This is a genomic window from Gracilibacillus timonensis, assembly GCF_900086715.1.
Taxonomy (GTDB): Bacteria; Bacillota; Bacilli; order Bacillales; family Amphibacillaceae; genus Gracilibacillus; species Gracilibacillus timonensis.
On the sequence record NZ_FLKH01000012.1, the window covers coordinates 1,730,145 to 1,845,487 of the forward strand.

General features: G+C 40.6%; 103 protein-coding genes, 2 tRNA genes, 3 rRNA genes, 1 other RNA gene, 1 pseudogene and 1 other annotated feature (1 of these 111 only partly in view). Of the genes and pseudogenes, 57 read left to right on the forward strand and 53 right to left on the reverse strand.

Translation table 11 applies throughout. From position 1 onward, the window contains the following. The first annotated feature begins 413 nt into the window (after positions 1-413). The gene (locus BN6556_RS19380) at positions 414-674 is read left to right on the forward strand and encodes a hypothetical protein (RefSeq protein ID WP_148436820.1); all 261 of its coding nucleotides are present in this window, start codon (positions 414-416) and stop codon (positions 672-674) included. A gap of 91 nt (positions 675-765) precedes the next feature. Here the strand turns inward: BN6556_RS19380 and rrf are convergent. From rrf to BN6556_RS19405, 5 genes are all read right to left on the reverse strand, one after another. Next, a 5S ribosomal RNA gene (gene rrf / locus BN6556_RS19385) occupies positions 766-880 on the reverse strand. A 114-nt stretch (positions 881-994) separates the two neighbouring features. Continuing rightward, positions 995-3,913, reverse strand: a 23S ribosomal RNA gene (locus BN6556_RS19390). Between the two features lie 176 nt (positions 3,914-4,089). Continuing rightward, a 16S ribosomal RNA gene (locus tag BN6556_RS19395) occupies positions 4,090-5,654 on the reverse strand. Together the 16S, 23S and 5S rRNA genes form the textbook arrangement of a ribosomal RNA operon. 484 nt (positions 5,655-6,138) lie before the next feature. Then, positions 6,139-6,846, reverse strand: coding sequence for an SDR family oxidoreductase (locus BN6556_RS19400; protein ID WP_066195098.1), 708 nt, complete (start codon positions 6,844-6,846; stop codon positions 6,139-6,141). A gap of 42 nt (positions 6,847-6,888) precedes the next feature. Further along, a complete protein-coding gene (locus BN6556_RS19405) occupies positions 6,889-7,503 on the reverse strand; it encodes a sugar O-acetyltransferase (protein ID WP_187374484.1) in 615 nt (204 codons plus the stop codon). A 240-nt stretch (positions 7,504-7,743) separates the two neighbouring features. Between BN6556_RS19405 and BN6556_RS19410 the strand changes: the two genes are divergently transcribed. Then, on the forward strand, positions 7,744-7,926 hold the full coding sequence (locus tag BN6556_RS19410; RefSeq protein ID WP_066195104.1) for a helix-turn-helix transcriptional regulator: 183 nt from the start codon (positions 7,744-7,746) through the stop codon (positions 7,924-7,926). A gap of 533 nt (positions 7,927-8,459) precedes the next feature. Here BN6556_RS19410 and BN6556_RS19420 read toward each other — a convergent pair. The 5 genes from BN6556_RS19420 to dnaX all read right to left on the reverse strand — a co-directional run bounded on the left by BN6556_RS19420 (position 8,460) and on the right by dnaX (position 11,767). After that, positions 8,460-8,720 carry a pro-sigmaK processing inhibitor BofA family protein gene (locus BN6556_RS19420; RefSeq protein WP_066195115.1) on the reverse strand — a complete coding sequence of 87 codons (261 nt, stop codon included), beginning with the start codon at positions 8,718-8,720 and terminating at the stop codon, positions 8,460-8,462. A gap of 150 nt (positions 8,721-8,870) precedes the next feature. Next, positions 8,871-9,086, reverse strand: a complete 216-nt coding sequence (locus tag BN6556_RS19425; RefSeq protein WP_066195117.1) for a YaaL family protein — start codon at positions 9,084-9,086, stop codon at positions 8,871-8,873. 16 nt (positions 9,087-9,102) lie between these two features. Further along, a complete protein-coding gene (gene recR, locus BN6556_RS19430) occupies positions 9,103-9,699 on the reverse strand; it encodes a recombination mediator RecR (RefSeq protein WP_066195120.1) in 597 nt (198 codons plus the stop codon). 10 nt (positions 9,700-9,709) lie between these two features. Further along, entirely contained in the window at positions 9,710-10,033 is a 324-nt protein-coding gene (locus tag BN6556_RS19435; RefSeq protein WP_066195122.1) for a YbaB/EbfC family nucleoid-associated protein, read from the reverse strand. A gap of 30 nt (positions 10,034-10,063) precedes the next feature. Then, positions 10,064-11,767: a DNA polymerase III subunit gamma/tau gene (gene dnaX, locus BN6556_RS19440; protein WP_066195124.1), complete on the reverse strand. Its 1,704-nt coding sequence runs from the start codon at positions 11,765-11,767 to the stop codon at positions 10,064-10,066. A 282-nt stretch (positions 11,768-12,049) separates the two neighbouring features. On the opposite strand from dnaX, the gene BN6556_RS19445 reads away from it, so the two are divergent. Then, positions 12,050-13,441, forward strand: a complete 1,392-nt coding sequence (locus tag BN6556_RS19445) for a Glu/Leu/Phe/Val family dehydrogenase (RefSeq protein ID WP_066195127.1) — start codon at positions 12,050-12,052, stop codon at positions 13,439-13,441. 290 nt (positions 13,442-13,731) lie between these two features. Here BN6556_RS19445 and BN6556_RS19450 read toward each other — a convergent pair whose 3' ends face one another. From BN6556_RS19450 to BN6556_RS19485, 8 genes are all read right to left on the reverse strand, one after another. Next, positions 13,732-14,436 carry a class I SAM-dependent methyltransferase gene (locus BN6556_RS19450; RefSeq protein ID WP_066195130.1) on the reverse strand — a complete coding sequence of 235 codons (705 nt, stop codon included), beginning with the start codon at positions 14,434-14,436 and terminating at the stop codon, positions 13,732-13,734. Positions 14,437-14,717: 281 nt separating this feature from the next. Further along, an RNA gene (gene ffs / locus BN6556_RS19455) (signal recognition particle sRNA large type) lies at positions 14,718-14,984 on the reverse strand. Positions 14,985-15,165: 181 nt separating this feature from the next. Further along, the gene (locus tag BN6556_RS19460; protein WP_066195133.1) at positions 15,166-17,106 is read right to left on the reverse strand and encodes a glycoside hydrolase family 127 protein; all 1,941 of its coding nucleotides are present in this window, start codon (positions 17,104-17,106) and stop codon (positions 15,166-15,168) included. Positions 17,107-17,139: 33 nt separating this feature from the next. Then, complete coding sequence (locus BN6556_RS19465; RefSeq protein WP_066195136.1) at positions 17,140-17,958, reverse strand: carbohydrate ABC transporter permease; 819 nt, start codon at positions 17,956-17,958, stop codon at positions 17,140-17,142. Between the two features lie 12 nt (positions 17,959-17,970). After that, entirely contained in the window at positions 17,971-18,843 is an 873-nt protein-coding gene (locus BN6556_RS19470) for a carbohydrate ABC transporter permease (protein WP_066195139.1), read from the reverse strand. Positions 18,844-18,893: 50 nt separating this feature from the next. After that, positions 18,894-20,204 carry an ABC transporter substrate-binding protein gene (locus BN6556_RS19475; RefSeq protein ID WP_066195141.1) on the reverse strand — a complete coding sequence of 437 codons (1,311 nt, stop codon included), beginning with the start codon at positions 20,202-20,204 and terminating at the stop codon, positions 18,894-18,896. Between the two features lie 155 nt (positions 20,205-20,359). After that, a complete protein-coding gene (locus BN6556_RS19480) occupies positions 20,360-21,385 on the reverse strand; it encodes a LacI family DNA-binding transcriptional regulator (RefSeq protein ID WP_066195144.1) in 1,026 nt (341 codons plus the stop codon). Between the two features lie 303 nt (positions 21,386-21,688). Further along, positions 21,689-22,327 (reverse strand): HAD family hydrolase, encoded by a 639-nt coding sequence (locus BN6556_RS19485; RefSeq protein ID WP_066195148.1) that lies wholly within the window; start codon positions 22,325-22,327, stop codon positions 21,689-21,691. Positions 22,328-22,676: 349 nt separating this feature from the next. Between BN6556_RS19485 and BN6556_RS19490 the strand changes: the two genes are divergently transcribed. The 5 genes and pseudogenes from BN6556_RS19490 (at position 22,677) to BN6556_RS19510 (ending at position 26,159) form a co-directional block, all read left to right on the forward strand. After that, positions 22,677-23,129, forward strand: a complete 453-nt coding sequence (locus BN6556_RS19490) for a nucleoside deaminase (RefSeq protein WP_066195154.1) — start codon at positions 22,677-22,679, stop codon at positions 23,127-23,129. Between the two features lie 502 nt (positions 23,130-23,631). After that, entirely contained in the window at positions 23,632-24,327 is a 696-nt protein-coding gene (locus BN6556_RS19495; protein WP_130858859.1) for a DUF6612 family protein, read from the forward strand. Between the two features lie 340 nt (positions 24,328-24,667). Continuing rightward, positions 24,668-25,096 (forward strand): annotated as a pseudogene (locus tag BN6556_RS22570) (DUF4277 domain-containing protein); the annotation flags it as partial. A 14-nt stretch (positions 25,097-25,110) separates the two neighbouring features. Next, positions 25,111-25,566: a DinB family protein gene (locus tag BN6556_RS19505; RefSeq protein ID WP_066195162.1), complete on the forward strand. Its 456-nt coding sequence runs from the start codon at positions 25,111-25,113 to the stop codon at positions 25,564-25,566. Positions 25,567-25,595: 29 nt separating this feature from the next. Beyond that, entirely contained in the window at positions 25,596-26,159 is a 564-nt protein-coding gene (locus tag BN6556_RS19510; protein ID WP_066195165.1) for an HAD-IA family hydrolase, read from the forward strand. Positions 26,160-26,234: 75 nt separating this feature from the next. Here BN6556_RS19510 and BN6556_RS19515 read toward each other — a convergent pair whose 3' ends face one another. After that, on the reverse strand, positions 26,235-27,152 hold the full coding sequence (locus BN6556_RS19515; RefSeq protein WP_130858863.1) for an Rpn family recombination-promoting nuclease/putative transposase: 918 nt from the start codon (positions 27,150-27,152) through the stop codon (positions 26,235-26,237). A 115-nt stretch (positions 27,153-27,267) separates the two neighbouring features. Further along, positions 27,268-27,414 carry a hypothetical protein gene (locus BN6556_RS22200; protein WP_161485727.1) on the reverse strand — a complete coding sequence of 49 codons (147 nt, stop codon included), beginning with the start codon at positions 27,412-27,414 and terminating at the stop codon, positions 27,268-27,270. Positions 27,415-27,612: 198 nt separating this feature from the next. On the opposite strand from BN6556_RS22200, the gene BN6556_RS19520 reads away from it, so the two are divergent. From BN6556_RS19520 to BN6556_RS19540, 5 genes are all read left to right on the forward strand, one after another. Continuing rightward, a complete protein-coding gene (locus BN6556_RS19520; RefSeq protein ID WP_066195168.1) occupies positions 27,613-28,254 on the forward strand; it encodes a sugar O-acetyltransferase in 642 nt (213 codons plus the stop codon). Between the two features lie 93 nt (positions 28,255-28,347). Continuing rightward, complete coding sequence (locus tag BN6556_RS19525; protein WP_066195177.1) at positions 28,348-28,917, forward strand: hypothetical protein; 570 nt, start codon at positions 28,348-28,350, stop codon at positions 28,915-28,917. A gap of 47 nt (positions 28,918-28,964) precedes the next feature. Beyond that, the gene (locus BN6556_RS19530) at positions 28,965-29,531 is read left to right on the forward strand and encodes a hypothetical protein (protein ID WP_066195180.1); all 567 of its coding nucleotides are present in this window, start codon (positions 28,965-28,967) and stop codon (positions 29,529-29,531) included. A 663-nt stretch (positions 29,532-30,194) separates the two neighbouring features. Continuing rightward, the gene (locus tag BN6556_RS19535) at positions 30,195-30,464 is read left to right on the forward strand and encodes a hypothetical protein (RefSeq protein ID WP_066195183.1); all 270 of its coding nucleotides are present in this window, start codon (positions 30,195-30,197) and stop codon (positions 30,462-30,464) included. Positions 30,465-30,509: 45 nt separating this feature from the next. Then, the gene (locus BN6556_RS19540) at positions 30,510-30,719 is read left to right on the forward strand and encodes a hypothetical protein (RefSeq protein WP_066195188.1); all 210 of its coding nucleotides are present in this window, start codon (positions 30,510-30,512) and stop codon (positions 30,717-30,719) included. 236 nt (positions 30,720-30,955) lie between these two features. Here BN6556_RS19540 and pflA read toward each other — a convergent pair whose 3' ends face one another. Together pflA and pflB are read right to left on the reverse strand one after the other, a co-directional pair. Further along, positions 30,956-31,693 carry a pyruvate formate-lyase-activating protein gene (pflA, locus tag BN6556_RS19545; protein ID WP_066195194.1) on the reverse strand — a complete coding sequence of 246 codons (738 nt, stop codon included), beginning with the start codon at positions 31,691-31,693 and terminating at the stop codon, positions 30,956-30,958. Positions 31,694-31,831: 138 nt separating this feature from the next. Continuing rightward, positions 31,832-34,087, reverse strand: a complete 2,256-nt coding sequence (gene pflB / locus BN6556_RS19550; protein ID WP_066195197.1) for a formate C-acetyltransferase — start codon at positions 34,085-34,087, stop codon at positions 31,832-31,834. A gap of 260 nt (positions 34,088-34,347) precedes the next feature. On the opposite strand from pflB, the gene BN6556_RS19555 reads away from it, so the two are divergent. Beyond that, on the forward strand, positions 34,348-35,055 hold the full coding sequence (locus BN6556_RS19555) for a dihydropteridine reductase (RefSeq protein WP_066195200.1): 708 nt from the start codon (positions 34,348-34,350) through the stop codon (positions 35,053-35,055). Between the two features lie 175 nt (positions 35,056-35,230). On the opposite strand, the gene tadA is transcribed toward BN6556_RS19555, so the two are convergent. Continuing rightward, on the reverse strand, positions 35,231-35,698 hold the full coding sequence (gene tadA, locus BN6556_RS19560; RefSeq protein ID WP_066195203.1) for a tRNA adenosine(34) deaminase TadA: 468 nt from the start codon (positions 35,696-35,698) through the stop codon (positions 35,231-35,233). Positions 35,699-35,830: 132 nt separating this feature from the next. On the opposite strand from tadA, the gene BN6556_RS19565 reads away from it, so the two are divergent. Beyond that, a complete protein-coding gene (locus BN6556_RS19565; protein WP_066195208.1) occupies positions 35,831-36,349 on the forward strand; it encodes an isochorismatase family cysteine hydrolase in 519 nt (172 codons plus the stop codon). Between the two features lie 80 nt (positions 36,350-36,429). Continuing rightward, entirely contained in the window at positions 36,430-37,716 is a 1,287-nt protein-coding gene (locus tag BN6556_RS19570) for a LysM peptidoglycan-binding domain-containing protein (RefSeq protein ID WP_066195211.1), read from the forward strand. 25 nt (positions 37,717-37,741) lie between these two features. Here the strand turns inward: BN6556_RS19570 and BN6556_RS19575 are convergent, their stop codons facing one another. Then, positions 37,742-38,179 carry an RrF2 family transcriptional regulator gene (locus BN6556_RS19575; protein ID WP_066195214.1) on the reverse strand — a complete coding sequence of 146 codons (438 nt, stop codon included), beginning with the start codon at positions 38,177-38,179 and terminating at the stop codon, positions 37,742-37,744. Between the two features lie 144 nt (positions 38,180-38,323). Between BN6556_RS19575 and hmpA the strand changes: the two genes are divergently transcribed. After that, complete coding sequence (gene hmpA / locus BN6556_RS19580) at positions 38,324-39,538, forward strand: NO-inducible flavohemoprotein (RefSeq protein WP_235817554.1); 1,215 nt, start codon at positions 38,324-38,326, stop codon at positions 39,536-39,538. A gap of 42 nt (positions 39,539-39,580) precedes the next feature. Here the strand turns inward: hmpA and acsA are convergent, their stop codons facing one another. The 3 genes from acsA to BN6556_RS19600 form a co-directional block, all read right to left on the reverse strand. Beyond that, complete coding sequence (gene acsA / locus BN6556_RS19585; protein WP_066195221.1) at positions 39,581-41,296, reverse strand: acetate--CoA ligase; 1,716 nt, start codon at positions 41,294-41,296, stop codon at positions 39,581-39,583. A gap of 276 nt (positions 41,297-41,572) precedes the next feature. Continuing rightward, positions 41,573-42,370 (reverse strand): helix-turn-helix transcriptional regulator, encoded by a 798-nt coding sequence (locus BN6556_RS19590; RefSeq protein WP_066195223.1) that lies wholly within the window; start codon positions 42,368-42,370, stop codon positions 41,573-41,575. Between the two features lie 348 nt (positions 42,371-42,718). After that, the gene (locus BN6556_RS19600) at positions 42,719-42,901 is read right to left on the reverse strand and encodes a hypothetical protein (protein WP_066195237.1); all 183 of its coding nucleotides are present in this window, start codon (positions 42,899-42,901) and stop codon (positions 42,719-42,721) included. 217 nt (positions 42,902-43,118) lie between these two features. Here BN6556_RS19600 and BN6556_RS19605 point away from each other — a divergent pair, with 217 nt between their 5' ends. Together BN6556_RS19605 and BN6556_RS19610 are read left to right on the forward strand one after the other, a co-directional pair. After that, positions 43,119-43,517, forward strand: coding sequence for a helix-turn-helix domain-containing protein (locus BN6556_RS19605; protein ID WP_066195239.1), 399 nt, complete (start codon positions 43,119-43,121; stop codon positions 43,515-43,517). Between the two features lie 162 nt (positions 43,518-43,679). Next, entirely contained in the window at positions 43,680-44,009 is a 330-nt protein-coding gene (locus BN6556_RS19610; protein WP_066195242.1) for a TM2 domain-containing protein, read from the forward strand. A 1,245-nt stretch (positions 44,010-45,254) separates the two neighbouring features. Here the strand turns inward: BN6556_RS19610 and BN6556_RS19620 are convergent. From BN6556_RS19620 to BN6556_RS19645, 6 genes are all read right to left on the reverse strand, one after another. Next, positions 45,255-45,328, reverse strand: a tRNA-Arg gene (locus tag BN6556_RS19620). A gap of 80 nt (positions 45,329-45,408) precedes the next feature. Further along, complete coding sequence (proC, locus tag BN6556_RS19625) at positions 45,409-46,230, reverse strand: pyrroline-5-carboxylate reductase (RefSeq protein WP_066195250.1); 822 nt, start codon at positions 46,228-46,230, stop codon at positions 45,409-45,411. 108 nt (positions 46,231-46,338) lie between these two features. Continuing rightward, the gene (locus BN6556_RS19630; RefSeq protein WP_066195253.1) at positions 46,339-47,211 is read right to left on the reverse strand and encodes a metal ABC transporter permease; all 873 of its coding nucleotides are present in this window, start codon (positions 47,209-47,211) and stop codon (positions 46,339-46,341) included. Next, positions 47,208-48,110 (reverse strand): metal ABC transporter permease, encoded by a 903-nt coding sequence (locus BN6556_RS19635; protein ID WP_066195256.1) that lies wholly within the window; start codon positions 48,108-48,110, stop codon positions 47,208-47,210. The genes BN6556_RS19630 and BN6556_RS19635 overlap by 4 nt, the downstream gene beginning before the upstream one ends. Next, on the reverse strand, positions 48,088-48,849 hold the full coding sequence (locus BN6556_RS19640; protein ID WP_392388604.1) for a metal ABC transporter ATP-binding protein: 762 nt from the start codon (positions 48,847-48,849) through the stop codon (positions 48,088-48,090). Before BN6556_RS19640 ends, BN6556_RS19635 begins: the two co-directional genes overlap by 23 nt. Further along, the gene (locus tag BN6556_RS19645) at positions 48,842-49,861 is read right to left on the reverse strand and encodes a metal ABC transporter solute-binding protein, Zn/Mn family (protein ID WP_235817555.1); all 1,020 of its coding nucleotides are present in this window, start codon (positions 49,859-49,861) and stop codon (positions 48,842-48,844) included. The genes BN6556_RS19640 and BN6556_RS19645 overlap by 8 nt, the downstream gene beginning before the upstream one ends. Before the next feature lie 217 nt (positions 49,862-50,078). On the opposite strand from BN6556_RS19645, the gene BN6556_RS19650 reads away from it, so the two are divergent. From BN6556_RS19650 to BN6556_RS19665, 4 genes are all read left to right on the forward strand, one after another. After that, a complete protein-coding gene (locus tag BN6556_RS19650; RefSeq protein WP_066195261.1) occupies positions 50,079-50,954 on the forward strand; it encodes an ATP-binding cassette domain-containing protein in 876 nt (291 codons plus the stop codon). Further along, positions 50,951-51,670 carry a hypothetical protein gene (locus BN6556_RS19655; protein WP_078060174.1) on the forward strand — a complete coding sequence of 240 codons (720 nt, stop codon included), beginning with the start codon at positions 50,951-50,953 and terminating at the stop codon, positions 51,668-51,670. Before BN6556_RS19650 ends, BN6556_RS19655 begins: the two co-directional genes overlap by 4 nt. Positions 51,671-51,754: 84 nt before the next feature. Further along, on the forward strand, positions 51,755-52,126 hold the full coding sequence (locus BN6556_RS19660) for a GntR family transcriptional regulator (protein ID WP_066195264.1): 372 nt from the start codon (positions 51,755-51,757) through the stop codon (positions 52,124-52,126). A gap of 218 nt (positions 52,127-52,344) precedes the next feature. Then, entirely contained in the window at positions 52,345-52,779 is a 435-nt protein-coding gene (locus BN6556_RS19665; protein WP_066195266.1) for a universal stress protein, read from the forward strand. A gap of 54 nt (positions 52,780-52,833) precedes the next feature. Here the strand turns inward: BN6556_RS19665 and BN6556_RS19670 are convergent, their stop codons facing one another. The 3 genes from BN6556_RS19670 to BN6556_RS19680 form a co-directional block, all read right to left on the reverse strand. Then, a complete protein-coding gene (locus BN6556_RS19670) occupies positions 52,834-54,561 on the reverse strand; it encodes an ABC transporter ATP-binding protein (protein WP_066195273.1) in 1,728 nt (575 codons plus the stop codon). A 179-nt stretch (positions 54,562-54,740) separates the two neighbouring features. Then, entirely contained in the window at positions 54,741-55,538 is a 798-nt protein-coding gene (locus BN6556_RS19675; protein WP_066195277.1) for a MerR family transcriptional regulator, read from the reverse strand. A 139-nt stretch (positions 55,539-55,677) separates the two neighbouring features. Further along, positions 55,678-55,770: transfer RNA gene (locus tag BN6556_RS19680), tRNA-Ser, on the reverse strand. A 216-nt stretch (positions 55,771-55,986) separates the two neighbouring features. Here BN6556_RS19680 and BN6556_RS19685 point away from each other — a divergent pair. Beyond that, the gene (locus BN6556_RS19685) at positions 55,987-56,217 is read left to right on the forward strand and encodes a PF20097 family protein (protein ID WP_066195283.1); all 231 of its coding nucleotides are present in this window, start codon (positions 55,987-55,989) and stop codon (positions 56,215-56,217) included. A gap of 293 nt (positions 56,218-56,510) precedes the next feature. Here the strand turns inward: BN6556_RS19685 and serS are convergent, their stop codons facing one another. The 5 genes from serS to guaB all read right to left on the reverse strand — a co-directional run bounded on the left by serS (position 56,511) and on the right by guaB (position 62,674). Then, entirely contained in the window at positions 56,511-57,785 is a 1,275-nt protein-coding gene (gene serS / locus BN6556_RS19690; protein WP_066195288.1) for a serine--tRNA ligase, read from the reverse strand. Between the two features lie 77 nt (positions 57,786-57,862). Beyond that, positions 57,863-58,078 (reverse strand) — a binding site (T-box leader). 18 nt (positions 58,079-58,096) lie between these two features. Further along, positions 58,097-58,666, reverse strand: coding sequence for a pyridoxal 5'-phosphate synthase glutaminase subunit PdxT (gene pdxT / locus BN6556_RS19700; RefSeq protein WP_066195297.1), 570 nt, complete (start codon positions 58,664-58,666; stop codon positions 58,097-58,099). A 15-nt stretch (positions 58,667-58,681) separates the two neighbouring features. Continuing rightward, positions 58,682-59,566: a pyridoxal 5'-phosphate synthase lyase subunit PdxS gene (gene pdxS, locus BN6556_RS19705; protein WP_066195300.1), complete on the reverse strand. Its 885-nt coding sequence runs from the start codon at positions 59,564-59,566 to the stop codon at positions 58,682-58,684. A gap of 82 nt (positions 59,567-59,648) precedes the next feature. Then, positions 59,649-60,989: a D-alanyl-D-alanine carboxypeptidase family protein gene (locus BN6556_RS19710; RefSeq protein ID WP_066195303.1), complete on the reverse strand. Its 1,341-nt coding sequence runs from the start codon at positions 60,987-60,989 to the stop codon at positions 59,649-59,651. A 212-nt stretch (positions 60,990-61,201) separates the two neighbouring features. After that, positions 61,202-62,674: an IMP dehydrogenase gene (gene guaB, locus BN6556_RS19715; RefSeq protein ID WP_066195310.1), complete on the reverse strand. Its 1,473-nt coding sequence runs from the start codon at positions 62,672-62,674 to the stop codon at positions 61,202-61,204. Between the two features lie 448 nt (positions 62,675-63,122). On the opposite strand from guaB, the gene BN6556_RS19720 reads away from it, so the two are divergent. The 4 genes from BN6556_RS19720 (at position 63,123) to BN6556_RS19735 (ending at position 68,609) form a co-directional block, all read left to right on the forward strand. Continuing rightward, on the forward strand, positions 63,123-64,094 hold the full coding sequence (locus tag BN6556_RS19720; protein WP_066195313.1) for a sugar-binding protein: 972 nt from the start codon (positions 63,123-63,125) through the stop codon (positions 64,092-64,094). Beyond that, positions 64,081-65,502, forward strand: a complete 1,422-nt coding sequence (locus tag BN6556_RS19725; protein WP_235817556.1) for a sensor histidine kinase — start codon at positions 64,081-64,083, stop codon at positions 65,500-65,502. Before BN6556_RS19720 ends, BN6556_RS19725 begins: the two co-directional genes overlap by 14 nt. Continuing rightward, positions 65,499-67,031: a response regulator transcription factor gene (locus BN6556_RS19730; RefSeq protein WP_066195316.1), complete on the forward strand. Its 1,533-nt coding sequence runs from the start codon at positions 65,499-65,501 to the stop codon at positions 67,029-67,031. Before BN6556_RS19725 ends, BN6556_RS19730 begins: the two co-directional genes overlap by 4 nt. 171 nt (positions 67,032-67,202) lie before the next feature. Further along, positions 67,203-68,609, forward strand: a complete 1,407-nt coding sequence (locus tag BN6556_RS19735) for a sugar porter family MFS transporter (RefSeq protein ID WP_066195320.1) — start codon at positions 67,203-67,205, stop codon at positions 68,607-68,609. Between the two features lie 147 nt (positions 68,610-68,756). On the opposite strand, the gene BN6556_RS19740 is transcribed toward BN6556_RS19735, so the two are convergent. The 8 genes from BN6556_RS19740 to dnaA all read right to left on the reverse strand — a co-directional run bounded on the left by BN6556_RS19740 (position 68,757) and on the right by dnaA (position 79,039). Beyond that, complete coding sequence (locus BN6556_RS19740) at positions 68,757-69,797, reverse strand: HD-GYP domain-containing protein (protein WP_130858887.1); 1,041 nt, start codon at positions 69,795-69,797, stop codon at positions 68,757-68,759. A 56-nt stretch (positions 69,798-69,853) separates the two neighbouring features. Then, on the reverse strand, positions 69,854-72,319 hold the full coding sequence (gene gyrA / locus BN6556_RS19745) for a DNA gyrase subunit A (RefSeq protein WP_066195326.1): 2,466 nt from the start codon (positions 72,317-72,319) through the stop codon (positions 69,854-69,856). Positions 72,320-72,364: 45 nt separating this feature from the next. Continuing rightward, a complete protein-coding gene (gene gyrB / locus BN6556_RS19750) occupies positions 72,365-74,287 on the reverse strand; it encodes a DNA topoisomerase (ATP-hydrolyzing) subunit B (RefSeq protein WP_187374485.1) in 1,923 nt (640 codons plus the stop codon). A gap of 40 nt (positions 74,288-74,327) precedes the next feature. After that, positions 74,328-74,621: an extracellular matrix regulator RemB gene (gene remB, locus BN6556_RS19755; RefSeq protein WP_066195334.1), complete on the reverse strand. Its 294-nt coding sequence runs from the start codon at positions 74,619-74,621 to the stop codon at positions 74,328-74,330. Between the two features lie 15 nt (positions 74,622-74,636). Beyond that, complete coding sequence (gene recF / locus BN6556_RS19760) at positions 74,637-75,749, reverse strand: DNA replication/repair protein RecF (RefSeq protein ID WP_066195337.1); 1,113 nt, start codon at positions 75,747-75,749, stop codon at positions 74,637-74,639. 18 nt (positions 75,750-75,767) lie between these two features. Further along, positions 75,768-75,989 (reverse strand): S4 domain-containing protein YaaA, encoded by a 222-nt coding sequence (yaaA, locus tag BN6556_RS19765; protein WP_066195340.1) that lies wholly within the window; start codon positions 75,987-75,989, stop codon positions 75,768-75,770. A gap of 367 nt (positions 75,990-76,356) precedes the next feature. Continuing rightward, positions 76,357-77,499, reverse strand: a complete 1,143-nt coding sequence (dnaN, locus tag BN6556_RS19770; protein WP_066195343.1) for a DNA polymerase III subunit beta — start codon at positions 77,497-77,499, stop codon at positions 76,357-76,359. 187 nt (positions 77,500-77,686) lie between these two features. Next, on the reverse strand, positions 77,687-79,039 hold the full coding sequence (gene dnaA, locus BN6556_RS19775) for a chromosomal replication initiator protein DnaA (RefSeq protein WP_066195346.1): 1,353 nt from the start codon (positions 79,037-79,039) through the stop codon (positions 77,687-77,689). Positions 79,040-79,724: 685 nt separating this feature from the next. On the opposite strand from dnaA, the gene rpmH reads away from it, so the two are divergent. From rpmH to BN6556_RS19875, 20 genes are all read left to right on the forward strand, one after another. Then, positions 79,725-79,859, forward strand: coding sequence for a 50S ribosomal protein L34 (gene rpmH, locus BN6556_RS19780; RefSeq protein ID WP_066195349.1), 135 nt, complete (start codon positions 79,725-79,727; stop codon positions 79,857-79,859). A gap of 74 nt (positions 79,860-79,933) precedes the next feature. Beyond that, positions 79,934-80,278 carry a ribonuclease P protein component gene (rnpA, locus tag BN6556_RS19785; protein ID WP_066195352.1) on the forward strand — a complete coding sequence of 115 codons (345 nt, stop codon included), beginning with the start codon at positions 79,934-79,936 and terminating at the stop codon, positions 80,276-80,278. A 194-nt stretch (positions 80,279-80,472) separates the two neighbouring features. Then, positions 80,473-81,261: a YidC family membrane integrase SpoIIIJ gene (gene spoIIIJ, locus BN6556_RS19790; protein ID WP_066195355.1), complete on the forward strand. Its 789-nt coding sequence runs from the start codon at positions 80,473-80,475 to the stop codon at positions 81,259-81,261. Beyond that, positions 81,261-81,878 carry an RNA-binding cell elongation regulator Jag/EloR gene (jag, locus tag BN6556_RS19795; RefSeq protein ID WP_066195358.1) on the forward strand — a complete coding sequence of 206 codons (618 nt, stop codon included), beginning with the start codon at positions 81,261-81,263 and terminating at the stop codon, positions 81,876-81,878. Before spoIIIJ ends, jag begins: the two co-directional genes overlap by 1 nt. Before the next feature lie 194 nt (positions 81,879-82,072). Then, positions 82,073-83,305: a dicarboxylate/amino acid:cation symporter gene (locus BN6556_RS19800; RefSeq protein ID WP_066195361.1), complete on the forward strand. Its 1,233-nt coding sequence runs from the start codon at positions 82,073-82,075 to the stop codon at positions 83,303-83,305. 973 nt (positions 83,306-84,278) lie between these two features. Continuing rightward, positions 84,279-85,655 carry a tRNA uridine-5-carboxymethylaminomethyl(34) synthesis GTPase MnmE gene (gene mnmE, locus BN6556_RS19805; RefSeq protein ID WP_066195364.1) on the forward strand — a complete coding sequence of 459 codons (1,377 nt, stop codon included), beginning with the start codon at positions 84,279-84,281 and terminating at the stop codon, positions 85,653-85,655. Between the two features lie 28 nt (positions 85,656-85,683). Beyond that, positions 85,684-87,576 carry a tRNA uridine-5-carboxymethylaminomethyl(34) synthesis enzyme MnmG gene (gene mnmG / locus BN6556_RS19810; RefSeq protein WP_066195366.1) on the forward strand — a complete coding sequence of 631 codons (1,893 nt, stop codon included), beginning with the start codon at positions 85,684-85,686 and terminating at the stop codon, positions 87,574-87,576. A gap of 16 nt (positions 87,577-87,592) precedes the next feature. Beyond that, positions 87,593-88,306, forward strand: a complete 714-nt coding sequence (rsmG, locus tag BN6556_RS19815; RefSeq protein WP_066195370.1) for a 16S rRNA (guanine(527)-N(7))-methyltransferase RsmG — start codon at positions 87,593-87,595, stop codon at positions 88,304-88,306. A gap of 343 nt (positions 88,307-88,649) precedes the next feature. Beyond that, positions 88,650-89,516 carry a nucleoid occlusion protein gene (gene noc / locus BN6556_RS19820; RefSeq protein WP_066195373.1) on the forward strand — a complete coding sequence of 289 codons (867 nt, stop codon included), beginning with the start codon at positions 88,650-88,652 and terminating at the stop codon, positions 89,514-89,516. A gap of 225 nt (positions 89,517-89,741) precedes the next feature. Beyond that, positions 89,742-90,503, forward strand: coding sequence for a ParA family protein (locus BN6556_RS19825; RefSeq protein ID WP_066195377.1), 762 nt, complete (start codon positions 89,742-89,744; stop codon positions 90,501-90,503). Next, complete coding sequence (locus BN6556_RS19830; protein WP_066195382.1) at positions 90,496-91,329, forward strand: ParB/RepB/Spo0J family partition protein; 834 nt, start codon at positions 90,496-90,498, stop codon at positions 91,327-91,329. Before BN6556_RS19825 ends, BN6556_RS19830 begins: the two co-directional genes overlap by 8 nt. A gap of 117 nt (positions 91,330-91,446) precedes the next feature. Then, complete coding sequence (locus BN6556_RS19835) at positions 91,447-92,151, forward strand: DUF554 domain-containing protein (protein ID WP_066195386.1); 705 nt, start codon at positions 91,447-91,449, stop codon at positions 92,149-92,151. A 100-nt stretch (positions 92,152-92,251) separates the two neighbouring features. Next, positions 92,252-93,262, forward strand: coding sequence for a YkvI family membrane protein (locus tag BN6556_RS19840; protein ID WP_066195389.1), 1,011 nt, complete (start codon positions 92,252-92,254; stop codon positions 93,260-93,262). A gap of 42 nt (positions 93,263-93,304) precedes the next feature. After that, positions 93,305-93,502: a DUF951 domain-containing protein gene (locus tag BN6556_RS19845; protein WP_066195392.1), complete on the forward strand. Its 198-nt coding sequence runs from the start codon at positions 93,305-93,307 to the stop codon at positions 93,500-93,502. 207 nt (positions 93,503-93,709) lie between these two features. Continuing rightward, on the forward strand, positions 93,710-94,810 hold the full coding sequence (ychF, locus tag BN6556_RS19850; RefSeq protein WP_066195395.1) for a redox-regulated ATPase YchF: 1,101 nt from the start codon (positions 93,710-93,712) through the stop codon (positions 94,808-94,810). Between the two features lie 145 nt (positions 94,811-94,955). Continuing rightward, positions 94,956-95,246 carry a 30S ribosomal protein S6 gene (gene rpsF / locus BN6556_RS19855; RefSeq protein WP_066195398.1) on the forward strand — a complete coding sequence of 97 codons (291 nt, stop codon included), beginning with the start codon at positions 94,956-94,958 and terminating at the stop codon, positions 95,244-95,246. 15 nt (positions 95,247-95,261) lie between these two features. Next, positions 95,262-95,783 carry a single-stranded DNA-binding protein gene (ssb, locus tag BN6556_RS19860; protein ID WP_066195402.1) on the forward strand — a complete coding sequence of 174 codons (522 nt, stop codon included), beginning with the start codon at positions 95,262-95,264 and terminating at the stop codon, positions 95,781-95,783. Between the two features lie 20 nt (positions 95,784-95,803). Then, a complete protein-coding gene (gene rpsR / locus BN6556_RS19865) occupies positions 95,804-96,034 on the forward strand; it encodes a 30S ribosomal protein S18 (RefSeq protein WP_066195405.1) in 231 nt (76 codons plus the stop codon). Positions 96,035-96,660: 626 nt separating this feature from the next. Further along, positions 96,661-97,167, forward strand: coding sequence for a GNAT family N-acetyltransferase (locus BN6556_RS19870; RefSeq protein WP_066195408.1), 507 nt, complete (start codon positions 96,661-96,663; stop codon positions 97,165-97,167). A gap of 60 nt (positions 97,168-97,227) precedes the next feature. Continuing rightward, the gene (locus BN6556_RS19875; protein WP_066195413.1) at positions 97,228-97,527 is read left to right on the forward strand and encodes a Dabb family protein; all 300 of its coding nucleotides are present in this window, start codon (positions 97,228-97,230) and stop codon (positions 97,525-97,527) included. A 165-nt stretch (positions 97,528-97,692) separates the two neighbouring features. Here BN6556_RS19875 and lacD read toward each other — a convergent pair whose 3' ends face one another. The 3 genes from lacD to pfkB are packed head-to-tail and all read right to left on the reverse strand — an operon-like array spanning position 97,693 to position 101,444. Then, a complete protein-coding gene (gene lacD / locus BN6556_RS19880) occupies positions 97,693-98,652 on the reverse strand; it encodes a tagatose-bisphosphate aldolase (protein WP_392388613.1) in 960 nt (319 codons plus the stop codon). Then, positions 98,628-100,505 (reverse strand): fructose-specific PTS transporter subunit EIIC, encoded by a 1,878-nt coding sequence (locus BN6556_RS19885; protein ID WP_066195419.1) that lies wholly within the window; start codon positions 100,503-100,505, stop codon positions 98,628-98,630. The genes lacD and BN6556_RS19885 overlap by 25 nt, the downstream gene beginning before the upstream one ends. 18 nt (positions 100,506-100,523) lie before the next feature. After that, positions 100,524-101,444 carry a 1-phosphofructokinase gene (pfkB, locus tag BN6556_RS19890; protein WP_066195423.1) on the reverse strand — a complete coding sequence of 307 codons (921 nt, stop codon included), beginning with the start codon at positions 101,442-101,444 and terminating at the stop codon, positions 100,524-100,526. A gap of 109 nt (positions 101,445-101,553) precedes the next feature. Between pfkB and BN6556_RS19895 the strand changes: the two genes are divergently transcribed. From BN6556_RS19895 to BN6556_RS19905, 3 genes are all read left to right on the forward strand, one after another. Further along, a complete protein-coding gene (locus tag BN6556_RS19895) occupies positions 101,554-102,333 on the forward strand; it encodes a MurR/RpiR family transcriptional regulator (protein WP_316245342.1) in 780 nt (259 codons plus the stop codon). A 346-nt stretch (positions 102,334-102,679) separates the two neighbouring features. Beyond that, entirely contained in the window at positions 102,680-104,266 is a 1,587-nt protein-coding gene (serA, locus tag BN6556_RS19900) for a phosphoglycerate dehydrogenase (RefSeq protein WP_066195429.1), read from the forward strand. 385 nt (positions 104,267-104,651) lie between these two features. Continuing rightward, positions 104,652-107,681, forward strand: a complete 3,030-nt coding sequence (locus BN6556_RS19905) for a hybrid sensor histidine kinase/response regulator (RefSeq protein WP_066195432.1) — start codon at positions 104,652-104,654, stop codon at positions 107,679-107,681. Positions 107,682-107,912: 231 nt separating this feature from the next. Here the strand turns inward: BN6556_RS19905 and BN6556_RS19910 are convergent, their stop codons facing one another. Next, on the reverse strand, positions 107,913-108,686 hold the full coding sequence (locus BN6556_RS19910) for an HAD family hydrolase (RefSeq protein WP_066195435.1): 774 nt from the start codon (positions 108,684-108,686) through the stop codon (positions 107,913-107,915). Between the two features lie 238 nt (positions 108,687-108,924). Here BN6556_RS19910 and BN6556_RS19915 point away from each other — a divergent pair, with 238 nt between their 5' ends. From BN6556_RS19915 to BN6556_RS19940, 6 genes are all read left to right on the forward strand, one after another. Then, complete coding sequence (locus tag BN6556_RS19915) at positions 108,925-109,860, forward strand: YybS family protein (RefSeq protein ID WP_066195439.1); 936 nt, start codon at positions 108,925-108,927, stop codon at positions 109,858-109,860. 33 nt (positions 109,861-109,893) lie between these two features. Further along, positions 109,894-111,873, forward strand: a complete 1,980-nt coding sequence (locus BN6556_RS19920; protein WP_066195441.1) for a DHH family phosphoesterase — start codon at positions 109,894-109,896, stop codon at positions 111,871-111,873. Further along, positions 111,870-112,316: a 50S ribosomal protein L9 gene (gene rplI, locus BN6556_RS19925; protein ID WP_066195444.1), complete on the forward strand. Its 447-nt coding sequence runs from the start codon at positions 111,870-111,872 to the stop codon at positions 112,314-112,316. The genes BN6556_RS19920 and rplI overlap by 4 nt, the downstream gene beginning before the upstream one ends. A 141-nt stretch (positions 112,317-112,457) precedes the next feature. Further along, complete coding sequence (gene dnaB, locus BN6556_RS19930; RefSeq protein ID WP_066195449.1) at positions 112,458-113,813, forward strand: replicative DNA helicase; 1,356 nt, start codon at positions 112,458-112,460, stop codon at positions 113,811-113,813. Positions 113,814-114,103: 290 nt separating this feature from the next. Next, positions 114,104-114,952, forward strand: coding sequence for an ABC transporter ATP-binding protein (locus BN6556_RS19935; protein ID WP_066195452.1), 849 nt, complete (start codon positions 114,104-114,106; stop codon positions 114,950-114,952). Then, a protein-coding gene (locus BN6556_RS19940) for an ABC transporter permease (RefSeq protein ID WP_066195456.1) crosses the window boundary here: on the forward strand, positions 114,949-115,343 show its 5' portion. It continues 313 nt past the right edge of the window; 395 of the gene's 708 nt are visible here — the first part of the coding sequence; its start codon is at positions 114,949-114,951; its stop codon lies beyond the right edge, outside the window. Before BN6556_RS19935 ends, BN6556_RS19940 begins: the two co-directional genes overlap by 4 nt.

The window sequence follows — 115,343 nt, forward strand, 5'->3', positions numbered from 1 at the left end:
TTTTTATGCTATGTCAGCCCTTTATTATTTTAGAAATCAATTTTTCCAAATACTATCTAATCATATGTCATAGAATAGATAGTAGTCTAAAACCATAAAGGGAAGAAAACTTTCCAATGAAAAATATACTAAAAACCATTTTATTATTTACATTTATGCTTTTAAGTCGGGCTTCCCTCCTCATTTGCAAAACACTTGAAAACACAGATGATAGAAAGTAATCAATCCAGTGTATTTGCTCAACTTCAAGAGACCGCTTTAGATTACTACCATTTAACATTGGAAATGAAAAATAAGACAGGTAGAATGCTGTCACAACAAAAGTAATACACAACAATGATGAGCAAAGAAAAGAATATTGCGAAGATCACCTTTATACATCCACCGAGACAGATCCAGAAAAACAGAACCCATTGAAAGATTTAATGAAAGAGATAAACCACCAACAACCTGATATTATCAAAAGGATTGTAAGTAATGAATGCGAGGATAAAGACATCATGAAAATCACTGTTGGTGGGGCAGAAAATAGTACAAAAGAAAAAATACGAGCTATGGATTTATTCACAGAGATTTTAAAAACATCTGTTACGAAAAATATTAAAAACTCTGCTGTTTTGTCATTGACTAGTTTGCTTTCAACAATTTTTCATTCACTGAAAAAATCAGTTTGAACCATTGTTCTGCCAAATGAATTTTTAGATTTATTCTTACAAAAACCCCTCATTAGCACCAATGACTAATAAGGGGTTTTGATATCATATTGCCTGGCAACGTCCTACTCTTGCAGGGGAAACCCCCAACTACCATGGGCGCTGAAGAGCTTAACTACTGTGTTCGGCATGGGAACAGGTGGGACCTCTTCGCTATCGTCACCAGACTTTCTTTCGATAAGGACAAGACATATTATAACGCATGCCTTATACGAAATGCAAGTGTTTTTTATATACTTTCAAAACTAGATAAGAATTCATCTGACAAGCCAACATCATGTATAGATAAGTCCTCGATCGATTAGTATTCGTCAGCTCCACATGTCACCATGCTTCCACCTCGAACCTATCTACCTCCTCGTCTTGGAGGGATCTTACTCTATCGAATAGATGGGAAGTCTCATCTTGAGGGGGGCTTCATGCTTAGATGCTTTCAGCACTTATCCCTGCCACACGTAGCTACCCAGCGATGCTCCTGGCGGAACAACTGGTGCACCAGCGGTGTGTCCATCCCGGTCCTCTCGTACTAAGGACAGCTCCTCTCAAACTTCCAACGCCCACGACGGATAGGGACCGAACTGTCTCACGACGTTCTGAACCCAGCTCGCGTACCGCTTTAATGGGCGAACAGCCCAACCCTTGGGACCGACTACAGCCCCAGGATGCGATGAGCCGACATCGAGGTGCCAAACCTCCCCGTCGATGTGGACTCTTGGGGGAGATAAGCCTGTTATCCCCGGGGTAGCTTTTATCCGTTGAGCGACGGCCCTTCCATACGGTACCGCCGGATCACTAAGCCCGACTTTCGTCCCTGCTCGACTTGTAGGTCTCGCAGTCAAGCTCCCTTCTGCCTTTACACTCTGCGAATGATTTCCAACCATTCTGAGGGAACCTTTGGGCGCCTCCGTTACATTTTAGGAGGCGACCGCCCCAGTCAAACTGCCCACCTGACACTGTCTCCGAACCGGATCACGGTTCTGGGTTAGAAGGTCCATACAGCCAGGGTGGTATCCCACCGGCGCCTCCACGTAAGCTAGCGCTCACGTTTCTACGGCTCCCACCTATCCTGTACAAGCTGTACCAACATTCCATATCAGGCTACAGTAAAGCTCCACGGGGTCTTTCCGTCCTGTCGCGGGTAATGCGCATCTTCACGCATGGTATAATTTCACCGGGTCTCTCGTTGAGACAGTGCCCAAGTCGTTGCACCTTTCGTGCGGGTCGGAACTTACCCGACAAGGAATTTCGCTACCTTAGGACCGTTATAGTTACGGCCGCCGTTTACTGGGGCTTCAGTTCAACGCTTCGCTAATGCTAACGCATCCCCTTAACCTTCCAGCACCGGGCAGGTGTCAGCCCCTATACTTCGCCTTACGGCTTCGCAGAGACCTGTGTTTTTGCTAAACAGTCGCTTGGGCCTTTTCACTGCGGCTTCTCGGTCGAGAAGCACCCCTTCTCCCGAAGTTACGGGGTCATTTTGCCGAGTTCCTTAACGAGAGTTCTCCCGATCACCTGAGGATTCTCTCCTCGCCTACCTGTGTCGGTTTGCGGTACGGGCACCTTGTCTCCTGGCTAGAGGCTTTTCTTGGCAGCGTGAAATCCGGAACTTCGGTACTTGATTTCCCTCCCGATCACAGCTCACGCTTCCCGTCTGACGGATTTGCCTATCAGACACGCTTGCTGCTTCGACGCACTCAACCAATCGTGCGCTTTCCTTATCCTTCTGCGTCCCCCCTTCACTCATAACGGAGCTAGGTGGTACAGGAATATCAACCTGTTATCCATCGCCTACGCCTTTCGGCCTCGGCTTAGGTCCCGACTTACCCTGAGCGGACGAGCCTTCCTCAGGAAACCTTAGGCATTCGGTGAAGAAGATTCTCACTTCTTTATCGCTACTCATACCGGCATTCTCACTTCTAAGCGCTCCACCAGTCCTCACGGTCTGACTTCGCCGCCCTTAGAACGCTCTCCTACCATTGATCGTTCGATCAATCCGCAGCTTCGGTGATACGTTTAGCCCCGGTATATTTTCGGCGCAGCGTCACTCGACCAGTGAGCTATTACGCACTCTTTCAATGATGGCTGCTTCTAAGCCAACATCCTGGTTGTCTAAGCAACGCCACATCCTTTTCCACTTAACGTATACTTGGGGACCTTAGCTGGCGGTCTGGGCTGTTTCCCTTTCGACTATGAACCTTCTCACCCATAGTCTGACTCCCAAGGTAATATGATTGGCATTCGGAGTTTGACGGAATGCGGTAACCCGGTGAGGGCCCCTAGTTCCATCAGTGCTCTACCTCCAACATACATCCCTTGAGGCTAGCCCTAAAGCTATTTCGGAGAGAACCAGCTATCTCCGTGTTCGATTGGCATTTCACCCCTACCCACACCTCATCCCCGCATTTTTCAACATACGTGGGTTCGGGCCTCCAGTCAGTGTTACCTGACCTTCACCCTGGACATGGGTAGATCACACGGTTTCGGGTCTGCGACCCCCTACTATGTCGCCCTGTTCAGACTCGCTTTCGCTGCGGCTCCGTGTCTTCCACTTAACCTTGCAGGAGATCGTAACTCGCCGGTCCATTCTACAAAAGGTACGCCGTCACCCATGAAAGGGCTTCGACTACTTGTAGGCACACGGTTTCAGGTTCTCTTTCACTCCCCTCCCGGGGTGCTTTTCACCTTTCCCTCACGGTACTGGTTCACTATCGGTCACTAGGGAGTATTTAGCCTTGGGAGATGGTCCTCCCGGATTCCGACGGAATATCACGTGTTCCGCCGTACTCAGGATCCACTCCGGAGGAGAAACGTTGTCGACTACAGGGCTGTTACCTCCTCTGGCGGGCCTTTCCAGGCCTCTTCGTCTAACGTCTCTCTTGGTAACTCCAATGGAGTGTCCTACAACCCCAAAAAGCAAGCTTTTTGGTTTGGGCTGATTCCGTTTCGCTCGCCGCTACTCAGGAAATCGCGTTTGCTTTCTCTTCCTCCGGGTAATGAGATGTTTCAGTTCCCCGGGTCTGCCTCGTTCAGCCTATGGATTCAGCTCAACGTGCTACTCGATGAAAAGTAGCGGGTTCCCCCATTCGGAAATTCTTGGATCGACGCCTACGTACGGCTCCCCAAGACATATCGGTGTTAGTCCCGTCCTTCTTCGGCTCCTAGTGCCAAGGCATCCACCGTGCGCCCTTCTTCACTTAACGATACATGTTTCACCGCTTCTTACTGTAAAAAAGTCGTTGGTTTGTTTTGTTTGATGTCTTGTCATACTTCTTATCTAGTTTTCAAGGTACATGGTCGAGCGAGATTGATCGCTCAAAACTGAACCAAACAACCTAGTATGTGGCACCTCGTAAGAGGTGTTCCGTTCTATCCTTAGAAAGGAGGTGATCCAGCCGCACCTTCCGATACGGCTACCTTGTTACGACTTCACCCCAATCATTGGCCCCACCTTCGGCGGCTGGCTCCAATTGGTTACCCCACCGACTTCGGGTGTTGCCAACTCTCGTGGTGTGACGGGCGGTGTGTACAAGGCCCGGGAACGTATTCACCGTGGCATGCTGATCCACGATTACTAGCGATTCCGGCTTCATGCAGGCGAGTTGCAGCCTGCAATCCGAACTGAGAATGGTTTTATGGGATTGGCTTCACCTTGCGGCTTCGCTGCCCTTTGTACCATCCATTGTAGCACGTGTGTAGCCCAGGTCATAAGGGGCATGATGATTTGACGTCATCCCCACCTTCCTCCGGTTTGTCACCGGCAGTCACCTTAGAGTGCCCAACTGAATGCTGGCAACTAAGATTAAGGGTTGCGCTCGTTGCGGGACTTAACCCAACATCTCACGACACGAGCTGACGACAACCATGCACCACCTGTCATTTGGTCCCCGAAGGGAACTCCCTATCTCTAGAGACATCCAAAGATGTCAAGACCTGGTAAGGTTCTTCGCGTTGCTTCGAATTAAACCACATGCTCCACCGCTTGTGCGGGCCCCCGTCAATTCTTTTGAGTTTCAGCCTTGCGGCCGTACTCCCCAGGCGGAGTGCTTAATGCGTTAACTGCAGCACTAAGGGGCGGAAACCCCCTAACACCTAGCACTCATCGTTTACGGCGTGGACTACCAGGGTATCTAATCCTGTTCGCTCCCCACGCTTTCGCACCTCAGCGTCAGTTACAGACCAGAGAGCCGCCTTCGCCACTGGTGTTCCTCCACATCTCTACGCATTTCACCGCTACACGTGGAATTCCGCTCTCCTCTTCTGTACTCAAGTTCCCCAGTTTCCAATGACCGCTTGTGGTTGAGCCACAAGATTTCACATCAGACTTAAAGAACCGCCTGCGCGCGCTTTACGCCCAATAATTCCGGACAACGCTTGCCCCCTACGTATTACCGCGGCTGCTGGCACGTAGTTAGCCGGGGCTTCCTCGATAGGTACCGTCAAGGTACCGCCCTATTCGAACGGTACTTGTTCTTCCCTAACAACAGAACTTTACGATCCGAAAACCTTCTTCGTTCACGCGGCGTTGCTCCGTCAGACTTTCGTCCATTGCGGAAGATTCCCTACTGCTGCCTCCCGTAGGAGTCTGGGCCGTGTCTCAGTCCCAGTGTGGCCGATCACCCTCTCAGGTCGGCTACGCATCGTCGCCTTGGTAAGCCATTACCTTACCAACTAGCTAATGCGCCGCGGGCCCATCTGTAAGTGATAGCCGGAGGCCATCTTTTCCCTTCTCTTCAGGTGAAAATAAGGGGGTATCGGGTATTAGCTCCGGTTTCCCGGAGTTATCCCCGTCTTACAGGCAGGTTGCCCACGTGTTACTCACCCGTCCGCCGCTCGTTCCAGCACCTTCCCTCCGAAGAGTTCCGCTGCCTTCCCGCGCTCGACTTGCATGTATTAGGCACGCCGCCAGCGTTCGTCCTGAGCCAAGATCAAACTCTCAATATAGTTTGTACTTGTGCTCGCTTTTGACAAGCTAGCTTTTTGCTTTTCTTCTTACACATACTGGTTGTTTTGTTCAGTTTTCAATGATCAATGTGTTACCCTGTCGTTTTTAGCGACCTCTTAAATATACCACGTACTTAAAAGGAAGTCAATAATTTTTTTAATTTATGAAACATTCATTTCAGTGCGTTCAACACTCGCTAAAAAGCGACTTTCTTATTCTGCCATAACTATTGCGGAAATGCAATGATTTTTTCAATATTTCTCGGTATTGTTCCTAAAATAGTTTAAACTTTCTCGGTATTGTATATTTTCCCGCGGCATCAAATCCATAAACATAGATAGAAATTTTGGTTTTCTCATTTTTCTTTCTCGGCTCTACATCACTCCGAGGCTATCTATTTCCTTCCATATAGATAGACACACAAAAACATTTCCATCCTTAAATATTGGTTAAACGGGGATGTTTTTTATACTGGCTTCTTACTTAAACTGGACGAACGGTTATTTCGTTTACGTTCACATAGTCTGGTTGTGTTACCGCATATATCACTGCTTTTGCTATGTCCTGTGTCTCTAATTTTTTACGATCATTATTCGATGAAGTGACATCAGAAATAGCAGTGTCCACCATTCCTGGTGAAATATTGGTTACACGGACTCCTGTTCTAGCCAATTCTTTTTCCAAACCTGTAGAAATGGCACGAACCGCAAATTTTGTTGCACTATAGACCGTACTTACCTTGGTTACTTCCAGACCTGAAACAGAGGCGATGTTAATAATATGACCACTTGAACGCTCCAGCATAGTTGGCAAGACAGCATGGATACCAAAAAGCATTCCTTTGATATTAACGTCAATCATCGTTTCCCATTCTTCTATTTTCCCTGAACGAACAGCAGCGGAAAGCATTTGGCCTGCATTATTCACTAAAAAATCCACATGATGGAAGGCTTCTTCCGCTTTTTTAACTAAGATTTCTATCTCTTGTTTATTGGTTACATCCGTCTGGGCCGTTACTACCTTTCCATTACCTTCTGCTTTTATTTCTTTCTCTACTTCTAGCAATTTCGCTTTACTTCGGGCAGCTAACACAACATTGGCGCCCTCTTTAGCAAGTTCTTTTGCAATACCGACTCCAATCCCACTGCTTGCTCCTGTAATGATCGCTGTTTTACCTTGTAATAAATCCATTTTTACATCCTCCTTTGATATCGCATATGTATCTATTCATTGTTAACTAAAGTGGATCCCTTCATCAATTTCCTTGTCTTTATTATAATATTTCATGTCATTCTCATTAATTTCCCTCATGATCTTGCATGGGCTGCCGACTGCCACCACGTTTGCTGGAAGATCTTTTGTAACCACACTTCCGGCACCAATCACAGTATTTTCCCCAATACGAACACCTGGTAAGATAATAGCACCTGCGCCAATCCATACATTATTCTCCACTACCACTGGAAGGTTGTATTGTGCTGCTTTTCTCCGCAATTCTGGATGAATCGGATGCGTCCCGGCGTCAATCGTCACATTAGGGCCGATTAATACGTTATTTCCTATATGAATATCCGTGTCATCTACCAACGTCAGGTTGAAATTGGCATAGACATCGTTTCCAACATGTGTATGTCGCCCCCAATTGGCATGAAGTGGTGGTTCAATATAAACATTAGTGCCTACCTTGGCAAACAATTTATCTAAGAGTTCTGCTCTCTTCTCCACTTCAGAAGGTCTAGTATGGTTAAAGTCATATAATACGTCTAAGCATTGCACCTGTTCTTTCATTAGATCTTCATCATTACAATAATACAACTCTCCGTTTTTCATTTTTTCCTTAATGGTCATATGCATTCACTCCTATTTTTGTTTGTCGAACATGAAAGGGGGAATTCTATTTATCTCTCTAACTTCATTATACTTTACATCAACTTAACTACAAGACATTAGAAGTGTATGTTACATAGACCAGACACAAGAATAACGTTATTTTTAAAGTGACTCCCGTTGATTTTCGCTACTTAATAATGTCAGATATAATTAACAAAAGCAATTTATATATTGCACTCCATAAAGTAGGTTAAGCAAATGAGAAATAATGTGAAAATAACCCGTGTAAAAACGTCTATAACCCAGCAACAATTAGCAAAACGAGTAGGTGTAACGAGGCAGACGATTGGTTTGATCGAGAAAGGGGAATATAACCCTACGCTACAGCTTTGTATAGCAATAGCAAATGAGCTTGATAAAACATTAGATGAATTATTTTAGGAGGTTGAAGAATAATGAAATCATGGATATCTTTTTTTATGCCCGAAGATGAGTATAAAGAAAATACTGTATTTTTTTCGCTGAAGGTGCGACCATACTGCTGCTTTATCTAGGCATCATGTTAATCACCCATTATTTTATAGACTTAGATACAGGTGCTTGGTTTATTCTCTGGTATCGCGATTTTTCTCTCTTAATATGGTAGGAAGATATATACTATCAGGAATCGAATATACTGATGTTGTGACAGAAAAACACTATAAAAAAGAAATAAGGGCACTTTTATCCAGAACCGTTTCCTTTGTTGTTACCTTTGGATTGCTTTATCTGATGTATACCTTGCTATCCGGCGGTGTAAGCTGGATTGACTTTATAGGATTGACAATAAGCGTTGGCATTGTCTCCTTTGTATTTGACTTTATTTCCTTAAAACAATCGTACGAGAAAAATAAAGAGTTGTTATGAAAAAACGACAACAAAAAGGCCAAGAATAGCTCTTGGCCGATAAACATTCCTATTAGCACTACTACTACTTATATCACCCAAAAATGCAACACCGTCAAACATGCTACCCCTGGAATACCTAACACCCCAGCAATGCCTGCTGTAAAAAGGTTAATTGGTACATATAGACCAAACGACGCACCAATCAAATTGCAAACAAACAAAAATACGACCCCAATAGTAATCTTCATGACAAGTCGCCCGCTCCCACGGATTAGGTTGACTGGCAAACCTTTTACCAGCAACAAGCCAATCAAGACGACAATCCCAATGATAATCCACCAATTCATAAGCTTGTCTCCTCTTTTCTATAGAAATCATACTCTATCTATATGAGACAAGCCAGCCAAATATACCCCTCACATGGCGAGAGGGGTTATTTTATCGTAATGTAACTAGCTGTAATCTAATAGCCAGTAACAGCTCAATTGGTTCAACATTCACTTTATGGCTGATAAGTTCTGAACCTTTGCTTCTCTTAGTAAATAAAAATATTTCGCTTTGGTAACCGCTAAATCAAACTGTCCTTGTTCTGTTGGCTCAATACTGCGACTCATGATATCCTCCAGATAAGACCATTCCTCTCGTGCACGGAAAATTTGGTCCAGCAATTCCTGATCCATTTCTGATTTTTTCACTTTCTTTGAACGAAACATATGTCTCACCTACTATTTATACTTCTCTTCTTCCTTCTAATGCCTTGGATAAAGTGACCTCGTCTGCATATTCCAAATCTCCACCCATCGGGAGGCCGTGGGCAATCCTTGTCGTTTTGATACCGGAAGGCTTAACTAGTCGTGAAATGTACATCGCTGTCGCCTCTCCTTCGATGTTAGGATTGGTAGCAAGGATCAGTTCTTTAACCTCTTCATCCTTTAATCGATTGATCAAGGAAGGAACATTAATATCTTCTGGGCCGATACCATCCATTGGGGAAATCGCGCCATGCAAGACGTGATATTTACCGTTAAACTCTTTCATCTTCTCCATAGCGATTACATCTTTCGGGTCTTGCACGACACAGATGACCGATGAATCACGTGTCTCATCTTGACAAATCGGACAAGGGTCCGTATCAGTAATATGACCACACACACTACAATGTGTCAGTTCACGCTTCGCATTCGCTAATGCCTTGGCAAAATCCAACACATCGTCTTCCTTCATACTTAGGACAAAAAAAGCCAGGCGCACGGCGGTTTTGGGACCGATTCCTGGCAATTTGGTAAAGCTGTCGATCAGCTTTGATATTGGTTCAGGATAATACATAAGAACCCTCCTAGAACATACCTCCAGGTAAATTTAATCCTTGTGTGAATTTACCCATCTTGTCATTGGTTGTTTCTTCTACTTCATTCAGTACTTCATTCGTTGCGGCAATGATAAGATCCTGCAGCATTTCCACATCATCTGGATCTACTACTTCTTCGTTAATCTCAATATCAACAATTTCTTTCTTTCCATTTGCCACTACCTTTACCATGCCGCCGCCAGCAGTTGCTTCGAACGTCATTTCCTGTAATTCTTCCTGTGCTTTCATCATGTCTTTCTGCATTTTCTGCATTTGTTTCATCATCTTGTTCATATTTCCTCCACCACGCATGGCCATACCTCCTAAGAATATCTATTATTTTTAATCGTGTATTTCCAGTAAATCATCGCCAACCAGTTTTCTTGCGGCATCAACTACTGGGTCGCCTGCCTCTTCTGCGGACGATTCTTCTTGCTGAGTCGGGTCTTCTGACTGTTTTTGCTTCCGTACATATTCTTCCCGCAAGCTAGTCCATTCTGATTCAGGAATCGGAATAAACGTAAACTGCTGACCCATTGTTTCTGCTAACATTAATTCTATCGTTTGTTTATGCTCTAATGCAAGCGAACAGTGTATTTCATATCGAAAAGCGATAATAACAACCTCATCGGAAGCTGCACTCGGCTTACTATTCTGAATGGTCGCATGGGCTGGAGCGCTTTGTCTTTTTAAAGCCTCCATAAACACGGACCACTGGCTGCGCACCTTCTGAATAGCCGGTTTAGATGCCTCATTCAGCACATGACGAATACGGTCGTATGGCACCTTATAGCTATTGCGTGACGACGTGTTGCTTCGTTTTTGCTGTGGCTGCTGTGGCCTTTGTTCCGTTTGCGGCTGGGAAGGCTGCTTTTGTAATTGTTGCAGCTGTTGCTCCAGTTGGCTGATCCGCTCATTCAATTGATCAACTTGTGGAATCTGTGCTGGCACTTGCCTGATTTGGCCTTGATGACAAATCTTCAAAATGCTCACTTCAATAAATACCTTCGGACTGTTCGTCCACCTTATCTCTTGCTGGCACTGGTTTAATTCCTTAATCGCCTGTTGAATCCAATCCGCTTCCAGCTGTGCTGCTAATTGTTCAAAGGTATCATCCACAATCGCCCGCTCCAAGACATCTTTCAAAGATGGAGCCGTCTGATATAACAGGATATCACGCAAATAATAAATCAGATCAAAGACAAAACGACCGGGATCTTTTCCTTCTTGTATCAGTTGGTCAATCTCCATAATCGACTGGTTAACCTCATTTTCCTGCATCGCCTTTACTACATTGGCCAGCTTGGTCTGTGAAACTGAGCCAGTCACGGCCAAGACATCATCTATTTCCACTTGATCTTCACTATAGGATACCGCTTGATCTAATAAACTAAGCGCATCTCGCATACCGCCTTCCGCAGAGAGTGCTACCGCTTCTAAAGCCTCATCCGATACCGCGATTTCTTCCGCTTCCACGATTTTTTTCATGCGATCGACCATGGCAGCTTGTGAAATTCGCTTAAAGTCAAAGCGCTGACACCTAGATATAATTGTCAATGGGATCTTGTGTGGTTCCGTCGTTGCTAAAATGAAAATAACATGCTTTGGCGGCTCCTCCAACGTTTTAAGCAAGGCATTGAAGGCGCCAATAGACAGCATATGCACCTCATCTATGATATATACCTTATAGCTTACCACGCTCGGTGCATATTTCACTTTGTCACGAATATCACGAATTTGTTCCACTCCATTATTAGAGGCGGCATCAATTTCCACAACATCTGCAATCGAGCCATCTTGTATTCCTTTACAGGCGTCACATTGATTACACGGCTCCAGATCGGGACCATTTTGACAGTTGACCGCCTTGGCAAAAATTTTGGCAGCACTTGTCTTACCAGTACCTCGTGGTCCTGAAAAAAGGTAAGCATGGGTAAACTTATTTTGCATAATCGCATTTTGCAAGGTGCGGGTAATGTGTACTTGTCCTACTACATCTTCGAAATTCTTTGGACGCCAGACGCGATATAATGCTTGATAGCCCATAATTGCTCCCCTTCACTAAATAATTTCCTCATTATTATATTGTAGCAAATTCACACTGGAAAAACGAGCATAAAGTGAGACTGCTATTAGTAAGGGGCCAATACGGTGATAAATATAATTAAGCGAGGAATAAACGCATTGATTTTTTTCTCATGCATATATTTCTAATGCCCTTTTTTAATAGATCGTATGACCCACGCCCTTTTGATTGACATGGAGGCCTTAGTTATTGTACTTTCGTGGTAGCGCTTACTTTTAAAAGGTTAAGAGGAGGAATTATCGTTGGAAAGAAAAGAAACACGAGCATTAATTGAATCTGTGATGACCAATTTGAGTCATCAGGAAAATTTTTTAGGAATCTCCAATCAAGAAGACCGGCACCATATTTGTATGTCTGCCAAAGAAATTATTAAAACCACCGATAAAATCATTAAATGTTATATCAGAGTCTCTACTGAAGACAATGGCATCGTCCGCATTCCAGCCTATCGTGTACAGCATAATAATATCAGTGGGTATTATAAGGGTGGTATTCGATTCAGTGAAGTGGTAACAGAAGAAGAGGTCGAAAACCTGGCCATTCTCATGACACTGAAAAACGCCTTACATCAATTACCTTTTGGTGGAGCAAAGGGCGGCGTTCATATCAATCCACGTTCTGTATCTGAAAAAGAGCTCAACCTCATCAGCAAAAAATATGTACAGAACTTCTTACGTGATATCGGCCCTAACCAAGATATACCAGCACCTGACCTCGGGACTAATGAACAGATTATTGATTGGATGGTAGGAGAATACAAGACGATCAGCCCTGGTATGCCCTATTCCGGATCATTCACCGGAAAAAGCGTCTTAAACGGTGGAGCTAGAGGACGGAGAGAAGCTACGGGCAGAGGGGTTTTCTTAAGCTTTTCCTGGTTAATAGATCAGTGGTCTGAACGTCACACCAATAAGCAATATATCAAACGCTCGAAACAATGGCAAGTACTTGAGGAACTGCGACAGAAAGCTAAGCAAGGCGAAAAACTTCGCGTTGCTATACAAGGATTCGGTAATGTCGGTAGTGTGGTAGCTCAAGAGGCTTACAGACATGGTCATTATACGATTGTTGCTGTATCCGATCATGCGACAACCCTTTATCAGCCAGATGGTTTGAATATACCTGCTCTGACGGAATTCACCAAGACCAGCAAGGATCTGCCGAAAAATACCGAAGAACTGAAAGAAGCAGGTATTGAAGCCGAGCTCATGGAGCCGGATGACATAATTACCATTGATTGCGACACCCTCGCATTTGCTGCCGTAGAAGGACAGGTTCACAAAGATAATATGGACCAAGTAAAAGCCAAATTGTTAGTAGAAGGAGCCAATGCACCTATTTCAACAGAGGCAACTCAATACCTCGAAAGTAAAGGAAATATTGTCATACCAGATATTCTGGCAAACGCTGGCGGCGTGATCGTTTCTTATCTGGAATGGAAACAAAGCCGGGTAGCGCATACCTTTTCCGAGGAAGAAATCGTAAAAGATATGTCTGATCAAATGACAACTACTTTTCAACATACGTATGATACCTACTTCCTTTCCGACACACGTACCATGAGATATACTTGTTATCAAATAGCTTTAGAACGCTTAACTACCTTGTTGTATCGTCATGGGAAGCTTTATTGATCGGCATTCGCCCTTTCCACCTCGTTATAAACAGGTGGGGGATGGATGACATGTGAACAGAAAATATGAAGATTATGGCGTGCGTCCATCAGCCATTTTCATGAATTAACTCATTATACTGCGCAGCTCCATATCCTATTCAAGGAAAATATGCGATTAACTGGTTAATTAATTATTGGCTCTATTAAAGTTCAATGTTGATATTTACAGTAAAAAAGTGGAACTCCCTTAAAAGAGGAAGTTCCCTTTATTTTATTGCCTTCTTCAACTAACATCCCATTAGTGAAATATCACTTCTTTTTTACAACGAAAGTGATAGCATTTGTTTTTAATAATATATTTCTTTCATTACGAATAATTTTATATTCGAGTGGCTTTACTAACTGCTTTACTACTTCCCAACCCTCATAAATATGACTTAATGTATTAATCATATCTTCCGTTTTTATATTTACCTCCATCATCGTGTCTAACTTCTCGTTTGTAGCAATATCAATTTCTTCTACTTCTGAATTAACAATGATACAATTAATTCCTTCACTTTTTGTTCCTAATGCCATTTGTCGAATAACATTTTCAAATACAGCTTCTGATTCGACATGCTCTAATGTTGATACGGCAACAATAAAATCAAATTCATTTTTTGGGATTACGTATTTCCCTATATCTGCTTTTTTTGTTTCAATTATTTCTTCTACCCCGTACTCTTTACTATACTGTTCTAATTTTCCTAATGCAGAATCCAATAAATCTATACAAAATACTTTTCCATTTTTCGTTTTTATATCTTGCGCAATCGGGATACTATTTCTACCCACTCCTGAACCCAAATCAAGCACTTTAATATTAGTTTTCCCTTCCAACATCGATAGTAAATCTATTACTGTTTTAACGGGTTTATATAGCCATGAACCTTCTTCGAATAATTTGTAGTTTTCGTAACAAAAATCATGGTATTTCTTTTCCTCATTACGAATAAATTCAACTCTATTCATCTAATTTACTCCTTATAATTTCACTTTTTTTTTTGAATTTCAAAACCTTATCTATAGTGAACTATTCAGCTCAGTTAGCTGAATAAATTCAATAAACTTATATAATCTAAGTGTATCATAAGTTTCTATATTTGGAATTAAATTCCCTGAAATGATAAAGTCATTAATTGTAACTTCTGATAAATCAAATATCAACAACAAGCTTTAACAGAGCCTTTTTTAGTGAAATATATAAAAAAACGCTTGTAGATCGCTACAAGCGTTTGATGTTATGTATAAAGCCGTGCGCCAAGCCTCGATGGCGTCACCTTACGCGTTACTCAAGTTCATAGCTAGACCCAGGTTTCCCCGCGGCACACAGGAGGATTCGCTTAATGCTGCTTCCTTCCGGACCTGACATGGTTCACGAGTTCCTGTTGCGCAGGACCCGAGCGTCAACACTACTCCCTTAAGGCAGACCGTAAAATAACGACACCTTAGCAAGGCAACTCAGTCTCGCTCTAGCGGATTGCGAGTACAGGGCACCGCTACCTCCCCACCTAGCACGGCAAGTTTGAAAACATATTTTGTTGCGCTCGATTAGAAGCGCAATAATTAGTATAACCTGTTTTTCGTAAAAATGCAATGCATACCTCTAAATGATCTGTTTTTTATCAATAACCGGAATCCTATAAAGGGAATAGATGAATCACTTTATAGGACCCTTTTTCCAGATTAAATATCCAAGATTTAAACTTCCCTTATCCAAACCGTCATTTCATTTTCTCCACGGTTACTCCAAGCATAATAAGGAATCGCCCTTATCTCCTTTTCCACAAGCGGAGCCTTGACTGTTGAATACAAAGTAGATGGTATCTCTCGCTGATCGGTTTGCTTCCCGATTCCTTCCACGACCACTACACCGCCTAACAGTTCATCTTCTTTCTTTATCTTGAAAATTTGATTACTATCCACTTGGAGATCCTGCAAGTTCGCACCGTTATCCTTTTCTTCCAAGCAATAGACGATCGGGCCACGCTGTAGGGCAATCTTCCCTGCATTTGCTCGGACGTTTGGATGGGAGCGAACAACTTCTACTGGCATATCTAATGCTAAAGTAATTTGATCACCTTGATTCCAAACCCTGTTGATTATTAGATAACCTTTTTCCATTGGCGCGGCTATTGACTCTCCATTCACCCTGAGATCATAGTTCCTACACCAACCAGGCAGACGTAAGGCAAGTGTAAATGAGTTAGGCTGCTCGGTTGCTATCTCTACATCAATATTTCCATCCCAAGGATAGTTAGATTGCTGCATAACCTTTGTAGTACTGCCATTCATCACACATTCCGTTTCACCGCTTATATACAAATGCACATACAACTCTTCTTCATTAGCTGAATACACATACTGTCCAAGCGAGGCCAGCAATCTGGCAATATTAGGCGGACAGCAGGCACAGCCGAACCATGGCTGCCGGACAGGCATAATGGTATCCATATCCTGTCTGTAGTTCGCCGTATGCGGCCATACCTCCAGTGGGTTTACATAAAAATAGGACTGTCCATCTAAGGCAATACCACTTAATGCACCATTATATAGGACACGTTCTAATATATCCGTATAGTCGGCATCTGCTTCGATTTGTACCATGCGCTGCGCCCACATAATCATAGCAACCGACGCACAAGTTTCCGTATAAGCCCGATCATTGGGCAAATCATAATCGACAGTAAACCGCTCCTCGAAAGATGAAGAACCAATCCCCCCGGTAATATACATCCGCTTGTTCACCGTGTTCTCCCATAGAGTGCGGGAGATGTCTAATAAGTCTTGATCTTGTAATTCAGTTGCCAAATCGGCCATGCCGCTGTACAAATAAACAGCTCGAACCGCATGTCCCTCGGCAGTGGTCTGCTCATGGATAGGTTTGTGCGCCTGATAATAGGTATAATCCTTCCCAGTCTCTACTCCTCTCGCCTTACATTCCTCATCGAAAAAATGCTGCGGATTTCTTTTTCCTCTTTCTTCAATAAAAAAACGGCAAAGCTGTAGATGCTTATCATCATTAGTAACGCGGTATAATTTCATTAAGGCAAGCTCAATCTCCGGGTGGCCGGGATAACCAGCGATTTGTCCCTCTTCATTGCCGATCACTTCCGCAATATGGTCCACCGCTCGATTTACGATAGATATGATCTGATCTTTTCCCGTTGCTTGATAATAGGCTACCGCCGCTTCGATCAGGTGGCCGATACAGTACAACTCATGATCATCCTTGAGATTGGTCCATTTCTTATCGGGGTGATTGACGGTGAAATACGTATTGAGATAGCCATCCTCTTCCTGTGCTTCTCCAATTAATTCAACTACCTGATCCATTACCGACTCCCACTCTGGGTCGCGTTCCAATTGAAGCGAAAAGGCAACGGTTTCCATCCATTTATATAGATCACTGTCCTGAAATACCATGCCATAATGCTTACCCTCGACCCTGCCAGCAGCTATCTCAAAATTGGTGATCGTTCGGCTGGGCTCTGCTCCTGGTATTTGATCGTTTAATGCTCGCCATTGATAAGGAATAATCGATTCCTTTATCAAGCGCTGCCATTTGGTCCAAAACGCGTCCTGAATGGTGACATTGTCGAGTTTGATCGGGTGGATTTGATTTAGCGTTGTGTTGTTCATGTTTATATACCTCTCCTTTTCTCTTTGGTTTGATTACTCTTTAATTGCACCTGCCGTTAGTCCGCTGATGATATGTTTTTGTAATAAAATAGATATCAATACAATAGGAATCGTTGCCACAATTGCAGCCGCTGTCATTTGTCCCCAGTTCAAAGAATGCACCCCTTGAAATTGTGAGATGGCGACTGGTACGGTACGAGCACTGCCGGAAGATGTAAAAATCAAGGCAAACAAGAACTCATTCCATGACAAGGTAAAGGAAATGATCCCAACCGTAATAATTCCTGGTATCGATAAGGGCAAGACAATTTTCCAAATTAATTTCGGAATACTACATCCATCGATAATTGCCACTTCTTCGATCGCATTCGGAATGGTACGGAAAAAGCCTGTTAAAATCCAGACAACCAAAGGCGTGAAGTAGGCAATGTAAGGTAGTATTAAAGCGAAATACGTATCAATTGCACCTATACTCCTTAAAAAACTAAATAACGGACTGATAATAAAAATTCCTGGAAAAATAGTCATAAACAAAATCAGCATAAACAACGTATTTTTTAAACGAAATTGTAATCGTGCAAAGGAGTAAGCCGCTGGTACACCAATTATAATACAAATAATCGCTGTCACACTGGAAACGACAAAACTATTCCAAACATTTCTTAGAAAACCGCTTTCAAAGAGCACTTGTCGATAATTCTCCAAGAAAAAGCTTTCTGGCCATATCTTGACATTAAAAATCTCATTTTGCTGCTTTAACGACGTAATGATCGTCCAAATATAGGGCACAATATTAATAAAAACGACAACCATTAAAGCTAGCCAAAACCATACTTTCCATTTTTTCTTCATCAGAAGTACCCCCTAGCTATACTGCTTATTCATGCTTCTTGCGTACAAAAAGATGAGAATACCTACTAAAACAACACCTAGAACAGCCATTGCTCCACCTAATCCAAAGTCAAGGTATTGGAAGAATACTTTATAATTGTATAAGGTGAATATCTCCGTTGCCTCACCAGGTCCACCACCCGTCATGACATACACAATATCAATTACATTGATCGTCTGCAGGGTAGTAAAAATTAAACCCATAGCAACAAATGGCCGGATCAGAGGAAACGTAATATAATAATACTTCTTCAAAGCCCCTGCGCCATCAATATCTGCACTTTCATATAATTCCCTGGAGATGGTTTGCAAACCTGATACAATAATAAGCGTCAATAGCGGGGTTGTTTTCCAAATATTCGTTAGAATCACACTAAACATTGCGTGGTCTGTAGACACCAGCCAAGGGATACTTCGCTCAATCAGCCCCATTTTCTCCAATATATAGTTCACAATGCCAAAGTCCGTTTCAAACATAAATTTCCATGCTTGGGCTGCAACTACTGGGGCAACTGCCCAAGGTAATAAGATAGAGGCGCGAAATAGCGAACGCCCTTTAAAGGCCTGATTTGCAAGTTGCGCAGTGAGCAGACCTAAAATTAGCATGCCAATTACACTTCCAGCAATGTAAATAAAGCCCGTTACCAATGAAGAAATAAATCGGCCATCCTGCAAAATCGTCAAATAATTATCCAGCCCTACAAAAGTCGACTGGGCGTCTGGATCTGTCAGCCGGTAAGATTGGAAACTATAGATGATGGTTGTCACTAAAGGAATAAATACGATCAAAATAATCATAGTGAAAACTGGCAACAACAACATATATGGCAGGGCTCTGTATCTCATATTCCATCACTCCCTATAACAGGTACCGCTACATGCGGCACCTGTTATTTTTATTGTTCCACCTGTTCCAATTCATCCGCTAACTGACTGATCGCTTCTTCTGCCGTTAAATCACCAGATAGTGCTTGGTGAATATAAGATTGGGAAATATCTGAAATTCTTGAGTACTGTGGGTGTGAAGGACGTACAGAAGCGTCTTCAAACACATCTAAATATTCTTCTAATTGCGGATTTGATTCTAATACCTCGGGATCTTCATATAAGGCAAGCCGTGTACCGACCTGACCACCGCCAAGCAGCACTTCTTTCTGATTTTCAAAAGACGTAAACCACTCAATCACTTCCCAAGCCGCCTCTTTATCCTTTGCATTAGTAGAAATAGCAAAATTCCAGCCCCCTACAGCATTTGCTTTTTGCCCCCCTTCAAAAGCAAGGTTACTAGCAACCCACGTCTTATCCTTTACAGGGGAATCATCGGATTGATTCTCGGTATATACATAACCCCAGTTCGGGTGAAACATCGCCTGCCCTTGAGTAAATGGAATCCTTGCATCCTCTGGCGTTGTATTTCCGATTGCAGCAGGGGATACAATGCCTTCCTCGATCATATCCATCATAAATTGAAGGGCCTCTACTGCCTCTGGACTATCAATGACAACGCTTCCATCCTCATCGAAAAAGTTACCATTATTCGCATGCAAAAATTCCGTAAAGCTAACAATCAATTGTTCCGCACGTCCCCAGTGCATACTAAAGCCTTGAATACCTTCTTCTTCTTGTATCGTCTTCGCTATGTCGACTGCTTCTTCATACGTATCCGGTACCTCGAATCCATACTCTTCTAACAGGTCCGTTCTATACCACAAAGGGTGTAAGTCATTAAACCACGGCACCGCCCAGACATGACCATCATACGTCATCGCATCCACTTGACGTTCAATAAACTCTGACTGCATCTCTTCGGTAAATTGATCATCCAGTGGCTCAATCCAGCCTGCTTCCGCAAATTCTGCCGTCCATACCACATCCATATTCACAATATCAAGGTTATCTGATTCTGCTGATAATTGGGTAACGGTCTGATCATGCATTTGTGAGGCGTCATTAGACATTTCCACAAATTCCACCTGCATATCTTCATGTTCTTCATTAAAGCGTTGCCTGGCTGCCTCCATCATGCCGTTAGGATCCGATTCTAATTTTGCCATATGAATCACCTGTGCATCGCCATTTGCTCCACTATCTGACGTATCCCCTTCGTCTTGCCCATCGAGCGCATCTTCTTGACTACAAGCCGTTAGAATAATCATGATCATTGCCAATAGAGATAACAAAAAATAAGTGACATTATTCCTTTTCATGATTTACATCTCCTCTTTGTTACAGATTTTTACATTCTGCTGTTTCTAGGTGAGAAGAACATACTGAATCACTTGTTTATCTGTTTCTGCGACATAACGTTCGATACCACCCCCTCTAATTTTGATTAAACGTTTAATCAAAGGATGTAAAAAGTTTAACTGCTTTCCCGGCAAATTAATTGGCATTGCAAGCGAACTTTCTTTTGCTGAATCGGGGCACCGTTGATCTGTTTTAATAACATACCAATGGACTGCCGCCCCATTTCATTTAGTGGTAAACTAACTGTAGTTAACCTTGGTGTTAGATATTCAGCGGCTTCGATATTATCAAACCCAATAATCGCCACATCCTGTGGTACTTGTAATCCCATCTCTGCAGCAACCTTCAACACACCTGCTGCCATTGCATCATTCATTGCAAAAACAGCCTGAGGTTTCTCATTTTTTTCCAATAAAGACTTACCCTGCTCATAACCCGAAACAAAGGACCAATCTCCATTCTTTATCCATTGCTCCTGTTCCACTAGCTGATTATCCTGTAACGCCTGCTTAAATCCTTTTAACCGCTGCGTCGTTGATTCAGAATTCTTAAGCCCTGTAATTACACCGATATCCTGATACGCATTTGTTATTAAATGTGTTACTGCGTCGTAGGCAGCCTGCCAATCATGATAGTTCACCGACATATCCTCTGCATGAGAGGTATCACAATACGTATAAACGATAGGAATATTGCTTTCCGGCAAAATTCCTTGGACATCACGTAAATGGATACCTACATAAATAATTCCTTCTACCTGGCTTGCTAACAACACTTTAAACATAGGCAATGCTTCTTTCTTGCAAACCTCCGCATCTGGATACTGTTGGCCAGTTTTCTTCTTCATTCGCAGGTTCATAAGCAAAATCGAATACCCTTGTTCCTCGGCATAGGCATTAATACCATCGATAATTTCTGGTGCATTGAAGACAGATAAGTCCTCTACGATTACCCCGATGGTTTGTGATTTATTCATCTTTAAGCTTTTGGCTACCCGATTAGGTGCATAGTTCAGCTCCTCTGCCAGCCGCAGGATTTTTTTTCTTGTTTCTTCACCTACCCTCCCCCGCTTATTTAACACATTAGATACTGTTGCGACAGAGACATTTGCTTGTTCTGCTATCTTCTTTAGACTTGTCATTTTCTCACATCACATCCTGATGAAACGTTTAATCATTAGTTGTTTACACCTTACCATGTATACGCTTTCAGTGTCAATGGTTAAATCATGATTAAATCTCAACATTGATTTGACTTTTTCATTAGATTTAATGGATACAGATTAATTAGCTAGTAAGGCTAAAACATTTTTTGGTCTGTGCAGAGCTTCTTTTTGCGTATTCATCTGTTAACCCTTTTTATAAAGAATGTAGTATCCCTTTTTCCGCAACTAAAATCGTTCCGTCTACATCAAATATCAAAATCTTCATTACATAGCTATATTTCATCCTTCTATCATACGTTTCAGTTCATAAACGGTATCAAACATATCATTCGTCTTATCTGGAAAACGATTGGGATCATAGTCAGGTAACCATGTTACACCAGCGGTATAAACATTAGCCCTATCTCCAGCTTCTATATCTGCCTCACTGTCACCAATAAAGATGGTTTCAGCCCTCTTGGCTCCCAATAGAGACATGGCTTTTACCACTCCTTCAGGATGAGGTTTAGGATGAATGACATCATCTCCTGTGATGGTTACGTCAAAGAGTTCAGCCATTCCTAGTGATTCTAATGATAGATCTAAGCTTCTTCTTGCTTTACCAGTTACAATCCCCACTTGCACATTCTTTTCTTTTAGATACACGATCATATCCAATATCTCGTCATTTTCTTTTACATAATAACCGTGTTTCTCTCGATATGTTTGATAATAAAGTTCAATAGCCTCTTGCTTGTTCTTATGTCTCAAGTTCTCTCTAATAATGCCTGTTTCAGAAGGGCCAAACATCTCGATGATTTCCTCATCTGAAAGACTTCTGTTATCAAATTTTTCAAAAACGTTTTGAAATGCCTCAAAACATAAAGGTAACGTATTGGCTAAGGTTCCATCAAAATCAAATAAAGCGGTTTTTATCATTATACTCCTCCTAAACGATGTCTTTGACTCTATTATATTCCTTGATGTATTATTTGTATAACAAATATATTAAACCAATCACTTCCGTCGAATAAACCGATCGAACGGGAGGAATAGCTATAGATAAAGAACAATTAGAGATAAGTACATTAACAGGTGATGTCCTTCATAGTCATCTGGCTAAGCAACACGGCTGCAACTGTGTTGCCTGATTCAATATATTCTCGCCAGGACTGATGAAAGGCGGCAGGTTTCTCTATTCTGCAGGGGAGCTTATGATCGGGAGATTTCATAGAGCAATAGGCATACACTTACTATTTTTCGATAGTAGTTAAGGAGGCGAAGGAACATGGACAAATTTATGGAACGAGCAGTACATCTAGCTGTAGAAAATGTAAAAGGCGGTGGCCAGCCGTTTGGTGCAGTACTTGTCAAAGATGATCATACGGTAGCTGAAGGGGTCAACGAGCTTCATGAAACCTATGATATTAGCGGACATGCAGAAATGTTGGCTATGCGACGAGCACAGCAAGCATTACAAACGAATGATTTATCGACTTACACGATGTACGCAAGCGGCGAGCCTTGCCCGATGTGTTTAACAGCAATGTATTTCGCCGGGATTGAAAGCGTATTTTACTGCGCCTCTATGGAGGAAGCAGTCGAAGCTGGATTAGGGAAAGCAAAAACGATATATGACGATATACAAAAGCCAAAATCAGCACGTGCACTTTCCATGATACAGATGCCTTTGGATGAGGGACAGGAAAATCCAATGAAGCAATGGAAAGAGCGGAAATAGTCTTTACCGCAGTGTAACTAGCTGTAAGACTTCCCCTTCAAGAAATCAATGAAAATGATATTGATAAGTAGGAGTTCCTATCGCCAGTAACGGCTCGATGCGTTCAATTAACCATCACTTTATTAGAAATCTGCTCCTTTCTAAATTAGAATCATTGGAACCTATCTTGGACGCCTCGGGATATCCCTAGTGTGAACGCCGATCAGCAACCTCGTGTATCAGTACTATCTCTGTATCGAAAGCCGCCTTGGAGCTACTATTCATCCAAGTTCGAATGACAGAGTGCACAGCCTGCGAGTAGGAAGGTCCGCACGTACACTGGGAAACAGTCTTTGAATGTGGTTGGCCACAGGAGTGAACAGAATTGTCCCAAATGATCCTTAAGACCATTATCTAGGAACATCACAAGACGTCCAAGTGTTTTTTTGAAATTATTGTAGGTCAAATGAGTAAATGAATAAGTCCAAAAGATGGGCTTAAATATAATATACGAGGAGTTGGAATGATGAAAAAAATGTTTTTTCTGTTGAGCATTGTATTTTTTATGACAGCGTGTTCCATGTCTGAAGAGGATGTTGTGGAAGAAACGATTGCAGCAAGTGAGGAAGTCAATAACTACACACTCGATATTACAACTGCCAATCCTAATGAGGCAGAAAATGATGAATATGTGTTCAACATTGACTTACAGAACACACTCGGGTACATCACTAGTGATTATAACAGCGAAGATGAGACAGATTCAATGGAGTTATATTATAACAGTGATATAGTATATGAAAAGCAACCGGATAGTGAATGGGAAGAAAGCTCATTGCAAGTAGAAGAAATGCATGAATTATATTTTGTAGACTATACACAAATTGCTCAAGTACTGGAATACATTGAACCTTTGGAAGAAACATCGTTTGAAGCATTAGATGAGTCATATGAATTTTCATATCAAACAAGCAATCAAATTGATGCGACAGATTTGTTAGAGGAATGGGGCTTTAATCTCGGAACTGAACCAGAGATGGCAGTGATGGACGCTTCGGTTGTCTTTCACATCAATAATGATAATTATTATATAGAGAATATTGCGTTAGAATATACCATGCGAGCAGGAAATGCTGACATGGAGGTAAATCTAACACAACAGCTTGATTATCAGAACATCAATGATACAGAAGATATTGAAAGACCCGAAGATTTATAAAATGGTTCAACACCAAAATCTATGGTTGCTATTATCAAAATATAGCCAATTGTTCCCCCATACATTTTGGTGAGAGCCCTTTATTCCATAACGCCAATAATATCCATTCCGATGCAGGTTTCTCTGAGCAACACAAAGACAACCCGGACATCTCTCAAGCATAGGGAATTTATTTTCTTTCTCTTTTAAACTATATTCTTTAAGCCCAACCCCAAAATAATGCGGAATAATCATTAAAGCCCATATTCCGCGCCTATTTGAAAGCTAAATATCTTTTTTTGCAGGATTTTTCCCATAAAATATCGAAAAGGGGAAGTACAAGTTTAATGAGGTGATGACATTGAACAACCCATTTCAAAAAATCTCTGACATGCAATTATTCCGAGTGGGATCAGCTCCTGTTATTCGTCACTTAATCAATGAGCTGGGGCTGATCGACCGAGTAGATGGCCTGTCCCCTGTAAAAAAGGAAGATTATAAGGCGTCCGTTGGTACCCGCATCGCTGCAATTATCATCAATCAACTGACGGATCGGAAAGCCCTTTACAAGGTAGAGGGGTTCTATGAACGGCAGGATGTTGAATTGTTATTCGGTTCGGGGAGAAAGGCCAACGATTTTAATGATGATGCACTTGGAAGAGCGCTGGATGCCCTCCACGCTGCAGATTTGGAAAAGGTTTATATCCAAGCTGTCCAAGGCATTCAGGAAGTTGTGTCCGATTTGAGCTGGGACAGACTTCATTTTGATACAACCTCCATTAAAGTGACGAGAGGGACCTTGTTATGAGCAAAATATTTACTGATTATGAGAAAATGATAAGTGAAGTTTCTAAACTCAAAGAAGGAGATGAACAAACATTAATTACTCCTATAAAGGAAAATGCTTGGTCGATCAGAGAAATCATTGGTCATATGTATTATTGGGATGATTATAACCTACATAATATGGTATCTCAAATGAGTAACGGAGCAAATCTGCCAAACTTTCCAGCGCATGATCCCCATAATGAAGAAGCTATTCAATCGCTTGAAGGTAAAGCTGTTCAACAAATAATTGATTTGTTTCTAGAAAGAAGAAAAGAGATACTAGAAGAAATTAAAAAAGTAGACAAGAAGGATAGATTTACGATTGGAAATGGTAAGAGAGCTTTTTCTTCTGAAAGCTTTATCAAAATTTTTGTTCAACATGATGCACATCATGTAAAGCAAATCGAGAATTTTTTAGCGAATGCAGAATAATAAATGATTTGTTTAGGGAGGAATTTCTATTGAACATATTATGGGATTTTGATGGTACGCTTTTTGATACGTATCCTGTCTTTACAAAAATATTAAAACAAATTGTACATCCAGACATCTCCGAAGATAACCTATATGCTCATCTAAAAATTTCATTTTCACATACTATCAATCATTTTCAATTATCTGCTTCTCAAATAGAAGCTTTTATTTCTCTCAGCAATCAATTACCAATGGAAGATTTCAAGCCGTTTAAAGATGTGGAAAAGATATTAAAATATGCCGATAAAAATGTAATTATGACACACAGTGGTCGTAAGGAGGTTCTGAAAATATTAAATTATTATGGTTGGGAAAAATACTTTACAGAACTAGTGACAGGTGATGATGATTTTCCGCGTAAACCCAACCCAGCTTCTTATGAATATCTACATAAAAAACACTCTATTGATTTAGCCGTTGGTGATCGAATGTTAGATATTATTCCTGCTAAAAAAATCGGATTAAAAACCTGTCTCTTTCAAAATAGAGAACATGGATCCGATTATTATCTTAACGACTATAAAGATTTTTTTAGTGTGATAAATGGATAAGTATTCAAGGAACTAAAATTAATCATTTTAGTTCCCTTTTTATTCTAACGGAAGTAAACAACCTATTTATTTCGCTTACTTGGCTGTGAGCTTTTCAATTTCTTCTTCGCTTAATTCTGTAATTTCTGCTATTTCACTGATGGACATGCCTTTTGCAATTAGTTTCAAAACGATTTCCTTTTTTCCTTCTTGTTTCCCTTCTTGTTTCCCTCTCTCAAAATAAGAGTTCGGCAGCTGCATCACTATATATTTTTCCTCTTCCGGCAGTTTTTCCATTCTCTCCATCATTTGTTCCTCCTCCTCTTCGCTCAACTTTAAATACGTCTCGAAATATCCATACAAGAATTCCATTTGCGCCGGATTGATTTTCATCCGAGTAATCATGCGCAAAAATTCCAATTTAACTTGGACGCGCTCATGTTCTTCAAACCCCATCTGACTGATTAATGCTGCTGCAACTGGGTTGTCTGATTCGATATATTCTCTCCAGTTTTTGTGTTTTAATTGTAATTTTTGATAACTAAATTGAAGTACTTCTTGAGTAGGTGTATCGATTTTGAATTGTGTCGGTTCTTCTTGTTTCCTATTATAACTCAAAACAGCGATGGGTTGAATGGGTTTGCGGTGCTTGGCGTAAAGATAACTGAAGTAGAGAAACATTCTTTCGGGGAAATCCGCTTCATGAGTGGATTGTGCTTCGGTATGAATATGCAAGATTTTTTCTTCATGATGTAATTTTACTTCAGCAAGAACATCAATCTCCTTTTTGGAGCCTTCGAGATAATCCAAGTAGACTTCCTGTTCGAGGAATGTGACGTTGGAGAAATCAATGTAGGGGTGAAGATCGGGGAAAAATCCTTCGATGAACTCTTCAAAAAACTCTTGTATCAACTTTTTTGTCAGTCGATCATGCTTCATGTAGTCTGCTTTTTCTTCTTGAATAACTGGTACGGTAAGCAATAGAACACTCCCTTTATTTAGAATTATCTTCACTTTAGCATTCCTTCCAAGATAAAGCTAGTGTAATAATTTTACTTTTTGCTTCTCTTATATGTTTGAGAGCAATGATCACTACCACTTTCCCATCATAAAAGAGCCTCGAGTAATTTCATGGTTCTTCCAACTCTTCCGCTCTGCTTATGGACTTTTCAATCACTTTTGTTATCGTTTCTATTTCAGTAAAAGAGACATCACATAGCAAACCCATTGCACGATAAGACGGAAGCGCTTTAATTTCATATTCCATATTCGTCATTAAAATCTTCTCTCACTAGTAATAAACTACTATTTTAACTTACTATACTATAGTGCATGACCCCCCGGCAATGAAGACGATTTTTGTGGTATAACACTTTCAAATATATTAGATTCCTATACCCTTCTGGCTTCATTTGATACAATAAGAAAATGATCGAAATAAGGATTCCAAACGAAAACGAGAGGCTGATAAACGATGAAAGAAGAAGAACGTATTTTTAACGGAATGTTATTTAGTCCGGCACACCCTGATTTAAAAAAGATAAAACAGCATGCTCATAAGCTAAGTCGTCAATATAGCGATACTTCCGAAGAAAAAGGAGAAGAACGTCAAAGTATCCTCAAGCAATTGCTTGGACAGGTAGGAAAGCATTGTTATATGCAAGGTCCTATCTTTTTTCACTATGGAACACACACCGAAATTGGTGATCATTTCTTCGCTAATTATAATCTAACGGTTCAAGATGATGCCAAAGTTACGATTGGAAATCATACGCTTTTGGGACCTAATGTTACCATTGTTACACCGGTTCACCCTATGATTGCTTCGGAGCGACAACAAATGATCGACCAAAACGGCGAGACCAAGGCTTTATGTTACGCTAAGCCAGTAAGTATTGGGAATAATGTCTGGTTAGCAGCCAATGTAACGATTTGTGGCGGGGTTACGATTGGAGATGGCTGTGTGATTGGTGCTGGAAGCGTGGTAACGCGTGACATTCCAGCGAATTCCTTTGCTGCTGGCGTCCCGTGTCAGGTCATCCGCCCGATAACGGAAGCTGATAGCATGCAATTTAAATCTGAAACATTAGCAGATTGTCGAATCGATGAAGGATAAATGTGTGTACCTGAATGAGTGAAAAACAAATACGATGTCATTCCATTTCACGAAAACCAGAAATAGCAAGGTCAAGTTGGAAAGGGTGTCCGTGTGTCAAGATCCTATGTCATCATTTATCAAAATAAGGAAGCTAATTATTCTGTATACTACGATTTTAGCAAACAATCGTTTTTTTCATATACACAAAAATTAAACAAATCAATCATTAAGTTCGCTAGTTTCTGTTCCATTCCTACCTATGCCATCATGAAGAATGTGTCATTTGGTATGACAATCCATCCATTGACAATGCTAGCTATTGCTAATATGTTAGGAATCATACTAGGGTTTGTAAGTATAAAATTAATAAACCGTGTCAGTGACAAGGAATTGCAGCGAAGCAAAGAAGTCATACATCCAACCAATCAAGAGTTACGTAGGTATCTTTTTGAAGGAAGAAAACAATCGAAAAGACTCATTCTTATGATATGCTTTTTATTTTTTCTCGTCTTTTCAAATGTGATCTTTCTCTATTTTATGCCGCAAAATATCTTAATGTTTCTTCTTAATATCGCGATATTGGCTGGTAGTATCTTAACTGTCTGGGCAATAAGACCAATCAAGCGAAGCCAAGCCCATAAATTATTAGAAGGAAAACTGGAAAGCGCTCTGATTGAATAAAGTTTTCCTTTCCATTTTCAGGAGCCAGTTAGAAAGGGTGTCCGTGTGTGTCAAGGTCCTATGTAGCGATTTATCAAAATAAAAAAGTCAATGAATTTTTATACTTTGATTTTAACAAGAATGAGTTCTTTTCCGTTGCAGAACGAAAAAGCCAATCCACGATATTTTTTACAAGCTTTGTTTCGATTGTTTTTTATGCCTTAATGAAAAATGTGTCATTTGGTATGACATTCAGTCCCTTGACAATGTTAGCTATTACTGGTGTGTTAGGGATAGCACTGGGATGTGTAAGTATCCAATTAACAAATAGAGCAATCGAAAAAGGATTAGAACACAGAAAAGAAGTTGTACATCCAACGAATCAAGAGTTGCGCCAATATCTTATGGAGGGCAAAAAACAATTTCATGTGTTAGTGTTTATCCTACTGGTTTTATTCTTTTGTGTTTTCTTAAGCGCCGTTTTTCTCTATTTTATGCCACAAAATGTATTAATGTTTCTTGTTAACATCGGGTCCTGGGCAATTAGTATTTTAGTTGCTTGGTTAATAAGACCCATACAGCGCAGTCAAACTCATAAACAATTAGAAGGGAGACTGGAAAAGCACTCCGGTTGAATGCACAGAAATGATTTCAGCTAGAATAGATGTGAAATGAGGTGGGCGTTGGGATCTGGAACCACATGAGTTATGCATCTGCCATCTCATTTTGGCCGTATGTCATAAAAAATGAAGGGAATCGTTTAAACTGATTATTAGCATAATCTAAAGGGATACTTACTTTTCCCTACTCCTACGCATAGCAGAAAGTATTTTTAAGTCGATGCCACTATGTTCCTTGTTCCAACCGTCAGTAATGGAGCCAAAACCCATTGTGCTCTCATTGAAAAATTTCGAGTCTATTTCGTTTACGATTACAGAAAATCAACAGGCTAGAAGAAAAATAAGAAGGAGAGGCTATAATATATAATAAGCACCTCTCCTTTTTTGATTATTAATGCAGTGACTTAAAATTAACTATCCCAAGTTAATTTTTGCTTTTAGCTTTATTTAGTGACACAGTAGGGGCTAGCCTCTTGGCTCTCGCCCACTCACCCCAGCCTCACTTCCCTCAACCTGATTAGGAGGGCGAAACCCAAAAAGCATTAAGGTAAGGACATAGAACGCCATTAAGCAAGAGGTAACCTCTCACAAACTAAAAAATTTTTTGGAAGAGATGAAATCATACGTTAATATTATACATATACAAGGAAATCAGGAACACTATAAGGAGATGATAGGATGGCTAAATTAGGAAGAATAGATCTTTTGTTAATTGGCTTGCTACTAATTGTATCTTCTATTTTCTCTTATTTTCAGGGGTATATAGAAATTGGGCTTGGTTTTATTATAATTATACCAGGTGCTTATTTAGTAGGTTGTGGAATTTTTGATAAACCTAAGGAAAAACCGATTAAAGGAAAAGGACTATGGTTGTGGGATTTAAAGATAAGATTAATCATTAGGTGGTTTATCAATGCCTCCCCCAGTGCATTTACTTCTAAGCATTAATATAATAGAATATAAAAGTCTAATAGTTCGGAAAGGATAAGATTTATGAAGTCATCAGTAAAAAGATATTTAATGACAACTATGGCAGCCTTTACAGTCTTAATAATAGCATTCTTTATTAATTATCAAAATAATGCTGCTTCCATATTTGCTATAGAAAATGTTAGCCTATTCATTGCAATTATTGGAATGATTATCTTAACAAGTTTATATATTTCAATAAAAATATATGAAAAAAGAATAAGTAAAAAATGAATGATGCTGATGTTTTCCTTTGTTCAATCAGTATTATTCGCTTATGTATAATTATTTTGAAATATGTTTACTTTTTATTTTTCAAAATTTTCAATATAGCAACTCTTCAAGGAAGCAACTTCACAATCAGAATGACAAATAACCACACCTTGATTGTTTGTCGTGCTTAAGGGTGGTTATTTATTTTGATGAAAAGACAATAACAAGTAAAAAAGAAGCTGTGATAAGCTTCTTTTTTACACCACTTTCACCCGATTTAAAATATCTTCCGCGTTTTTGACACGTTCTTCCGTTGGTGGTTCTACACCTTCCAACAGATAATCAAGGCCAAGGTTTTCCCACTTGTATACGCCTAGTTTATGGTAAGGCAGTACTTCTATTCTCTCTACATTGTTCAGCGTAGCGATAAAATCAGACAATCGTTGTAAATAGGCATCATTATCGCTGCCGCCTGGTACCAGCACATGACGAATCCAAACAGGGACACCCTTTTGATCCAAGTATTGCGCCATATCGATAATATGCTCATTGGAAACCCCGGTTAGTTCTTTATGCTCGACGGGATCGATATGTTTTAAATCTAATAAAATCAAATCGGTGACTTCCATTAATTTATCAATATTTTTCATAAAGCGAGGCGAGCGACTGAAGCAGCCGGCCGAACTATCGATGGTCGTATGCACCCCTAGCTTTTTCAACTCGGTAAATAGTTCCACGAGAAACTCCGCCTGAAGTAACGGTTCACCCCCGCTTACCGTTACCCCGCCATTTGACGCTTGGAAAAAGGGTAGATAGGTCTGGATATCTTGCACCAATTCCTCTACCGACATTTCTTTGCCATCTCCAATTTTCCAAGTATCTGGATTATGGCAGAACTTACAACGTAATAAACACCCCTGTGTAAAAATCACATAGCGTAAGCCAGGTCCATCTACCGTTCCGCATGTTTCAATTGAATGAATACGTCCGTTCATATTGCTCGCCCTCCCCTTATTGTTAAAAAACTGGAACCGATCGTAAAAATACGACCCTCTCGTCTATAACCCCATATACTACTTTTATCTAAAAAGATGGTTCATCAGCGGAAGGGAGTACTCCCGCTGATGGATTACTTACATACTTTCATGGAACGTACGATTGATCACGTCGATTTGTTGTTCTCTGGTTAGCTTAATAAAGTTGACCGCATAACCGGACACCCGGATCGTTAGCTGTGGGTATTCTTCTGGGTGATCCATCGCATCAAGTAAGGTCTCTCGGTCAAATACGTTGACGTTTAGGTGATGACCATGCTTGATGGCATAACCATCTAACATACCAGCAAGGTTGGATTTTCTTGTATCTTCATCTTTTCCTAATGCCTTTGGCACAATCGAGAATGTGTTAGAAATACCATCCTGGGCATAATCGTATGGCATTTTAGCAACGGAGCTTAGAGAAGCTAAGGAACCATTTTGATCACGACCATGTAATGGGTTAGCACCTGGTGCAAATGGCTCACCAGCCTTACGTCCGTCTGGTGTATTACCGGTTTTCTTACCATAAACCACATTGGAAGTGATCGTAAGAATCGATTGGGTGTGTACCGAATTGCGATACGTGTGATGTTTTTTTACTTTATTCATAAAGGCTTTCACCAGATCAACGGCAATTTCATCAACACGATCATCGTTATTACCGTATTTCGGGAAATCCCCTTCGATTTCGTAATCTACTACAACGCCATCTTCATCACGGATCGTTTTTACTTTTGCATATTTTATCGCACTTAAGGAATCAGCTACAACAGACAGTCCGGCAATACCACATGCCATCGTACGTAAGACATCGCGATCATGCAGTGCCATTTCTAAACGCTCATAGCTGTATTTATCATGCATGTAATGGATAATGTTTAAAGCATTGACATACAATCCGGATAGCCAATCTAACATCGTATCGTATTTTTCCATTACTTCGTCATAGTCTAAATATTCCGAGGTAATGGGTGCATAATTTGGTGCTACTTGCATTTTCAGTTTTTCGTCGACACCGCCGTTAATCGAATAAAGCAATGCCTTAGCAAGATTGGCTCGTGCACCAAAGAACTGCATTTGTTTACCGATGCGCATGGCGGATACACAACAGGCAATACCATAATCATCACCATAATGCTCCCGCATCAAGTCATCATTTTCATATTGAATCGAGCTTGTTTTAATCGACATCTTAGCGCAATATTTCTTATAGTTATCTGGTAATTGTGTCGACCATAACACGGTTAAGTTTGGTTCTGGCGCTGGGCCTAAGTTATCTAACGTATGCAAGAAGCGATACGAGTTCTTTGTAACTAGCGGACGCCCATCCTCAGCCATACCTGCGAGTGACTCGGTTACCCAAGTTGGATCACCGCTAAATAGCTCATTATAATCAGGCGTTCTGGCGAATTTTACCAGACGTAGTTTCATAACAAAATGATCGACTAGTTCTTGTGCTTCTTTTTCAGTAAGGTTACCATTTGCGATATCTCTTTCAACATAGATATCAAGGAACGTCGATACACGCCCAAGACTCATCGCGGCGCCATTCTGTTCTTTGATAGCTGCCAAATAGCCAAAATATAGCCATTGGAAAGCCTCTTGTGCCGTTGTTGCTGGCTGTGAAATATCAAAGTCGTAAGCCGCTCCTAGTTGTTTTAATTCTTGCAAAGCACGGATTTGTTCTGCTGTTTCTTCCCGATCACGGATGATGTCCTCGGTCATCGTGCCATCACCAATCCTATCAAGCTCTTGTTTCTTTTCAGAGATTAGGCGATCCACACCATATAGTGCCACACGACGGTAATCACCGATGATACGTCCACGGCCGTATGCATCTGGCAAACCAGTTACAATACCTGCCTTCCTTGCTGCCCGGATTTCCGGTGTATATACATCAAACACACCTTGATTATGTGTTTTGCGATGTTCTGTGAATGTTTTCACTACTTCATCATCTACTTGATAACCATACGATTCCGCTGCCGCTACTGCCATTCGAATACCGCCAAATGGCTGCAACGATCGCTTAAATGGTTTATCTGTTTGTACACCTACTACTTTTTCTTTGCTTTTATTTAAATAACCAGCACCATGAGATGTAATCGTTGAAACGATTTTTGTATCCAAGTCATATACGCCGCCATTTTCCCGTTCTTCTTTCGTTAACTGCATCACCTGATCCCACAATGCCTTCGTCGCAACGGTGGCGTCTGCTAAGAAATCTTCTTTTCCTTCATATAACGTAAAGTTCTGTAGAATAAAATCACGCACATCAATTTCCTTTTGCCATTTACCTTCACGGAAGCCTTTCCAAGGGACACTTTTGGTAACTTCTTCTGCTACTTTCATCTCCTATACCTCCTCCATTGATTACATTTGTTCAAATATTCACAAATGTATCTTATTTATATTATAACGCGTTTTAAGCCGCTGATAAAGTGAAACAATTCACATTTAAAAAAGTTGTCATGGTTTATTCTTAAAATGTTCACATTTTCACAAATTTACTTAGATTGCATATTCCGAATAAAAATAATCTCGATTAATTGAGAATTATTATCATTTGTTGTATAGTAGATAATAACATTAAAAATAATGGAGGAGATACCATGCAGATATATTGGACCAAAATAAATAAGATTATTGATGAAACCCCCGAGGTGAAAACGTACTTTCTTGACTGTCCAGAAGGCTTTACCTGGGAAGAAGGAGCTCATACCCATTTCGCATTAGAAGGTTTTAATGCCGGGGATAAACCAAATCGCAGCCTGATTCGTCATATGTCCATTTCTACTTTACCGCATGAAAACGCCATCGGTATTACAACACGCATTAAAGACGAATGTTCCGAGTTTAAAACGATTCTCAAAAATCTAGAAGTCGGCAATGAAGTGGCCTTATTTAAGACGCATTCCAATGTACCGCTTAGAAGAGAAGACAAAAATGTGTACCTTCTGTCATCAGGTGTCGGCCTGGCAACGTTCCGACCACTTATCATGGATTATTTGGAACGTGCGGACAATGTCACTCACATTCATTCCTTGAATATCGATTCATCAAGAGACTTCTTATTTCCAACAATTTTCGAAACAACAGCGGATAAGAAATTCACATCCCAGTTTGTCGATAATCGCAAAGACTACTATGATAAAGTGAAAAATCTTGCTATAGATAAGGATGGACTTTTCTATGTTGTCGGCAGTGATGAATTCCTTGTACAGAATATTGAAGTATTGCTTGAACAAGGCATCAAGCCGGAGCAGATTAAGCTTGATAAGCATGAACAACAATTACCTGAGTTTTTATCACTCGTTTAACCAGACAGGATAGCACTTTTGTGTTATCCTGTTTTTTATAAGCTAGAAAAGTTTATAAACCTTGATATAATAGGACTTGGAATGATTTGATCTTGAACGAATAGGCCGTTCAGTGACTACGTTTAGTGGTCGGTATAGGACCGGGTGGATTTTTGCTCGATTTTCTTATGAAACATCAACTATTCTCCTTCTTTTTCAATCGCAACTGCTTGAAAAATTCCGATAACATGTTACTGGCTGCCTCTTCCTCAACACCTGCCACTACTTCTACCTGATGGTTAAAGCGCTCATCTTCCAATAAATTTAGCAATGAACCCGCACAGCCTGCCTTGGGATCTTTCGCCCCATAGACAACACGGGGAATTCGTGCTTGTAAAATAGCCCCAGCACACATCGGACAAGGCTCAAGGGTCACATACAAGGTGCAATTCTCTAAACGCCAACTGCCGAGTACCTGATTGGCTTTATCGATCGCCAGCAATTCCGCATGTGAGTTCGTCGTTTGCAGCCTTTCTCGCAGATTAAACGCCGTAGCAATGACCTCCTCTTCATGCACAATCACTGCTCCGATCGGTACCTCTCCTAATACGGCTGCTTTTTCCGCCTCTGCTAATGCCATTTGCATATATGCTTGATCCGTCATGACTTCCATCCCTTCTGTAGCTATTCCTTACCCTCTATCTTGCAAAAAAAACAGCCAAAGTGCAAGCGTTGGATGCATGAAATACTTGATTATGGGGTATCTTGCACAATAAGACCACTGGAGGTGTGAAGGATGAAAAAGGCCTTATTAGTCATTGATCTCATTAATGACTTTAACTTTTATGAAGGAGATCTTTTACTACAAAATACGAAAGAGATCCTGCCGAACATTCAGAAATTAAAACGTCATGCCAAGGAGAAAAACTATCCGATCATTTATGTGAATGATCATTACGATACATGGGAAACCGACTATAAACAGATCGCCCAAGCCTGCACAACGCCGAAGAATGCCGAGGTCGTGGAAATGGGCATACCGGAGAAGGAAGACTATTTTATTATGAAACCACAGATGTCTGGTTTCTTTCGTACTCCGTTACGTTCCTTGTTAGAAAATTTGGGTATCGAGCAATTGATTATGACCGGCATTGCCGGAAATATTTGCGTATTATTCACCGCCAATGACGCTCATATGCGTGGATATTCCTTGCATGTCCCAGAAAATTGTGTGGCCTCTAACACCGATCGGCATAATCATGAGGCATTAAAACTGATGTCTGAAGTATTCAAAGTAGACACCAGTCCGATATAATCGTCGTTCTATCTCTTCTTGCTCCGACATAAACATAGATATAGAGGGTTTTATTCAGGAGGAGAAGGGAGAACATTTCTGTGCAAATTTATCTAGTGAAACAAGGAGATAGTCTATATCAGATTGCCAACCAATTTGGGATTTCAACGGAGGCAATCACCACTGCGAATGAAATCGATCCAGCACTGACTTTGGTTGTGGGACAAACGCTTGTCATCCCAACTTATGGCCGCTTTTACACCGTTCAGCCGGGAGATAGCCTATATACGATTGGGCAGCGTTTCAACATATCCGTTACCGAGCTTGCTCAAGTGAATCAAATCAACATGTACCAACCGCTTTCGATTGGAATGACGTTATATATCCCCGAACAGCCCAAAACAACGATTGATGTCAATGCCTACATTGAGCCTTTTGGTGATACGGTTTCCAATGCATTAGAGAGCGCCGCACGAAAACATGCAGAGCAGCTTACCTATTTGGCACCTTCCTTCTATCGTGTCGATCGAGAAGGAAATTTAATCGCACCGCCACTCAATCAATTTGCCGCCATTGCAGAAGAAAACGGCGTCACTTTAATGTTGGCAGTGACCAACTTAGAAGAAGGGGGTTTTAGTGCAGAGCTGGGCAGGATTATTTTAACCGATGAAGCCGTTCAAGACCAAATGCTGGACCAAATTATCGAAACAGCACAAGAGATCGGCTTTGGTGATGTTCATTTTGATTTTGAATTCTTACCACCAGAAAATCGAGAAGATTATAACCAATTCCTTAGAAAGGCGACCGAGCGACTTCATCAGGAAGGGCTGCTTGTATCTACGGCTTTGGCACCTAAGACAAGTGCCGAACAGCAGGGTAATTGGTATGAGGCGCATGACTATCAGGCACATGGGGAGATCGTTGATTTTGTAGTATTAATGACGTACGAATGGGGGTATAGCGGTGGTCCGCCAATGGCTGTGTCACCAATAGGACCTGTACGGGATGTGGTGAACTACGCCTTAACGGAAATGCCCGCTAATAAAATCCTGTTAGGTCAAAATTTATATGGATATGACTGGACGCTCCCTTATGAACCAGGAGGAGAATACGCCCAGGCGGTAAGCCCGCAACAGGCTGTTCAATTGGCAAGGGACTATAATCAGGCCATTCTCTATGATGAAGAAGCTCAGGCGCCTTACTTCTTCTATACCGATGAGGATGGTAACCGACATGAGGTCTGGTTTGAAGATGCCCGTTCGATCGAAGCCAAATTTGACCTGATCCGGGAAAAACAATTACGCGGCATCAGCTATTGGAAGCTGGGCTTGGCCTTTCCACAAAATTGGCTGTTGCTAGGTGATCAGTTTCATATTAATAAACGGTAAAAAAGGGGGTAGCCTATTCTCATGGCTACTCCCTTTCTATTCCCATTAATGCTTGCAGCTCGTCCTTATTCTCGATCAGATCAGCCAGCGTATATTGATTTAATACCTCAAAGAAGGCACGGATCGCCTCACTCAATGCCGTGCGTAATTTACAGACCGGTGTGATGACACATTGATTATGCTCACTATCAAAGCATTCTACCAGATAAAAATCATTTTCCATTAAGCGCACCACCGCTCCAATATTAATCGTATCGGCATCACGTGCCAGCCTAATTCCTCCATTACGTCCTCTGGTCGTTTCAATATACTCATTGACGCTCAATTGGTGGACTACTTTACGAATATGTTCTGCAGATATATAAAAGGTATCCGAGATTTCTTTGATACTTACCTTGTGATCGCTTGCCCCAGCATAGATCAACACACGTAAGGCGTAATCGGTATATTTTTTTAATCGCATCGCCTAACTCCTTCCTGCTTTCATTCTATCGAAAAAAAGAGATTAGCGCTAATTATTTTCCACCAAACACTTGAAAAACCTCGTCTTCCTTTTGTATAATTAAACATGTATAAAAAATACATGTTTAAAATAGGAGTGTTTCTATTGTCTACTACACTTGATCAACAAACGATCAACACGGTGAAGGCAACCGTTCCCGTATTAGCGGAACACGGAAAAGCCATTACCTCCCATTTTTATCAGGAATTATTTATTGCCCATCCTGAGCTGAAAAATATCTTTAATCAATCCAATCAACGGAAAGGTGAACAGCCACAAGCATTAGCTAATGCCGTCTATGCCGCGGCAGCCAACATTGATCAACTAGAAAATATTCTGCCAGTGGTCCAACAAATTGCCCATAAACATCGCAGTCTCAACATTAAGCCGGAGCACTATCCGATCGTTGGAGAGTATTTGTTAAAGGCCATGCGGCATGTCTTGCAAGAAGCGGCGACTGATGAGATTATCGAGGCATGGGGCAAGGCCTATAACGTGATTGCTGATGTCTTTATTCAAGTGGAAAAGGGATTATATGATGAAGCAGCAGATCAGAATGGAGGATGGACGGGCTACCGTAGCTTCCAAGTCGTGAAAAAAGAAAAAGAAAGTGATGTGATTACCTCTTTTTACTTACAACCGGCTGATGAAGGATTATTGCCTGATTATCAAGCAGGACAATATATTACGATCAAAGTGGACATACCAGGTGTACCATACACTTGTCAACGGCAGTACAGCCTGTCATGTAAACCCAATCGCGAGTATTTTCGTATTAGTGTGAAGCGAGAAGACGGAATGGCAGGGAATCCTGATGGTGTTGTCTCTCGTTTTCTCCATAACTCCATAGAAGAAGGGGATACACTAGAAGTCAGTGCACCTGCCGGGGATTTTATATTAAATCAGGAAGCACAGCCATTAGTATTGATTAGTGGCGGAGTAGGGTTAACACCATTAACCAGTATGCTGGAAACGGTCGTCACCGAACAGCCGGAACGAGAGGTATATTATATCCATGCGGCACAAAATGAGCGGGTTCATGCATTGCAACACTCGGTGAATCACATTACAGCTAACCACCCACAAGTCAAGGCATTCACGATTTATGAAAAACCAGAACAGCAAGACAGCTGCGATAAAACTGGATTTGTTGATCTGGCATTCCTGCAATCGATTCTCCCACATAAAGAAGCGTCCTTTTATTTTTGCGGACCAACGCCATTTATGCGGACGGTTAACCAGGCACTAACTAGTTGGCAAGTAGAGCCGGATCATATTTATTATGAATTTTTCGGGCCAAAAGGTAGTTTAGAAGCTTGATAGCAAAGAACCGCCTCCCACAGATTGGAGACGGTTCTTCTCTTATTCTTCTAAAGTAGAGGTATCGCCTGTTGGTAAACCTAATTCCCATGACTTCAGCAAACGACGCATGATTTTACCACTACGCGTCTTTGGAATACTGTCGGTAATATCGATCTCACGAGGTGCCGCATGGGCGCTTAACCCTGTTTTAACAAATTGACGGATATCCTCTAACAGCTCATCTGACTTGTCATAGCCTGGATTTAAGGTGATAAACGCCTTGATAATCTCTCCACGTTCTGGATCCGGTTTACCTATGACACCCGCTTCCGCAACGGCTTCATGTTCAATCAATTTACTTTCCACTTCAAATGGGCCAACCCTTTCACCAGAAGTGTTGATCACATCATCCAAGCGACCTTGGAACCAGAAATAACCGTCCTCATCCATATACGCACTATCTCCAGATACATACCAACCATTAATAAAATAACTCTCGAATTTACCTGGATTCTTCCAAACCGCCCGCATCATCGCTGGCCAGCCCTGCTTAATGGCTAAGTTCCCCATCTGATTTGGCGGCAGTTCATTCCCTTCATTATCGACAATGGCAGCCTTGACTCCTGGAACAGGCTTCCCCATCGATCCCGGACGAATTTCCATACACGGCAAGTTAACAATCAGCTGAGCACCGGTTTCCGTCATCCACCAGGTATCATGGATACGCAAATCCATTACCCGTAAGGCCCAAGTGATAACTTCTGGATTTAACGGCTCCCCAACACTCAAGACATGACGCAAACTTGATAGGTCGTATTGCTTCACGACATCCTCGCCAGCACTGACAAATTTACGCAAAGCCGTCGGCGCTGTATACCAAACCGTTACTTTATTATTTTGTATCGTTTCATACCAAGATTCTGGCGTAAATCTGCCCCCTCTAACGACATTGGTAACCCCATTTAACCAAGGCGCAAAAATACCATAACTGGTTCCGGTTACCCAACCTGGATCTGCTGTACACCAATAGATATCATCTTCTTTAAAATCAAGTACCCACTGCCCGGTTGCATAATGCTGCACCATGGCATTGTGAACATGATAAACCCCTTTTGGTTTACCTGTCGAGCCCGAAGTATAGTGAATCAGCATACCGTCTTCTAAATCTACCCATTCGATAGCGAACGAATCAGATGCTGTTTCCATTTCTTTATCAAAGTCAATATACCCGTCCTCGGTTACTTCATCTGCCCCAACCAAAACAACCTTTTTTAAATCCGGTAATTCATCCACTGGCACGCGGTGTAACAATTCCGGTGTCGTAATCAGCATGGCAGCCTCACTATCCTCCAAGCGATCACGAACAGCCTGCTCCATAAATGCCTCGAATAACGGACCGGCAATCGCACCCACTTTGAGAATACCGAAGAAACAAGCATAAAATTCAGGTGCACGTGGCATAAATAAGAAAACGCGATCCCCTTTTTCAATACCGTATTTCTTCCATATATTTGCTGTTTTATTACTTAATTTACTCAACTGCTCAAAGGTTAGACTTTCTTCTCTGTCCGGCGCAGAATAGATTAACGCCGTCTGATTTTTCTTGTTTGGATTTTCTGCATGACGATCAATCGCCTCATAGGCAGCGTTGACCTTTCCCGTTTCATTCCAGCTAAACGCCTTGTTTATTTCTCCCCAGTCAAACGTTTCTTTCAGTGTTTCCAGATCCCCGACATTATGGTTACCGGATCTTGCAGGCACCTTTGTCATATCCATCTAAATCACCTCTCCCAAAATGTTAACGCATACAATGATAGTTGTAATCCCTTACAAATATATTGTAACGCAATCACATTAGAAAGCAAGGCATAGACGCTAGAAAATAATCGATAAAAATCAGCTAATATACGCCGAACACTGGTATAGAGGTGTATATCACGATTTTTCAGAAAAAATATAAATTTTATCCTCTTCATTGTCCATCTGATGCACTATAATCTGTGAGTTGCCATGTCAGCAAACGATGAAATATAACTGTGCTATATACTAAAATCAAGTGGTAACATAAAACGATTTAACCTCATTTATATATTTAATAAAATGATTTCGAAAAGAAGCTGGTGAAATTACTCTGACAAATTTTCCATAACCAAGCAGTTTATTATATCCGTAGACATGATCCTTTAATGGATAAATCATCGTATACCAAGTATCATCTATTTTTTTCACATGATCTCTTCCTAGCAGCTCCAAAAATTGATCTAACACCCTCTTGTTCACCAACAGCTGGACAGAAACTTTGTCCTTGTCCATCCATTCTCCCCCGTTGTAGGCAATAGGTTGATACTCCCTTCTGGAAAATGTTCCCTTTGTATCCAGATTAGCTATTCGAGCAAGCTTATAGACATTGAAGCGCTCTGTTGTATAACAATAAGCATCTAAATACCAGCTTCCCTCCTTAAAAACGATCCGGTAGGGTTCCGTTGTTTTTTGTGATTCCTCCCCTTGGGCATTCATATAATCAAAACAAATAAGTCGCTGGTTCCGTATAGCCGCAAGTAAATCAAAGACATGTTTTCTCCGTTCGATGTTTCCCTTGGAAAGCGATAAATCGATGTCAAAGTCGGATACTCCTTCTACTTTATTTAATTTTAAAATTGCGTTAAAAGTAGCGTCATCCCCAAGTACTTGAAGTCTGCTCTGTAAACTGCTTTCCATCGATTGCCATTCTTTTTTCGATAAAGGCGGTTTATTCACCTGCACTGTATTTAATAAGTAAATACCGCCATTTTTTCCTTTCTTACAGTACACTGGAATACCAGCCAAGGTCAGATCATCTATATCTCTCATAATCGTTCTTCTATTTACTTGAAACGTTATTGTCCTTTATTATTTTTCCAATCAATAATAAAACAATAAAACCTAAAAGTATCGTGGAAATAATAGGGATCGTTTGATGGGGAGCACCTACTGTAAATTGGTAACTACCAAGGATGATAACTGCCAAGGACAGAATAAAGATTAGTATATGATAAACCTTATTTGAGATTTTGGAAATGAATGTCATTGGACCACCCTATGCATCTACTTTTATTTTTGGCAACCCTTTCAAAGTATTTATTCCGAAGTTAACAAATGCAGCAACGAAGACCATTCAAAAATTTATTGAGGAGTTGCTTCCGTTTCACTTCTCCCTATTTAGTCAGAATCATCACCCTCCTGTACCAATGTTTGTTGAATATATCCGGATCGCTGTAACATAATAATCAAATCCCTAGCGGCATCCTCTCTTGTGTATAGCTCATCATCCAATAAACTGTTCGCTATCTCCAGTGTACGTTTGGATATTTCCAGTTTATATAATAGATCTAATAATTGCATGTTTTATTCCTCCTAAAACAGATAAGGTTCTTTGGGCTTACGAACAGTACCCCCTTCTCATTTCATCACTTTATTTTCCTATTTGGCAACTTAATAGTAATATACCATTACCAATTAGGTAAATCAATGCATTTTTGCCGATTTGACAAAAGTATTAATTGCCATATAGGTAAGTGTTAAAATGAATATAACCAATAATTTTAAAAGGAAGAGACCTATGAGTACACTTGGTATACGCATTAAATCCTTAAGAAATGAGTATGATTTATCGCAAATACAGCTCGCGAAGGCATTAGGAATATCCAATGTTCAATTATCCCGTTATGAATCCGGCGACAGAAAACCAGATCCTGAAACACTCTTATTAATAGCTGATTTTTTGGATGTATCTACGGATTATCTTTTGGGTAGAGCAGCGTCGGATTACCCCGAGAATAACGTTGATCCGATAGTTGAGATCGATAAGATTATAAAGGAAAAAGGCATGGAGCAAGCTGCTTTCTACGATATAGAGAGATGGAAAGCGCTTAGTCCTGAAGAAATCAAAGAGTTGGAGAGCTACTTCATGTATGTCACAGACAAGGCGAAGAAAAAGAAGGAAGAGGAGAAATCTTAGGTAGTATCGCCACTTCTTAATACTATTAGTTATAAAGGAAATACTCAAGAATATAAAGAGGATAATACATTTTTCCTAAACAACAACAAATGACAAAATGGTGAGCTAAGGTGTAAAATAACAATGGTGTCTTAAAGAATATATAGGTAAAGGAGATAATACATGGGAACATTATCTACGCAAGACAAATTGTATGTTAATTCCGAAGTACAAAAAAGAGGCAAAAATATAGCCGTAGCATATTTACTCCTCATATTTTTAGGTACTTTGGGAATACACCGGTTTTATCTAGGGAAAACAGGTTCTGGTATCACACAGTTAGTACTAACGGTTCTTGGATGGATTACAGCATTTATTTTAATCGGATTCTTACTTATAGGTGTCGTTGGACTATGGGTGATTATTGACCTATTTTTAGTTCCTGGTATCATTCGAGAAGACCATGAACGAATTGAACAAGAAGTAACAAATGACCTGTTAAAAGCAGAATAAACAAAGACAGGAAAGAAGGATAGATGTATTTAAAAATATTGCGGCTGCCATCACCCTATGGCATAAATGGGTCACCTATCATGTCATAGCGGTTGAGCTATCATTTTGTGTGAGAAAACAGGCATACTTTTTTGTACGAAGGGAATAGTATAGTATAACCTTTATTTTTCCTTAAACGGCTATATATAGTCGCATTGACAGATAATCCGTTTTAGATTAGAATGAAGGTGTAAAGAAAATGCGCGTCGCATTCTGCACATCGGAGAGTGCGAAAAAGAGCTGACTGATTATCAGCTCTTTTTTTATGCAAAAAACCGCCATGTGAAACCACATGACGGGAAAGCCTACGAAAACCAGTCTTTGATATGAGATATGATTTTGCAAAGATTGATTAAGTCTTCAACCATATCCTTTCTCTTACGACGGCGTGCTCGTAGTTTTTCTTTTCTGCGCGTCTTCCTACTCACCGGAAAGTACACCTCCCTTCCAGGAGGATTTTGCATGAAACACATCTTACCTGTTTCATACTTTATTCAGTTTATCATAAAATCCATTAGATAGTGCTATTGAACTACCTGCGATTTAAAACACCCTTAAAATAGCCAGCAAAGTTTTTGATTTTTTACGTTTGGTCGCTTGAAAGGTTGTTGTAATGGCTTTTGTAGCAATGTCTAGCAACTGTGATTTTCCTTGACTTTGATAATACTCCGTTTTGCGTAAATGCTTAGTTTGGGCTAAATACACACCATATAGCTTGCTGATTGTTTCTTGACTATCACAGGATTTTATCACTTGTATTTTTTTGCAAATGTGATAAAATCGTATTATATCCATTTAACCCATTAAGTTGGGTTCACATTTTTATTGCCCCCATTAATTTGGGTGCTATTGTGCCCCTCATTTTCTAGTTTGAGGTTGGGTACTATTTGAGGCTGTAACCCCCTATTTTTTTGTGCTTTTTTATTTCGCCATTAGATAATCATAGTGATGAATGGTGGTTATTAAATTAATGTGCTTATACTTGTGCTACCTCATATATCTCTTTTAAAGACCTATCGCTGTATACAAACTCTGATAGCATGTGATCGCTTATCGGCTCTTGGAAAAGCTTTTTTGGATTGGTGATATACAATCTCTGAAACTCTGCATGTTGTTATTCAAAATGGACAACAAAACAGCTAAAACTATACTATTTCTAAACAAAACAAAAACGCCTATCCCTTGCAGGACAAGCGTTTGATCTAACGACCTCGAGAGGATTCGAACCTCCGACACCTTCTTTAGGAGAGAAGTGCTCTATCCTACTGAGCTACGAGGTCATGGTACTTAGAGAAACATTGCTCACCTTCACTATAATAATAAAAATCAGTGAAAAATGCAATGTTTCTCGTTGAAAATCTTACTTCTCGAACATTTCCCGCATTTCTTTGGAGCGATTGGCGGTCTTTTCTAAACAAGTAAGGATGGCTTCTTGAAAGCCATGATCAGCTAAAGTAGTTAATCCTGCCTCGGTTGTGCCGCCGGGGCTGGTGATTTTTTTTCGTAACATTTCTGGAGAGTCTTCCGAAACTGCCAGCATTTCTGCTACCCCTTTGATGGTCTGCTGGATAAGGGGTTTAGCCGTTTCAGGGTCAAGACCTTGCTCCACCACAAATTCTTCAATGGCCTCTACCATAAAATAATAAAAGGCAGGCCCGCTTCCTGCTACTGCTGTGAAGGCATCCATATCCTTTTCTTGAATAATGGTCGTTGTACCAATCGATTGTATAAGTTTCTCAACTAATGCCACTTGGGCTTCAGTCACATGTTGTCCGGCAGCGATAGTGGTGGCCGATTCTCCAATCATGGCAGATGTATTCGGCATCACGCGGATCACCGGGTTACCCGAGGCAAGCTGTTGTTCCATAAAAGAGGTAGAGATTCCCGCCAATAACGAAACAATTACTTTCTCCTCTGTCAGCCAATCCCTAAGTTCGGCCGCTGCTTCTTTGATATGTTTTGGTTTCATGGCAAGGATCACGACATCACTTTTTTCGACTAATTCTTGCTTAGAGGTAGTGGTTTGGATATCATATTTCTGCTGCAGCTCTTCCAGGCGCTCTCGATTGGATTGATTGGTTACATAGATCTGTTCAGGCGGGATAACTGCATTGGCAACCATACCAGAAATAATTGCCTCTGCCATCGAACCTGCTCCTAAAAATCCAACTACTGTTTTCATACGACACATCCTTTTTTTATCATGATTGGTTCTATTATAACGAAAACTACCAGATGCCTCCAAACAAAATAAGGTATTCGAGTCATTAACTACTCGAATACCTATATATCACACTAATTCTTTCGGTTTCACCCATCTCGCGAGTAAACCATGCGTTGGTGAGACCAGAAAGCTGATAATAAAGAATATACCTGTAGATAAAGCCATCGCACCTGAGATAGATGTATCTAATCTGGAAGCAATAGCGTAACCGACAAAGGCGGATAATACGCCGAAGCCACCGCTCAAGAACAACATGACAATTAATCGATCCGTCCAGAGATATGCTGTCGCTGCTGGTGTAATTAGCATCGCCACCACCAAAATCGCACCTACTGCGTCAAAGGAGGCTACGGTAGTAATCGATACTAGTGTCATAAATAAATAATGCAATAAGAGAACAGGTAAGCCTAAACTCGCTGCTAAAGCCGGATCAAATGAAGTAATTTTCCATTCTTTATAAAAGACGATAATAAAGAACAACACGACAAGGAAAACCACCATTAATAACAAGGTCGCTCTCGGCACATCACCTAACAGTGGTACAGCAGTTGTCGCAAAAGGAATAAACGTAATTTCTCCCATCAGTGCATGTTGGACATCGAGGTGTACATTACCAATAGAAGTGGAAATCAATATCACTCCGATCGCAAACAAAGTCGTAAACACAATACCTAAAGAGGCATCGTGCCTTACCTTCATGGAATGCAATAGCTGCACAAGGAAGGCCGTTAATATCCCTGCTAATATACCACCAATCAGCATAGCCATGCCGCTTACCTGCTGGGTGATCATATAAGCGACAACAATACCTAATAATACGGTATGACTGATAGCGTCAGCCATCATCGCCTGTTTACGTAAGATTAAAAACACACCCATTAATCCGCAAGAAAGGCCGACTAACGCAGCCGTTAAAATGATCCAAGCTGTAAATGTCATGACGCTTCCTTCTTTCTACCCGAAAATTGTTTTTGTTGCGATTTAAACTGCATAGCGTGAATGATCATTCCTTTTTCTTTACCAAACAGCAGCGCTATTAAAAAGAAGGCTGCTGAAACCAGCACAATAAACGGACCTGTCGGCAATCCGCTTCCCGTTGCGCTAATCCATGTACCTACTGCACCGGCTATACCTCCAAATAAACCAGACAGCCAAATCATACTCCTGAACGAATGTGTCCAGTAGCGAGAACTAACCGATGGAATAATCAGCATAGCAGCCATTAGAATAACACCGACGGCTTGAATACCAATCACAATCGTCACCACTAGTACCAGTGTGTATAGTATATTCATTCCTTTAATAGACCGGCCTAATCCTTGAGCAAAGCCCGCATCAAATAAATACAGCTTCCACTCTTTGAAGATAGCTGCAACAATCAAAATCACAACGCTGGCTAAGATGATCATGGTCATGACGTCTGTCCTGACCATGGCAGCGGCTTGCCCATAAATAAAGCTATTCAAACCACTTTGGTTGCCTCCTGCCGATCGGTTGGCAATCGATAGCAGCATCACACCGAAACCATAAAATACGGATAGCACAATGCCCATGGCCGTGTCCTCGGTAATACGACTGGAAGTGGTTACCCATTGAATCAATAAAGCTCCGATTAAAGCCGTACCTGCTGCACCAATCACTAGTAATAATAGGTCCTTTTCTCCAATCAGCAAAAAGGCGATTACTACCCCGGGCAATGACGCGTGTGACAAGGCGTCACTCATTAAATTTTGCCGTTTCCAATAAGCCAAGCAGCCTACCACACCGGCAGCAATGCCTAATATGGTCGTACTAAGCATTACCCATATCGTATTACTATGAAGTAGTATGGACCACATCTCTATCTTCCTTTCCTAGCCAAGACATATTACCGCCGTAAGTGTTTACGATATTTGACTCGGTAAATGTCTCTTCCACTGTACCATGAGCATAAACCTTACGATTCAAAAATAATACATGATCAAAATATTCTGGTACAGTTTGCAAGTCGTGGTGAACAACCATAACGGTCTTGCCTTTTCTTTTCAGCTCTTCCAGGATAGCCATAATGGCTTTCTCGGTAGAAGCATCTACTCCGGCTAGCGGCTCATCCATAAAATACAAATCGGCATCTTGCACCAAGGCACGAGCGAGAAACACCCGCTGCTGCTGCCCACCGGATAATTGACTAATCTGACGGGTGGCATAATCAGCCATCCCCATTTTTTTCAGAGATTCCATTGCCTTTTGTTTATCTTTTTTCGTAGGAATACGGAAAAATCCAATTTTTCCGTACAACCCCATAGTGACAACGTCTAAGGCATTGGTTGGAAAATCCCAGTCAACCGATCCTCTTTGGGGTACATAACCTATCTTTTTTTTGGCTTTTTTGAATTTTTCGCCAAAGAAGCTAACCTCGCCCGTCAAGGACGGGTGCAAGGCTAGCATGGTTTTGATTAAAGTGGATTTACCAGCGCCGTTCGGACCAACGATACTTGTTAATGTACCTGGTTCCACTTCAAAATTCACATCAGTTAATACTTTGTTTTTTTGATAGGCGGCTGATAAATGCTCCACTTCGATAATGGAGTTATTCACTATCATTTCCTCCTCCGGTTAATGCATCGTGTATCGTATTCACATTATATTTATACATTCCGATATAAGTACCTTCTTCTGTTCCCTCTTCGCCCATAGCGTCAGAGTATAGTTCACCACCGATCGATACATCTAGGCCATTCTCTTTGGCACCTTCAATTACGGCATTAATCGTATCTTGGTTTACACTACTTTCGACAAAAATAGCAGGTACTTGGTACTCTTCAATTAATTCAACGGTATCCGTAATATCTGAAACCCCTGCTTCTGACTCAGTACTTATGCCTTGTAGCCCAACTACTTCCATATCATGTGTATTGCCGAAATAACCGAATGCATCGTGAGCTGTTACTAGTACTCTTTGGTCTTCAGGGATATCTTGAAGAATTTCTGCCTCTGTTCTTACTTCATCAAGTTGTGCAGCATATTCTTCCATATTGGCGTCAAATTCATCTGCGTGTTCAGGAGCATATTCCTTCAATTCTTCTACAGCTGATTCCAGGCCTTGTTGCCATAAATCAATATCGAACCAAATATGGGGATCAATTGCTCCTTCTTCATCTTCTAATAATTGATCTTCAGGGACAGAGTCTCCTAATGCCAATACAGGTTTTTCAGAAGCGATGGATTGAAGCATTTCTTCCATTTGTGCTTCTAAGTGTAAACCACTATAGAAAACCATCTCTGCGTCGTTTACTTTATTAATATCACTCTCTGTTGGATTGTACAAATGGGGATCAACAGACGGTCCCATTAAAGTTTCTACCTCTACATGATCGCCACCGATAACAGACAACGGCTCACCAATTTGAGCAATCGTCGTTAATACTTGAATCGGCTCGTCTGAATCATCTGATCCTTCTTCAGATGATCCGTTTGAAGCATCATCGGTTGTTTCTTCTGCATTATTTGAATCATCAGCTGATGAATCTTCGTTGGATCCACATGCTGCTAAAAATAATACAAACATTGCTAAAAGAACCCCTAACCCTATCTTCTTCCAATTAGTCATTTGACACTCTCCTTTTTCCTTTAGGAAACTTTTTTATCTAATGCTAATTTACACGGATTCTTTCCATTTGTCAATAATATTTCTCAAGTGAAAATTATTATTTTTCGTAAATGCGCTTCCTTTTATATTATTCTTCCTTGACAAATAACCTACACACTATTATAGTTATACACATAAGTATATAACCATATCAGTATAATACAAAGGAGGAATTTAGATGGGATATGCCATAGAGGTAAAAGACTTAACGGTGAACTACAAGCAATTTCAGGCTCTAGATCAATTAAACTTTTCCTTAGCACCTAATAAAATCCATGGACTATTAGGCAGAAACGGGGCAGGTAAGACGACGTTATTAACCATTCTCTCCTCATTTCGACCGGCTAAGCAAGGCACTGTGTTGATTGATGGAAGGAATCCGTTTGATGACGAGGAAATCATGGAAGGGACGGTGTTTATCTATGACAAGGATTATACCTATGACTACAGCAAAATAGATACAGTGATCAAAGAAATGAACTATTTCCGCCCTAATTTTGACGAGGACTATGCCAGAAACTTAATCAAAAAATTTAAGATATCGGATAAGAAGACCATCAATCAATTGTCAAAAGGAAAGCAGTCAGCCTTCCAAATAACGATTGGATTAGCTAGCCGCGCACCGCTTACTATTTTTGATGAGGCCTATCTTGGGATGGATGCCCCGTCAAGAGAACTGTTTTATCAGGAGTTACTGACCGAACAAGAGCGATACCCACGGACAATTATTTTTTCCAGCCATTTGGTGTCGGAAATGGAATATTTGTTTGATGACGTGGTGATGATTGATGAAGGCAAACTATTACTGCAAGGGAGCTATGAAGAGGTGATCGAGCAGGGCTTCTCCATAACCGGAGCTCAAGCAGATGTTGATCACTTTACACACTCTTTAGAGATAATCAACGAGAAGCGTTTGGGGGGAACGAAATCGGTAATGGTTTATGGTGCCTTGTCCAATCAGCAACAACAAGAGGCAAAATCATCTGGACTGGAAGTAGGTTCCTTATCCTTACACGACCTATTCGTCCATGTCACGAAGGAGGAAGAAGAATGAATCAAACCATGGCAAGATCCAAGAAGTTAGGCTGGGGAGTATTAGCAGAACAGGCAAAATGGGCAGTATGGTTCCTGGTGATTTTATGTTTGATTTTTTTGGGACTCACTTTGCTCCATAACTATGTTGAATCCGTTCAACTTGATGATTTTATGATAAACAACAATGCTTCCGCTATTTTTATGTTGATTGTAGGGATATTGTGCACCTATAGTTTTCTTGATTATTACGTTAAATTAGGGATCACTCGCAGAAATTTCTTCAAGACGGCCCTATTTGCCTCTATCTTATTATCAATCCTTTTGTCTATTGCTTTTATTCTGATGATCGTGCTGTTAGAATGGATCATTACTGTCATGGGTATGGCGATCCCTTGGACGGATCAAGTAAGCAATAGTGACATCGCTCAGGTATTAACACAATTCATCAGCTACACACTCATTCATTTTTCCTATTTTTTAATGGGGTGGATGATCGGACTGGGTTTCTATCGTTTCCGTTGGTTCATTGGCCTTTTATTTGTTGCAGCTGGTTTATTATTAGCTAGTCTCATGAAAATGTTGTATGTCAATCTATTTCACGTTGGTCCGATCGTGCTGCTCCCCGACACTTGGGTGATTACTGGTTTTCTCGCTCATCTACTTTCGGTATTGCTGTTCCTGACCTTGATTGCTGCTAATTACCGCTTGATAAAAGATGTAACGATTCGATTATAAACGGGGATACTTCTCGACGATCTTAGTGATTTTTATGATAATGTTTCACGTGAAAATCATCCAAGAAAGGAGGAAAACAGAGCGATGTCTGCTTCATTTCATGATAATAAACCAATCTTTATTCAAGTACGAGAACAGATAGAGGATCAAATTGTAAATGATCAGTTGAAAGAAGGGGATCAAGCACCCTCTACCAATCAACTAGTTCAATTTTATAAAATCAATCACGCCACCATCTCCAAAGGGATTACACAATTAGTAGATGAAGGTATTTTATTTAAAAAGAGGGGGGTCGGAATGTTTGTTGCAGAAGGGGCAAAACAAGTATTGATCGAAAAACGAAAACAGGCCTTTATGGAAGATTACGTAATCGGCTTGGTGCAAGAGGCAGAGAAATTGCAGATTAGTGACAAGGAGATGATCGAGCTGATCCAGCAGGCTAAAAAAGAAATCTAGTACAGCTAAGGCATGTAGAGTAGCAGCGCCTGGCTTCTCCACATGCTTTATCCGTTTATCTTCTGAAATAAATCTCTTTTAGGTCACCATATCAATCGACTAAGCAAGATATTTTGCAAATGAACCCCAATATAATTATAGAATGACAGAGACTCATATTATTTCCATAAATATGTTATACTAACATTAGAACAACAGATAGGAAAGGGCGTGTTCTCATGACGACCAATATTTTAGTTGCTTATGACAGTTCAGAATTAAGTGAAAAAGCAGTAGAAGAGGCCAAAAGACAGGCACAGCTCGTTGAGAATGCTGTGATACATGTGGTAACGGTGGTTTCACATGGTGGTCCAACAACAAATGCAATGCTGGCACGTAGTTTTATGAACGACCTCGCCGAAGAAGCCCGCCCCGGCTTGGAGCGCATTCAAAACGAATTAGAGAAAGAAGGACTGCCATGCACCTCAGATGTCCTCTTGGATTATTCTTTTCGTAATCCAGGCTCCAAACTTGTCGAGTATGCAGACGAAAATCAGATCGAATTAATTGTATTAGGCAGTCGAGGACTAGGTGGAGTAGGTAAATTTCTACTAGGAAGTGTCAGCAGTCAAATTGTTCAGCAAGCAAAATGTAAAGTTCTAATTTTGAAATAAGTTCGATGAAAAGCCTGCACACCATTTGGGAAAAGTTGTGTGCAGGCTGTTTTTTTACGTCAATTGCTGTTCAGCAAACGAGCGATATAACGCATGATGCTCCATTAATTCTTGGTGGGTTCCTTTTCCGGTAATTTCTCCTTGTTCGATAAAAATGATTTGATCGGCATGAACAATCGTTGCTAGTCGATGGGCAATAACAAAGGTCGTTCTGCCTTCCATCAAACGATGCAGTGCCTTTTGTACGACTTGCTCCGATTGACTGTCTAAGCTGGCTGTTGCTTCATCCAGTAACAATAATTTCGGGTTGCGCAGAAAGGCACGCGCAATATTAATACGCTGACGCTGTCCGCCTGATAGTTTCGTCCCTCTTTCACCTACCTCGGTATCTAAGCTTTGGGGAAGTTCTTGAATAAATTGTTCGGCATAAGCCATTCTTGCCACTTCCCACAGCTGTCGGTCTGTGATCTCATTCGCATTCGCTAAACCATACGTCAAGTTCTCTCTTACTGTCCCCGACATCATCGAGCTTTCCTGAGAAACATAACCAAGCTGGGAACGCCAGGAGCGCATCGACAATTCGTTGATCGATTGATCACCAATTAGAACTTGCCCATTGGTAGGCTGATAATAGCGTTCAATCAAGCCAAAGACTGTTGTTTTTCCACCGCCACTTGGACCAGCGAACGCGATCATCTCTCCCGATTGCGCCGAGAAAGACATATTATTGATAACCGGCTCCCCTGTTTCATAAGCGAAGTCCACCCCTTGAAAGTGAAGCGGCAGACCATCGATCGAACGCTCCACTCCTTGATGTGTTTCTTCGACATCCTTTTCTAAAATTTCCATGATTCGTCCGGTTGCCCCTTTTGCCTTTTGCAATTCGGTAAAGAACATCGCAAACGTGGTAATCGGGAAGACGATCTGGAATAAATAAAGTAAGAAGGCGACCAAAGAGCCAGTAGACATTGTGCCTTCTTCGACACGAATCCCACCATATCCAATAATCACGACGATCACAAACATGACAATCATATACATAAACGGACCAACAACGGCAAAGATTTTGGCTTCTCTTAGACCGGTTTTAAGCAAACCAAGGATACCTTTCATCCCTTTTTTTACTTCCATATCTTCGGCGGTTGATGATTTCATTAACTTGATTTCACTGACTGTCTGCTGGATCTCACCTTGAAAAGATGCCGTCTGATCTTGCAGTTTTCTGGAAACCTTCGACATTCGCGATCCCAAAGGCATCATCACTAATACCGTCAATGGCACAGCAACTAACATCATTAAGGTCATTCGCCAATCCATAATCAATAGAATAACGACGGCACCGATAATCGAAATCAATCCCGAGATAAACTGGGGGAAATGTTGAGAGACGAGATTCTTAACAATACCTGTATCATTGATAACCCGGCTGACCGACTCCCCGCTCGGCTGTTGGTCAAAATAACGAACAGGCAGGCGAATTAGCTTCATCCAGATGGTTTCACGCAGGCCAGCAACCACCTTTTGTCCTACAAAGGCTAAGGCATAGCCTGAAAATCCATCAATCAGCGCATGCAGTATAAAAATGCCGACAATTAACGCAATAAATCCGGCACTAATCGTTGTGAATGAGAATCCATCGACCAATTCCCTTGTTAGTAATGGGATCGTTAAACCAACTAAAGTGGTTAACACGCTCCCTATCAGCCCAAGCACCAAAATAAACGTTGGTAGTTTTAATGAAAAAATAAGTGACATAAACGCCTTAACCGATTGATTCTCCATATCATTTCTCCTTCTGTGATCCTTTTCCTTTATCATATAACATTCATGCAAGTGCTCACTTTGCTATCCATACTGCTTATAGAACCGTCTATTTTAGATACCATTCCGTCTTGTTACTTGAATGTTTTAGTGTATAGTTTTAACATATATCAAATGGCCCTCGCTGACTTCTGTAAGGGTTACGATTGGTCCGCACTGCTCTGATAAAAATGATCAAAGACCTCCCCAAGCCAAGCTTCTTCTTTTTTATTGAAAGGAATATAGGATAGCCTCTCCATCTCTTGCAAAAACTGCAAGATTTGCTCTTCGTTTTCCTCGTGATGGATATCCATTTTGAAAATACCTTCCACATCTTGTATTCTATCGAGCTTCAATAACCCCAATAAATAATCAAAATAATCCTCGACCACTGCGGTCACCTCTGGATCTTCTGGCGGTCTGCCTGTTAATCGCTTCAACTCTTTTAAAAATTGCAGCAATTTTTGCTCATATTCCATCTTTTCCATTATCGTTAAACCGAATAACCTCGACCATATCTCTTCTTTCATCATTGGCTTAGTCATTTCCTCTTGTTTCTTTTCTGATTGTATGCCTGACACCAGACTAAATAACAAATCACTGTCAATTTCCTCTTCTTGATCCATCAGGTGAACCGTTCGTTGAATCGTTTCCAAGGCCGTTTCAATCTGTGCTTTATCCTCTCTTAACTTGGACTGCTGTAAAAGTAAGGTATCCTTAAAGCCTAGATCTAAGGCATCTGATTGTAAATATTTTTTGATAGCGGCTAACGGAAACCCAAGAAATTTCATCGTCATAATTTGATGTAGTCTCATGGCATCGTTTTTGTCATAGATGCGATGTCCCGCTTGATTGCGTTTAGGCTGCATCAGCTCTTTCTCTTCATAATAATGCAAGGTGCGAACAGAAACCCCTGTATAGGCGGCAAATTCACTAACTGTAAAAGCTTCCGAATCCATAAAGATGACACCTCCTATTCTACATACTATCTTACCACCTAACGTAACGTGAGGGGCAAGTGTTTTTCATGAAAAAAAATCGCTATCGATAAGGATAGCGATTTTTTCTATATATGTATATTGCTTTATTTTCATTATATGGCGGAGGAGGAGGGATTCGAACCCCCGCGAGCCGTGAAGCCCCTGGCGGTTTTCAAGACCGCTCCCTTCAGCCGGACTTGGGTACTCCTCCGAATTACTGACGACAAGTAATAATATAGCACAGCGAAAAAGGCAAGTCAAGAGGATTTAAAAAGTTCTGCATTAAACCGAACAGCCAAACGACCATTATCCAAAAAATACTAAAGTACTTTATGTTTTATTGAAATCTCTCCTTTTTATCTGATAACATAACAATAAAATATTTCCAAAGAAAACTCATCCATTTTTCAAAAAGGAGAGAGCTATTATGTATGATAAATGTCCTAATTGTGGAAGCAAGCAGCTACAAGAGGGAATAATAAGAGCCTCCAATGCTGAATTATACATTTACTCTAAAAAGAAAAGGAAAGAATGGCATGATAAAGTTCCGTTAAATTCTGATTTAGGAGCTTCTTCAACGATAACAGCTAAATACTGCACGGAATGTGGGTTTATTTTGGCTGCTTTTGTAGATGAGCCAAATTATTTAAACGACTAAATGAACGCTAGTTGAGTAGATAGCTATTATGAAATGGATTCAATTAGCAGCGTTTTTATTTCTTCTAAATCCCCAAAATATCAGTCTATAGATTGAAAAGTACAGACTGAAAAGAATAAATTTTCCTCCATATCAAAAAAATATAAAAGTAATTAGCGATATTTGTCATTTAGTCCTTTGTTTTTAGACTTTTACTTTATCCTACTTCGAAAAAGAAAACATGCGGTTAGACATTACTATATCATCTATATTAAAAGAAGAAGCCCCATCCAACAAGGCTTCTTCTCCATTTTTTACCCAATCACTGTCTTATTCCCCATATATGGCACTAACACCTCTGGTACCTTAATCGTACCATCGGCCTGCTGATAATTTTCGATAATCGCGGCTACGGTACGGCCAATCGCCAGTCCTGATCCATTTAAGGTATGGACAAACTCGGGTTTCCCCTTCTCTTCACGGCGGAAACGAATACCAGCACGTCTTGCTTGGAAGTCTTCAAAATTAGAACAAGAAGAAATCTCACGATACGTGTCATTGCTTGGCATCCACACCTCGATATCGTATTTCTTGGCGGCGGTAAAGCCTAGATCGGCTGTACACATGCTCAGAACGCGATAAGGTAAATCAAGTAGCTGGAGTACCTTCTCCGCATGTCCTGTTAATTCCTCTAACACTTGATAAGAATCTTCTGGTTTGACCATTTGGACCAATTCTACTTTATTAAATTGATGCTGGCGGATCAATCCCCTTGTATCACGGCCGGCTGAGCCTGCTTCAGAACGGAAACAGCCGCTAAAGGCGGTGAATTTCTTCGGTAGCTCTTCTCCTTTGAGGATTTCTTCTCGATGATAATTAGTCACTGGTACTTCTGCGGTTGGTGCTAAAAAATAGTCCCACCCTTCAATCTTGAAGGCGTCCTCTTCAAATTTTGGCAGCTGCCCTGTGCCGGTCATACTGGTACGGTTCACCATATATGGCGGCAGCATTTCCTGGTAGCCATGCTCATCGGCATGTAAATCCATCATAAAATTTAGCAAAGCACGTTCCAGGCGGGCACCTAATCCCTTATAAAAGACAAAACGGCTGCCTGTCACCTTTGCTGCCCGTTCAAAATCGAGAATATCCAGGGACGTGGCCAGATCCCAGTGTGCTTGTTCCTGAAAATCAAATGAAGGCAGCTGTCCCCACTTGCGGACTTCCACATTGTCATCCTCGGTTTCGCCAATCGGTGTAGACTCATGCGGGATATTAGGGATAGAGAGCATAAGTAAATCTAACGTCTCTTCTACTTCTCGCAGCTCACTATCAATCGCTTTAATTCGATCACCGACTTCACGCATTTCAGCAATCTTATCATCGGCGTCCTGCTTTTCTTTTTTCAATTGAGAGATTTGTTTGGACACCTCATTACGTGTCGCCTTTAATTCTTCCGACTCCAAAATCAATTTGCGACGTTTCTCATCCAAATCACCAAAGCGATCCAAATCGGTTAAATCTTCTCCTCTGTGCTGTAATTTCTCTTTCACCTCATTAAAATGGTTGCGAAGTAGTTTCCTATCCAGCATGTTAGTGCCTCCTTTTTTTGATTACAGCTGATAAGTGCCTCTATAAAAAAACTCCCGCCCCTTGCTATGGTCTTCATAGCAGGGACGAGAGTTTTTCCCGCGATACCACCCTGATTGGAGAATAGACTTCTCCCGGCTTCTTTCAGTCGATAACGGTCTGCACCGGGTACATGTACTTTGCTTTCCATCTACCACTCCAGGATGGATTCACTTAGGCACTATGCCGATTTTCAGCTACCATCGGCTCTCTGAGATAGTTTGCCTAAATTACTATTTCCTATCGTCGTTTTACTTATCCTATGTTTATTATATTACTTTTCCACCATTTTGACAAAGTATTCAGTCAAGCGATGGTCATCGGTTAATTCGGGATGAAAGGAGCTGCATAGATAATGCCCTTGCTTGGCTGCTACAATGCTGCCCTGATATTCTGCCAGCACCTCTACCTCATTACCTACAGCCTCGATTTGCGGCGCTCGAATAAAGACCGCTTCAAAATCATCTGCCACCCCTTTAATCGCTAATTCCGCTTCAAAGGACTCACGCTGACGGCCAAAGGCATTGCGCTCTACCTTGATATCCATCAAACCCAAATGCGGCTTTTCCTGTCCAACAATTTGATTGGCTAATAGAATCAGTCCGGCACAGGTGCCAAAGATTGGCTTACCCGCTTGTCCAAATGCCTTTAATGGCTCAAAAAAGTCATATTTATCAATCAAACGGCGCATCGTGGTACTTTCCCCGCCTGGCAAAACTAAGCCATCAATGTCCGCTAATTCTTCTTTATGCTTGATTACTGCTGCTTCCGCTCCTGCTGTCTCAATCGAACGAACATGTTCACGGATTGCACCTTGTAAACCTAATACACCGATTTTTACCATCTGCTAACTAACTCCTTACCAGCCACGATCCTGCATACGATCAGCAGGCTCAATATTGCTAATTTCAATTCCTTTCATGGCTGTTCCAAGATCCTGGGATACCTTAGCGATCAATTCATAATCTTCATAATGCGTGGTTGCTTCCACAATAGCACGAGCAAATTTAGCCGGGTTGTCTGATTTGAAGATACCAGATCCTACAAATACACCATCTGCCCCAAGTTGCATCATTAAAGCCGCATCGGCTGGTGTCGCTACACCACCTGCTGCAAAGTTTACAACCGGTAGACGACCGTTTTCTCTAATATTTAATAAGACTTCATATGGTGCACCTAAATCTTTCGCATAGGTCATCACTTCGTCTTCATTCATATTGACCAGTTTACGCACTTGTGCATTGACTTCACGGATATGACGTACTGCTTCTACAATGTTCCCGGTGCCGGGTTCACCTTTGGTACGAAGCATCGAAGTTCCTTCCCCAATTCGACGAGCAGCTTCACCTAAGTTGCGGCAGCCACATACAAACGGGACGGTATATTCACGCTTATTGAGGTGATAAACCTCATCTGCAGGGGTTAGTACTTCACTTTCATCAATATAATCAACGCCTAAGGCTTCTAATACACGTGCTTCGACGATATGACCAATACGCGCTTTCGCCATAACTGGAATCGATACAGCGCCCATTACTTCTTCTACAATGGTTGGGTCGGCCATCCGTGCTACACCGCCAGCGGCACGAATGTCAGATGGCACTCGTTCCAAAGCCATTACCGCAACAGCGCCTGCCTCTTCGGCAATTTTCGCTTGTTCGGCGTTGACCACGTCCATAATGACGCCACCTTTTTGCATTTCTGCCATACCGCGTTTTACTCTATCTGTACCTACTTTAGACATATCTCGTTCCTCCTATATATTATCAGTTCCTATATCTATTATATAATAGATAGGGCTTAAATGCCAACTGGCTTAATCGGGATTAATCAAATAAACCTTTTACAAAATCAACAACGGTCGTGAATAAGCCACTAAAGAAATGGCCAATCGCGCTTAAAGAAAGCATAAACCAATTCGCTTTTTCCACACCAGAAGTCGTCACTAAGTCGACGCGATGCCCCCCGGTTGTTTCATCAATATAGCCGTAATCGCTGTCTCCGTTATAATTAAGTACTACTTCGCCAATCTTCTCACCCGACTCAATAGGCGCTTCTAAACTGCCATCTGCCGTTAATTTATCTTCATCCATCTGATATTCGACGGAGTACAGCTCCTCTTCTTCATCCGCAATCATCGATGAAATAGGTTCAGCTGCTGCAATATTTACCGTGTTATCTTTCCCTTTAGCAACCGGCAAGGTCGTTTGATCTTCTAACTGGTAACCAGCAGGGAATAATTCGGTGGATGCAAACTGAGAAAAGCCAAACTCCATTAATTTTTGCGTTTCTTCAAAACGTTCCCCTTCTGAACCAGTTTTCATGACAACCGTAATTAAACGTCGATCGCCCTGTTGCGCCGTTCCGGTAAAGCAATATCCCGCCGCATCGGTATGTCCTGTTTTCAGTCCATCAATTCCTTCATAACCATATTGGGCAAAATTATCATTGTCCCATGGCAGCATCCAGTTCAGATTCTCCAATTGACGATTATCCAATTCGGTTGTTTGCATACTGGTATATTCCAAGGCTTCTGGATGATCATTGATTAAGTGATAGGCAAGTAAGGCAGCTGATTTTGCCGACAGTAAATTGTCAGCATTTGGATCGGTTCCTTCTGGCGCATTCTCCCCTAAATCTGCATTTCCAAGTCCAGTTGAATTAACAAATTTATAATCGGTTAAACCTAGTTCTTCTGCCTTGTCATTCATCATCTGGACAAATTCGCCTTCCGAACCAGCTACTAGTTCTGCTAAGGCAACGGTTGTCCCATTATCAGAAATAATCGACATCGCTTCGTACAACTGACGCACGGTGTAATCTTTTCCTTGGGTTAAACCAATCCCTGAAAAGCCAGGATCAGAAGATAGCCAATAGGCATAATCACTGATTTCGGTCGTATCATCCCAATTTATATCTCCGTTTGCTATCGCCTCTAGGACCAGGTATTCAGTCATCATTTTCGTCATACTAGCTGGAGGTAATTTTAAATCAGATTGTTTTTCATATAGTATTTTTCCTGTATCGGCATCTACCACAATGGCTGATTCTGCCGTTGTCTCTATGTTTTCTATCCCTTTAATGGTTACAGCATTCATGGTAAATGCAGTAATGGTCAATACGGTAATCATCGTTAATATACTTAATTTTTTTATTGTTGCTTTCACTCTTTCTACCTCCAACGATATTTTTCATACGAAATTATTTTACCACAACTACAACAAATAGAAAATAACGCTATGTGCCTAACTGAAAATTATTTTGATGGACTCATGGTGTTCCTATTTTCTTATCTGGCAAAAAAAAAGGGCTGTCTTCTGAAGTTCTCTATTAAGACTTGTAAGACAGCCGCTGTGCTTTATTCAATTGATGAAAAACATCATGTTACGGAGTAGTTTGGTGATTCTTTGGTAATCTGCACATCATGGGGATGACTCTCACGAAGTCCAGCACCGGTCATACGGATGAAATAGGCATCATTGCGCATTATATCGATCGTTGCAGCGCCACAATAACCCATACCTGCACGTAAACCACCGAGCAGTTGATGAACCGTATCGGCTAACGGTCCTTTATAGGCTACACGACCTTCAATACCCTCTGGCACCAATTTCTTGGCGTCTTGGGAGTCTTGGAAGTAACGATCATTGGATCCGCTTTGCATCGATTTGACCGATCCCATGCCACGGTATACCTTATAACGTCTGCCTTGGAATATTTCTGTTTCACCAGGGCTTTCTGATACTCCGGCAAAAAGACTTCCTAACATAACGGCATGTGCCCCAGCTGCAATGGCCTTCGCGATATCACCGGAATACTTAATTCCGCCATCTGCAATGACTGGAACACCGTATTTTTCCGCCTCTGTCGCACAATCATTCACCGCAGTAATTTGTGGCACACCTACACCTGCGACAACACGAGTCGTACAGATCGAACCTGGTCCAATACCAACCTTGATAATATTGGCGCCTGCCTCAATTAAAGCCTTGGTTGCTTCAGCTGTTGCTACATTACCTGCGATAATATCAATATGAGGATATTGGTCACGCACACGGCTCACCTGTTCCAGTACCCCTTTTGAATGACCATGTGCCGTATCAATAACTAGTACATCTACCCCAGCCTCTACTAATTTTTCGATGCGGGTCAGGGAGTCTGCCGTTATACCTACTGCAGCACCAACCAATAAACGACCTTGTTTGTCCTTCGCCGAATGCGGAAATTCAATCACTTTCTCAATATCTTTAATCGTGATTAATCCTTTTAACACACCGGCTTGATTGACGAGAGGAAGTTTTTCGATTTTATGTTTTTGTAAGATCTTTTCCGCTTCTTTAAGATCTGTATCTACTGGTGCGGTGACTAAGTTTTTACTTGTCATCACTTCTGAAATCCGAATTGAATAGTCTTCAATAAAACGGAGATCTCGATTCGTTAAAATGCCAACAAGTTTTTGTTCCTCTTCATTGTTGACAATAGGCACACCTGATATACGGAATTTACCCATTAAATGCTCGGCATCGAACACTTGATGCTCCGGAGTCAGGAAGAACGGGTTAGTAATCACACCACTTTCTGAGCGTTTGACACGATCTACCTGTTCGGCTTGATCTTCGATGGACATATTCTTATGGATGATCCCTATCCCGCCTTGTCGCGCAATCGATATAGCAAGTTGTGCCTCGGTCACCGTATCCATACCTGCACTTAAAAATGGGATATTAAGTGTGATGTTATCCGATAACTTGGTTTGTACCGATACTTCCTTTGGCAATACATTAGACTCTGCTGGTACTAATAGTACATCATCAAAGGTTAATCCTTCTTTACTGAATTTATCCGTTCTCATCGATATGCCTCCTTGTTTTTTGTAATCACTATGTGAATGAATAATAGATTGGAGAATAATGGTGACTTTCGCCTATTTCACAGGCTTTACACCCTTAACTATTGTTAATTACAATACGACATGTTACGGTGTTTTTCAACCTTTTTTTATTGGCAGTGAAGTGGGCTTTGTCTAACGATAGGATAAAATCAATCATGTAAGAGGTTACATCGTCTTGATTTTTTTATACTCAAAGAAGGATAAAATTCTTGGGATCATTAGAAAAGGGAACGATTTTAACATGAACGAATCGGGAGCCTGTATCTATTTTTAATTAGTGATAAAGGAAAGGTCGGGTTTTTTCCATCTTTTCTTATACGATACGGGAGGATAAGATCGATGAGGTCATTGTGCTTTGTCGGTATATTGTTATGATACACTAAACTTATCTTATAAGAGGAGGCATTGGATGAAATATATATATTCGCTCCTTATCATTGGCGTAGTTGCAACGATTAGTTTGTCAATCTATTCTTTTATACAAGCACAGCAAGCAGACCAGGAAATAACAGAAAAATCAGCCACTACAGAGCAGATGCCAGCCTATCATTTTGTCTTAATTGGCGAGGAAATGGATCATGATTATTGGAAACTAGTCGGAGAAGGTGCACAAGACACAGAAGAAAAATATGATGTAGCCATTGAATATAATGGTCCCAGACGCTCCAATCCGGATGAACAATTAAAACTGTTGGATATGGCAATCAAATCCAAAGTCGATGGCATTATTGTACAAGCCTTAAATGACGATTTTCTCCCGGTCATCGACAAAGCGGTCGAACAAGGAATACCGGTGATAACGATTGATACAGACGCCCCTGAGAGTCGTCGATCGGCATATATTGGAACAGATAATTACCAAGCAGGGCGGCAGGCGGGGGAACAGCTCCTAAATGATTTAAGTCCAGATGAAAAGGTAGGTATTATTACCGGCAGTTTCACCAATGACCATCACAAACTACGTGTCAAGGGGTTCAAAGATGTCGTGGAAGAAGAAGGGGTAGATATCGTTGCCATCGAAGAATCCAATATAAGCAGAACCACCGCTGAAGGGAAGGCATACAGCATGTTGCGAGATCATCCAGAAATCACGGCATTGTATGGTACCAGCGCATTAGATGGTATCGGTATGGTAGCGGCCATCGAATCATTAGACATCCAAGATGACTTATACGTGATGGCCTTTGATACCTTGGAAGAAAATCTTCAATTACTAGCGCAGGAGAAGATTGACGTCTTAGTTCAACAACAATTTTATAACATTGGTTACACCAGTGTCGAGCTCATGCTGGATGTAATGGAAGGGAAAGACGTTCAAGATACTTATTATACTCCAATTGATTTTTTAAAGAAAGAAGATCTCGGTGATGCGTATGATTAAACTGCGGACGAAATTACTCCTTTACTTTCTTGTTATCTTGGTATCGATGGTTGCCCTTTTTCTCATCCGTGAGTGGCATACACAGCGTATCGTTAGCTTACACGAAGAAAATTCCGAGCATTATTTTCTCTTAAACGAGTTAACCAATAGCACGGATCTTACTTTGCAGTCATTACAAATATTCGTGCATGAACCAACGGAAAATAATAAAGAAGCCTATCAACAGGAAAAGCAGCAGCTGCAGACACTCACAACGGATTTCGAGCAAAAGATTCGTGACAGTATGGACAAGCAGAATTATTTGTCCCTCTTAACTAGTTTTCAAGAATATGCAGATGAGACGATAACGTTAGTGGAGCAGGATCATATTGAGCAATACGCCTCGTCGTTAAATGAAACAGACAGAACCGCCGATTACATTCATGAAAAAACACTGGAATTCATTAATCAACAATTGACAGAGTATCAACATATCATTGAACTAGAGAACCAGCGTATAGAAGAGGCTAAAAAAACAGGTTCTTTCGTCTTTCTAACGATTATCTTGTTAAGTATTTTATTTGCTTTATGGTTCTCCAATGGAGCGACCAAGGTGATTGAAAAACTAACCAGCGCCTCCAAAGAAATTTCGCAAGGCCACTATAATATCCCGGATGTACAAGTATCTCAGCGTGATGAATTACGTGTCCTAACCGATACATTTAACCGCATGAAATACAATATTGTCGAGGCCATCAGCGAAATGAAAGAGAAGGCGAAAATGTCTCAGCTGCTAAAAGAAATGGAGCTGAAAAGTTTACAAAATCAGGTGAATCCACACTTTTTATTTAATACCTTGAACGTTATCTCGAAAACCTCTTATATCGAAGGAGCCGATAAAACTAGTGATTTAATCCATTCCATCTCTGCATTATTGCGCTATAATCTCGGCAATCTTGATAGAGAAACATCCTTGAAGGATGAGGTAGCGGTTGTCAATGAGTATTTCTTCCTCCAGCAAAGTCGATTTGGAGACAGGATTACCTTTGAACAGAATATCGAAGAAGACTGCTTGCATGTTGCCATTCCTTGTTTGACTTTACAACCACTGATTGAGAATGCCTTTGTCCACGGCATCGAGGAAATGGCAGAAGACGCCGTTATTACACTCGCTATTTTTTCAACTGCTCGGCAAGTAGTGATTGAGGTTTCAGATAATGGCAAAGGGATGTCCCAAGCGAAAATAGCAGCAATCTTGAACCATCAAGAGACAGATAGGGAACAAAAAGGGCATTCCACTGGGATCGGCTTGCGCAATGTAATGGAACGATTAAAGATTTTTGATAAATCCAGTGATGTAGCCATTGTCTCTGAAGTAGGTAAAGGAACAACGGTGAGAATCACGCTAGATAAGGGGCGAACTACATGATAAAGATAATGCTGGTAGACGATGAACCAATTGAAAGAGAAGCGATTCAATTAATATTAGAGCGGAATCGAACAGGAATAAAGATTGCAGCAGAAGCAAAAAACGGTAAAGAGGCGGTCGAGCAGGCGATCGAACAAGAACCGGACATTATTTTTATGGATATCAAAATGCCGGAAGTCGATGGTTTGCAAGCAGTGGAGCAAATTTTGGCAAAGCTTCCCGATGTGAAGTGTATCATGGTTTCTGCCTATGACACCTTTCAGTATGCAAAAAGGGCGATGCAGTTTGGCATCAAAGAATATTTATTGAAACCAAATAAACCATCAGAAGTATTAGAAGCATTTGACCGCATGGTGGAGGAATTAACCGATCAAAAATATTGGAATCAACGTTTAGAGCAAGCAAACGCCATTATAGAAACGGAATTCATCTTAACATTGATGATGGATCACGTACATGCTTTGGATTCGGCTTCCTTGGGAGAATGGTTAGAGATTGATGATACATCGATGTTTGTGGTTGTATTCTCTTTCCATTCCGTTGATACATCTCTTACCAGAGAACAAAAAAAACATTGGTATCAACTGTTGAAGAACGTATTAGTGGAGTTACCCTATCCGCATGTTATCGGACCACTGCTTGGTTACCAAGTCCCTGTGCTAGTGAATGGAGAACAGGTTAACAATCGATCCTTCATTGTAGAGGCCGTTCATCATTTGTCCTCGTCTTTTGAGAAAGAACAACTGCAGATTGGGGTAGGAAGACACAAAGATGATTTATCTAAATTCTCCAGTTCCTATGAAGAGGCGATCTTGGCATTGCAATACGCTAAAGACAATCCAAGTTCGTCCTACACTATATTTGAGGAAAAGATGGCCACAGCCGTCCCTCAACAGTCGGATATCGATTTGGAAAAGAAATTACTCCACGCCATTAGGATAGGGGATGAACGACAAGCGAATGAATGGTTCGATCAATATGTAGAGCTGGTCCAAAAACAAGCGAATTATCGAATCGACTTGATCAGCAGAACGATTCAAGATTTTTTCAAGGTATTACAACAAACATTCCAAAAAATAGGTATCTCTATTCCTAGCGTGATAGATTTAGCCACATTGGATAATATCATCTTAATCAAAGAAGCAGCCAGACAGCAGCTGGCGCAGGTGATGGAGAATCTGAGTGAATGGCGTTCTTTCAGTATAGAAGGCGTACTGCATCAAGCAAAAGAATATATCCAGCTACACTACAACAAGCAGCTCACCTTGGAAGAAGTGGCGGATGAAATTGGCTTAAGTTCTTATTATTTTAGCAGACTATTTAAGGAGCAAGCAGGGATTTCTTTTATCGAATATCTAACCAGCCTAAGAATGGAGAAAGCGAAGGAATGGTTATTAGATCCTCGTTATTCTTTGAAGGAGATTGCCTTAACAGTTGGATACAAGGATCCAAACTATTTTAGCCGTGTGTTCAAAAAGACTACACAATACAGCCCTAGTGATTATCGCAAACAATACTTTAGCGGCTAAATGAGATCAAATAACAAAAAAATCTAGTATGTAACAAAAAAGTGAAGATAGTTACCCGCTGAATCCAATATAAACGTGATAAATTAGGAACTAACAAAGAAATTATTTATTTGATTGACAGCGTTTTAATCGAATAAACAGATTAGTTTTATCATCAGAGGAGGATTCAGAATGGAAAAGAAACATTCACTTTGGTATGTTATCTTAATCGCTTCAGCAGCTGGGTTGGCAGGTTTACTGTATGGTTTCGATACAGCTGTTATCTCAGGAGCGATTGGTTACTTGCAGGAAGTCTACGGATTAAGTCCCGCCATGGAAGGCTGGGTTATTTCCTGTGTCATGATTGGTGGTGTGATCGGTGTCGCCTTATCCGGATTTTTAGCCGACCGTTGGGGACGTAAGAAGATCCTCATGGTAGCCGGGGTCTTATTTATTATCTCTGCCTTAGGATCGGCATTGGCCACGGGTGTAACCATGTTAGTCTTCGCCCGAATCATCGGGGGCTTAAGTATTGGTTTTGCCTCTGCATTATCTGTCACTTATATTAGTGAGTGCGCCCCGCCAGCCATTCGCGGCCGCTTAGGTTCGATGTATCAATTATTTACGATTCTTGGTATCTCAGCTACATTTTATATTAACTATGGGGTGGCCAATAGTGGTACCCATGAATGGGGGTTAGAAATCGGCTGGCGGTGGATGCTCGGTTATGGAGCAGTACCAGGGATCATCTTTCTCTTTATTCTGTTCTTTATCCCAGAAAGCCCACGTTATTTAGTTCAGAAAAAAGACAATGATCAAGCCTTTTCTATTTTGCAACGAATCAATGGTAAAGAAATTGCCGAAAAAGAAATAGCAGAAATTAAGGCCTCCATCGAGATAGAAGACAGTAGTTCGATTAAGGAGTTATGGAAACCAGGCTTAAAGAAAGCAATGGGGGTAGGTATTTTTCTTGCTTTATTTAATCAAGTGATCGGTATGAATGCCGTCAACTACTATGGTCCTGATATTTTCCGAAGTGTTGGATTTGAAAATAATACCGAGTTTCTGGCTACCAGTATCATTGGTAGTGTGCAAGTGGTATTTACGATTGTAGGTATTCTTCTCATTGACAGGCTGGGGCGTAAGAAATTGATGGCGATTGGTTCCAGCTTGATGGCTATCTTTATGTTCCTGATTGGCAGTGTCTTCTATTTCGACCCTGCTAATGCCGGTGTCTTATTAATCGTGATGATTGCTGGTTTCACGGCGGCATTCTGTGTATCCATGGGACCAATTCCTTGGATTATGATTCCGGAAATCTTTCCAAATCATTTGCGTGCCAAGGCAGTGGGCATCGCAACAATGTTCTTGTGGGGCGCCAACTGGGCGATCGGACAATTTACTCCTGTATTAATTAACAATATGGGTAATGCGTTTACGTTCTGGATGTTTACTGTGATTAATATTATCTGTTTTACTTTCGTTATGACGATTGTTCCAGAGACCAAAAACAAGTCATTAGAACAAATTTCTCAGTTATGGAAGACAAAAGAGCAGAAGGAGAAAGAGGACCAACTGCAAGATCAGTATTCTCACTAGAAGCTAGGAGATAAAAAAACCGGAGGGAGTGGCATATGGCCGCTTCCTCCGAGTTTTTATCTGATAAGTGCGTATTCTATCGGTTCATCATTCATTATCCTATTATAATGGATACATGATACTCGCTGTTTAAGGCCCCGTAAAAGTTTAGAGTATCTCCTCAACTGCTAGGTGTTGATCTTTTGTCAATTGCACAATTTGGTCATTATGTAATAGGCGAACGATCGGTCGGGAAGGATTTTGCCTATCCAGATAGACAATCGTGGCTGCTTCGCCATTGGAAAGCAATACCTGCGCACCTGCTATTTGCCGCTCCCACACATCCATAAATGCTTCTACAGTGGCAAAATCCAATTGATGATGTTTTTGTTTCTGGATCTCCTCCACAACCTGAAAAGGCGTCTGTGGCTTTTGATAGACTCGGCCCGTTGTCATTGCATGATAGACATCGGAAACGGCAAGAATTTGGGCAAAGGGATGCACCATAGCTCCCTCTACACCAAGTGGATAACCACTCCCATCCATACGCTCATGATGCTGCAAAACTGCCAATTTCATTTCTGATGCCATCAAAGAAACATGCTCTACCATACGATAGGACCATACAGGATGCTGCTTTATTTCATTCCATTCTGCTTCCGTTAATGCCGCTGACTTCTCCAGGAAATTGTTATGTAGTTTGGCCATGCCGCTGTCCATTAGAAAGGCGGCCATGCCAACTTGAAACCATTCCTGCTTATAGCCTAAACGTTTCGCAAGATCAGCAGCCAGCAAAGAAACACTCACCCCGTGATGGAAAAAGTAGTCCTTTGCTGTTGCCTGGTTAGATAATGACAAAATTGAAAAATCACCTTGCCTGACATACGCTAATAAAGGACTCAGAAGCTGACGCACTTGTGGAAGATCGATGCCTATTCCACCTTGCCAGCCCTGGAACATTTTTTTATATGCCGCTACGGTGCCCTCATATACCGTATGAAAGACAGGCTTAGTGGGAAGCTGTGGTTCCTGACGTGCAGGTTTCACCTTTTTGCTTGGAACAAAGGGTTTACCGGAAGCCAGGCTTTCTGATACCTCTACAACAGCTATATTAAAATGCTGTAATGCTTGTATATGTTTTTCAGAAACAATGGTGTTACGCTTCATAATCGGATGTTTACTTAAACCTACAACATCCTTGGTAATCACACACCCATCCTGCAATTGACCGGGATGCACCTGCAACAGAATCGCCGCCCTTCGCTTTACTCTGACTCTTCTTCCTCCAATTCGTCTAATTCTTCCCGATCCACTTTGGCAACAGTAGCCACCTTCTGATCATCTTGTAAACGAATCAAACGGACCCCTTGAGTGTTTCTTCCGGTAATAGAGATTCCTTCAACCTGCATACGTATCAGCACACCAGACACGGTCATGATCATAATATCTTCCTCGTCAGTTACCACTTTCACCGCAACCACTTGTCCGGTTTTTTCGGTTATGTTACACGTGAAAATCCCTTTACCACCACGATTCGTTCGTCGGTAATCTTCCTCAATCGTACGTTTACCATAGCCATTCTCGGTCACATTTAAGACATATTGCGATTCTTCCATAATTTCCATCGATACGACCTCGTCTTCACCACGTAAAGAAATACCTTTTACACCCGCGGCAGTACGTCCCATTGCACGAATTTGCTGCTCTTCAAAACGAATCACATAGCCATTTCTTGTTCCAATCAGGATATCCTTTGTACCATCTGTCATACGTACAGAAATTAATTCGTCCTGATCACGTAAGTTTAACGCGATAAGGCCGCCTTTGCGAATATTAGCAAACTGGGTTAACGAAGTACGCTTAGAAATACCATGCTTTGTGGTAAAGAAAAGGTACCAGTCCTCATGAAATTCACTAACGGAGATGACAGCATTAATCCATTCCCCTTGCTCTACCTCAAGTAAATTGATAATCGGAAGCCCTTTTGCCGTTCGATTGAATTCGGGGATTTCATATCCCTTCGAACGGTACACCTTTCCTTTGTTGGAAAAGAAAAGCACTGTATCATGGGTAGAACAGGAAACCAAATGCTCCACAAAGTCATTATCATTCGTCCCCATTCCTTGTACTCCTCGGCCGCCACGGCGTTGTGCACGGTAAGTAGAAGCAGGCAGGCGTTTAATATAGCCGCGATGGGTAACAGTTACGACAATATTCTCTTCCGGGATAAGATCTTCATTCTCGATCAGATCAATACCGCTTGTTACGATTTCGGTTCTGCGGTCATCACTATATTTTTCTTTGATTTCAAGTAATTCTTCCCGAATAATTTCAAGGATCTTTTCTTCATTGGCTAAGATCGCCTTTAATTCATCGATTAAGGCCATGATTTGATTGTATTCTTCCTCAATCTTCTCTCGTTCCAAACCAGTCAAGCGTTGCAGACGCATATCTAAAATAGCCTGTGCTTGCTTTTCTGATAATTCATACTGGGTCATTAACCCTTCTCTGGCAATATCAGTCGTTTGAGACTGACGAATTAGCGTAATAATCGCATCAATATGATCCAAGGCAACACGTAAACCTTCTAAGATATGTGCACGTGCCTCTGCCTTATTTAAGTCATACTGAGTCCTGCGAATAATGATTTCCTTCTGGTGCTCTAAATAATACTCAAGACATTGCTTCAAGTTTAATACTTTTGGCTGTCCATCCACTAATGCCAGCATATTGATACCGAATGTTGTCTGCAATGATGTATGTTTATAAAGATTATTTAATACAACATTTGGATTGGCATCACGACGTAACTCAATAACCATCCGCATACCATTTCGATCGGATTCATCACGCAAATCAGTAATACCTTCAATCCGTTTATCACGAGCCAATTCAGCAATCTTCTCAATTAGTTTGGCCTTGTTCACTTGATAAGGAAGCTCAGAAACAAGGATCGTTGCTTTTCCATTAGCTTTCTCTTCAATCTCAGTTTTGGCACGAATCGTAATCGAACCTTTACCTGTTTCAAATGCCTTGCGAATACCACTTCTCCCTAAAATTTGCGCTGCTGTTGGGAAGTCAGGACCTTGAATATATTCATCCATTAATTCAGCGATTGTAATATCTGGTTGATGACTAATCGCTAAGATGGCATCAATCGTTTCTCCTAGATGATGCGGAGGGATGTTTGTGGCCATACCTACTGCAATCCCAGAAGCCCCGTTAACGAGCAAATTAGGAAACTTCGCCGGCAGCACCTTAGGTTCTCTTTCCGAACCATCATAGTTGTCCATATAGTCAATCGTATCTTTCTGAATATCCCGCAGCATTTCCATGGAAATCTTAGACATTCTTGCCTCTGTATAACGCATAGCTGCTGGAGGATCACCATCGACAGATCCGAAGTTTCCATGCCCATCTACCAGCATATAACGATAACTAAAATCTTGTGCCATCCGGACCATCGCGTCATAGACAGCAGAATCCCCGTGTGGGTGATACTTACCAATGACATCCCCCACAATCCGAGCCGATTTCTTATATGCCTTATCCGCGTGCATTCCCTGATCGTTTAATGCATATAGAATTCGGCGATGCACAGGCTTCATGCCATCACGCACATCCGGTAACGCACGAGAGACAATAACACTCATGGCATAATCCAAAAAGGATGTACGCATTTCTTGCCCTATATTAATTTCTTGCACTTGTGGACGATTATGCTCCACCATAATTTAATTACCTCCTATTTCACTGCAGGAAGAAGTGAACATCATCTAAATATCTAAATTTTTCACATAGACGGCATTATCCTGTATAAAATTCCGTCTCGGCTCTACCTTATCCCCCATTAGCATATCAAAAATCATATCTGCCTCCATGGCATCCTCCAGATTTACTTGTAATAACGTCCTGCCTGAAGGATCCATTGTCGTTTCCCACAACTGGGTCGCATTCATTTCTCCCAGACCTTTGTATCGTTGCAGACCTGGTTTCGGCTGTTTCGGTAATTCGGCTAATAATTTATCCAGTTCTTTATCAGAATAGGTATAATGTACCACTTTCCCTTGCTTAACCTGATAAAGAGGGGGCTGAGCGATGTAGATATAACCATAATCAATTAACGGCTTCATGAAACGATAGAAGAACGTCAACAGTAAGGTTCGAATATGGGCTCCATCAACATCCGCATCTGTCATGATCACGACTTTATGATAGCGAGCCTTCGATATATCAAATTCTTCGCCAATCCCTGTACCAAGTGCGGTTATGATCGAACGAATTTCATTATTAGACAAAATTTTATCCAACCGTGCCTTTTCCACATTCAGCACTTTACCCCTTAAAGGCAGGATCGCTTGAAAATGACGGTCACGTCCTTGTTTGGCAGAGCCACCTGCCGAGTCACCCTCTACGATGTACAGCTCACTTAACGTAGCATCACGGGAGGAACAGTCAGCTAATTTACCGGGCAGGTTAGAGACTTCTAATGCTCCCTTACGTCGCGTTAATTCACGGGCTTTTTTCGCTGCCATACGGGCACGCGAAGCCATCAGCCCTTTTTCCACAATAATCCGCGCAGTATTCGGATTCTCAAACAAGAAGGTAGAAAACAAGTCACTAAAAGCCGAATCCGTGATTGTTCTCGCCTCACTATTTCCTAGTTTGGTCTTCGTTTGCCCCTCAAACTGCGGATCAGGGTGTTTAATAGAGATAATTGCCGTAAGTCCTTCTCGCACGTCGTCACCGGATAAGTTAGGATCTGTTTCCTTAAACAGATTATTTTTTCTGGCATAATCGTTGATTACACGGGTTAATCCCGTCTTAAAGCCGGCCTCATGTGTCCCGCCTTCATGCGTATTAATATTATTCGCAAAAGAATAGATATTGCTGGCAAACCCTTCGTTATATTGCAAGGATACCTCTACTTGAATACCAGCTTCTTCTTTTTCCGCATAAAAAGGTTCATGCAATACCTCTTTGGATCGATTCAAATGCTCTACATAAGAACGAATACCGCCCTCATAGTAGAATGTTTCTCGCTTACTCTCTTCTTCTCGATTATCTTGAATGGAAATCGTTAATCCTTTATTTAGAAAGGCCAATTCGCGCAAACGCGTGGCTAAAATATCGTAATGAAAAACTGTTGTCTCTGTGAAGATCTCCTCGTCTGGTTTAAAATGAGTCTTGGTACCAGAAATTTCGGTCTCTCCAATCACTTGCAGGTCATTATTAGGTTTGCCTCGTTCAAAGCTTAGATGATATATCTTTCCATCTCTGTGCACGAATACTTCCAGTTCACTGGATAATGCATTAACAACAGAGGCACCTACACCATGCAGACCGCCAGATACTTTATAACCGCCACCACCGAATTTACCTCCGGCATGCAGTACCGTCATAATCGTTTCTACTGTCGGGCGTCCTGTCTTCTCATGTGTGGTTACTGGAATACCCCGACCATTATCAATCACTGTGATACTATTATCCTTTTCGATAAATACTTCAATATGATCGCAATAACCAGCTAGGGCCTCATCAATACTATTATCTACTATTTCCCATACTAAGTGGTGCAACCCTCGCTCATTAGTAGAGCCAATGTACATACCAGGCCGTTTACGTACAGCTTCCAAGCCTTCTAAAACTTGAATCTGTTCCGCACCATATGATTGTTCTACTGGCGTATTCTCTTCCATTGTCAATCAAATCACCTACATTCTCTCTCATTAATAATCTTTATTCTTCCTCTTCTTCGTTCCATTCCGAATAATCTTCGAGCCGGCTGATGGTGGAGATCATACTTGTCCGTTTTCTCAACGTCAGTACAGATAAAGGACTGTAATATACCTTGTCCGAAGTGATAACAACTGCCTTTGTCAAAGGTTCATCCGAAACGACGACTTGTTTCTTTTGTTTTAGCTGCTCCAGCATCTCCTCATTAATCGTTGAAGAAGATACGAGGTTGTAATCAATAATGCCAATAACATCTTTTGATTGAATCACCTGATCGTCTCCAATATGAATAAACATAGTATCCCTACTTTTTCACTCTATTATTTGTCCTTTGTTGACTCTGAATATCTCAGCCTTTTCTAACTGCTTATGATGGATACCATCGATACTAGTCGTTGAAATAAAGGTTTGGACTTTCCCCTCAATGGTATCCAACAAGTGTGATTGGCGGTAGTCATCCAATTCACTTAAGACATCGTCCAGAAGTAATACGGGGTAATCATTAATTTCTTGATGGATTAGCTCGATTTCCGCTAATTTCAGCGATAATGCCGTTGTTCGTTGCTGTCCTTGTGAACCAAACGACTGTACATTTTTTCCATTCACAAAAAACACCAAGTCATCTCGATGAGGTCCAATTAAGGTCGTTCCTCGTTCCGTTTCTTTCTGCTCTATATTTTCAAAAGCCTCACGTAAGGTGACAGCTATTTTTTCCTTCTGACTCTCTTCAGAAATGTCAACGGTGGCAGCATACTGCAGGTCTAAATCTTCTAAATCTCTGCTAATTCCTTTGTGTATTTGCTTCGCCCATTTCCTTAATCGTGTCATAAACAAAAGCCGTTTCTCTAGTATAACGACGGCATGTTCCATCATTTGCTCTGTCAATACCCGAAGCATAGTAAGGTCTTCTGTCTTCCTTTGACGGATTTGTTTTAGTAAGTGATTCCGCTGCTTCAGAATTTTCATATATTGACCAAGGTGATAAATATAGACAGGCTGAACCTGACCAATCTCCATATCAATAAAACGCCTTCTAATCTGCGGGCTCCCTTTTACAAGGTTCAAGTCCTCAGGCGCAAACATGACAATGTTCAGGGCACCTATATAATCGCTAAGACGTTTCTGCTCCAGGTGATTTAATTTTGCTTTCTTACCTTTATTTGTAATTTGTATTTCTAACGGGAAGCGTTGTTTCCGTTTTACAATACTACCTTCTATTTTAGCATAGTTTTGCTCCCATTGGATTAATTCTTTATCTTTTGTCGTACGGTGTGATTTAGAGAAGGCCAAGGCATAGATAGATTCCATTAAGTTCGTCTTCCCTTGGGCATTTTCACCAATAATGACATTAATTTTATCATCGAAGGTAACCGTTAAATCATGGTAATTCCGGTAATTTAATAAACGTAATTGTTCTATATACATTCGAATTCCCTTTCGAATTTATGCTTCTTTTTCTACTACAAACGTACCAACATCTTCGACATAGACGGCATCGCCTGGATAAAGCTTTCTACCGCGACGTGTTTCTAGTTCATCGTTAACATAAACCCCATTTTCTTGTAAAAAGATTTTAATCATCCCGCCAGATTCCAAGATGTTGGCTAATTTGAGGAATTGACCAAGTGGAATATAGTCTGTTGTAATACCGATCGTCTCTTTCATACACATTCACCTTCTTTTCTATTAGAAAACAAGACATGCACTTAATCCTTTGCGATGTCCGTCTATTGTTAGCTTTGTTTCTGTTTTTGGCTAATAGGCTTTCCAGAAACCCTCTCGAGTGAAGATAGTCGTTTGTTAGTATTGATATAAGTATAGCCCTTCTTCCTATTCTACTAAACATTTGTGAAATAGAAAAGGAAAGCTCGGTAATTTCTCTAGAAAAGCCGAACAATAACGCATATAACGAATTATATCGTTCTGTAAAAGGAGAGAGCAGTAGAGAAGAGGGAGCATTGTTTCCGTATTGAAAAAGCATAAGATAACGATTCGGGTCATCAATCGCCACCTTATGCTTCTGATGTATGGTTTAAAAGGTTCTTACTGGTAAGATAAGCTGTAAAATTTGATCATGATCAGTTGGTTTTAAAATAAATGGACGCATGGCCCCGGTAAACCCGATATTTACTCGCTCTGTTTCCATGATTTTTAGTGCATCAATCATATATTTAGAACTAAAAGAAATTTTCAAAGCATCACCATCAATACTCGCAACAGTGATTTCTTCTTCTACTTTTCCAATTTCAGGTGAATTACCGGAGATTTCAATAGTATGGTCATCCATGGTTTGCAAACGAATCACATTATTATGATTGTCTTTTGCCAGTAAAGATGCCCGGTCCACCGCTTGTAACAATGCCTTGGTATCTGCTTGAATGACGGTTTGGGTTTCATCTGGGATCAAGCGGGAAGTTTCAGGGTATTTACCGTCTAATAAACGTGATAAGAAATACAATTGTTTTGTCTGAAAAGCAATTTGATTGGAGCTAATACTCACTTGAATTTTCTCATCGGTATCTCCAAGAATTTTACTTAATTCACTTAGACTTTTCCCAGGTATTACTACTTGTTCAAATGGAAATGGAGCAATATCTTCTGTTAATGGTAGCATACTTGCTGCCAAACGGTGACTATCTGTTGCTACAAAGTGTAAGTGTTCATTTTCTACTTTTATATTAACCCCTGTCAAAATCGGGCGTGTTTCTGAAGTCGATACAGCAAATACAGTCTGTTTAATCATCGTTTTTAATAAAGGGATTGATAATTCAAAGTTCGCTTCCGAATTGATCTGAGAAACCAATGGATATTCTTCAGCATCTTGACCATTTAAATGGAACTCGGCATGACCGGATTGAATCGTGATCTGCAACTGTTCATTCACTTCTATGTGTACTGTTTCTGATGGCAGTTTGCGAATGATTTCGGGAAAGTATTTGGCATGAACGATGATTTCTCCAGCCTCTAATTCATCAATAAATTGAATCCCTTCTTCTTCTTTAGGAATAAAAGATTCAATCGTAATATCTGAGTCACTTCCTGTTAAAGTGACTCCATTTTGATTTGCTTGTATTTTTAAACCAGCCAAAATGGGGATCGCTGTTTTGGAAGAGATCGCCTTCGTTACGTGCTGAATACTTTCCATTAGTTTATTTCTATTTATGATAATTTTCATGCTTCTCCTCCTTGAGGAATATATTTATTTATTATTAATAAAATATAGTAATCATAGTACTAGGGCCTGTGAATATGTGGATAACCTCAGTGGATAGGGATTCTAAAAAGTTATCCAGATGTGTACAACTTGTTCGCAAACTTGTCCTTCTTATCCACATTATGCACAGGGCAGTAGAACGTGTTTTTTACAATGCCTTTAATTGCTCCTTAATCTCTTCAATTTCTTTATTAAGCAGCTCATCTGTTGTCATTAGTTTTGAGATCTTTTCATGGGCATGAATAACGGTTGTATGGTCTCTTCCCCCAAATTCTTCCCCGATTTTAGGCAAGGAGAAATCCGTTAATTCCCTAGAGAGATACATCGCAATTTGGCGTGGAAAGGCAATGGATTTCGTCCGTTTTTTTGCAGAGAACTCTTCCAGCTTGACGTTATAACGTTTGCCTACCTCTTCTTGAATATGCGGAATCGTGATCACCCTTGGACGTGATGTCGGAATAATATCCTTTAACGCCTCCGCTGCTAAAGGTGCGTCAATATCCTGATTAATTAAGGAAGAATAAGCAACTACACGAATCAAGGCCCCTTCTAACTCACGAATATTGGTATCAATCTGATTGGAGATATAAAGCATGACCTCGTTTGGGATATCCAGTCCTTCTGCTTTTGCCTTCTTTCTTAAGATCGCAATTCTTGTTTCCAAATCAGGTGGCGTAATATCGGTGATCAGTCCCCATTCAAAACGAGAACGCAGCCTGTCTTCTAAGGTTGGGATCTCTTTCGGAGGACGGTCACTTGAGATAATAATCTGTTTATTTTCTTCATGTAACGTATTAAAGGTATGAAAAAATTCTTCTTGTGTTTGTTCTTTTCCCGCTAGAAATTGAATATCATCAATTAATAGGACATCTACACTCCGATATTTATTGCGAAAATTCACGGTTTTATTATCGCGAATAGAATTGATGAATTCATTGGTGAATTTCTCTGATGATAGATAGACAACTTTTGCATTCGGATTATGTTCCAAGACGTAGTGACCAATGGCATGCATTAAGTGGGTCTTACCTAATCCAACGCCCCCATAGATAAATAAAGGGTTATAAGCCTTGGCAGGAGCTTCGGCAACTGCTAAAGAGGCAGCATGAGCAAAACGATTACCTGAACCAATGACAAACGTTTCAAAGGTATATTTATCATTCAGCATCGACTTAGCAGAGCTGTCATATTGCTGGGCTGCAACCGGAGGCTGCTTCTTCATCTGTGTCATTTCTTTAGCTGCATCGTCCATTGTTTCCGGAATGATGAATTTAACAGCTAATTCTGCTCCAGTAACCTGATAGAGCGCCTCACCGATAATAGCGGTATACTTTGAATCCAACCAGTCTCTCGTGAATTCATTAGGGGCTGAAATAATAATTGTATCATCTTGTAATTCTGCAACAGATGTGTTCTTTAACCATGTATCGAAGCTTGGTTTACTCACTTTATCCTTAATTAAGCTTAAGGTACTGTTCCATAATTCTTCGATATTTTCCACGTGTTTATTCCTCCTTTCATTTTTTAATTAGTTTATATCTTGTGGATCGTTATACATTGACAAAAAAGAGGAAAACCTAAAAATTAAGTTTTCCACAACGTTGTGTATAAACTAATAAACATGATGTGTATAATTGTCCACACAATATCCACAAGTTGTGGATAAAATCAGCTAGCCTTCATACTTATTAACAAAACAGAGCACTCATATAATATCAAAAAAAAGCGGAAAATGCAATGAATTATCCAGAGTTATCCACAAGTTCGACAAGTTGTGCACGTTTTTTGTACACAACCTCTGATTTTGTGCATATTTTGTCGATAAACAGTGAGGAAACTCTTTTTTTGCCGGGGTAGTTATCCACAATTCTCTGTACTATAACAATGATCGAGGAATACTGTTGCACAACAGGAGATAATGCGAGCAAAGACTTGCTTGTCACAGGTTTTTTTCTGATAAATGGTGATAAGGTTTAACATAGTGTAAATCGGCTTTGCGGGGGCAGAAAATGTAAGACCACTTCATTTGATCTAGCCATTCTAAGCTATATTCTTCCTTGTTAACATAAAGAATCAGCCCATTTTTCAAAACTAATCATTGACAGAGATGATAGTTTATACATATAATAAGTAAGACTGTCTAAATGGACTGAAATTTTGAAATTCCTCAGGGAGGTGCATATATAATGAAACGTACATTTCAACCAAATAATCGTAAACGTAAGAAAGTTCATGGATTCCGTGCGCGTATGAGCACAGCAAATGGACGCAAGGTTCTTGCTCGTCGTCGTAAGAAAGGTAGAAAGGTATTATCCGCATAGGCCACTGATCAGCTCAGTGGTCTTTTTTCCATGTAAGGTAGATCATGGAAAGCCTTTATTGGAGGAGCACGCAAATGAAGAAAGCATGGAGAATAAAAAAGAATAGAGAGTTCCAAGAAGTGTTTAAGCAAGGTGCTTCGTTTGCGAACCGGCAACTGGTTATTTATTACTTACATAAGGATCAACAAGCACATTATCGAATAGGATTATCGGTGAGTAAAAAAATTGGTAATGCAGTAGTGCGTAATCAAGTGAAGCGCTATATCAGACAGGTCTTTGTCGAGTTAGACACCAAAGTGAAGAATGAGTATGATATTATTATCATTGCGAGACAACCCGTGAAAGATATAGATTTTCATCAAATAAAAAAAAGTGTCAATCATTTGCTTTATAAAACAGGTTTATTGAGGAAGCGATAGCACCATCTAGCGTAGTACAGAAATATGTTATCAAGCATTGGGATGGATAAATTCGTGCAACTTTTATTTGTTTTGCAGCATGTTCCATGACCTGCCTCTGATTTCCTCTTAATTATGACTAGCTAAATGTTAGGATATAGTGGTAGAATGGAAAGCGATGAACAGTGATTGGGAAAGAATTAAGGAGGATCAGGATGCGTAAAAAGCTCGTTATCGTATTGGGCTTAGTTGTATTAGTAGCTCTATTAGCAGGATGTACTCAGATTGATCAGGACATCACCTCAGAAAGTGAAGGATTTTGGAATAGTTATTTTGTTTATCCTTTATCGTGGTTCCTATTAAAGGTAGCAAGTTTCTTTCATGGAGAATATGGATATGGACTGGCAATTATAGTTGTAACGATTCTCATTCGTTTAATTTTGTTACCCTTAAACATTAAGCAATTAAGAAGTTCTAAAGCAATGCAGGCCATTCAGCCGCAGTTACAGGAAATTCGTGAGAAATATAGCTCCAAAGATCAGCAAACACAACAGAAGTTACAACAAGAGACGATGGAACTATTTCAAAAGAATGGTGTCAACCCACTTGCTGGTTGTTTGCCTATTATCGTACAAATGCCGATTTTAATCGCCTTTTATCATGCGATAATGAGAACGGAAGCACTAAGAGATCATCCGTTCCTATGGTTTGAACTAGGACAATCAGACCCATATTATATTTTGCCAGTTGTAGCAGCATTCTTCACCTTTTTACAACAGAAGCTGATGATGGCTGGAACAACGGCACAACAAAATTCTATGATGCCTCAGATGACCATGATGCTTTATATTATGCCAGTAATGATCGGGATATTTGCTCTTTTCTTACCATCTGCATTGGCGCTTTATTGGGTAGTAGGTAACCTCTTTATGGTAGGGCAAACCTTACTTGTTAGAAACCCAATGATGAAAAATCAAGAGGCAAGTACAGGAGGCAAAAAATAGTGAGACAAATAACTGCTACGGGACAAACGGTTGAAGAAGCGATCCAATCAGCACTAAAGCAGTTAAACATCACAGAGGATCAGGCCGAAGTAGAGGTAATTGAAGAACCAAAAAAAGGATTATTGGGCTTGTTTGGTTCCAAACGGGCGATAGTCAAGGTGACCAAGCATGATGATCCAACGGAAAAGCTGGAGAAATACGTACAAAATATGGTGAACGCATTTGATGAAAAGATAGATGTATCCATGCATATCGACCAAAACCATATTACTTTTGAATTATCAGGTGAGAAAATTGCCGTATTGATTGGGAAACGGGGACAGACTCTAAACGCCATTCAATACTTAGCTCAATTGGCAATGCACCAGTATGCTGAGAAGTATTACACGGTGGTAGTCGATGCAGAGGGGTACCGTGATAGAAGAAAAGAAACGTTAGTAGCACTAGCTGAAAAGAATGCCGATCGAGCAGTGAAGACAGGCAGAACGGTTAAACTGGATCCAATGCCATCGTATGAAAGGAAAATTATTCATACGGTATTGCAAAAACGGTCGGATATAGAGACAGATTCACAAGGAAATGAACCAAAACGGTATGTCGTTATTCATCCAAAATAAAGCAAAATGGTAAGTGATGAACATGTAATTCTTTGGATTACGTGTTCTTTTTTTATTAGATAGAAAAGTTTATCACACTCTGTTGTGGTATAATGAAACAATTCCTTGAAAAGTCAACCGGTAATAGTACATATAGATCGTAGTTGATTTTATCAATACATATTTAGAAATTTAACCTTAAGGCGTGAATATCAATGATTAACATTTGGAATAAATATAAAAATTCATCTTTCATACTTAAAATGTCAATTGGTTTTATACTTGGCATTATCGTAGGAGTCATTTTCGGTAAACAGGCTGAGGTTTTACAACCTTTCGGAACACTTCTGCTTCATTTATTTAGCCTTATAGCCATCCCGATCATTTTTTTGGCTGTGGTGTTGGCTGTCAATCAAATGAATGTAAAACAGCTGGGGAGAATTGGGGGCAAACTGATTTTTTATTATGCTGTTACAACGGCCGCTGCTGTTTTGATTGGTTTAGGATTGGCTCTTTTTTTCGAACCGGGGGTTAATATGACCTTGCCTGATGCAAATGTCGAGAAGCCAGATACACCACATGTTTCCGATGTGCTTTTGCAAATTGTACCTGAAAATATGTTTGAGGCCTTCACTTCTGGTGATCTGATGTCCATTCTATTTCTTGCTGTTATTATAGGTATGTCGATATCTCTGATGAAATTTTCCAAAGAAGAAAAGTCACAGAAATATGGTGAGGTTCTGGATACTTTTTTCAGTGCATTGAATGAAATGTTCTTTAAGATTCTAAGAGGTATTCTTTTATACGCTCCTATCGGCATATTTGCCATCAGTGCTTCTGCGTTCGGTAGCCATGGGTGGGAGACGGTGCAATCCTTACTGAAACTGACAGGGGTTTTCTATCTTGGACTTATATTGCTTTGGGTTTTTATCTATTCGGGTTTATTGAAGTTATCGGGAACATCGATTTTTCAATTTTTCAGAAATACGAAGGAAGCTTATACGACGGCGTTTTTCACCTCAAGCAGTATTGCTTCTCTCCCCGTGGCCATTGAAGCGGCCAAGAAAGCAGGTATTTCTAAAAAAACAGCGAATTTCGCATTACCTTTAGGAGCCGTGTTCAATTCGGATGGCGGTGCCCTTCGTATGGGTATTTCTATTGTTTTTGCAGCAAATGTGACCGATTTGAATCTGTCACCAACTGATTTATTGATCATCGTGTTAATAGGAACGCTCTTATCGATAGGTACGGCGGGAGTTCCTGCCGCAGGACTTGTAACCCTATCGGCAGTACTAACAATGTTTGGGCTGCCATTGGAAATCGTTGCATTAATAGGAGGGGTAGATGCCATCCTTGGAATGGGTGGAACAGCTTCTAATGTTACGGGAGATATTGTTGGAGCCGCAGTTATAGACCGTTCGGAAAAAAGGAAGGCTGCTCAGGTATAAATAAAATTAGGAACCCGCTTTAAAATAATATGAAGAGGAAAATAAAATCGCAAGAAATGGTTTCTAACAAAAGTAAAAAGACCCAATCCAGGTTGTTTTCTTTAACGCAGCAAAAACTAATTTGTTGAAAAGAAAGTGATTCAACACAAGGGTACAGTATGTAAGCAGCTAAGAAGAGTAAGGAACCCCTATTTCACAAACGGTTGGACATAGAGACAGATCCACAAGGAAATGAGCTAAAACGGTATATCATTATTCAGCCAAAATAAAGCAAATGCTGAGAGAAGAACATGTAATTCTAAGGATTACGTGTTTTTTTTAGGAAAGAAAACATTGGGATGTTTGTTTAGTACGTGAAATCATCTATTTTGATAAGATTAAAGTGCTATTAATCCTTGGTATTATAGGATTTGGAATGATTTTGACCATTGATGAATGTGTGTGAAAAGATAGCTTATCGTTCATTCATCTTTTCACTTGCGTAGATAGCAGCAAGAACCACGAAAACAAATGGATTCGTCCGAGCAACGCTGGATTGCACTTCGATATTTTTCCCTTCATTCTACCGTTTCTTTGCGAGAAAGGCAAAACGGTAAATGAGGATTTTCATAAAGTGAAAGAGCAGTATAATCGGAATACCCCCTCCTTATTTTGTGATTTTTGAGAAAGAGCGAGCCTTCAAATTAGAATATTAATACTTTTTATAACTCCGTTTGCACTAAGTGCTATTTATAAAAATTATCCACAAACACGCATACGTATCTTCGGCTAATGAATAGAAAATCCCTTGTGGATAACTAAATCCAAGAAAATTTATACACATGTGGATAAATATTTTTGCTAAAATCCCAAAAAACAGGTGTGGATATCTTTTCAAAGGGCATAGTTATGTGCTATTCTAATAAGTTAGTGATACAAAAACTAATCTGAATAGATAAGATATAGATAATAGGTGTCAGATGGAGGTGAAGAAGTGGAGCAGGATACAATAGCAGCGATTTCGACGCCGATTGGGGAAGGCGCGATAGCGATTGTTCGTTTAAGCGGGGATGAAGCTGTCACGATTAGCAATCAATTATTTGCAGGGAAAGACCTTAAGCAAGTGGATTCCCATACGATCCATTATGGTAAAATGGTGGACCCGAACAGTAAAGAAATGATTGAAGAAGTAATGGTGAGCGTTATGCGCGCGCCTAAGACGTTTACCAAAGAAGACATCGTTGAAATCAATTGTCACGGCGGTCTGGCTTCGGTGAATCGATTGTTGGAACAAGTATTACATCAGGGTGCACGTTTAGCGGAGCCTGGTGAATTTACCAAGCGAGCCTTTTTGAATGGCAGGATTGATTTATCGCAAGCGGAAGCAGTGATGGATTTGATTCGCGCCAAAACTGATAAAGCAATGAATATAGCCTTAACACAGCTAGATGGAAAACTATCGAAACTTGTGCAAGAACTGCGGCAGAAGCTGATTGAAACCGTCGCCCATGTAGAGGTTAACATTGATTATCCGGAATACGATGATGTAGAAGAAATGTCCCATCAAATGCTTCAGGAACAAACAAGGGTAGTCTATCAAGAGGTAGAACAACTATTAAGCATGGCTAAGCAAGGAAAAATTTTACGTGAAGGTATATCCACTGCGATTATCGGCAGACCAAATGTCGGTAAATCTTCCTTATTGAACGCCTTTGTTCAGGAGTCAAAGGCGATTGTCACTGATATTCCGGGAACGACAAGGGATGTAATTGAAGAGTATGTCAATGTAAGAGGCGTGCCACTACGGCTGGTAGACACGGCCGGTATTCGTGAAACAGAAGATATTGTTGAACGAATGGGTGTCGAACGTTCCCGCAAGGCCTTAAAAGAGTCCGATTTGATTCTGCTTGTTCTTAATTATGGCGAAGCATTAACAGAAGAAGATCGTAACCTGTTTAAAGCAGTAGAAGGATTAGAGTATATTGTCATTGTCAATAAAACCGATCTAGAACCGGAATTAGATATTGACGAAGTAAACCAATTAGCTGGTACACAAAAGGTGATCACGACCGCCTTAATTGAAGATAAAGGGATGGATGCACTCGAAACAGCCATTGCCGATACCTTTTTTGCAGGGGAGATTGAGTCAGGTGATCTTACGTATGTATCGAATGTTCGTCATATCCAATTATTACAACAGACACTAGCGGCACTGGAAGAGGCAGATCAAGCGATGGAAGCTGGTATGCCGATTGACTTAGTACAAATAGATGTGACGAGAGCCTGGGAATTACTTGGGGAAATTGTCGGAGATACCGTGCAGGATAGTTTAATTGATCAATTATTTTCTCAATTCTGCTTAGGAAAATAACCAAACGGAGATAAAAGGAGGATCAGCTATGTCCAACTATGAAGCTGGTCAATATGATGTGATTGTCATCGGAGCGGGACATGCAGGTGTGGAAGCCGCCTATGCCGCTGCCAAAAGAGGGGCAAAAACATTAATATTAACATTAAACTTAGACTTGATTGCCTTTATGCCATGTAATCCATCGATTGGCGGACCTGCCAAAGGGATTGTCGTTAGAGAAGTCGATGCAATGGGTGGCTTAATGGGTAAAGTCATTGATAAAACCTATATCCAAATGCGGATGTTGAATACAGGAAAAGGTCCTGCCGTTCGTGCTTTACGTGCGCAAGCAGATAAGCCTTTATATATACAAGAAATGAAACGATTGTTAGAGGAAACACCGAATTTGACCGTCAGACAAGGAATGGTAGAGGAATTGGTGGTAGAAGAGGGTCAGGTACAAGGTGTTATTACCGAAACCAAAGCATTCTATCGAGCAAAATCGGTGATTATTACGACAGGTACCTTTATGCGAGGACGTGTATTGCTTGGTGATATTTCTTATGAAAGTGGTCCAAATAATCAACGCGCTAGTATCAAACTTGCAGAAAACTTGGAAGAACTAGGATTTGATATTGTCCGCTTCAAAACGGGAACACCACCAAGAGTCAATAATCGGACCGTTAATTATGAAAAAACAGAAATACAGCCTGGTGATGAGCATCCACAACACTTTTCCTATGAAACGACGGGAGAGATATTGGATCAGATTCCATGCTGGTTAACGTATACCAATGAAAAAACCCACGAAATCATTAATGAAAATTTAGGGTTATCAGCAATGTATTCAGGTGCCGTAAGAGGAACGGGGCCAAGGTATTGCCCTTCGATTGAGGATAAAATTGTCCGTTTCCATGATAAACCGCGACACCAGGTATTCTTGGAACCAGAAGGACGAAATACAGAAGAGGTATATGTACAAGGGTTATCCACTTCCTTACCAGAGTATGTCCAGCGCGAAATCCTCAAAACAGTGCCGGGGCTAGAAGAGGCAGAAATTATGCGGGCAGGCTATGCGATTGAATATGACGCCGTAGTGCCAACACAATTATGGCCGACACTCGAAGTGAAGAATATTGATTCCTTGTTTACAGCAGGTCAAATCAATGGAACCTCTGGATATGAAGAAGCGGCGGCTCAAGGCTTAATGGCAGGAATTAACGCTGCTGCCAAAGTATTAGATAAGGAAACGTGTATACTAGATCGCTCTCAGGCCTATATTGGTGTGCTAATCGATGACTTAGTGACCAAAGGAACCAATGAACCTTATCGTTTATTGACGTCCAGAGCGGAGTATCGTCTCTTATTACGTCATGATAATGCCGACCTTCGTCTTACAGAAATCGGTTATCGTTTAGGGCTGATACCAAAAGAGCGGTTTGCCCGTTTTGAAGAGAAAAAACGATTAATTGCAGAAGAAATGGAGCGTTTAAGTGAGGTTCGTTTGAAACCAACAGAAGAGCTACAGCAAGCAATGGAGGAAATCGGCGGCACTCGATTAAAAGATGGCATTTTGGCTTATGATTTACTGAAACGGCCAGAGGTCACTTATGAGTTGATGGAACGCTTTGCCACACCGGAAGAAGAGCTGCCAGCAGAAGTGAAAGAACAAGTGGAAATCCAGATTAAATACAAAGGATACATTTCCAAATCTAACCAACAAGTAGATCGTATGAAGAAAATGGAGAACAAACTTATTCCAGACCATATTGATTACGATGATATAAGTGGAATTGCCACCGAAGCAAGGGAAAAATTAAAAACGGTACGTCCATTGTCTGTAGGACAAGCCTCGAGAATTTCCGGGGTCAATCCTGCCGATGTTTCCATTTTACTAGTATATATTGAACAAGGAAATGTAGCCAAAGTATCTAATGAATAAATAGGGGAGTGGCGCCGTGGATTTGCAAGCTTTTCAAGATCATTTACAAACAAAAGGGATAACCATTACAGAAAAACAAATCCAGCAATTTGAACAATATTATCAAATTTTGGTAGAATGGAATGAGAAAATGAATCTAACCGCCATCACCGAAAAAGAAGAGGTGTATGCTAAGCATTTCTACGATTCGGTGACGGCCGCCTTTTATTTTGATTTCACCAATGATTTGCACCTTTGTGATGTGGGGGCAGGGGCAGGTTTTCCTAGCCTTCCCCTTAAGATTTTATACCCACATGTAAAGGTGACCATTGTTGACTCCCTGCAAAAAAGAATTACCTTTTTGAATCATTTGGCCGCTCAACTAGGTCTGGAGGGGGTAAGTTTTTACCATGACCGAGCGGAGTTATTTGGTATAAATGATAAATTTAGGCATCGATTCGATGTGGTGATGGCAAGGGCAGTAGCCAAAACATCCGTATTATCGGAACTATGTCTTCCTTTGTTACGCACTGGTGGAACCTTTATTGCCATGAAGGGAGCCAATGCTTCAGGAGAATTAGCACAAGCGCAAGATGCCATTGAACTACTAGGTGGAGTCGTGAATAGGGTAGAGACATTCTCTTTACCAGCGAATAATGGCGAACGAAATATTGTTTTTATTGATAAAAAACGCAAAACACCGAAGAAATATCCAAGAAAACCTGGCGTTCCCAATAAACATCCGTTATAAAGATAAATTTGCACTTATAGAATGAATACACCAATAAATGGGGAAATATTGATTTTTCAGAAGCCATATATATTTCTTGAAAAATTATTGATATTTTTTATCGCTTTTCGTATTTTTATGATAAAATGGATATAACAGATGATTAGAGATGTTCCACGTGAAACATTAAGGAATATCTAACGGCTTCTTTGACTTGCTTAACGGTAATTAAGCAAGTTTTCCCTTTTGTTTTTGAAGACAAAGAGGGGAGAATGGGTTTATTATCGGGGGTCTGCTTTCATAGATAGGAGAGCAAACTTAGCTATAATGGAATGATGTGAAGTAGAAAAAGGTGGTGTTTGTTGTGTTACACCCATTTGGTCGGATTTTTGGAATTGGTGATAAAACCGAAGAAATCGAAACCGAAGAGTTAGATAAACTGCAAGACGAGGTTGTCTATATTGATGTTGCTAAAATAGAAGCCAATCGTTTTCAGCCAAGATCTATTTTTGATGAGGAGAAGATCAAAGAACTTGCTCAAACATTACATACACATGGTTTAATACAGCCAATTGTGGTACGTAAGCTGGATGAAGAGGAAGAGTCTTATGAGATCATAGCTGGGGAGAGGCGTTGGCGTGCTGCCAATAGTCTTGGCTGGGAGACTGTTCCCGCCATTATCCGCGAAATGACTGATAAGGAAACTGCCTCGGTAGCACTAATTGAAAATTTACAACGAGAAGAACTGACCGTGATCGAAGAAGCAACTGCGTATGAGAAATTGATTGAAATGCATGAATTAACGCAAGAAGCATTAGCACAGAGATTAGGCAAGAGCCAATCTACCATTGCCAATAAAATGAGACTGCTCAAGCTTCCTCAAGAAGTCCAGCAAGCCATTTTACAAAAAACAATTACGGAACGACATGCCAGAGCCTTGATCGTTTTAAAAGACGAAGAACTGCAACGTAAGGTGTTACAGCAGATTATCGAAAAAGATTTAAACGTGAAACAAACCGAAGATCAGATCGAAAAACTGATGACAGCAGATAAGAAAGAACCGAAGAAAAAACCCCGCTTGAAAGGGGTTAATAAAGACATGCGTATCGCAATGAATACTATAAGGCAGTCGTTAAACATGGTTTCCGACACAGGAATTGATTTGGAAACCAATGAGCAAGACCATGAGGACTATTACCAAATCACCATCAAAATTCCTAAGAAAAAATAAGTACATGCTGCCCATCTTTATCAGTTAGAAAGATGGGTCGTTTTTTGCAAGGGAAAAGGAGAGAACAACATGAAAAGGGATCAGATAAGACTTCGAGGACTGTTGGAAATCCACAAGCAAATTGAATCATTTGAATCATTTATGGTTTAAAAACAACATTTATTTCTGAAATAAACAGAATTAGTGGTAAAATAAAAGAGAGAATTGCAAGAGGTAGGTGACACCATGGGGAAAATAATAGCCGTTGCCAACCAAAAAGGTGGCGTCGGCAAAACAACATCTTCCGTTAACTTAAGTGCTTGTTTGGCAGATTTACACAAAAAAGTATTAGTGGTAGATATAGATCCACAAGGAAATGCTACAAGCGGTTTCGGTATCAATAAGGCAGATGTAAATAAATGCATATATGATGTATTAGTGGATGATGCAGAGGTAAATGAGGTATGCGTGGATACAGATGTTAGTAATCTCCAGGTCATACCAGCCACGATTCAATTAGCAGGAGCAGAAATTGAATTGGTCTCAACGATATCAAGAGAAGTTCGCTTAAAAAAAGCATTAGACAATGTCAAAGATAGCTATGACTATATCATTATTGATTGTCCACCATCTTTGGGCTTACTAACCATCAATGCTTTAACTGCTTCTGATACCGTACTTATTCCCGTTCAATGTGAATATTATGCCTTAGAAGGATTAAGTCAGCTGCTAAATACAATTAGATTGGTACAAAAGCATTTGAATAAACACTTGATGATCGAAGGTGTTTTATTAACGATGTTGGATGCGAGAACGAACCTCGGTATTCAGGTAATTGATGAAGTGAAGAAATATTTTCAGGACAAGGTATACCATACGGTCATTCCAAGAAATATTCGTTTAAGTGAGGCACCAAGTCATGGAAAACCGATAATATCATATGATTCTAAATCGAGAGGGGCAGAAGTCTATATCGATTTAGCAAAGGAAGTGATTGCTGGTGGCTAGAGGATTAGGAAAAGGACTGGATGCCTTTTTTACAGAAATAGAAGACCAAAATGGGGAAAAGATTGAAGAAGTAGAATTAGTGAAATGTCGTCCCAATCCATATCAACCACGTAAAGTCTTTGAAGCCGATGCGATTGAAGAATTAAAGGAATCGATTCAAGAGCATGGCATTCTGCAGCCATTAATTGTGCGTAATAGCATAAGAGGGTATGAGATCGTAGTAGGGGAGCGCCGCTATCGGGCAGCTAAAGAGGCGAATCTGGAGACGATTCCTGTTATTATTAAGGAATTAACGGATGAACAGATGATGGAGTTAGCTCTGTTAGAAAACATTCAACGGGAAGATTTGACTCCTATTGAAGAAGCAACAGCCTATGAGCGTTTAATCAATGAACTAGGAACGACACAGGATCAATTGGCAAAACGATTAGGTAAAAGCCGTTCCCATATTGCTAACCTGGTTCGTTTACTGAGTTTACCTGATGATATTATTGTACTGATTAATAATCACTCGATTTCAATGGGGCATGGCAGGGCATTATTAGGTTTAAAGGATAAGCAAAAACTTAAGCCAATCGTTAATCGTATTGTTAAAGAAAAGCTAAATGTCCGTCAGGTAGAGACATTGATTAATGAATTAAACCATCAACAACCAAAGCCAAAGAAAAAAGTAAAAAAGGATATTTTCATTGCCGAAAGAGAGAATCATTTAAAAGAGTACTTTGGTACCAATGTGACCATCAATAAAGGTAAGAAAAAAGGAAAGATCGAAATCGAATTTTTTTCTGATGATGACTTGAATCGAATCCTAGATAAGATGGAATAAATAAACGGTCTGGTTGTTTCACGTGGAACAATCAGGCCGTTTTTCTGTGATAGGGGAGAAAGGATAGATTTCGATACGTCCAGTAAGAAACAGTAATCTGTAAAAAGGAGAAAAATCATGGCTTTACTCGGTACATTAGTAAATGGGTTATGCATTATCATAGGCACATTACTAGGATTGATCTTTTCCAATATTCCTGATCGAATAAAGACGGCTGCCTTGCAAGGAATAGGATTAGTCGTTGTTTTGATAGGCTTACAAATGGCAATTCAAGCTGAAAATATTATCTTGATTCTTATCAGTTTGCTAACAGGAGGAGTATTTGGTACAGCGATTCATCTCGAGGATAAATTGAATTATCTTGGGCAGAAAATAGAGCAGAAGTTTAGCACGAACGATAAACAATCGATTACGGAAGGATTTATTACGGCCAGTTTAATCTTTGTCATTGGTGCGATGTCCATTGTCGGCGCGTTAGATGGGGGGTTGCGTGGGGATCATGAAGTATTGTTCACCAAAGCATTTTTGGATGGTTTTATGGCGATGGTGTTAACGACTACGTTAGGCTACGGCGTCGGGTTCTCTGTTATTCCAGTGGTCATTTATCAAGGAAGTATTGCTTTACTGGCGGTTCAGATCAATCAATGGCTGCCACAAGAATTGCTAAATGGTTTTATTATGGAGGTTACCGCGATTGGCGGGCTACTTATTTTGGCCATTGGTTTAAATATTCTGCGGATTACCAGCTTTAAAATAGGTGATTTCTTACCTGCTATCATTATTTTTATCTTTTTATACTTTGGTTATGTCTTTGTCGTGTAACATTTTCAGCATAGCTTGACTAGCTGTCGCATATCTTATTCTATAGCAATTTTTTATAGGAAAATTCCTAAACAGATTTCAATGTAGTGGAGGATAAGATATGTGGAAAGCAGGTTTAAAGTGGTTATTTTTAATCCTAGGAGTCATGATAGGTGCTGGGTATGCATCTGGCAGGGAGCTTTGGCAATTTTTTGGTCATGAAAGTGGACTAGCTATTCTATTGTTTACCATTTTGTTTACTTGCAGCATTTTGATTGTTATGAAGCTTAGTTATCAGCATCAGACCACAAATTACTTTACTATTCTAGAGCTAATTTTAGGAAAACCCGTAGCACGCTTTTATGATGTGCTTATCTTTTTTTACTTATTATCAACAACGGTTATTATGATTGCGGGGAGTGGGGCAACCTTTGAAGCCTTTCAGTTATCAAAATGGTTGGGAATACTCTTCTTAGTGATATTAACCGTGCTATTATTTGTCAAAGGCTTATCCGGTGTGTTGCAATTTAATGTGTTTGTGATGCCATTATTAATGTTGGGCTTGCTGTCTTTATTAGTTTTCTTTTCGCTGGATCAACAATTGTCTCTGCCATTATCCTTGGATCAGCAATCGAATTGGACCGCTGCTTTTACGTTTACTGCACTAAATATTCTATCTGTTATCGCTGTTTTAGGGGCAATTGGCGATCAAATCCAATCAAATGGCGAGATTTGGATTGCGAGTGTGGGCAGTGGCTTGATCCTTGGTGTAACGTCTTTTTTATATAATAATAGTTTGATTCAATTATCGGATATTATTGTTTTGTATGAGATCCCATTATTTGCGATCTTAAAGCATTATCCGCCGTATACGTATATTATTATGTCTATTTTGCTGTGGTTTGCTATTTTTACGACTGCGATTTCTGGGGTGTTGGCTTTGGTTACCAGACTGAAATCCATATTTCAACCCAGAATGTGGGTACTAGCTTTATTGATATTAGTGGGATTATTACCATTAACCAATTTTGGTTTTTCTACTTTAATTGCCTTTTTATACCCATTATATGGTATTGTTAATTTATATTTGCTTTGTGCAGTGTTACTATTTCCTTTTTATAAAAAAATCTAATATAATAGTAGGAGAAATTAGGGTAAGACTGAGGTGATAAGCATGCAACGTAAAGCATTTCAATTACATGATATTGTTGAAATGAAAAAAGCTCATCCATGTGGAGAGAATAGATGGAAGATTATTCGGATGGGGATGGATATTCGAATTAAGTGTGAAGGTTGCGGGCATAGCGTGATGCTTCCACGTAAACAGTTTGAACAAAAAATGAAGAGAGTTATTGAGTCAGCAGAAAAATAAAAAATGTTCCACGTGAAACAAACTCATATTTTGACGGTATTAAATGATTAGAAAAAAAGATTTCTTTCTAGAGAAAACACGGAAATCAAGGGGTGTAGAACCTTGATTTTTTATTTTTAATAACTTGTCAATCGTTAGAAGTATCACTATAATTGGTATGACTGATCCGTTCATATGGACGCAATCCTTAAGGAGTGAAGGTTAAAGATGGCATTAACAGCAGGAATTGTTGGCTTACCTAACGTGGGTAAATCGACTTTATTTAACGCAATAACGCAAGCAGGTGCAGAATCAGCAAATTATCCATTCTGTACTATAGATCCAAATGTAGGAATTGTAGAGGTTCCCGATCATCGTCTACAAAGGTTAACAGAAATTGTGAAACCAAAAAAGACGATCCCGACAGCATTTGAATTCACTGATATCGCTGGAATTGTTAAAGGTGCTAGTAAAGGGGAGGGGTTAGGGAATCAATTTCTATCTCATATTCGTCAAGTTGACGCTATTTGTCATGTCGTTCGTTGTTTCGAGGATGAGAATATTACCCATGTGTCAGGGCAAGTGGATCCGATCTCTGATATAGAAACGATTAACCTCGAATTGATTTTGGCGGACTTAGAAACAGTGACCAAACGATTACAACGTGTCGAGAAAATGGCAAAACAAAAAGATAAGGAAGCAATGGCAGAGTTTGACGTATTAGAAAAACTTCGCGATGCTTTCGAAGAAGAAACGCCAGCACGAGCCGTATCATTTACGGAAGAACAACAAAAACTTGTCAAAGGACTCCACTTGCTCACTAGCAAATCGGTATTATATGTAGCGAATGTGGGAGAAGATGAGTTATTAGAAGTGGATAATAATCCATATGTACAGCGAGTAAGGGATTTTGCGGAGGCAGATCAAGCAGAAGTGGTTGTTATCAGTGCCAAAGTAGAATCTGAGATCGCTGAATTAGACGGAGAAGAGAAAGAAATGTTTTTAGAAGAGCTGGGAATTGCTGAGTCCGGACTAGACCAATTGATCAAAGCGACCTATCAACTATTAGGATTGGCAACTTACTTTACAGCAGGAGAACAGGAAGTGCGCGCATGGACCTTTAAGAAGGGGATTAAGGCACCGCAAGCAGCGGGTATTATTCATAGTGACTTTGAAAAAGGGTTTATTCGGGCAGAGACCGTATCTTATGATGATTTAATGGAAGCTGGTTCCGAACAAGCAGCCAAAGAAAAAGGGAACATGAGATTAGAAGGTAAGGACTATTTGGTGAAAGATGGAGATGTCATGCATTTCCGCTTTAACGTGTAACGAAGAAGGGTCTCCGATTTGTGAAAAAGGTTTGCAATACAAATAGAATATTGGTATAATATTGTATTGTGAGTAATAAAAAACTATTACTCCTTGCTCTTTGAAAAATCAAGGGGCCGCTAAGACCAAAAGGAGGTGCAAACGGATGACGAAATACGAAATTATGTACATCATCCGCCCAGATATCGAAGAGGAGGCGCAAACAGCTCTTATTGAGCGTTTTAACGGCATTCTCTCTAACAATGGTGCGGAGATCGAAAAAGTAGAAGAAGTGGGCAAGAAGCGTCTTGCTTATGAAATTGAAGATTACCGTGATGGATACTATGTAATTATCAACTTCGCAGGTGATCAGGCAGCTATTAACGAATTCAACCGTCAGGCTAATTTCTCTGATGATATTATTCGTTACATGGCAATTCGTGAAGATGATCAATAATAAGGAGTGGTTCTGATGTTAAATCGTGTCGTACTTGTCGGCAGGTTAACGAGAGACCCAGATTTACGTTACACACCAAATGGCGTAGCCGTCGCAAACTTTACGGTTGCTTGTAATCGACCTTTTTCAAATCAGCAAGGAGAACGCGAAGCAGACTTCGTTAACTGTGTGGTATGGAGAAAGCAAGCAGAAAGCTTTGCTAATTATATGAGTAAGGGAAGTCTTATCGGTGTAGACGGGCGTATTCAAACCCGCAGCTTTGATGATCAAGAGGGCAAGAGAGTATTTATTACAGAAGTGATGGCTGAGTCTATCCAGTTTTTAGAACCAAAAAATAATGCTGGTGGTGGACAACCCTCTCAAAGATCACAAGGTTATAATCAGAACCAGCAGCAAGCTCCATTTAATCAAAACCAAAATCAATATAACAACAATAATAATCAAGGAAATAACAATCAGGGAAATAGCAATAATGAAAATCCATTCCAAGACAGTGGAGAGCCTGTAGATATTTCTGATGATGATTTACCATTCTAATCTAGAAGGAGGTTATACTTATGGCAGCTCGTCGTGGACGTGCAAAGCGTCGTAAGGTGTGTTACTTTACAGCGAACGGGATTACACACATTGATTACAAAGACGTTGATTTGCTAAGACGTTTCGTGTCCGAACGTGGAAAAATTCTTCCTCGTCGTGTAACAGGAACTTCTGCAAAATATCAACGTAAATTGACAAGAGCAATCAAACGTGCTCGTCAAATGGCACTATTGCCTTATGCAAGTGAATAATAAGAAAAGCTTGGGAGACTAATGCCCAAGCTTTTTTTTGCAAGAAAAAACATATAGTCTTTGGTAATAAGATGTAGAAAGATGTTAACATTGAACGAACAATAGTGCTGATAAGATGGATTGTAAAATAGCCTATCCATCTGTTCCATGTGGTAAAGTTGATTGCTTGTCTGCGCTAGGAAACGCTTCAGAAATAGGTTCCACTTTTACCCGCGAGGCATAAGTCAACAAGCTATTCAAGCAAAGAACGTTCTCATCGTGTTTCCTATACCTTGGCACGCACTAAAAAAGGTGATCTATTTCACATAATCCACCTTTTCGGTAGTCAGCATTTTCTTTTGATTATATAAGTTGAATGAAATAATGTATCATGGACCGAATGGCGCTTTTGATCCATTTACGCGGTATGAGAAGATAACCAGATAATACATTCATTTATTCCTTGGTTATCTCCTCATTCACACGAATGGATCAAACGAGGTATTATTAGGAAATAATGCGAGCAATGATTTGCTTGTCACATGTTTTTGTTACATTTATAAGTTCAACTTATATGTAATAAAGGAACGATCGGAGTTTGGCCAGTTTTTCTTACATCAAAATAAGGAAAGGAAGTGATCAACCCGATGACCAAGATCCAATTAGCAGATGAGCAGCATGTAGCTAGCATTATCGATGTTTGTACAGCTGGTTATCGATTTGCCTCGAAGGATATATTGCCTGACGCCTATGTAAAACGCAGGTGTGAAGAATTTTATCATACAGAACGGGTAACTAAAGAGGTGCAGCAAGTCACTCAAGCTTGGGGTGGCTACTTTGTTGCCTTAGAGAACCATCAGGTGATCGGAGCAGGAGGAGGCGGATTGATAAGTGAGAAATCTGCTGAAGTCTTCGTCCTGTATCTGGACCCAATAAGGCGTAATCTAGGGATTGGAAGTAAATTATTGCAAGCGATAACCAATCAACAGAAGGATTTTGGTGCCCATGAACAATGGGTGTCTGTGCAAAAAGGGAATCAGAAGGCCATTCCTTTTTACGAAGCAAGAGGATTTGAATTCCAACAAGAGGTTAGTTCGTTTGAAAGTAAATTAACTGACCAAGTGAAGTCTATGCGGTACAGAAGGGATATCTAGGTACAGCAGGACTGGGCTTGTGGTAAAATAAATGCAGTAGAATAAAGGAGAGAAAAGCTTATGATTAAACATATTGTACAATGGAACCATCGTGATCATGTTAGTGAAGAAGAACGAAAAGAGAATGCGCAAAAGATCAAACAACAACTGGAAGGCTTAAAGGATCAAATCGAAGGGGTTATTTCGATCGATGTCATCATTGAACCACTGGCAACAAGTGACCGCGATATTATCTTGGACAGTGTCTTTGAAACAGAGGAAGCACTGCAAAACTATCAAGTGCATCCGGAACATGTGCGGGTAGCTGCTTTTGTTAAGGAATGTGTGCAAGATCGTGTTTGTGTGGATTATTTGGTGTAGCTTTGTAGTATCGATTTTCCATGAATTTCATGTTATTTAGCCTACATAAAGGTATAAAGTTCATTTTCGAGATGGCGAGAGTGAAGAATTTGGAGTGGTTTCCAGCTACAATACAAATAACGATAAAAAAGGCTGGGATGATGAATTCCCAGCCTTTTACATAACTTAAGAAATAGCTGTTGCTGTTTCTTGTACGACTTCATCCAAAGCTTGAATATTACGAACTCCCTCTGTTTTTAGCCATTCGGTAGAGGCAACTTCTCCGTCTTTGGTGAATGCTTCTGTTGCACCGCTCCATGTTGCTCTTCCACATAGAACCCCATTAAAGGTTGAGCCAGCACCTTTTGCAAAGTGCAATGTTTCTTGGAATAATGCTGGTGTGACACCTGCACTCAAGAAAATAAAAGGCAATTCGGTTGCTTCTGTCTGTTGTTTGAAAAAGGCTTGGGCTTCTACCTGTGTATAGGCTGTCGCACCCTCTGCAAAACCTTCGACAAAGTTCATATTAACAGGAACTTCTACTTTTAATACATCTATATTAAATCTTGCTTGACTGTATAATCGCATGGCTTCAATGACTTTTCTCGGTTTAACTTTGGCAAATTCCAATCCCTTTTCATTACCGATGCGATCATCATACGTCAGAATCTCTAAAAATAATGGAATATCCTCGGCAATGCACTCACTGCCAACCCGTTCCACGAAAGCTTCTTTTATCTCATTAATTTCCTTGCTTTCATCTACATCAACATAGATTAATAACTTAATCGCATCGGCGCCACGGGCTTTCAGGTTTTTCACAGAGCAATTAGTGATCAAATCGGGAAATCTCCCGGCTTCTTGCTTATCATAACCAGTTTGTTCATAAGCCAAAATCAATCCGCAGTCTGGAGCTCGTTTACCAGCTGCTTCTAATCCATATTCAGGATCAAGTAGGATAGAAGAAGCATACGGAGTCAGTTGCTCGGAAACTAATTGTTTAAAAGCAGATATTTGCTTTCCAGATATAGCTTCTCCCATCATTCGTTTTAATGCACCCCGCTGGTCAATTGCCAGTGCAGAAATGATGCCCTTGTCATTTATTAATGCTGATAAGTTTTTCATTGTTCTATGCCTCCAATTAATAATTCTTTGATTTTCTGTTCTGATTGTGACTGTTTAAGTGTGTCAACAAAGTCTTGATTAACTAATCTTCTCGATAAATTGGATAAAATATCTAGGTGTTCATTGCTATTGCCTTCAGGAACTAAGATACTTATAACAAAGGTTGTTGGCTGTTCATCTAGTGCTGGCCAATCCATTCCTTGCTCCAAACGGACTACGATTAATTTGGCTTCTCGAACGGAGGAGCTGGCAACATGAGGAATGGCAATCCCGTTTTCCATGCCAGTACTGCCTTCCTGTTCCCGCTTTTGCAGCCCTGTGTATACTTCATTAGCATTGTCAGCGATGTTTAATGCCACTGCTTTGTCAGCAATAAAGTGTAGTACGTCATCTTTTGAATTCAGTTTTTCTTGCAAGAAGATTTGCTTACTTTCTAAAAGTTGTCCGACTTGCTTGCTGGTTTGTGCCGATGTTTGCTCTTGCTTATTCTTTTCTTGGTGGCGTTTTTGTTCAAATGCCATTAAAAGACCTGCCACAACTGCACCAATGAGAATAGCAAGCACCCAGTATAAGGCGTGTGTGACGACAGGTAAGACGATAAATCCACCGTGAGGAGCTGGTACTTCTACCTGAAATAAATAGGTTAAAATGGCCCCAATCGATGAACCGACCATTAAAATAGGAATAATCGTTAAAGGTCGTTTGGCAGCAAAAGGAATAGCTCCTTCGGTAATATGGGTAGATCCTAATAAGAAATTCACATATCCTGCGCTTGTCTCTGATTGGCTGTAAAAACGACGAGCAAATAGTACGGCAAAACCGGTTGCCAACGGCGGGACAATACATGCGGCGGATACCCCAGCCATAAAGAAGTGATTTCCTTGTGCTAACAAGGCAGTGCCTGTGACATAGGCAGCTTTATTCACGGGACCACCCATATCAAATGCACTCATAATACCAACAATTAATCCCAATAAGAGTGGATTGGAATCTTGGAAACCTGCTAAAAAGTCCATCATTCCTTGATTAATAGCTTCCATTGGGACGGATAGATACCACATGGAAAATCCGCCAAGAAAAATACCGAATACAGGTAAGAGGAATATGGCCTTTAACCCATCAAGTGATTTTGGTAAACGTTTGAGCAAATAATTTAATAATAAAATAATGCCACCTGCTAAGAAACCGCCCACGATACCGCCCAAAAAACCAGTACCATTCGTATCGGCGATCATCCCGACAATAAATCCGATCACTAAGCCAGGTCGGTTTCCGATAGACTGTGCAATATAAGCACTTAATACTGGTACCATCAGTCCCATTGCTAGACCGCCTACCGTATTCATGATGGCCGCTATTTCATTATACTGAGAAGATTCTGGATCGGCAGAATAAATTCCAAACATAAAGGAAATAGCCACCATTACACCACCTGCAACGACAAAAGGAAGCATGTGTGATACTCCGTTCATCAAGTGGACGTAGATCTTGTGCCACAAATTGACGGAGTCCGGTCTGTTGTTCTCGGTTGATGCCGTGGATTCGCCTGTTCCCTTATAGACAGGCACATCGCCGGATAGAGCTCGTTCGATTAATTCTTCTGGATTTTTAATCCCTTTGGATACAGCCACATTGATTACTTTTTTTCCGTGAAAACGATCAATGTCTACATTTTTATCAGCGGCAATGATGATTACTTCTGCTTCTTGAATTTCTTGTGCTGTGAACTGATTTTCTGTTCCACGTTGGCCATGGGTTTCTACTTTGATAGAAATCCCTTTTTCCTTGGCCGCATTTTCTAACGCTTCAGCGGCCATAAAAGTATGTGCTATACCTGTTGGACAGCCAGTAACTCCTAAAAAGCGATACGTCATTTTTTTCACCTCTTATTTTTAATTAATTTCTTTTACTTCAATTTGCTCCATTAATTGATCAACATCTTCAAAGTTGGTTAACCCTGTTTGGAAAGCAGTTGAGGAACCAGCAGCGACACTTTTCTGTAAGGCATAAGCAGTATGGCCGGTATCCTGTAAGGTACTGTAAAAAGTAGCCAGCATCGTATCTCCAGAACAGGCGGTATTCATCACCTCACCACTTGGTGCAGGGCAATGAAGCACCATTGATTCGTTAATAAAATAGGCCCCCTCATTCCCCATGGAGAGCAGGATATTTTGGCAGCCTTGTGCCAGTAGTTGCTGCGCTGCTTCGATCAGTGCTGGTTCGGAATCGAGTGTACGCTCCGGAAACAAGGTTTGTAGTTCCTCCTCATTTGGCTTGATTAAGTAGGGCTGATAAGGGAGTAACTGACTTAATATAGGGTGACTCACATCCCAAATAAGCGAAAAGCCGATATCTGCTGCCAATTTAGCGATATCAACCAAAATCGAGGGTCCCAATCCTTGTGGCAGACTACCGGATACAAATAAGACATCCTCCTCGGTTAACTTTTGGATGTTATTTAATAACTGCTGGATAGCTGTGTCCGTGATAGTGGGGCCTCTATTGACAATTTTATACTCCCCTTGATTGGATTTCACAAACGCATTAATCCTAGTAAACCCTTCCACCTCTGTGAAATGCGTATGAATTCCCAAGTTTGTTAATTCTTTTTGAATAAAATGACCGCTAAATCCGGCTATATATCCCATGGCCGTGGATGAAAATCCAAGTTTTTTCAAGATAATGGAGATATTCACTCCTTTTCCATTCGGCTGAAATTCATCATAGATACTTCGATTGACCTTATCGGGAAGAAAGTCCTCCATTTCAATGAACATATCGATAGCCGTATTTAACGTGCAAGTATAAATCATAACAATCACCCTTTCTTACTCGTATTATGACACATAAGATAATGAAAATGTTTGCAAGATATGTGGTATAGTAAAGTTGGAGTGAAAATCATTTCATGAGAGGTGTTTTATGATGAATTTCCAACAACGCATGCAGCATTATTACCATGAGTTAAGTAGTAGTGATAAACATTTATTACGATATATCGAAGAACATGATGCCTCAATGGGGGACATGTCAATTACAAGATTGAGTGAAGCCACCAATGTATCCACTTCTACCATTGTTCGGTGCATGAAGAAGCTACATTATCAAGGATTTACCGATTTTAAATTTCATTTTGTCTCAGAGAAATCCCAGCAATTTCCGGAAGTCTTGAAGCAAATAAAGGATATAGACTCACAAATCCAAACGGCCATCTTCAAAAACCAGGAAGAAGTAACGAATACTTTGAATTATTTAGATTCGTCGATTATAGAGGATGCCCTGAATGCCGTTCGATACAGTAAAAAAATCACGATATTTGGACGCGGATTTTCCGAACACATTTCGAAAGAGATGGCTCTTAAACTACAATTACTAGAAAAGCATTGTGAGGAACATAATGATCCCAATATAATTCGTATTAAGGCGAGAAAATTCACCCGCGATGACTTGGTGATTTTTGTATCTTTAAACGGAGAAACAGATGAGCTAGTAGAGGCGGCTACGTTTTGTAAACAGAATAATGTAAAGACAATCGCCTTAACAACTAATAAAGAAAGTAGCTTATTTCAGTTATGTGATATTAATCTGTTGGGGTATAAATCAAAAAAGAGTTATTTCCCTGATTATGAAGTGCGTTCAAGGCTTCCGTTACAGGTGCTGGCCAGGATATTTCTTGATGCGTATGTGATTCGTTATAATTAGTGGGGAATTTTATGTTAAAAATAGATAGATTTTTTATTTTGAGAAAGAGTAATACTTGATTAGATCCCTTTAATGTTCGTGAATTAACCAAAATGAACAAAGATGGATCACATAAATCTAATTAAAATCCTAAAAAACACGAACATTAATGTGAAAATATTATATTATATATTGACAAAGTGTGCTGGTTTGCTATGATAGAAACAATCAAATGATTTCCTGCTATTTATCAACGAGAAAAAGTGCTATAATAAAAGTTAGTTGTTAAGAAAGTCGATTTATAAGTGAAAAACTTCACGAACTAGTTATCTAAATTTTCAAAATATATATGTTGGAGGGGACAAGCGTGACATTTAAGGTATTAATCAGTGATCCATTAAGTGAAGACGGTATTCAGCCACTAAGAGAAGCGGATAACATCCAGGTAGATGTAGATACAGGGTTATCTGCAGATGAGTTGATGGACAAGATTGGCGACTATGATGCCCTTTTAGTAAGAAGTCAAACCAAGGTAACACGTGATATTATCAGTAAAGCTTCCAAACTGCAGATTATTGGTCGTGCTGGTGTTGGGGTTGATAACATTGATTTGAGTGCGGCGACGGAGCGAGGTATTATTGTCGTTAATGCACCGGATGGAAATACCAACTCTGCTGCCGAGCATACGATTGCGATGTTAACATCCTTAGCCCGTAAGATACCTCAGGCTTACCATGCATTGAAAAATGGGAAATGGGATCGTAAGACATACGTTGGGGTAGAGTTAAAAGGGAAAACGTTAGGTGTTATCGGAATGGGGCGTATTGGGGCAGAGGTAGCAGCCCGTGCCAAAGGCCAGCGTATGAGTGTGATTGCCTATGATCCATTCCTAACCAAGGATCGTGCCGATAAATTAGGAATAGACTATGGTTCGGTAGAAGATGTGATTGAGGCCGCAGATTTTATCACGGTTCATACACCACTTATTAAAGATACCAAACATCTGATTAATAAAGATGCCTTTGCCAAAATGAAGGATGGCGTGCGTATTGTCAACTGTGCCCGCGGTGGTATTATTGATGAAGATGCCTTGTATGAAGCGATTAAATCAGGCAAGGTAGCCGGTGCTGCTTTGGATGTGTTTGAAGAAGAACCAGCAACGGATCATCGCTTGTTGGAACTTCCGGAAGTAATTGCGACACCACATCTGGGAGCAAGTACGATTGAGGCACAGGAATCGGTGGCGATTGATGTCAGTCATGATGTGGTTCGTTATTTAACCGACGGTGTAGCGAAGAACCCGGTTAACTTACCAGCCGTACCGAAAGAGGTCATGAATAAGATTGAGCCATACTTCTATCTATCAGAAAAAATGGGTACTTTTTTAACCTATCTAACCAATGGCGTTATTGAAGAGATTAATATTTCGTATTCAGGTGATTTAACGGAATTGGAAGTGGCACCATTAACCCGTAATACCATCAAAGGCTTATTGAAACGTCACTTAGGTGATCATGTCAATGATGTCAATGCTTCTTATCTCGCCGAAAAGCGTGGTATTCAAGTGAATGAAAATAAGTCTTCTACTACGAAAGGTTTTACCAACTTATTAACCGTAGAAGTAAAGACTAAGAATGTAACCCGTTCGGTTTCTGGGACATTGCTGAATGGTTTAGGTCCTCGTCTTGTTCGTGTCGATACTTATAGTGTCGATGTGGTACCGGAGGGTGACTTAGTTGTTATTAAGCACAATGATCAGCCGGGTGTCATCGGTAAGGTAGGTAATATGTTTGCTGAGCGAGGCATCAATATTGCAGCTATGCAGGTAGGTCGTTCAGATGTTGGCGGGGAAGCGATTATGATCTTAACGATTGATAAATTCCTAGAAGAAGAAGAGATTGCCGCCCTGCAAGCAATGGAAGAGGTTGAAAAATTAACAGCTATGCAATTGTAAAGGATAAGACCTTCTCGAACTGTTTAATCTGTTCGAGGAGGTCTTTTCTAGTAAGGTAAGAAAGTTTAAAATCATTGATATAATAGGATTTGAAGCGATTTGATCTGGAACGAACCGGAGTACCGATAAGATGGACTCGTTACTTAACATCATCCATCTTATCAGCAGTTCAGTAACAACTTGGAGTGATCGGTAAAGGAGCGGGCAGGTTTTACCTGTTTTTCTTCATCCATAAAAAATATATCCAATTCTATATATTTCTAAGTACATAAACGCTTTTTAAGATCATAACGGACGATAGGTTTACACCATTTTAACTTCCTTCACTTCCCTAACCATATGCTATAATATAGTGAAACAAAGAACGTTGGAAGTGATGAGATAGATGAAAAGTTATGTACGCCTGACACTTATTTTGTTTATTTTTATTGCCTGTCTGGTGAGCTTGAGATTTATTTGGATGAATAATTTCGTGTATGAAACGCAGTCAAATATTCAAGAAGGTGAATTAGATTTACGGACATGGGATAGGGATAAAGAAGAGATATGGTTATTAGATGGAGAGTGGGATTTCTACCCCTCTCAATTTATTATGGAGGAAAACATACTATCAAATATTAACCCGGCGCCCATCGAGGTACCTGGGGGCTGGAAAGAACAATTACATACTACTTTTGGTTATGGTTCGTACCGCCTGAAAATTAGGACTGATCCCGAGCAAGTTGTCAATTATAGTTTATACATTCCAAGTATTCGAAGTGCAACAGAAATCTATGTTAATGGTCGGAGGCTGGCATCTGCAGGTGTGATTAATACAAGCGAAGAAGGATATACGGCAAAGAATATACCGCAACACCTTGTTTTTACCGCGGATGAAGAGGGTCTTATTGATATTGTAATTCAAGCCGCCAACTTTAAAGATACGAGAAATGGCGGGATTGCTCGCTCGATTAAATTTGGGATGGAGCCATCTATTTCAAATGAAGTGCAGCTTTCTCACTATCTTCAAATTCTCATGCTTGTTATTCTTTTGACGCATGCTACTTATACCTTGATTTTGTATCTAACCGGGAATCGGGACAAACGTTTGCTGTTCTTTTCATTAGTGACCTTTTGCTTAGTAATGACCATGCTTTTGAGTACGGGAGATAAATTGTTTCATCAGTTGTTTTATATTTCCTATGAATGGGATTTTCGGCTGGCAAATGCCTTGAATCTATTGGGTTGTTATGCCTTGCTCAACTGTACCAATCATCAGGAATTACCCTACTGGCGGAAAATGATCCCATACTATACAATGGCTATTCTAGGAACGGCCGTTGTTACCATGTTTTTATCCATACCACAAATCCTTATGCTTTTTCCGGTCTACTATTTCCTTTCTTTTTTTACGGTTGGTGTGACCTTTTTTGCTATTGTAAGTGCCTATAAGCAACATCCAAGCACTAATTTGTTTTTAGTTTTAAGCTTTGTTGCCGTCATCCATCATTTTATTTGGGTGATAGCTTGGAGAGCTTTGGGAATCCACTTGCTTTATTATCCATTTGATTTCATTATTGCAGCAGCTTGTTACCTGTTTGTTTGGTTTAAGGGTTATTTTCAAATGTATGAAGAAACCAAAAGCTTAGCAAACAGTTTAAAACGAATGAATGAGGAGAAAGATCAATTCTTAGCCAATACATCTCATGAGTTTCGTAATCCGTTAAATAGTATGTTATTGTTATCGAAGGCCGTGTTAAACAGGGACGAAAAAACTTTATCGTTACGGAGTAAAGAAGAATTACAATCGGTCCTAAAGGTGGGAAGACAACTACGGCTTCTGTTGACTGATTTACTGGAGGCGAGACATCTCCAGCATGGTAAACCAAGGTTAAATAAGCAGCCCATCGTATTAGAACCGATCGTGACTGGAGTTTTGGATCTGCTCCAATTCTCGTTGGATGTCAAACATTTACGAATAGTTAATGACATCAGCAAGGAGTTTCCGCCGATATATGCAGATGAAAATCGAGTAACACAGATTTTATTTAATCTAATCGATAATGCTATCAAGTATACAAAAGAGGGAAGTATCGTTATTTCGGCCAATGTGAAGGGACAAGAGGCAGTCATTAGTGTGACAGATACGGGAGTTGGTATCGGTCCAGACACACTAAAACGATTATTCCAACCCTATGAACAAGGACATACACCGCATGGCTTGCAAGAAGGCGGCTTTGGTTTGGGATTAAGTATTACAAAACAACTAATAGAACTCCATGACGGCAGCATAGAGGTGGATTCTAAAGAAGGAGTAGGTACAACCTTCCGTTTCACGTTAAAGCTAGCCTCTGCACAGGAATCCATTTCCCTATCCAGAGAAGAAGTACTAACAACGATAAGCCCGAAAGAACATGAAGAACCAATACATTCCAATCCTCAGACGGGGACGTTACCATCTATCATGGTGATTGATGATACCCCTGCTAACTTACTGGCGATGAACAGTGTTTTTTCAGAAGATGCCTATCGGATACAGCTTGTTTCAAACGGTTATCAGGCATTAGATGAATTAACAAAGCAGGAGTGGGATCTGGTAATTTCAGATATTATGATGCCCGAAATATCAGGATATACATTGACGCAAAAGATTAGAGAACGCTATTCATTGACCGAATTACCGGTATTATTGTTGACTGGCGGAACGGTTGATATGGAAACAGGTTTTGCTGCAGGTGCCAATGATTATGTATCCAAACCGGTGGAAGCCGTTGAACTTCGGGCACGAGCGGATTCGTTGATTGCCTTAAAACGGGTAGCACAGGAACAATTGCAGTTAGAAACATCTTGGCTGCAAGCACAGATACAGCCGCATTTCTTATTTAATACGCTGAATGCTGTCATTGCCTTGAGTGAATCCAATGTGGAGGAAATGAGACAGTTACTAAACGAATTTAGTCATTTTTTAAGAAGTAAATTTCAGTTTCAGCAAATGGATCGTTTTATTCCTATAGAGGAAGAGTTAAGTATTGTCCAGTCTTATTTATATATTGAACAGGTCCGGTTTCGTGATTTACTGCAGGTGAAATGGGAAATTGGAGATACAGCAGATGTTACTGTTCCGTTTCTTTCTATCCAGCCGTTAGTGGAAAATGCGGTACAACACGGAATTAGGAAAAAGCCAGGCAGTGGTACGGTTATTATTCGATGTTATAAGATACAAAATCAGTCTCAGGCTGTCATTGAAGTGGAAGACAATGGCGTAGGGATGAGCCAAACGAAGGTCCAACAGGTGCTGACACAATCATCAACAAGCCATACTGGTGTAGGTATTCTGAATGTGGAACAGCGATTAAGAAAGCATTATGGAAAGGGATTGACCATCAACAGTGTAGTAAATGAAGGGACGTTGTTTTCTTTTACCGTTGACAGGTAAAGTAGATGTAATGGGTTAAAAATCGAGGAGAGCGTAAAAAGTTGGTTCTTGTTCGTAGTTATTTTTACAGAACTCTGGGGCAATCAAGGGATTACGTGTTGGATTTTCTTTTGTTGTGCCATAAAGCATTACATAAAAAGTGATGTTTCATGTGGAACAATCTTCCTTGCTATCAGCAAACGAATAAAGCGGGAAATCTGGAAACAGGCTTCCCGCTTATCATTTGAATATCTAGAGAACTTCTAATAACTCCTCCAAACGCGAAATTTCATATGTAGGCTTTACGTCTTCCGCTGTTTTGCCCTCATGATTAATCCAGACACTCTTAATACCTGTTCGGTTGGCGCCGAGGATATCAGTCATCAGATTGTCTCCTACCATCAAGGCCTCTTCATTGGTAACGCCGGCGACCTCCAATACATGCTTAAAGATGGCTGGGTCCGGTTTACCCCTGCCAAAATCACCCGAGATAATAATGTGGTCAAAATAAGGTCGCAATTCCGGAGTGATCGTTAGTTTGGTATTTTGCAGATCTGGTGATCCGTTGGTAAGCATGATTAATTGATAATCAGGCTGTAATTTTTTAAGCACGGCATAGGTTTCTTCATAAACAAATGGGCTTTCCTTACGTTTTTCCGGGAATTGTTCCGCTAAATAGGTACCAAGTGTTTCGTCATCAATACCAATTTGCTTCAAGCCATTTGTCCAAGCTTGTTTACGGTAGTCCGGTACAATGGCCGCCATTTCCTTAAAATAGGTATGGTCATCTAGAAAATTTCCCCATAAGGCCTCAAAGGGATTAACCCCGATCATCTGTGTAAATTCGTAGGTTTCATAGCCTTGGTATAAGGTGCGTGCCTGTTCACGAACGGCCTTCTCTAATTGTTCGGGATCCATATCGTACTTTTCCGCGGCTAACTGGCAGGTTTTTTCAAATGCGGTTTTGACGCTTTTTTTATCCCATAGCAGGGTGTCATCTAAGTCAAATATAATGGTCTTTGTCATCTTGATTGCCTCCTCTTTTGATTCCTGCCTACATTATACTGAATAATCGGAGATTGTGCATATATTTGTCGGGGGATTGATATGCCACTTTATTTGTCGCAGCAAGCTAGTTCATATATAATAAGGATAGTAAAAGTGTTCGATGAGAAGCACAGCGCTTTATCGCTGTGCTTTTTCCAAGTAGAGAAAGTGATTGGTGATTTTCTCGCATAAATTGAAGTGATAGAGGTGTTTCAAAATGGAGCGACAGCCGATAAAGAAAGATTTCTTTATGTATCTCGGTATATTTCTTGTCCTGCTGCTGGTGTCTATTTTTTTACCGTTGCAGGTTATTATGGTATTTCTTTTACCGATTCCAGTAGTTCTTCTTGTTAAGAACTATCCGATTCCTCATTTTATGATAGCCATGTTAGCGCTGCTTGCTGTTTCCTTTCTGGTTCAGCCGGCATTATCAATCCCGCTTACCATGCTTGCCTTATTGAGTGGAGGGACGATCGGCTGGGCGTTGAAAAAAGAACGCCATCCTTATGAGATTTGGGCAAATGGAACGGTTGGATTTGTATTGGGGTTTCTTGCTATCTATCTCTTTATTGAATTGGTATTAAATATTTCACTTTTGGATACATTTATGGATTCAGTAGATGAGTCGATGGAGATGACGGAGAATTTATTGGGGGCATTAGGAGCAGAAGAACAGAACTTTGAACTGATCCAACAACAATTAAATAATTTAATACAGCTATTCCCCGTTGCATTAGTTCTCCTATCCATGATTTATGCATTTATCACAGAATGGTTTACCTTCAAATGGCTGAACCGAGGCAATCGGATCGAGAATCAATATACCTTCCCTATGTTTCGTCATTTTAGATTTCCAAAAGCGATCGTGTGGGCTTACTTCATTTTGTTGCTGTTTACGCTGTTTGTAGGAAATGGGATGGGACCTTTAGTTGGTGCTGCAATATTGAATCTTTACCATTTACTTGGTATTTTGATTGCGTTGCAGGGTTTATCGCTTATTTTCTTTTATACCCATGTAAAGGGGCAGTCAAGGGCTTTACCAGTGATTGCAATTATTACAACGATATTATTTCCGATGATGGGTCTTTATTTGCTGCGAATCTTAGGTATAATTGATTTAGGCTTTGCATTACGAGATAGAATGCAAAAATAGAAGTACGGGTATCTTTGTTAGGAGTTGACGACCATGTCAAAATGGAAAGACAGGATGGCTATCATGGGATGGCATATTATTGGGATTTATATCCTGGCTTTTATCCTATTGATTTTTCTCTTTTACAATCATTGGATAATTGGCATTGTGATGACGGTTCTTTATGCTGTTTCGTTATATTACAGCGTCGAACGAGAGAAACAATTAGTGAATCAGACAGAAAAGTATATATCGATGCTTTCTTATCGGGTCAAAAAAGTGGGCGAGGAAGCCTTGTTAGAGATGCCACTGGGAATTGTTTTATATAATGAAAATGATCAAATCCAATGGACGAACCCTTATATGTGGCAATTTTCTCAAACGAAATCGTTGGTCGGTATGGATTTGGAGAAATTATCAGCGGATATTCTGTCTTATCTGAAAGAGGATAAAGAGCATTTTTGGCTGAAGATAGACCAATATGATTTTTATGTATACCACAAGAAAGAAGAACGCTTGTTATATTTCTTTGATCGTACCGAACAGATGGAAATCTACTGGCGTTATCAAAATGAAAAAACGGTATTAGCAACGATTTTTCTCGATAACTATGAAGAGATCACGCAAAATATGGATGATACACCGAAGAGTTATATCAATTCACAAGTGACATCTGCCCTTAATAAATGGGCGAACGAAAACGGTATTTATTTGAAGCGGACATCCCAAGAACGATTTATGGCGGTGCTGAATCAGAAGATACTGGCAAATTTGGAAAAAACAAAATTTGAAATTTTAGATCAGGTACGTGAACAGGTTTCTAATAATAATATCCCCTTAACCTTGAGTATTGGTGTAGGACTAGGCAACGAGCGGTTACCGGATCTTGGCGAGCTGACCCAATCGAGTCTGGACTTGGCTTTGGGACGCGGCGGCGATCAAGTGGTCATTAAAGACGGAGAGACGGGCAAGACACGTTTCTATGGAGGGAAAACAAATCCAATTGAGAAACGTACAAGGGTAAGGGCAAGAGTCATCTCCCATGCCTTGAAGGAGCTAGTGAAAGAAAGCAGTCGTGTCATGATCATGGGCCACAAAGCGCCAGACATGGATTCGATTGGTTCATCCATCGGGGTATTGAAAATTGTGGAGGCCAATGATACAGAAGGATTTATCGTATTAGACGAGGATGATGTGAACACAGGGGTGCAGCGTTTAGTGGAAGGAATTAGGGAAGATGAAGAGCTGTGGTCCCGTTTTATTGATCCCGTTTCTGCGATGGAGATGATTACTAAGGATACCTTGCTTGTCATTGTGGATACACACAAACCAGCTTTGGTGCAGGAAGAGAAGTTAATTGCCAAGACAGATCATGTCGTGGTGATTGATCATCACCGGCGTGGAGAAGAGTTTATTGATCACCCGACATTAGTCTATATGGAACCATACGCCTCATCAGCCAGTGAACTAGTAACGGAATTATTGGAATATCAACCGAATAAACTAGCGCTCAATATGCTGGAATCCACGGCCTTATTAGCGGGAATTATTGTCGATACGAAAAGTTTCACCTTAAGAACAGGTTCTCGGACCTTTGATGCTGCTTCCTATTTACGATCGAGAGGAGCGGACACTGTACTGGTGCAGAAGTTCTTGAAGGAAGATCTGGATATTTATGTGAAGCGAAGCAGATTAATTGAAAATACAAATATTTATCGTGATAATATTGCGATATCGGTAGGAAATTCACGAGAAACGTATGGTCCTGTTGTGATTGCACAAGCGGCAGATATCCTGCTTACCATGAGCGGTATTGAGGCCTCCTTTGTCATTTCAGAGCGTGAAGATGGCAGAATCGGTATTAGTGCCCGTTCCTTGGGTAATGTGAATGTACAGGTGATTATGGAGAAAATGAATGGCGGCGGGCACTTAACGAATGCTGCCACTCAATTAGATGAAATGGCCGTAATCGATGCTTATGAATGGTTAAAAGAAATCATAGATGAATTTTATGAGGGAGGAAATGAAGAATGAAAGTCATATTCACAGAAGACGTTAAAGGAAAAGGGAAAAAAGGCGAAGTAAAAAACGTATCAGATGGTTATGCTCGTAACTTTTTATTAAAATATAACAAAGCCGTCGAAGCAAATACCGCTAATCTAAAAGCACTTGAGGCAAAGAAAAATAAAGCAAAGAAAGAAGAACAGCAAGAGGTCGAAGAAGCAGAACAATTAAAAAAAGACTTAGCTGACATCGAAGTGAAGGTTACCGCTAAATCAGGAGATAATGGTCGTTTATTCGGTTCAATAACTAGTAAACAAATCGCCGAGGCACTGAAGAAAGGACATGATATCAAGCTGGATAAACGTAAAATTGAGCTTGATCAGCCTATCCGTGCGCTTGGTTATACCAACGTGCCGGTAAAGCTTCATCACGATGTAACAGGAACGATCCGTGTACATGTGGTAGAAGCATAACGAATGAAAGAATCGAAGTCTTGTCACAGCACAAGTGACGGGCTTCGTTAAAAAGGCAGCAAAGACACGGTGAAGTCCTGTGGGCAAAAGGTATTGCAAAACGCCTTTTGTACCTGTGCCTGGTGAAGGAGTGTACAAGTAATGTCAGATGTTGGGAGACAGCCGCCACATAATATGGAAGCCGAGCAAGCGGTACTGGGGGCTATATTCTTAGAACCAGAGGCGATTTCTAGTGCTTCGGAAATATTGATGCCAGAGGATTTCTATCGCGCTAGCCATCAAATTATCTTTCGTGTGATGATGGAATTAGCCGATAAATCAGAGCCAATCGATATTGTAACAACTACAACAATATTGGCAAATAAGCAGCAGCTGGATGACGTTGGTGGCGTTTCTTACCTAAGTGATGTAGCAAATGCTGTACCAACGGCTGCAAACATTTCGTATTATTGCCGTATCGTAGAGGAGAAATCCATCCTGCGCCGGTTGATACGGACGGCTACTGATATTGTCACCGACAGTTACAGCAAGGAAGACGAAGTAGCCGAGGTTCTAAATGAGTCCGAAAAACGTATTTTAGAGGTTTCGAATCGAAAAAATGCCTCTTCGTTCAAGAATATCAAAGACGTGTTAATCGAGGTCTATGATAATATCGATCAACTTCATAAGAATAGCGGCGAGGTAACCGGGATTGCTTCAGGATTCCGTGATTTAGATCGAATTACCTCTGGATTTCAGCGTAATGATTTAATTATTGTTGCTGCACGTCCGTCGGTAGGGAAGACGGCCTTTGCCTTGAATATTGCTCAAAATGTAGCGATTAAAACATCGGAAAACGTCGCGATTTTTAGTTTGGAGATGGGGGCAGATCAGCTTGTCTCCCGTATGCTCTGTGCCGAAGGAAATATCGATGCACAGCGTCTGCGGACGGGGGCGTTGGAAGAGGAAGACTGGAGCAGGCTTTCCATGGCGATGGGGAGTCTATCAAATGCTGGTATTTATATTGACGATACCCCAGGCATCCGCGTCAGTGAAATTCGTTCGAAATGTCGACGGTTAAAGCAAGAACATGGCTTGGGGATGATCTTGATCGATTATTTGCAATTAATCCAGGGAAGTATGGGTTCCACGGATAATCGCCAGCAGGAAGTTTCAGAGATTTCCCGTTCCTTAAAAGGGTTGGCAAGGGAACTTAATGTACCATTAATTGCTTTATCACAGCTGTCTCGTGGGGTAGAATCGAGACAGGACAAGCGTCCGATGATGTCGGACTTGCGTGAGTCGGGAAGTATCGAGCAGGATGCCGATATCGTTGGTTTCTTATACCGAGATGATTATTATGATCAAGAGTCAGAGAAACAGAATATCATTGAAATCATTATTGCCAAGCAGCGTAACGGTCCAGTTGGCACCGTAGACTTAGCCTTTGTCAAAGAATTTAATAAATTCGTGGATCTTGACCACCGCTATCAAGAAGGTGATATCCCGCCAGGATAAGGAGTAAATCCCCTTATGTTGGCGGTTTTTTGTGCGATAAGAAAGTATTCTTGATGTTATAGGATGTGGAACAATTTTACTTTGAATGCCGTATCAGACCAGATAGACGTTGTTTATTGATGGCATTTTGTAAAAAAGATAAATTCACTACGAATGAAGGTTTATTGACTCGGAAATAATCGCTACTCACCCTCAAATTCCCTCCATTTATCTAAAAACCACTGCATATTGGTCTAAAAGAAGCTATGCTATAACCACAAGCAAGTCATCCCATGCAGGAGGTTTTGGAAGTGGAGAATATAATAGAAGTGACATCCTTAGAGAAGGTTTTTGGTAAAAAGCAAGCATTACAAGACGTTTCCTTTCAAGTGAAGAAAGGAGAAACATTCGGTTTTTTAGGACCTAGTGGTTCCGGAAAAACAACGACCATCAAAATATTAACAGGGCAAATGAAGCAAACATCCGGTACAGCAAACGTGTTTGGCATGCCGGCCGCTAAATTAAATACACCAGAATATCGTAAAAGATTTGGAGTAGTTACGGATAATAGTGGTTTGTATACGAGATTATCGATTTATGACAACTTAAAACTTTACGCCGATTTATATGACGTACCGCTTCAACGAATTACAGAGGGATTGGAAGCCGTTAATTTGAAAGAGGAGCAGAAGACATTGGTTTCCAAGCTTTCTAAGGGAATGATCCAGCGTGTATTACTAGCCAGAACTCTGTTGCATCAGCCGGAGTTATTATTTTTGGATGAACCGACTTCCGCATTGGATCCGGCTAACTCCAAGCATATCCATCGTGGTCTGAAGGAATTAAATAGACAAGGAACAACGATCTTTTTGACTACTCACAATATGGAAGAGGCTGACCATATTTGTAACCAGGTTGCCTTTTTAAATAAAGGAGTTGTTCAGCTGTTAGATGAACCAAAACAGTTGAAGAAACAATATCGGGAAGATCTGATTGAGATAGAATTAAAAGACGGCACTACATTAGAACTGCCATTAAAAGCATCAAGTGCTGAGGAAATTCAACAATATATTTCCCGGGAAATGGTGGAGCGTATTTATACAAAAGAACCAACATTAGGAGATATCTTTGTAGAAGTGACAGGGAGGGAACTGGTATGACGTTTTCCGTCAAACGATTTACAGCCATTTTTCAAAAGGATTTTAAGGATTTATATCGAAATATGTATGTGTCCTCTACAGCAATCATGCCACTTATTTTCGCGGTGATATATGGACGAATGGATCAGGTAACCATCGAGATGCATTTGTTTGTCATTAGTATTTCACTTGCCTTGGTGGCTGCTTTTCTGCAGTGCGCGATGATAGCAGAAGAGAAAGAGAAAAACACTTTGCGAGGACTGATGTTATCTCCGGCTACGCTAACAGAAATATTGGCAGGGAAAAGTGCTGTCAGTATTCTGATGACTGTTGTTGTTGTGGGAATTAGTATGTTTCTTATGGATTTTTCATTGGCAGGAAGAGGCGCCCTAATAGCAGGGGTTGTGCTGAC

Bases quoted from the DNA above. Each gene is read 5' to 3' on its own strand.
- BN6556_RS19400 (WP_066195098.1), bottom strand. From the start codon at position 6,846: ATGGATTTATTACAAGGTAAAACAGCGATCATTACAGGAGCAAGCAGT.
- BN6556_RS19405 (WP_187374484.1), bottom strand. From the start codon at position 7,503: ATGACCATTAAGGAAAAAATGAAAAACGGAGAGTTGTATTATTGTAAT.
- BN6556_RS19410 (WP_066195104.1), top strand. From the start codon at position 7,744: ATGAGAAATAATGTGAAAATAACCCGTGTAAAAACGTCTATAACCCAG.
- BN6556_RS19420 (WP_066195115.1), bottom strand. From the start codon at position 8,720: ATGAATTGGTGGATTATCATTGGGATTGTCGTCTTGATTGGCTTGTTG.
- BN6556_RS19425 (WP_066195117.1), bottom strand. From the start codon at position 9,086: ATGTTTCGTTCAAAGAAAGTGAAAAAATCAGAAATGGATCAGGAATTG.
- recR (WP_066195120.1), bottom strand. From the start codon at position 9,699: ATGTATTATCCTGAACCAATATCAAAGCTGATCGACAGCTTTACCAAA.
- BN6556_RS19435 (WP_066195122.1), bottom strand. From the start codon at position 10,033: ATGCGTGGTGGAGGAAATATGAACAAGATGATGAAACAAATGCAGAAA.
- dnaX (WP_066195124.1), bottom strand. From the start codon at position 11,767: ATGGGCTATCAAGCATTATATCGCGTCTGGCGTCCAAAGAATTTCGAA.
- BN6556_RS19450 (WP_066195130.1), bottom strand. From the start codon at position 14,436: ATGAATAGAGTTGAATTTATTCGTAATGAGGAAAAGAAATACCATGAT.
- BN6556_RS19460 (WP_066195133.1), bottom strand. From the start codon at position 17,106: ATGAACAACACAACGCTAAATCAAATCCACCCGATCAAACTCGACAAT.
- BN6556_RS19465 (WP_066195136.1), bottom strand. From the start codon at position 17,958: ATGAAGAAAAAATGGAAAGTATGGTTTTGGCTAGCTTTAATGGTTGTC.
- BN6556_RS19470 (WP_066195139.1), bottom strand. From the start codon at position 18,843: ATGAGATACAGAGCCCTGCCATATATGTTGTTGTTGCCAGTTTTCACT.
- BN6556_RS19475 (WP_066195141.1), bottom strand. From the start codon at position 20,204: ATGAAAAGGAATAATGTCACTTATTTTTTGTTATCTCTATTGGCAATG.
- BN6556_RS19480 (WP_066195144.1), bottom strand. From the start codon at position 21,385: ATGACAAGTCTAAAGAAGATAGCAGAACAAGCAAATGTCTCTGTCGCA.
- BN6556_RS19485 (WP_066195148.1), bottom strand. From the start codon at position 22,327: ATGATAAAAACCGCTTTATTTGATTTTGATGGAACCTTAGCCAATACG.
- BN6556_RS19490 (WP_066195154.1), top strand. From the start codon at position 22,677: ATGGACAAATTTATGGAACGAGCAGTACATCTAGCTGTAGAAAATGTA.
- BN6556_RS19495 (WP_130858859.1), top strand. From the start codon at position 23,632: ATGATGAAAAAAATGTTTTTTCTGTTGAGCATTGTATTTTTTATGACA.
- BN6556_RS19505 (WP_066195162.1), top strand. From the start codon at position 25,111: ATGAGCAAAATATTTACTGATTATGAGAAAATGATAAGTGAAGTTTCT.
- BN6556_RS22200 (WP_161485727.1), bottom strand. From the start codon at position 27,414: ATGACGAATATGGAATATGAAATTAAAGCGCTTCCGTCTTATCGTGCA.
- BN6556_RS19520 (WP_066195168.1), top strand. From the start codon at position 27,613: ATGAAAGAAGAAGAACGTATTTTTAACGGAATGTTATTTAGTCCGGCA.
- BN6556_RS19535 (WP_066195183.1), top strand. From the start codon at position 30,195: ATGGCTAAATTAGGAAGAATAGATCTTTTGTTAATTGGCTTGCTACTA.
- BN6556_RS19540 (WP_066195188.1), top strand. From the start codon at position 30,510: ATGAAGTCATCAGTAAAAAGATATTTAATGACAACTATGGCAGCCTTT.
- pflA (WP_066195194.1), bottom strand. From the start codon at position 31,693: ATGAACGGACGTATTCATTCAATTGAAACATGCGGAACGGTAGATGGA.
- pflB (WP_066195197.1), bottom strand. From the start codon at position 34,087: ATGAAAGTAGCAGAAGAAGTTACCAAAAGTGTCCCTTGGAAAGGCTTC.
- BN6556_RS19555 (WP_066195200.1), top strand. From the start codon at position 34,348: ATGCAGATATATTGGACCAAAATAAATAAGATTATTGATGAAACCCCC.
- tadA (WP_066195203.1), bottom strand. From the start codon at position 35,698: ATGACGGATCAAGCATATATGCAAATGGCATTAGCAGAGGCGGAAAAA.
- BN6556_RS19565 (WP_066195208.1), top strand. From the start codon at position 35,831: ATGAAAAAGGCCTTATTAGTCATTGATCTCATTAATGACTTTAACTTT.
- BN6556_RS19575 (WP_066195214.1), bottom strand. From the start codon at position 38,179: ATGCGATTAAAAAAATATACCGATTACGCCTTACGTGTGTTGATCTAT.
- acsA (WP_066195221.1), bottom strand. From the start codon at position 41,296: ATGGATATGACAAAGGTGCCTGCAAGATCCGGTAACCATAATGTCGGG.
- BN6556_RS19590 (WP_066195223.1), bottom strand. From the start codon at position 42,370: ATGAGAGATATAGATGATCTGACCTTGGCTGGTATTCCAGTGTACTGT.
- BN6556_RS19600 (WP_066195237.1), bottom strand. From the start codon at position 42,901: ATGCAATTATTAGATCTATTATATAAACTGGAAATATCCAAACGTACA.
- BN6556_RS19605 (WP_066195239.1), top strand. From the start codon at position 43,119: ATGAGTACACTTGGTATACGCATTAAATCCTTAAGAAATGAGTATGAT.
- BN6556_RS19610 (WP_066195242.1), top strand. From the start codon at position 43,680: ATGGGAACATTATCTACGCAAGACAAATTGTATGTTAATTCCGAAGTA.
- proC (WP_066195250.1), bottom strand. From the start codon at position 46,230: ATGAAAACAGTAGTTGGATTTTTAGGAGCAGGTTCGATGGCAGAGGCA.
- BN6556_RS19630 (WP_066195253.1), bottom strand. From the start codon at position 47,211: ATGACATTTACAGCTTGGATCATTTTAACGGCTGCGTTAGTCGGCCTT.
- BN6556_RS19635 (WP_066195256.1), bottom strand. From the start codon at position 48,110: ATGTGGTCCATACTACTTCATAGTAATACGATATGGGTAATGCTTAGT.
- BN6556_RS19645 (WP_235817555.1), bottom strand. From the start codon at position 49,861: ATGACTAATTGGAAGAAGATAGGGTTAGGGGTTCTTTTAGCAATGTTT.
- BN6556_RS19650 (WP_066195261.1), top strand. From the start codon at position 50,079: ATGGGATATGCCATAGAGGTAAAAGACTTAACGGTGAACTACAAGCAA.
- BN6556_RS19655 (WP_078060174.1), top strand. From the start codon at position 50,951: ATGAATCAAACCATGGCAAGATCCAAGAAGTTAGGCTGGGGAGTATTA.
- BN6556_RS19660 (WP_066195264.1), top strand. From the start codon at position 51,755: ATGTCTGCTTCATTTCATGATAATAAACCAATCTTTATTCAAGTACGA.
- BN6556_RS19665 (WP_066195266.1), top strand. From the start codon at position 52,345: ATGACGACCAATATTTTAGTTGCTTATGACAGTTCAGAATTAAGTGAA.
- BN6556_RS19670 (WP_066195273.1), bottom strand. From the start codon at position 54,561: ATGGAGAATCAATCGGTTAAGGCGTTTATGTCACTTATTTTTTCATTA.
- BN6556_RS19675 (WP_066195277.1), bottom strand. From the start codon at position 55,538: ATGGATTCGGAAGCTTTTACAGTTAGTGAATTTGCCGCCTATACAGGG.
- BN6556_RS19685 (WP_066195283.1), top strand. From the start codon at position 55,987: ATGTATGATAAATGTCCTAATTGTGGAAGCAAGCAGCTACAAGAGGGA.
- serS (WP_066195288.1), bottom strand. From the start codon at position 57,785: ATGCTGGATAGGAAACTACTTCGCAACCATTTTAATGAGGTGAAAGAG.
- pdxT (WP_066195297.1), bottom strand. From the start codon at position 58,666: ATGGTAAAAATCGGTGTATTAGGTTTACAAGGTGCAATCCGTGAACAT.
- pdxS (WP_066195300.1), bottom strand. From the start codon at position 59,566: ATGTCTAAAGTAGGTACAGATAGAGTAAAACGCGGTATGGCAGAAATG.
- guaB (WP_066195310.1), bottom strand. From the start codon at position 62,674: ATGAGAACGGATAAATTCAGTAAAGAAGGATTAACCTTTGATGATGTA.
- BN6556_RS19720 (WP_066195313.1), top strand. From the start codon at position 63,123: ATGAAATATATATATTCGCTCCTTATCATTGGCGTAGTTGCAACGATT.
- BN6556_RS19725 (WP_235817556.1), top strand. From the start codon at position 64,081: ATGCGTATGATTAAACTGCGGACGAAATTACTCCTTTACTTTCTTGTT.
- BN6556_RS19730 (WP_066195316.1), top strand. From the start codon at position 65,499: ATGATAAAGATAATGCTGGTAGACGATGAACCAATTGAAAGAGAAGCG.
- BN6556_RS19735 (WP_066195320.1), top strand. From the start codon at position 67,203: ATGGAAAAGAAACATTCACTTTGGTATGTTATCTTAATCGCTTCAGCA.
- gyrA (WP_066195326.1), bottom strand. From the start codon at position 72,319: ATGGTGGAGCATAATCGTCCACAAGTGCAAGAAATTAATATAGGGCAA.
- gyrB (WP_187374485.1), bottom strand. From the start codon at position 74,287: ATGGAAGAGAATACGCCAGTAGAACAATCATATGGTGCGGAACAGATT.
- remB (WP_066195334.1), bottom strand. From the start codon at position 74,621: ATGTTTATTCATATTGGAGACGATCAGGTGATTCAATCAAAAGATGTT.
- recF (WP_066195337.1), bottom strand. From the start codon at position 75,749: ATGTATATAGAACAATTACGTTTATTAAATTACCGGAATTACCATGAT.
- yaaA (WP_066195340.1), bottom strand. From the start codon at position 75,989: ATGAAAGAGACGATCGGTATTACAACAGACTATATTCCACTTGGTCAA.
- dnaN (WP_066195343.1), bottom strand. From the start codon at position 77,499: ATGAAAATTATCATAAATAGAAATAAACTAATGGAAAGTATTCAGCAC.
- rpmH (WP_066195349.1), top strand. From the start codon at position 79,725: ATGAAACGTACATTTCAACCAAATAATCGTAAACGTAAGAAAGTTCAT.
- rnpA (WP_066195352.1), top strand. From the start codon at position 79,934: ATGAAGAAAGCATGGAGAATAAAAAAGAATAGAGAGTTCCAAGAAGTG.
- spoIIIJ (WP_066195355.1), top strand. From the start codon at position 80,473: ATGCGTAAAAAGCTCGTTATCGTATTGGGCTTAGTTGTATTAGTAGCT.
- BN6556_RS19800 (WP_066195361.1), top strand. From the start codon at position 82,073: ATGATTAACATTTGGAATAAATATAAAAATTCATCTTTCATACTTAAA.
- mnmG (WP_066195366.1), top strand. From the start codon at position 85,684: ATGTCCAACTATGAAGCTGGTCAATATGATGTGATTGTCATCGGAGCG.
- BN6556_RS19825 (WP_066195377.1), top strand. From the start codon at position 89,742: ATGGGGAAAATAATAGCCGTTGCCAACCAAAAAGGTGGCGTCGGCAAA.
- BN6556_RS19835 (WP_066195386.1), top strand. From the start codon at position 91,447: ATGGCTTTACTCGGTACATTAGTAAATGGGTTATGCATTATCATAGGC.
- BN6556_RS19840 (WP_066195389.1), top strand. From the start codon at position 92,252: ATGTGGAAAGCAGGTTTAAAGTGGTTATTTTTAATCCTAGGAGTCATG.
- BN6556_RS19845 (WP_066195392.1), top strand. From the start codon at position 93,305: ATGCAACGTAAAGCATTTCAATTACATGATATTGTTGAAATGAAAAAA.
- ychF (WP_066195395.1), top strand. From the start codon at position 93,710: ATGGCATTAACAGCAGGAATTGTTGGCTTACCTAACGTGGGTAAATCG.
- rpsF (WP_066195398.1), top strand. From the start codon at position 94,956: ATGACGAAATACGAAATTATGTACATCATCCGCCCAGATATCGAAGAG.
- ssb (WP_066195402.1), top strand. From the start codon at position 95,262: ATGTTAAATCGTGTCGTACTTGTCGGCAGGTTAACGAGAGACCCAGAT.
- rpsR (WP_066195405.1), top strand. From the start codon at position 95,804: ATGGCAGCTCGTCGTGGACGTGCAAAGCGTCGTAAGGTGTGTTACTTT.
- BN6556_RS19870 (WP_066195408.1), top strand. From the start codon at position 96,661: ATGACCAAGATCCAATTAGCAGATGAGCAGCATGTAGCTAGCATTATC.
- BN6556_RS19875 (WP_066195413.1), top strand. From the start codon at position 97,228: ATGATTAAACATATTGTACAATGGAACCATCGTGATCATGTTAGTGAA.
- BN6556_RS19885 (WP_066195419.1), bottom strand. From the start codon at position 100,505: ATGACGTATCGCTTTTTAGGAGTTACTGGCTGTCCAACAGGTATAGCA.
- pfkB (WP_066195423.1), bottom strand. From the start codon at position 101,444: ATGATTTATACTTGCACGTTAAATACGGCTATCGATATGTTCATTGAA.
- BN6556_RS19895 (WP_316245342.1), top strand. From the start codon at position 101,554: ATGATGAATTTCCAACAACGCATGCAGCATTATTACCATGAGTTAAGT.
- BN6556_RS19905 (WP_066195432.1), top strand. From the start codon at position 104,652: ATGAAAAGTTATGTACGCCTGACACTTATTTTGTTTATTTTTATTGCC.
- BN6556_RS19910 (WP_066195435.1), bottom strand. From the start codon at position 108,686: ATGACAAAGACCATTATATTTGACTTAGATGACACCCTGCTATGGGAT.
- BN6556_RS19915 (WP_066195439.1), top strand. From the start codon at position 108,925: ATGGAGCGACAGCCGATAAAGAAAGATTTCTTTATGTATCTCGGTATA.
- BN6556_RS19920 (WP_066195441.1), top strand. From the start codon at position 109,894: ATGTCAAAATGGAAAGACAGGATGGCTATCATGGGATGGCATATTATT.
- rplI (WP_066195444.1), top strand. From the start codon at position 111,870: ATGAAAGTCATATTCACAGAAGACGTTAAAGGAAAAGGGAAAAAAGGC.
- dnaB (WP_066195449.1), top strand. From the start codon at position 112,458: ATGTCAGATGTTGGGAGACAGCCGCCACATAATATGGAAGCCGAGCAA.